At 38.3% G+C, this 115343-nt stretch carries 113 protein-coding genes (1 of these 113 only partly in view); 48 read left to right on the top strand and 65 right to left on the bottom strand.

The features are described 5' to 3' along the window. The 5 genes from ABJQ32_07630 to ABJQ32_07650 all read right to left on the bottom strand — a co-directional run. A protein-coding gene (locus tag ABJQ32_07630; GenBank protein MEP5289504.1) for a BamA/TamA family outer membrane protein crosses the window boundary here: on the bottom strand, positions 1-911 show its 5' portion. 220 nt of this gene lie to the left of the window's left edge; the window shows 911 of its 1131 coding nt (coding positions 1-911); it begins with the start codon at positions 909-911; its stop codon lies beyond the left edge, outside the window. Between the two features lie 105 nt (positions 912-1016). Beyond that, positions 1017-1391: a MauE/DoxX family redox-associated membrane protein gene (locus ABJQ32_07635; GenBank protein MEP5289505.1), complete on the bottom strand. Its 375-nt coding sequence runs from the start codon at positions 1389-1391 to the stop codon at positions 1017-1019. Continuing rightward, positions 1388-1771 (bottom strand): hypothetical protein, encoded by a 384-nt coding sequence (locus ABJQ32_07640; GenBank protein MEP5289506.1) that lies wholly within the window; start codon positions 1769-1771, stop codon positions 1388-1390. The genes ABJQ32_07635 and ABJQ32_07640 overlap by 4 nt, the downstream gene beginning before the upstream one ends. A 101-nt stretch (positions 1772-1872) precedes the next feature. Then, the gene (locus tag ABJQ32_07645; GenBank protein ID MEP5289507.1) at positions 1873-4530 is read right to left on the bottom strand and encodes an FtsX-like permease family protein; all 2658 of its coding nucleotides are present in this window, start codon (positions 4528-4530) and stop codon (positions 1873-1875) included. Further along, the gene (locus ABJQ32_07650; protein ID MEP5289508.1) at positions 4527-4841 is read right to left on the bottom strand and encodes a PadR family transcriptional regulator; all 315 of its coding nucleotides are present in this window, start codon (positions 4839-4841) and stop codon (positions 4527-4529) included. Before ABJQ32_07650 ends, ABJQ32_07645 begins: the two co-directional genes overlap by 4 nt. Positions 4842-4969: 128 nt before the next feature. Here ABJQ32_07650 and ABJQ32_07655 point away from each other — a divergent pair, with 128 nt between their 5' ends. Beyond that, positions 4970-5848: an alpha/beta hydrolase gene (locus ABJQ32_07655; protein ID MEP5289509.1), complete on the top strand. Its 879-nt coding sequence runs from the start codon at positions 4970-4972 to the stop codon at positions 5846-5848. Here ABJQ32_07655 and ABJQ32_07660 read toward each other — a convergent pair. Next, the gene (locus ABJQ32_07660) at positions 5778-6182 is read right to left on the bottom strand and encodes a hypothetical protein (protein MEP5289510.1); all 405 of its coding nucleotides are present in this window, start codon (positions 6180-6182) and stop codon (positions 5778-5780) included. The genes ABJQ32_07655 and ABJQ32_07660 overlap by 71 nt on opposite strands. A 230-nt stretch (positions 6183-6412) precedes the next feature. Next, positions 6413-6754 (bottom strand): HIRAN domain-containing protein, encoded by a 342-nt coding sequence (locus ABJQ32_07665; GenBank protein ID MEP5289511.1) that lies wholly within the window; start codon positions 6752-6754, stop codon positions 6413-6415. A gap of 17 nt (positions 6755-6771) precedes the next feature. Here ABJQ32_07665 and ABJQ32_07670 point away from each other — a divergent pair, with 17 nt between their 5' ends. Continuing rightward, on the top strand, positions 6772-8283 hold the full coding sequence (locus ABJQ32_07670; protein MEP5289512.1) for a M20/M25/M40 family metallo-hydrolase: 1512 nt from the start codon (positions 6772-6774) through the stop codon (positions 8281-8283). A 178-nt stretch (positions 8284-8461) separates the two neighbouring features. Continuing rightward, positions 8462-8875 carry a hypothetical protein gene (locus ABJQ32_07675; protein ID MEP5289513.1) on the top strand — a complete coding sequence of 138 codons (414 nt, stop codon included), beginning with the start codon at positions 8462-8464 and terminating at the stop codon, positions 8873-8875. Between the two features lie 21 nt (positions 8876-8896). Here ABJQ32_07675 and hisB read toward each other — a convergent pair whose 3' ends face one another. Further along, on the bottom strand, positions 8897-9436 hold the full coding sequence (gene hisB / locus ABJQ32_07680) for a histidinol-phosphatase (protein MEP5289514.1): 540 nt from the start codon (positions 9434-9436) through the stop codon (positions 8897-8899). 229 nt (positions 9437-9665) lie between these two features. Here hisB and ABJQ32_07685 point away from each other — a divergent pair, with 229 nt between their 5' ends. The 7 genes from ABJQ32_07685 to ABJQ32_07715 all read left to right on the top strand — a co-directional run bounded on the left by ABJQ32_07685 (position 9666) and on the right by ABJQ32_07715 (position 14445). Beyond that, complete coding sequence (locus ABJQ32_07685; protein ID MEP5289515.1) at positions 9666-10166, top strand: hypothetical protein; 501 nt, start codon at positions 9666-9668, stop codon at positions 10164-10166. A 260-nt stretch (positions 10167-10426) separates the two neighbouring features. Then, the gene (locus tag ABJQ32_07690) at positions 10427-11221 is read left to right on the top strand and encodes a penicillin-binding transpeptidase domain-containing protein (protein ID MEP5289516.1); all 795 of its coding nucleotides are present in this window, start codon (positions 10427-10429) and stop codon (positions 11219-11221) included. A gap of 144 nt (positions 11222-11365) precedes the next feature. Then, positions 11366-11770 carry an AraC family transcriptional regulator gene (locus ABJQ32_07695; GenBank protein MEP5289517.1) on the top strand — a complete coding sequence of 135 codons (405 nt, stop codon included), beginning with the start codon at positions 11366-11368 and terminating at the stop codon, positions 11768-11770. A gap of 31 nt (positions 11771-11801) precedes the next feature. After that, positions 11802-12197: a VOC family protein gene (locus ABJQ32_07700; GenBank protein ID MEP5289518.1), complete on the top strand. Its 396-nt coding sequence runs from the start codon at positions 11802-11804 to the stop codon at positions 12195-12197. A 172-nt stretch (positions 12198-12369) separates the two neighbouring features. Next, a complete protein-coding gene (locus ABJQ32_07705) occupies positions 12370-12996 on the top strand; it encodes a hypothetical protein (GenBank protein ID MEP5289519.1) in 627 nt (208 codons plus the stop codon). Between the two features lie 176 nt (positions 12997-13172). After that, complete coding sequence (locus tag ABJQ32_07710) at positions 13173-13745, top strand: hypothetical protein (GenBank protein MEP5289520.1); 573 nt, start codon at positions 13173-13175, stop codon at positions 13743-13745. A 223-nt stretch (positions 13746-13968) separates the two neighbouring features. Then, positions 13969-14445: a GNAT family N-acetyltransferase gene (locus ABJQ32_07715; GenBank protein MEP5289521.1), complete on the top strand. Its 477-nt coding sequence runs from the start codon at positions 13969-13971 to the stop codon at positions 14443-14445. Between the two features lie 22 nt (positions 14446-14467). Here ABJQ32_07715 and ABJQ32_07720 read toward each other — a convergent pair whose 3' ends face one another. Next, positions 14468-15349: a winged helix-turn-helix domain-containing protein gene (locus ABJQ32_07720; GenBank protein MEP5289522.1), complete on the bottom strand. Its 882-nt coding sequence runs from the start codon at positions 15347-15349 to the stop codon at positions 14468-14470. A gap of 135 nt (positions 15350-15484) precedes the next feature. Between ABJQ32_07720 and ABJQ32_07725 the strand changes: the two genes are divergently transcribed. Beyond that, positions 15485-16264: a hypothetical protein gene (locus ABJQ32_07725; protein MEP5289523.1), complete on the top strand. Its 780-nt coding sequence runs from the start codon at positions 15485-15487 to the stop codon at positions 16262-16264. Between the two features lie 105 nt (positions 16265-16369). Here the strand turns inward: ABJQ32_07725 and ABJQ32_07730 are convergent, their stop codons facing one another. Then, positions 16370-20395: a hypothetical protein gene (locus ABJQ32_07730; protein MEP5289524.1), complete on the bottom strand. Its 4026-nt coding sequence runs from the start codon at positions 20393-20395 to the stop codon at positions 16370-16372. Positions 20396-20539: 144 nt separating this feature from the next. Between ABJQ32_07730 and ABJQ32_07735 the strand changes: the two genes are divergently transcribed. Together ABJQ32_07735 and ABJQ32_07740 are read left to right on the top strand one after the other, a co-directional pair. Beyond that, positions 20540-20869 carry an antibiotic biosynthesis monooxygenase gene (locus ABJQ32_07735; GenBank protein MEP5289525.1) on the top strand — a complete coding sequence of 110 codons (330 nt, stop codon included), beginning with the start codon at positions 20540-20542 and terminating at the stop codon, positions 20867-20869. Positions 20870-20914: 45 nt separating this feature from the next. After that, entirely contained in the window at positions 20915-21487 is a 573-nt protein-coding gene (locus ABJQ32_07740; protein ID MEP5289526.1) for a hypothetical protein, read from the top strand. 195 nt (positions 21488-21682) lie between these two features. Here the strand turns inward: ABJQ32_07740 and ABJQ32_07745 are convergent, their stop codons facing one another. The 9 genes from ABJQ32_07745 to ABJQ32_07785 form a co-directional block, all read right to left on the bottom strand. After that, entirely contained in the window at positions 21683-22981 is a 1299-nt protein-coding gene (locus ABJQ32_07745; protein MEP5289527.1) for a M20/M25/M40 family metallo-hydrolase, read from the bottom strand. Between the two features lie 14 nt (positions 22982-22995). Next, on the bottom strand, positions 22996-24387 hold the full coding sequence (locus ABJQ32_07750) for an aspartate ammonia-lyase (protein MEP5289528.1): 1392 nt from the start codon (positions 24385-24387) through the stop codon (positions 22996-22998). A gap of 12 nt (positions 24388-24399) precedes the next feature. Then, complete coding sequence (locus ABJQ32_07755) at positions 24400-27717, bottom strand: S8 family serine peptidase (protein MEP5289529.1); 3318 nt, start codon at positions 27715-27717, stop codon at positions 24400-24402. 70 nt (positions 27718-27787) lie between these two features. Further along, positions 27788-29545, bottom strand: coding sequence for a hypothetical protein (locus ABJQ32_07760; protein ID MEP5289530.1), 1758 nt, complete (start codon positions 29543-29545; stop codon positions 27788-27790). Between the two features lie 11 nt (positions 29546-29556). Then, the gene (locus ABJQ32_07765; protein ID MEP5289531.1) at positions 29557-30657 is read right to left on the bottom strand and encodes a hypothetical protein; all 1101 of its coding nucleotides are present in this window, start codon (positions 30655-30657) and stop codon (positions 29557-29559) included. A 14-nt stretch (positions 30658-30671) separates the two neighbouring features. Further along, complete coding sequence (locus ABJQ32_07770; protein MEP5289532.1) at positions 30672-32102, bottom strand: RagB/SusD family nutrient uptake outer membrane protein; 1431 nt, start codon at positions 32100-32102, stop codon at positions 30672-30674. 11 nt (positions 32103-32113) lie between these two features. Then, entirely contained in the window at positions 32114-35497 is a 3384-nt protein-coding gene (locus ABJQ32_07775; GenBank protein ID MEP5289533.1) for a TonB-dependent receptor, read from the bottom strand. 152 nt (positions 35498-35649) lie between these two features. Further along, the gene (locus ABJQ32_07780; GenBank protein MEP5289534.1) at positions 35650-36669 is read right to left on the bottom strand and encodes a FecR domain-containing protein; all 1020 of its coding nucleotides are present in this window, start codon (positions 36667-36669) and stop codon (positions 35650-35652) included. 48 nt (positions 36670-36717) lie between these two features. After that, entirely contained in the window at positions 36718-37350 is a 633-nt protein-coding gene (locus tag ABJQ32_07785) for an RNA polymerase sigma factor (protein ID MEP5289535.1), read from the bottom strand. Positions 37351-37616: 266 nt separating this feature from the next. On the opposite strand from ABJQ32_07785, the gene ABJQ32_07790 reads away from it, so the two are divergent. From ABJQ32_07790 to ABJQ32_07805, 4 genes are read left to right on the top strand one after another with little or no spacing between them, the layout of a single operon-like run. Next, the gene (locus ABJQ32_07790) at positions 37617-38465 is read left to right on the top strand and encodes an alpha/beta hydrolase (protein MEP5289536.1); all 849 of its coding nucleotides are present in this window, start codon (positions 37617-37619) and stop codon (positions 38463-38465) included. Then, positions 38449-38937, top strand: coding sequence for a sigma-70 family RNA polymerase sigma factor (locus tag ABJQ32_07795; GenBank protein MEP5289537.1), 489 nt, complete (start codon positions 38449-38451; stop codon positions 38935-38937). Before ABJQ32_07790 ends, ABJQ32_07795 begins: the two co-directional genes overlap by 17 nt. Beyond that, positions 38930-39529 carry a hypothetical protein gene (locus ABJQ32_07800; GenBank protein MEP5289538.1) on the top strand — a complete coding sequence of 200 codons (600 nt, stop codon included), beginning with the start codon at positions 38930-38932 and terminating at the stop codon, positions 39527-39529. The genes ABJQ32_07795 and ABJQ32_07800 overlap by 8 nt, the downstream gene beginning before the upstream one ends. Before the next feature lie 57 nt (positions 39530-39586). After that, positions 39587-40009: a hypothetical protein gene (locus ABJQ32_07805; GenBank protein MEP5289539.1), complete on the top strand. Its 423-nt coding sequence runs from the start codon at positions 39587-39589 to the stop codon at positions 40007-40009. Between the two features lie 96 nt (positions 40010-40105). On the opposite strand, the gene ABJQ32_07810 is transcribed toward ABJQ32_07805, so the two are convergent. The 4 genes from ABJQ32_07810 to ABJQ32_07825 form a co-directional block, all read right to left on the bottom strand. Further along, a complete protein-coding gene (locus ABJQ32_07810) occupies positions 40106-40753 on the bottom strand; it encodes a hypothetical protein (protein MEP5289540.1) in 648 nt (215 codons plus the stop codon). 20 nt (positions 40754-40773) lie between these two features. Then, positions 40774-42921, bottom strand: coding sequence for a TonB-dependent receptor (locus ABJQ32_07815; protein ID MEP5289541.1), 2148 nt, complete (start codon positions 42919-42921; stop codon positions 40774-40776). Between the two features lie 95 nt (positions 42922-43016). Next, positions 43017-43781, bottom strand: a complete 765-nt coding sequence (locus ABJQ32_07820; protein ID MEP5289542.1) for an alpha/beta hydrolase — start codon at positions 43779-43781, stop codon at positions 43017-43019. 111 nt (positions 43782-43892) lie between these two features. Further along, positions 43893-44759 carry a retropepsin-like aspartic protease gene (locus ABJQ32_07825; GenBank protein ID MEP5289543.1) on the bottom strand — a complete coding sequence of 289 codons (867 nt, stop codon included), beginning with the start codon at positions 44757-44759 and terminating at the stop codon, positions 43893-43895. Between the two features lie 107 nt (positions 44760-44866). Here ABJQ32_07825 and ABJQ32_07830 point away from each other — a divergent pair, with 107 nt between their 5' ends. The 5 genes from ABJQ32_07830 to ABJQ32_07850 all read left to right on the top strand — a co-directional run bounded on the left by ABJQ32_07830 (position 44867) and on the right by ABJQ32_07850 (position 50401). Continuing rightward, on the top strand, positions 44867-45697 hold the full coding sequence (locus tag ABJQ32_07830; GenBank protein ID MEP5289544.1) for an AraC family transcriptional regulator: 831 nt from the start codon (positions 44867-44869) through the stop codon (positions 45695-45697). After that, positions 45694-46986, top strand: a complete 1293-nt coding sequence (locus ABJQ32_07835) for an amidohydrolase (protein ID MEP5289545.1) — start codon at positions 45694-45696, stop codon at positions 46984-46986. The genes ABJQ32_07830 and ABJQ32_07835 overlap by 4 nt, the downstream gene beginning before the upstream one ends. Before the next feature lie 221 nt (positions 46987-47207). Further along, positions 47208-47543 (top strand): helix-turn-helix transcriptional regulator, encoded by a 336-nt coding sequence (locus ABJQ32_07840; GenBank protein MEP5289546.1) that lies wholly within the window; start codon positions 47208-47210, stop codon positions 47541-47543. Between the two features lie 26 nt (positions 47544-47569). Further along, entirely contained in the window at positions 47570-50113 is a 2544-nt protein-coding gene (locus tag ABJQ32_07845) for an ABC transporter permease (GenBank protein MEP5289547.1), read from the top strand. Between the two features lie 132 nt (positions 50114-50245). After that, positions 50246-50401, top strand: coding sequence for a hypothetical protein (locus ABJQ32_07850; protein MEP5289548.1), 156 nt, complete (start codon positions 50246-50248; stop codon positions 50399-50401). 59 nt (positions 50402-50460) lie between these two features. On the opposite strand, the gene ABJQ32_07855 is transcribed toward ABJQ32_07850, so the two are convergent. The 3 genes from ABJQ32_07855 to ABJQ32_07865 all read right to left on the bottom strand — a co-directional run bounded on the left by ABJQ32_07855 (position 50461) and on the right by ABJQ32_07865 (position 52625). After that, positions 50461-51024, bottom strand: coding sequence for a hypothetical protein (locus ABJQ32_07855; protein ID MEP5289549.1), 564 nt, complete (start codon positions 51022-51024; stop codon positions 50461-50463). A gap of 249 nt (positions 51025-51273) precedes the next feature. Next, on the bottom strand, positions 51274-51627 hold the full coding sequence (locus ABJQ32_07860) for an antibiotic biosynthesis monooxygenase (GenBank protein ID MEP5289550.1): 354 nt from the start codon (positions 51625-51627) through the stop codon (positions 51274-51276). Positions 51628-51632: 5 nt separating this feature from the next. Beyond that, entirely contained in the window at positions 51633-52625 is a 993-nt protein-coding gene (locus tag ABJQ32_07865) for an alpha/beta hydrolase (GenBank protein ID MEP5289551.1), read from the bottom strand. Positions 52626-52721: 96 nt separating this feature from the next. On the opposite strand from ABJQ32_07865, the gene ABJQ32_07870 reads away from it, so the two are divergent. Beyond that, on the top strand, positions 52722-53402 hold the full coding sequence (locus tag ABJQ32_07870) for a metalloregulator ArsR/SmtB family transcription factor (GenBank protein ID MEP5289552.1): 681 nt from the start codon (positions 52722-52724) through the stop codon (positions 53400-53402). A gap of 110 nt (positions 53403-53512) precedes the next feature. On the opposite strand, the gene ABJQ32_07875 is transcribed toward ABJQ32_07870, so the two are convergent. The 4 genes from ABJQ32_07875 to ABJQ32_07890 form a co-directional block, all read right to left on the bottom strand. Further along, the gene (locus ABJQ32_07875) at positions 53513-54307 is read right to left on the bottom strand and encodes an MBL fold metallo-hydrolase (protein ID MEP5289553.1); all 795 of its coding nucleotides are present in this window, start codon (positions 54305-54307) and stop codon (positions 53513-53515) included. Positions 54308-54554: 247 nt separating this feature from the next. Continuing rightward, entirely contained in the window at positions 54555-54815 is a 261-nt protein-coding gene (locus tag ABJQ32_07880) for a 2TM domain-containing protein (GenBank protein MEP5289554.1), read from the bottom strand. A gap of 148 nt (positions 54816-54963) precedes the next feature. Then, positions 54964-55449, bottom strand: a complete 486-nt coding sequence (locus ABJQ32_07885) for a hypothetical protein (GenBank protein MEP5289555.1) — start codon at positions 55447-55449, stop codon at positions 54964-54966. 91 nt (positions 55450-55540) lie between these two features. Then, positions 55541-55786: a hypothetical protein gene (locus ABJQ32_07890; protein MEP5289556.1), complete on the bottom strand. Its 246-nt coding sequence runs from the start codon at positions 55784-55786 to the stop codon at positions 55541-55543. Between the two features lie 37 nt (positions 55787-55823). On the opposite strand from ABJQ32_07890, the gene ABJQ32_07895 reads away from it, so the two are divergent. Further along, complete coding sequence (locus tag ABJQ32_07895; protein ID MEP5289557.1) at positions 55824-56045, top strand: hypothetical protein; 222 nt, start codon at positions 55824-55826, stop codon at positions 56043-56045. A 143-nt stretch (positions 56046-56188) separates the two neighbouring features. On the opposite strand, the gene ABJQ32_07900 is transcribed toward ABJQ32_07895, so the two are convergent. Together ABJQ32_07900 and ABJQ32_07905 are read right to left on the bottom strand one after the other, a co-directional pair. Next, entirely contained in the window at positions 56189-57091 is a 903-nt protein-coding gene (locus ABJQ32_07900) for an efflux RND transporter periplasmic adaptor subunit (protein ID MEP5289558.1), read from the bottom strand. Positions 57092-57137: 46 nt separating this feature from the next. Beyond that, positions 57138-61460: a CusA/CzcA family heavy metal efflux RND transporter gene (locus ABJQ32_07905; protein MEP5289559.1), complete on the bottom strand. Its 4323-nt coding sequence runs from the start codon at positions 61458-61460 to the stop codon at positions 57138-57140. A 194-nt stretch (positions 61461-61654) separates the two neighbouring features. Here ABJQ32_07905 and ABJQ32_07910 point away from each other — a divergent pair, with 194 nt between their 5' ends. Then, positions 61655-62089, top strand: a complete 435-nt coding sequence (locus ABJQ32_07910) for an OsmC family protein (protein ID MEP5289560.1) — start codon at positions 61655-61657, stop codon at positions 62087-62089. A 1-nt stretch (position 62090) separates the two neighbouring features. Next, positions 62091-62771 (top strand): amino acid racemase, encoded by a 681-nt coding sequence (locus ABJQ32_07915; GenBank protein MEP5289561.1) that lies wholly within the window; start codon positions 62091-62093, stop codon positions 62769-62771. Between the two features lie 11 nt (positions 62772-62782). Here ABJQ32_07915 and ABJQ32_07920 read toward each other — a convergent pair whose 3' ends face one another. The 11 genes from ABJQ32_07920 to ABJQ32_07970 form a co-directional block, all read right to left on the bottom strand. After that, the gene (locus ABJQ32_07920; GenBank protein MEP5289562.1) at positions 62783-63070 is read right to left on the bottom strand and encodes a hypothetical protein; all 288 of its coding nucleotides are present in this window, start codon (positions 63068-63070) and stop codon (positions 62783-62785) included. Between the two features lie 36 nt (positions 63071-63106). Continuing rightward, the gene (locus tag ABJQ32_07925) at positions 63107-63292 is read right to left on the bottom strand and encodes a DUF2892 domain-containing protein (protein MEP5289563.1); all 186 of its coding nucleotides are present in this window, start codon (positions 63290-63292) and stop codon (positions 63107-63109) included. Positions 63293-63298: 6 nt separating this feature from the next. Then, a complete protein-coding gene (locus ABJQ32_07930; GenBank protein MEP5289564.1) occupies positions 63299-63610 on the bottom strand; it encodes a hypothetical protein in 312 nt (103 codons plus the stop codon). A 6-nt stretch (positions 63611-63616) separates the two neighbouring features. Next, positions 63617-66823: an efflux RND transporter permease subunit gene (locus ABJQ32_07935; protein ID MEP5289565.1), complete on the bottom strand. Its 3207-nt coding sequence runs from the start codon at positions 66821-66823 to the stop codon at positions 63617-63619. Further along, positions 66823-67914 (bottom strand): efflux RND transporter periplasmic adaptor subunit, encoded by a 1092-nt coding sequence (locus ABJQ32_07940; protein MEP5289566.1) that lies wholly within the window; start codon positions 67912-67914, stop codon positions 66823-66825. The genes ABJQ32_07935 and ABJQ32_07940 overlap by 1 nt, the downstream gene beginning before the upstream one ends. 3 nt (positions 67915-67917) lie before the next feature. Next, entirely contained in the window at positions 67918-69231 is a 1314-nt protein-coding gene (locus ABJQ32_07945; protein MEP5289567.1) for a TolC family protein, read from the bottom strand. 426 nt (positions 69232-69657) lie between these two features. Then, a complete protein-coding gene (locus tag ABJQ32_07950; protein ID MEP5289568.1) occupies positions 69658-70287 on the bottom strand; it encodes a Crp/Fnr family transcriptional regulator in 630 nt (209 codons plus the stop codon). 301 nt (positions 70288-70588) lie between these two features. After that, on the bottom strand, positions 70589-71560 hold the full coding sequence (locus ABJQ32_07955) for an MlaD family protein (GenBank protein ID MEP5289569.1): 972 nt from the start codon (positions 71558-71560) through the stop codon (positions 70589-70591). Continuing rightward, positions 71560-72318, bottom strand: coding sequence for an ATP-binding cassette domain-containing protein (locus tag ABJQ32_07960; GenBank protein ID MEP5289570.1), 759 nt, complete (start codon positions 72316-72318; stop codon positions 71560-71562). The genes ABJQ32_07955 and ABJQ32_07960 overlap by 1 nt, the downstream gene beginning before the upstream one ends. A gap of 16 nt (positions 72319-72334) precedes the next feature. Continuing rightward, the gene (locus ABJQ32_07965) at positions 72335-73099 is read right to left on the bottom strand and encodes an ABC transporter permease (protein MEP5289571.1); all 765 of its coding nucleotides are present in this window, start codon (positions 73097-73099) and stop codon (positions 72335-72337) included. 151 nt (positions 73100-73250) lie between these two features. Further along, complete coding sequence (locus ABJQ32_07970; GenBank protein MEP5289572.1) at positions 73251-73877, bottom strand: DUF4386 domain-containing protein; 627 nt, start codon at positions 73875-73877, stop codon at positions 73251-73253. Positions 73878-74163: 286 nt separating this feature from the next. On the opposite strand from ABJQ32_07970, the gene ABJQ32_07975 reads away from it, so the two are divergent. The 4 genes from ABJQ32_07975 to ABJQ32_07990 all read left to right on the top strand — a co-directional run bounded on the left by ABJQ32_07975 (position 74164) and on the right by ABJQ32_07990 (position 76688). Further along, positions 74164-74340 carry a helix-turn-helix domain-containing protein gene (locus ABJQ32_07975; GenBank protein ID MEP5289573.1) on the top strand — a complete coding sequence of 59 codons (177 nt, stop codon included), beginning with the start codon at positions 74164-74166 and terminating at the stop codon, positions 74338-74340. A gap of 160 nt (positions 74341-74500) precedes the next feature. Beyond that, the gene (locus tag ABJQ32_07980) at positions 74501-74734 is read left to right on the top strand and encodes a thioredoxin family protein (protein MEP5289574.1); all 234 of its coding nucleotides are present in this window, start codon (positions 74501-74503) and stop codon (positions 74732-74734) included. Next, positions 74734-75711: a permease gene (locus ABJQ32_07985; GenBank protein MEP5289575.1), complete on the top strand. Its 978-nt coding sequence runs from the start codon at positions 74734-74736 to the stop codon at positions 75709-75711. Before ABJQ32_07980 ends, ABJQ32_07985 begins: the two co-directional genes overlap by 1 nt. 236 nt (positions 75712-75947) lie before the next feature. Beyond that, the gene (locus ABJQ32_07990; GenBank protein ID MEP5289576.1) at positions 75948-76688 is read left to right on the top strand and encodes a VIT family protein; all 741 of its coding nucleotides are present in this window, start codon (positions 75948-75950) and stop codon (positions 76686-76688) included. 133 nt (positions 76689-76821) lie between these two features. Here ABJQ32_07990 and ABJQ32_07995 read toward each other — a convergent pair whose 3' ends face one another. Next, on the bottom strand, positions 76822-77427 hold the full coding sequence (locus ABJQ32_07995) for a hypothetical protein (protein ID MEP5289577.1): 606 nt from the start codon (positions 77425-77427) through the stop codon (positions 76822-76824). A gap of 216 nt (positions 77428-77643) precedes the next feature. On the opposite strand from ABJQ32_07995, the gene ABJQ32_08000 reads away from it, so the two are divergent. The 3 genes from ABJQ32_08000 to ABJQ32_08010 are packed head-to-tail and all read left to right on the top strand — an operon-like array spanning position 77644 to position 80692. Further along, entirely contained in the window at positions 77644-78732 is a 1089-nt protein-coding gene (locus tag ABJQ32_08000; protein ID MEP5289578.1) for an HlyD family efflux transporter periplasmic adaptor subunit, read from the top strand. Then, positions 78732-79994, top strand: a complete 1263-nt coding sequence (locus ABJQ32_08005; GenBank protein ID MEP5289579.1) for an FtsX-like permease family protein — start codon at positions 78732-78734, stop codon at positions 79992-79994. The genes ABJQ32_08000 and ABJQ32_08005 overlap by 1 nt, the downstream gene beginning before the upstream one ends. After that, on the top strand, positions 79994-80692 hold the full coding sequence (locus ABJQ32_08010) for an ABC transporter ATP-binding protein (GenBank protein ID MEP5289580.1): 699 nt from the start codon (positions 79994-79996) through the stop codon (positions 80690-80692). The genes ABJQ32_08005 and ABJQ32_08010 overlap by 1 nt, the downstream gene beginning before the upstream one ends. On the opposite strand, the gene ABJQ32_08015 is transcribed toward ABJQ32_08010, so the two are convergent. After that, positions 80684-81112 carry a hypothetical protein gene (locus tag ABJQ32_08015; GenBank protein ID MEP5289581.1) on the bottom strand — a complete coding sequence of 143 codons (429 nt, stop codon included), beginning with the start codon at positions 81110-81112 and terminating at the stop codon, positions 80684-80686. The two genes, ABJQ32_08010 and ABJQ32_08015, sit on opposite strands and share 9 nt — an antisense overlap. Before the next feature lie 225 nt (positions 81113-81337). Here ABJQ32_08015 and ABJQ32_08020 point away from each other — a divergent pair, with 225 nt between their 5' ends. The 8 genes from ABJQ32_08020 (at position 81338) to ABJQ32_08055 (ending at position 90445) form a co-directional block, all read left to right on the top strand. Beyond that, positions 81338-82024, top strand: a complete 687-nt coding sequence (locus ABJQ32_08020; protein MEP5289582.1) for a VIT1/CCC1 transporter family protein — start codon at positions 81338-81340, stop codon at positions 82022-82024. Between the two features lie 92 nt (positions 82025-82116). Then, positions 82117-83184, top strand: a complete 1068-nt coding sequence (locus tag ABJQ32_08025; protein ID MEP5289583.1) for a response regulator — start codon at positions 82117-82119, stop codon at positions 83182-83184. A gap of 314 nt (positions 83185-83498) precedes the next feature. Next, a complete protein-coding gene (locus ABJQ32_08030; GenBank protein MEP5289584.1) occupies positions 83499-85400 on the top strand; it encodes a CBS domain-containing protein in 1902 nt (633 codons plus the stop codon). Beyond that, the gene (locus ABJQ32_08035) at positions 85364-86566 is read left to right on the top strand and encodes a succinylglutamate desuccinylase/aspartoacylase family protein (GenBank protein MEP5289585.1); all 1203 of its coding nucleotides are present in this window, start codon (positions 85364-85366) and stop codon (positions 86564-86566) included. Before ABJQ32_08030 ends, ABJQ32_08035 begins: the two co-directional genes overlap by 37 nt. A 13-nt stretch (positions 86567-86579) precedes the next feature. After that, positions 86580-87971, top strand: a complete 1392-nt coding sequence (locus ABJQ32_08040) for an MBL fold metallo-hydrolase (GenBank protein ID MEP5289586.1) — start codon at positions 86580-86582, stop codon at positions 87969-87971. A 101-nt stretch (positions 87972-88072) separates the two neighbouring features. Next, positions 88073-88843 carry a glucose 1-dehydrogenase gene (locus ABJQ32_08045; protein MEP5289587.1) on the top strand — a complete coding sequence of 257 codons (771 nt, stop codon included), beginning with the start codon at positions 88073-88075 and terminating at the stop codon, positions 88841-88843. 24 nt (positions 88844-88867) lie between these two features. After that, positions 88868-89455 carry a DUF4136 domain-containing protein gene (locus tag ABJQ32_08050; GenBank protein MEP5289588.1) on the top strand — a complete coding sequence of 196 codons (588 nt, stop codon included), beginning with the start codon at positions 88868-88870 and terminating at the stop codon, positions 89453-89455. Between the two features lie 72 nt (positions 89456-89527). Beyond that, complete coding sequence (locus ABJQ32_08055) at positions 89528-90445, top strand: L-lactate dehydrogenase (protein ID MEP5289589.1); 918 nt, start codon at positions 89528-89530, stop codon at positions 90443-90445. 21 nt (positions 90446-90466) lie between these two features. On the opposite strand, the gene ABJQ32_08060 is transcribed toward ABJQ32_08055, so the two are convergent. From ABJQ32_08060 to ABJQ32_08075, 4 genes are all read right to left on the bottom strand, one after another. Continuing rightward, positions 90467-90964: a ClbS/DfsB family four-helix bundle protein gene (locus tag ABJQ32_08060; GenBank protein ID MEP5289590.1), complete on the bottom strand. Its 498-nt coding sequence runs from the start codon at positions 90962-90964 to the stop codon at positions 90467-90469. A gap of 39 nt (positions 90965-91003) precedes the next feature. Further along, a complete protein-coding gene (locus ABJQ32_08065; GenBank protein MEP5289591.1) occupies positions 91004-91756 on the bottom strand; it encodes a DNA alkylation repair protein in 753 nt (250 codons plus the stop codon). Between the two features lie 26 nt (positions 91757-91782). Beyond that, a complete protein-coding gene (locus ABJQ32_08070; protein ID MEP5289592.1) occupies positions 91783-92121 on the bottom strand; it encodes a hypothetical protein in 339 nt (112 codons plus the stop codon). 312 nt (positions 92122-92433) lie between these two features. Beyond that, positions 92434-92673: a hypothetical protein gene (locus ABJQ32_08075; protein ID MEP5289593.1), complete on the bottom strand. Its 240-nt coding sequence runs from the start codon at positions 92671-92673 to the stop codon at positions 92434-92436. A gap of 653 nt (positions 92674-93326) precedes the next feature. Between ABJQ32_08075 and ABJQ32_08080 the strand changes: the two genes are divergently transcribed. After that, complete coding sequence (locus ABJQ32_08080; protein ID MEP5289594.1) at positions 93327-93752, top strand: hypothetical protein; 426 nt, start codon at positions 93327-93329, stop codon at positions 93750-93752. 235 nt (positions 93753-93987) lie between these two features. On the opposite strand, the gene ABJQ32_08085 is transcribed toward ABJQ32_08080, so the two are convergent. The 6 genes from ABJQ32_08085 to ABJQ32_08110 form a co-directional block, all read right to left on the bottom strand. After that, positions 93988-94653, bottom strand: coding sequence for a DUF4332 domain-containing protein (locus ABJQ32_08085; GenBank protein ID MEP5289595.1), 666 nt, complete (start codon positions 94651-94653; stop codon positions 93988-93990). A gap of 27 nt (positions 94654-94680) precedes the next feature. Further along, complete coding sequence (locus ABJQ32_08090; GenBank protein ID MEP5289596.1) at positions 94681-95088, bottom strand: hypothetical protein; 408 nt, start codon at positions 95086-95088, stop codon at positions 94681-94683. Between the two features lie 54 nt (positions 95089-95142). Beyond that, positions 95143-96078, bottom strand: coding sequence for a hypothetical protein (locus ABJQ32_08095; GenBank protein MEP5289597.1), 936 nt, complete (start codon positions 96076-96078; stop codon positions 95143-95145). Between the two features lie 13 nt (positions 96079-96091). Then, the gene (locus ABJQ32_08100) at positions 96092-96700 is read right to left on the bottom strand and encodes a sterol desaturase family protein (GenBank protein MEP5289598.1); all 609 of its coding nucleotides are present in this window, start codon (positions 96698-96700) and stop codon (positions 96092-96094) included. A gap of 163 nt (positions 96701-96863) precedes the next feature. Then, complete coding sequence (locus ABJQ32_08105) at positions 96864-99158, bottom strand: glycosyltransferase (GenBank protein MEP5289599.1); 2295 nt, start codon at positions 99156-99158, stop codon at positions 96864-96866. Positions 99159-99160: 2 nt separating this feature from the next. Continuing rightward, entirely contained in the window at positions 99161-100195 is a 1035-nt protein-coding gene (locus ABJQ32_08110) for a hypothetical protein (GenBank protein ID MEP5289600.1), read from the bottom strand. Between the two features lie 128 nt (positions 100196-100323). Here ABJQ32_08110 and ABJQ32_08115 point away from each other — a divergent pair, with 128 nt between their 5' ends. The 3 genes from ABJQ32_08115 to ppsA all read left to right on the top strand — a co-directional run bounded on the left by ABJQ32_08115 (position 100324) and on the right by ppsA (position 104558). After that, positions 100324-100872: an ATP-binding protein gene (locus tag ABJQ32_08115; protein ID MEP5289601.1), complete on the top strand. Its 549-nt coding sequence runs from the start codon at positions 100324-100326 to the stop codon at positions 100870-100872. Continuing rightward, entirely contained in the window at positions 100869-101921 is a 1053-nt protein-coding gene (locus ABJQ32_08120; protein MEP5289602.1) for a hypothetical protein, read from the top strand. The genes ABJQ32_08115 and ABJQ32_08120 overlap by 4 nt, the downstream gene beginning before the upstream one ends. A 216-nt stretch (positions 101922-102137) precedes the next feature. Continuing rightward, entirely contained in the window at positions 102138-104558 is a 2421-nt protein-coding gene (ppsA, locus tag ABJQ32_08125) for a phosphoenolpyruvate synthase (protein ID MEP5289603.1), read from the top strand. Positions 104559-104712: 154 nt separating this feature from the next. Here ppsA and ABJQ32_08130 read toward each other — a convergent pair whose 3' ends face one another. The 6 genes from ABJQ32_08130 to ABJQ32_08155 form a co-directional block, all read right to left on the bottom strand. Further along, positions 104713-105330 (bottom strand): outer membrane beta-barrel protein, encoded by a 618-nt coding sequence (locus ABJQ32_08130; GenBank protein MEP5289604.1) that lies wholly within the window; start codon positions 105328-105330, stop codon positions 104713-104715. Between the two features lie 85 nt (positions 105331-105415). Further along, a complete protein-coding gene (locus ABJQ32_08135) occupies positions 105416-106399 on the bottom strand; it encodes a hypothetical protein (GenBank protein MEP5289605.1) in 984 nt (327 codons plus the stop codon). 10 nt (positions 106400-106409) lie between these two features. Continuing rightward, positions 106410-107588 carry a hypothetical protein gene (locus ABJQ32_08140; protein ID MEP5289606.1) on the bottom strand — a complete coding sequence of 393 codons (1179 nt, stop codon included), beginning with the start codon at positions 107586-107588 and terminating at the stop codon, positions 106410-106412. 81 nt (positions 107589-107669) lie between these two features. Further along, the gene (locus tag ABJQ32_08145) at positions 107670-109229 is read right to left on the bottom strand and encodes a PAS domain-containing sensor histidine kinase (protein ID MEP5289607.1); all 1560 of its coding nucleotides are present in this window, start codon (positions 109227-109229) and stop codon (positions 107670-107672) included. A gap of 361 nt (positions 109230-109590) precedes the next feature. Next, positions 109591-110688, bottom strand: coding sequence for a DUF6544 family protein (locus ABJQ32_08150; protein ID MEP5289608.1), 1098 nt, complete (start codon positions 110686-110688; stop codon positions 109591-109593). A 3-nt stretch (positions 110689-110691) separates the two neighbouring features. After that, positions 110692-111243 (bottom strand): hypothetical protein, encoded by a 552-nt coding sequence (locus tag ABJQ32_08155; protein MEP5289609.1) that lies wholly within the window; start codon positions 111241-111243, stop codon positions 110692-110694. A gap of 173 nt (positions 111244-111416) precedes the next feature. On the opposite strand from ABJQ32_08155, the gene ABJQ32_08160 reads away from it, so the two are divergent. From ABJQ32_08160 to ABJQ32_08170, 3 genes are read left to right on the top strand one after another with little or no spacing between them, the layout of a single operon-like run. Then, a complete protein-coding gene (locus ABJQ32_08160) occupies positions 111417-111854 on the top strand; it encodes an Hsp20/alpha crystallin family protein (protein MEP5289610.1) in 438 nt (145 codons plus the stop codon). A gap of 9 nt (positions 111855-111863) precedes the next feature. Next, the gene (locus ABJQ32_08165; GenBank protein MEP5289611.1) at positions 111864-112376 is read left to right on the top strand and encodes a hypothetical protein; all 513 of its coding nucleotides are present in this window, start codon (positions 111864-111866) and stop codon (positions 112374-112376) included. Between the two features lie 27 nt (positions 112377-112403). Further along, positions 112404-112853 (top strand): hypothetical protein, encoded by a 450-nt coding sequence (locus ABJQ32_08170; GenBank protein MEP5289612.1) that lies wholly within the window; start codon positions 112404-112406, stop codon positions 112851-112853. On the opposite strand, the gene ABJQ32_08175 is transcribed toward ABJQ32_08170, so the two are convergent. The 4 genes from ABJQ32_08175 to ABJQ32_08190 all read right to left on the bottom strand — a co-directional run bounded on the left by ABJQ32_08175 (position 112850) and on the right by ABJQ32_08190 (position 115202). Continuing rightward, positions 112850-113692: a universal stress protein gene (locus ABJQ32_08175; protein MEP5289613.1), complete on the bottom strand. Its 843-nt coding sequence runs from the start codon at positions 113690-113692 to the stop codon at positions 112850-112852. The two genes, ABJQ32_08170 and ABJQ32_08175, sit on opposite strands and share 4 nt — an antisense overlap. Then, positions 113689-114315, bottom strand: coding sequence for a CDP-alcohol phosphatidyltransferase family protein (locus ABJQ32_08180; protein MEP5289614.1), 627 nt, complete (start codon positions 114313-114315; stop codon positions 113689-113691). Before ABJQ32_08180 ends, ABJQ32_08175 begins: the two co-directional genes overlap by 4 nt. A gap of 1 nt (position 114316) precedes the next feature. Then, positions 114317-114733: a hypothetical protein gene (locus ABJQ32_08185; protein ID MEP5289615.1), complete on the bottom strand. Its 417-nt coding sequence runs from the start codon at positions 114731-114733 to the stop codon at positions 114317-114319. 70 nt (positions 114734-114803) lie between these two features. Then, a complete protein-coding gene (locus tag ABJQ32_08190) occupies positions 114804-115202 on the bottom strand; it encodes an Hsp20/alpha crystallin family protein (GenBank protein ID MEP5289616.1) in 399 nt (132 codons plus the stop codon). Between the last annotated feature and the right edge of the window lie 141 nt (positions 115203-115343).

Here is a 115343-nt window from a genome sequence, read left to right on the forward strand (position 1 = left end):
TATTCAACCTGTGCCGCAATCATATTTCGTTCAATAAATCTTCCTTCATAATAGCCTCTCATAATCTCAGATCCTCCGAAAAAAGCATGTTCGTTTAATGGTACATCCTTATGTGAAAAGTGTGTTTTGAGTTGAATAGCTATCACATCTCCTCGATTCTTGAAAGGCATAAAGAATCGTCTAAGGTCTATTCTGGTCAATTGAAAAGTACTGGTACTCCCAAATAATTCATCATAAAACCCATGTGTAAATTCAAAATACCAGCCCTGCTTACTATTCAGCAAGTTATTTCTGTTATCAAAAACGGCTGCTAGCTGAAGGCCTACAGAAGTAGACCCACTGATACCGAATTGATCACTATTAGCTAGTTCTCCATCCGGATCAAAAAACTCCACACCGCTAATTCGATTGTAACGAAAACCCCCACCTAAAAAGAAATACCTATAAAATACTTGCTTTAGCAAAATAGGCTCAATTAAGACCTGATTATATTCATATTCCTCCTCATTGGAATCAGGAGTATCTCTGCCCACACCATAGTAGAGTCTTGGAAATTTTCTAAAAATGATATTACCCTCAAGCATCCACTTCTCCTGAGGTGAGAAAATTTCAAAACCAGAAAATAGGATAAACTGGTTTTTTAAAGTGTATTGAAAGGAGATTGGCATATTGGATGTTCTAGTCTCATCTCCAGATCCTTTGAACTTAAATAGCCACTTTGCTCCTACACCAAGAGCAAGACTTGTGGATGGACTGTATGAAACAACAGGCGCCATGATGATTTTAGCTGGATATAGTGCGGTATCCTGCTGTGCAGCTAACTTATTAGGATAAATGGTGAAGAAATCGATGAATCGATCTATACCGGATTGTGCATGGGACACATTGAATTGCCAGAACAGTAAAATCATACATATGACACATCTGTGAGTAGCAAGCCTTTTTATTTCCATAGATGCTCAAAAATAAGTACTCAACCCTCCAAAATAGGTAATCATTGGATAACCTATTTTCTATTAGTTGCGCATATGTCTCACCGACCATGCCCACCAAATCAATATGGGATGGATAAGGATCAATCTTCCCCACCCTACCCAAGCGGGCACACATAAACCACCTTCAAGACAACTACCTTGCTGAATGAAATAAACATGAGAAGGGACAAATCCTAGGAGCATAACTATGATTAAATAAGCCGCAGATTTTCTGCTTCGCTCAGAAAATAGCATTCCACCAAGAACTATTTCACAGAACCCGCTCAAATAATTAATCATTTCAGGAAACACAAAATACTCAGGTATAAGCGGTAAATAAAAATCTGGATTAATGAAGTGATTTATACCAGCAATCACATAGAAAATTCCTTGTACAAAAGGGCTGATTTTTTTCATATCCACTGAATCTTTTGTTTCTGATGCGTCTTTTTAAGGATTAAGAAAAACGGTATCCACCAGATAAAATCATTTGTAATCAAGGTGTAGAAAAAGCCGAAAGGTACCTTGTCCTGAAGATAATTCATCACAAAGCCTAAGGGCCCAAAGATTTTACCCAGGAACCCAACTGCAACAATCGGCCAGTGAGTCAATGGATCTTGAGCAGCCCACCAATACCCCAAACCATAAACTCCTATGACCATACCCATACCTTGCCAAATCATGGGTTGTGTAGGGAATTCCATTCCTACCAATTCAAAAAAATGGTTGGGAAATAGAACTACCCAAGCTCCCCATATAAGGTTATAAATAGCCGCAATTTTAAGAGTCAGTGACATCCAATTCGATTTCATAACTATGAAACCTAACTCAACTCATATTGTTCTTTCTATTGATTTTGATACCACTTGTTCCGCCTGAGAATTGACTGATACCAAACTTATTCATTCCTCAACGTATCTGATGGGTTCATATTGGCACTTTTATACGATTGAACAATCACTACAAAAAGCAATAAAAGAAGCGTAATAAACCCTGAAAAGAGGACGAGCATAAAATTTGGGGAAATCCGATAAGCAAAATTGGACAACCACTGATCTGCCAAGTACATGACAGCAGGAATTGCAATAAAGGTTGACAACAGCATCATAATCGCATATTCTTTACTGAGAGAATAAAGAATTTCAAGTACTGACGCTCCAAAAACTTTTCTTACGCCAATTTCCTTTTGACGTGTGATAGTGATGAAACCTATGATTCCAATTAATCCCATCACCGCAAGAATCATAGATACTCCTGTCAGTCCTGAAATTAGTATGCCAGCATTTTTTTCTCGTGTATATAATTGATCCAAATGATCATCCAAAAAGGTCACATCAAAAGGGACTTGTTTTTCAACTTTGAGATAGGCATCTTCTATTGCTGAAACTACGGAAACAACGTCTCTTGTCTCAACCTTAACCATGGCACTATAGACCCATGATGCCTCTGCACGCACCTCCATCAACATAGGCTGAGTCTCGTACTGTAAGCTGAAATAATCAAAATCTGGAATGATATCAGCAATGGTGTAATGCGACCCATAGCCAAACTGCTCGTTTTGCCATTCCGGTTCGAGGACTAGCGTTTGACCAATAAGTTCATTGGATAAAATCCCAAGCCCATCAGCCAATTTATTGGCAGCCGTTTCATTGATAATAAATACACTATCCCGATCATTTAGCTGATCAAAAGCTTCGGAACTGATTCCTAAAATGTCTAAGCTTGATACAGTAGTTTGGATGTGTGTTCCGTCTGCGTATCTTTCACTTCCTCCTCTCATCTCGTATGTTAGCTGGTTATACATAGATGTTCCAGGAATTAGTCCTGTTCCTACTGCATTCACTCCCGGCAATCTTTCCAGTTCTGCTTTGATCAACCCATACTTTTCTCTGCCTTCTACATTAAAGAAAAGGATATCTTCTTTTTCAAACCCTAACTCTTTGGTATGTACAAACGTCATCTGTTGCTGAATAGTCATAACCATGCTGATCAAAACAATCAACATAAAAAACTGAGTGGCCAGAATACCATTTCTTGCATTCCATAAGCGACTTCTTGAAGTAGTTAGCTTTCCTTTGAACAGTTTAACCAATGATTTTTTACTGAATACAATTGCCGGGTATATCCCACTGATAAGCCCTGTGAAAAGTAAAACCGCAGCAATCACAAAAAAAGACGATGGAGACCACAAGACTTCTTTCTCTATCCCAATATCCATCAGCTCATTGAAAGGTGTAATAGCTGTGTAAACGACTATCCATGCAAACGGAATGCATATCAAGGTTAGCATAATAGCCTCTAAAAGAATTTGAATAGCAATATCATTGGACCTTGCACCCATCACTTTTCTTACACCCATTTCTTTCTGTCGCCCTGAATAAATAGCAATGGAAAGGTTTGCATAATTGGTCCAAACGATAAGTAGTATAATCAATCCAACGATGCTAAAAGTGAAGATGTATGATAGGTTAGCTGTAGGCTTTAATTCATAGAGCATTCCGTCTGTAAAGTGAATGGAAGTAAGCGGAACAGAACTCACTCCTCGCTGTAGCTCATCCTCACTATACCCTGGAAAAATGCTATCCATGTCACCGTTTAGTTGTTTAAGTACGTGATCGATTGAAGAATGCTCGGTAAGTTTGATATATGTGTATGCTCCCCAACTAGGAATTAATTCTTGATGAATGATCATTTCAAAATCGAAATGCACATTCCCTTTGACATCCTCAATTACACCACCAATCTCAAAGGATTCATCTTGAATATTAATAATGTCTCCCACGACATTCGCCAATCTCCAATCTTTTCCATAAATCTGAATCGCTTTACTTTTGGTGAGCACAACCTTACTGAAAGTGTCGAATGATTGGTTCGATGAACCAGCAATGAAATCTTGAGGGAAAATATCTTGAAAAGCCTTTCCATTATTCGTGTATAGAATTTCATCCTCAATCAATTCCTTACCATTCACTCTTACATAATACTTACCGTTCGGTCCAATATCTGATTTGTTGGGCACAAAGTGACAAGCAGCTTCTACCTGATCATAGCTTATTAGCTTTTCTGTGAGGTAGTGTTGCTCTTCTGGTGTAGATCCATACCATTGAGGGAAACTCATACAGGTATAAGTTTGATCTCTATACTTATTCATCAACCTATAAACTTGATCTGATTCTGGGAAAGCCTCATCATAGGTCAGTTCATGCTGAATGTAAAGAGCAATCAAGAACACTGAGGCTATTCCAGCTGTCAGTCCCAAAAGATTCATTGTGGTGAATGAAAGTCGCTTAATCAGATTCCGCAAGGCGATTCTAACGTAGTTATTGAACATAGGAAGGTATTGTTTAGTCTTAGAATATTTTTCAAATGAATAGGGCTTAAAAAACTTAATCACATCACGAATGAACCATAGATCGGCTTTTAGCTTTCCATATTGATTTCTTCGATGGTAATAGCCCTCTTCAAGATCACCGACAATCTCTTCCTGCAATTCTTCTGACACGAACCATCGAAGAAACCTAGCTGCCCACTTTGGTGGTTGTTTTCCGATATTCATACCAGATCTGGAATTTGTGCCCACAAAGACTGTCTGGATTTCTTTATAGCCTGGATTGTCTCTTTGCCATCATTCGTTGGGACAAAAATTCGCTTCCTCCTCCCTCCTCTTTCATCGGTAGCCCCTCCCATTTCTGATTGGATTAGTCCTTTCTTTTCTAATCTGGAGAGTACCGTATGAATGGCACTAATGGAAATAGATTTATTGGTATGTATCTTATACTCCTCACTCACGGAAAAGCCATAAGCATCCTTCTCCATTTTCATAATGAGGAGTAAGACCGTTTCTTCTAAATAACCGAGCTGTTGCATTTATTCAATATTTGTAGAACATAAAGCTAAAGAAAAAGTATTGATTACTTCAACACTTGTAGTATTAACTAAATCTCCCTCTAAAGGTTTCAATTACTTCAACATTTGTAGAATATAATGATGTAGGCATGCAAGCTGGAAAATCGAACACTTTGACAAGAGATGGGTTTAACATCACATTGAAAACACTTCACTATCAAATCCATCGTACTTCAAAATCTGAGAAATGGATTGTCTTCCTTCATGGCGCTGGTGGAAGTATCGCTACATGGAAGCAACAGCTCCCAGCTTTTAAAGCCCAGTTTAATCTGCTGGCTATTGATTTGAGAGACCATGGAAAATCAAAAAACATTGATCCTTCTTACGCTTCTTACCATTTTAATATTGTCTCAAATGACATACTAGAAGTACTAGAAAAAGAAAATATTAAAAAAGCGCATTTTGTTACGCTCTCCTTCGGAAGCGTGCTCATTCAAGCACTCTACAATCGCAGGTCTGATCTGGTAGACAAAATGGTCATCATAGGTGGAATATTTAATGCCAATTGGATGATTAAAGGTTTTGTGCATCTGGCAAGACTTTTTAATCTTTTCCTCTCCTATCCTGCGATGTATCGCATTTTTTCTTTTCTATTGATGCCAAAAAGACGAAATCAGGTCGCCAGAAGGGTCTATCAGATGCAAGCCAAAAAGCTAACACAGCAAGAGTATTTAAAATGGATCGGGCTTTACAGTGAATTTTTCATTTTGCTAAAGAAATTTAGCAATCAACAGATTGATCAAGAAATGTTGATCATTATGGGTGGCGATGATTACATATTCCTACCTAGTGCTAGACAGTTTGCAAACAATCGGCAAAATGCCAGCTTCTCCATTGTTCCGAAAGCAGGGCACATTTGCAACATTGAAAAGCCCAGTGCAGTGAATAAGGAAATACTTAATTTCTTAGATGCTCATAAAGACCTACCAGAAAGACGCCTGACCACAGTACCGTTCGATACCAATTGATCTTCACAAGGGAATTTGCAGCATCGATTATATCAACATTAGCATTGATTTTATTATGAAGTGGAACCGCTACCAAAAAAGTATTGGCCCATGCTAGTATAATGAGTACAAAAGCAAGTAAGCGCAACCCGCTAAATCCTTGATAAAGTTGATAACTATGCAGCGCTACCTGCCCAATCATCAAAGGCATCACAATGATGGAAATGACGGTCGTATATTTCTGATGCCACGTAAAGAGGTTTTCCGAGGAAAAATAGGTGAAACTTGGATACACCACTAACTGCGTCATCCAGATAAGAATCACTAAACCAAAATCTATAAGCCTGATAATCATGCTATCAAAACACAATTCTGGTTATTGTGTTTGCAAAAAACACATTGAAATAATGTTTTTAAGCGAAATAATAACGTTCTTGCATGAAAATAGAAAATCATGGGAAAAGGACAAGACGCTAAAAAAGCTACAAAGAAGGAGCCTCTAAAAACGGCCAAAGAGAAGAAAGCAGAAAAAAAAGAGAAAAAAGGAAACAAGAAGTATTGATCTCAATTAGTTTGACAAGCTGCTCAACTCACCAATTCAATTCGTAATCCTACACCGAGCAGCTTCTCCCCATTTACCCAACTAGCAGTTACATATGTCTCTGCTTGATTTTCCAAAGCTGGCTTAATTTTTTCAGCCATATCCCTATTCAGATATCCAATTTGGTTACCTAATCTGGATAAAACTTTAATGGCATTTTTATCGAATTGATTGTCTGGCTCAGCCTCCAATTGCAGTTTATCCCCCTCTGCGACCTCTCCACGTATGATCTCCTGACGAGAAGATCCATCTGCATTACCTTTAGACACACCTACCACTTTCGAGTCGTAGAGATACACAGAAGGTATTTTAATAATTTTAGCCATATCCAAATTTAAAAAACATGCGAATTATTCCTCTGCTGATTACTCTCTTATCTTTTTCGCTCTTTTCTCAAGACATCAACAAACTTTCTAACAAGTACATTGAGGAAAATGGCGTACAGATTATCAATGATTTCAAAACTCTCTTATCCATTCCGAATGTGGCATTCGATCTTCCAAACGTCAACAAGAATGCTAATCACATTAAATCTGAATTAGAAAAACGAGGAGTTGAATCCAAACTCCTGAGAATGGTCGGTACACCGCCGATTGTCTATGGATACCTCCCTGTAAAAGGTGCGAAGCGAACCATTGCATTTTATGTGCACTATGATGGTCAGCCTGTCGATAAAACCAACTGGACCAATGATCCCTGGAAGCCTGCCTATTATTCAAAAGCACTTAGCGATGGGGGTACTCCAATGGATTTTCCCAAAACCTATCAGGACATCAATCCGGAACACCGCATCTATGCTCGATCAGCAGGTGATGATAAAGCTCCAATCATCACCATATTAACAGCTTTGGATATGATCCAATCAAACAAATTAAAGGTGACCTCCAATCTGGTATTCTTCTTTGAAGGACAAGAAGAGGCCGGATCTAGGCAGTTGCAACAATACCTAAATGACAACCGAGCGCTCGTAGATGAGATAGACTTATGGCTCTTTTGCGATGGGCCGGTTCATCAGTCCAGAAGACCACAGCTCGTTTTTGGGGTACGAGGAGTTACTGGCATGGAAATCACCACGTACGGGCCAAATCGTCCATTGCATAGTGGTCATTACGGGAATTGGGCTCCCGTTCCCGGTCAGTTTCTCTCTAAACTCATTGCTAGTATGAAAGATGATAGCGGAGATATTATCATTGATGGCTATTATGATGATATAGAGCCTTTAAGTGAGCTCGAGAAAAAAGCGCTGGCTGATATCCCTCTGATAGATGAAGAACTCAAAAAAGAACTGGGGATCAATGACCCAGAAGGGGTTGAATCATACAATGAACGATTGCTGCGACCATCGCTTACCATTAGAGGACTGAGTAGCGGAAATACAGGCAAACTAGCTAGAAATGTAGTTCCTGCAACAGCTACTGCATCTATCGGAATAAGACTAGTCAAAGGGTGCGATCCGGAAAAACAAAAAGACCTGGTAGAAGCTCATATTCAGAAACAAGGCTTTTATATCGTAAGGGAAGATCCTGACCAAGAAACTCGAATGAAATATCCTAAGATTGCTAAGGTAACTCGATCGAGCGGCTACCCTGCTGCACGTACCTCCATGGACTTACCAATTATAAGAGACGTGATCAAAAGATCAAAAGAAGTTGCTGGTGAGGATTTGATACTCCTCCCAACTTTAGGTGGCTCCCTTCCGCTCTATTTGTTTACGGATGAACTAAAAAAGCCAGCAATCATTGTTCCTATCGCCAATCATGACAACAATCAGCATGCTGCAGACGAAAATCTTCGAATTGAAAATCTGTGGTATGGTATACAGCTAATGAGCGGGCTCATGACAATGGATAAGTGAGTGACCGCCCTAAAGGACTTGTCTTTTCGACGACAGGAGAAATATGTCTTAAGACACAATATTCGTTCGTTGAATGGTTTTTACTAACTAGCAAAAAGATATTTCATATGCATTCAATATGACAAGTTTTTAACGCGATCTAAAATCAACACCCACTATATTTGACAAAAAAACATCAATGTATACCTTCCTACTTCACCTTCACTCCGGCCTTCGTTGGCTTATTCTTGTAGCAGTCATTATAGCTGTTCTTAAATCATTGGTTGGGCTATTTGCAGGATCTAACTATTCTAAATTTGACAAAATTCTGGCCGTGTCTTTTGTGGGATTGATGCACCTACAACTAGTGATTGGTTTGGTGTTATACTTCTTTTATAGCCCTTTCGTGACGTACAACATGGGTGATCCTGTTCAACGTTTTTGGTCTGTAGAGCACATCGCATTGATGCTTTTCGCGGTAGCAGCCGCACAAGTTGGGCGTTCGATTAGTAAAAAGACCAATGATGCCCAGGTAAAATTTAGATTCCAGTCTATCTTCTTTGGAATGTCGCTGGCGTTAATGCTATTGGGAATTCCTTGGGGAAGAATCTAAATAGTTACGAGTACTGAGTTTCTAGTCACGAGCCACTATCAAACTTGGAACTAAAAACTCATAGATCTCTTTCCAGCCTTTTGGCTTGAGTTCAGCATCTGTCTCTGTATCAGAATAAGATGAACTTAAGTAGATGGACTTTGATCCTAGGTTTCTTGCTAGCTGTACATCTGTAGCTCTATCACCAATCACAAAAGAGTTTGGAAGGTCATAATCACCTTCCATGTATTCTTTCAACATCCCAGTTCCTGGTTTCCGATTAGGATGATTGTCTTTTTCAAAGTGTTCATCAATGTGAACAGCATCAAAATGAATGCCTTCTGTTTCTAGCAAACGAATGATGAAATTGTGTAGTGGCCAAAACTCATGAGCTGGAAAAGCTTCGGTTCCTAACCCATCTTGATTGGTCACCATCACAAACAGGTAGTTTGTTTCTTCTTTGATCTTCTTGAGGTAATACAATGCCTCAGGAAGAAAATCCAACTTTTCAATGGTCTCAATGTTCCCATCAGCTTCTTGAATGATGGTGCCGTCACGGTCTATAAATAGTATGGGTCGCATGGATGCGAAGGTAAATCCAGAGTAGCAAAAAGCCTTACCTATTTTACAATCAAACAACAAATTTTAAGTACTTATAGTCGACTATAAGTATTTAATAAAATGGATAATGTCCTATGCAAAAAGAATCAGAATGTTCTTTACGATGGTTGAATAGGCGAAAGAGGTATATTTGAAAGGTAAATAAACGACATAATGTTGTTTACATTAATGTTGGGGATCATAGTCGCACATGAGAGCATTCATCACAATATTCATATTAACTGCCAGTCACGGTCTTTTTGCGCAGATTGAACAACCTGATTTGGACAGTCTTTATGTCCGAACTATTAGAAGCCAAATTGGTCTAGCAATTTCCAGTGGACATAAATATTTCGAAGTAACTCCCAACACAGAACGAATTAAAGATCATGTTGGAATTGCCGTTTTCAAGTTTCTATCTGACAGTGAACTTATAGACAAGGCAATTAAAGAAAAGAGGCCGATAACAATTTACCGAGTTGTCCATAAGATCATCTCAACTGATACAGTAGACGTGAACTTTGGAGAAGTTACAGTAACAGCTAAGCGAACTATTCTCCTCGGAAAGAAAGCCAACTTTGCTGTTGGTTGTGGCGGAACGAACGGTTACATTCCAAATAAGAGGTTTGTTTACTATTCAACTGATGAAGAATGGAAAGAAGTAGAATTCGTGAAGCCTTTGAACTACCGTGAACGTCTAAAGCAAAACTGAAAAAACGATCCCCAACAAAATGTATAAGGCATGTGCTTGCGTGCTTTCTACGAACTGCATCTGGACATGACCGTTTCGTCCGCCTCCGAGAGAGTTTTGTGCTGTTTGGATACTTCAGCTTGCGGGATTTTTTCACTTCACAACGCAGTGCATTCTGCAAACTTTGGAAGCACCGGCAGACTTCACTATTTTAGTTCAGTCCACAAAGTGAGAGCACACGCCTCATACATGGACGTTGTGCTTCATAATTCTCCATAGCTATGCGAATTACATTGATTTTATTGCTAACCTCCATTTCAACATCGGTTTTTGGTCAAACTAGTTGGAATCAGTCCTTTGAGGATTGTGGAATTGAAGGAAGCATTACAATTTATGATTATAACCTTCATAAATGGACGACTAGTGACATGGATGATAGTCAAGTGCCGACTCTTCCTGCTTCAACTTTTAAAATTGTAAATACTCTAATAGCTCTTGAAACAAAAGTCGTCAAAGATGAAAACGAGATTATTCCATGGATTGACAATTATGACACCTTAAAATATGGTCACCGTCCACATATCTATCATAGTATGAGTATGAAAGAGGCTTTTGAATTATCTGCTGGATGGGCGTATGTTGAACTAGCAAAGAAAATCGGAAAAGATAGATATAAGAATATTTTGACTCAAATTGGATATGGAAATGTTGACTTGTCTATAGAGGATCCTGATTTTTGGAATTTTGGTGAATTTGCAATTTCTCCAGCAAACCAAATCAATGTGTTAGTAAAAATCTATGAAGAAACACTGCCTTTTTCGAAGAGATCATATAAAACTCTTAAAGCAATAATGGTAACGGAAGTAACTGATGACTATGTTATTCGAGCTAAGACAGGTTGGACAAGAGCTAATGGAAAAGATACAGGATGGTGGGTTGGATACATTGAAAAAGCTGATAATGTGTACTTTTTCGCAACACGTCTGATCAAAGACCGAAATGAGTTGAACTCGAATTTTGGTAGTTGCCGAAAGGACATAACAAAGAGAATCTTTAAGGAACTTGGAATATTATAAAACGAAAGCACAACAAACACTAAAATGAATATGCGTACTGATTTTTGATAGGACAATGCAAAGCAGAAGCTTCCGTGCTTCTAGCAACCGGGACGCATATTCATTTTAGCTGAGACGTTGGCAGTAATACCTCCAGATTAACAAATGACACTTTACGAAAGAAAGCTTAAAAAACTGCATGAGGTTCTTTATAAAAACCAGGGTCAAATCGATGCTATAATTGCTGTTAGAAACTATATAGACTCCAACTATGAAACCGATTTGAACTTGAATTCGCTATCAAAAATTCAGTTTATTTCAAAGTATCATCTCATACGTCTATTCAAAAAGTATTACGGTCTCACACCAAGACAATATTTGATAGATAAACGAATTGAAAAATCTAAAGAACACTTGCTAAATGCAATGACGGTCACTAAAACCTGCTATGCCGTTGGGTTTTCAAGTTTGGGATCATTCAGTGTTCTATTCAAAACTAAAACTGGAAAAACACCAGCTCAATTTCGAAAAGAGCAACTTTCAAGAAGCAACTTAGTCTCTAATTCTTAATCTTTGAAGGAGAAAAATTAAACAATAGCAGATGAAGTTAACACTTATAAGTATCCCTGTTCGGGATCAGGAAAAGGCACTTAGATTCTACACTGAAAAACTAGGATTTATTAAGAAACTCGATACACCGATGGACGGTGGTAATCGTTGGCTAACACTTGTTTCAGCAGAATGGCAGGATGGGCCAGAACTGCTATTGGAACCAGCACCTAACCACTTTGAACCTTCCAAAGTATTTCAAGATGCCTTGATGAAAGCAGGGATTCCGTGGACTCAGTTTGATGTAGACAATGTCGACGCTGAATATGAAAGGTTGACAAAAATGGAGGTTGAATTTAGTGTAAAACCAACTCAAATGGGAACTGTAAAATTTGCAGTTTTTAATGACACCTGCGGAAACAATATTCAACTCGTAGAGAAGCTATAAAACACTCCTGCCGACAATATGTAAAGGCATGTGCTTAGTGCTTTCTGTATCTGAACCGCAAAGATTCGCCTTTGGATGGTTCCAAACCTGCTTTTCCTATCTTTAAGATACTAAATCAGTTTATTGAAATATTTATAGGAAGGGAAGCTAAAGGTTAAATGCAATTAGAAAAATGAAGATTCCTGAATTGTATAAGAAATATCATATCGACAAGGATTATACGTCCATTGGTCTTTTCAGAGAACTAAATAAGAAATTCGAAATAAAACAGGTGTTCTACCCCGGATCGCATGTTCATATCGCACCTTCATTGATTTTTTCAAACGTGACTTATGCTGACTCTTTTAGGAATACTTACAAGTTTTTTGAAGAAAAAGAGACAATTGATTTCATTACTAAGAACAAAGAGTATTCAGAAGAATCCAAAATTCGTTTTTACCAGCAGGACTATAACAAACCTTTTAAAGAACTTAGTAAGGAATTTGACCTTGTAATTTCTCAATATGCAGGATTTGTTGGACAAGCAACAAAGCCCTATCTCAAAAAAGGGGGACTACTGGTATGTAACAATTCTCATGGAGATGCGTCAATGGCATCCTTAGATCGAGACTTTAGATTAACAGCTGTTTATGGAAGAAAAACGGATGATAAATTCACCATTTCTGAAAAAAATTTGGATGAATATTTAATACCAAAAGATGACGTTCAACCAACTAAAGAGCAATTGACAAAATCAATGAGAGGAAAAGCATATACAAAAAGTCCTTCTGGCTATATTTTTAAGAAAATAAATGAATAAAAGTAGTTAACAATGTATAAGCGTATTGAAACCACTTCTTACACAAACCATTTCAGCAACCATAACGGGCGCGTCTAAATTTAATCCTTGACAATTTTTTCCAGCATTAATTGTTCTATCATAAAAGCGCTATGCTTAAAATAAGGATAATATTACTGTCATCATTATTTCTCGGTATGTTCACTGGAATTGCTCAAGAAAAAAATACGATGAATCTAGCCATAGAAGCTGGGTTTATTCCATTTTCCAGTTCTGAAAATATAGGACTATTCCTGAATGTAGAGCCTCAAGTAAAAGTTTCAAACAATACCCTGGTTGGGTTGAGGATAGCAGTTACTATAAATTCTCAAACATATGAAAGCAAGGATGAGTCTCAATTCATTATCGATAACATTGAGTATGAAAATGGGTTCCTTTCCATTGTCCCGACTTTTAGTTACTCTTTGAATGAAGCTCTTTTATGGGATAAGTACATTTTTCGCCCGTACATAGGTTTGGGTGTAGGGCCCTATTTACTGGCTAACTATGTAGATATTTTCCAAATAGGCACAGTTAATTCGTCATATGTTGAAGTGCCTGTTCATTATCAGATAGGCTTACTTTTCAGGAGTGGTTTTGAATTAGGCAAATCAAGACTTGGGTTGGAATACAATTTCATTTCAAAGGCTGATATTGAAATACCCAGTGGTCAAAAAATAGGAACAGTTAATAGCAGCTACTTGGGACTGTCTATTGGATTTACTATTTGAGCAAAAGGAATAAAAATGTAGAAGAGATCTCGACAGCATATTACTCATCAACCACCAGCTTATACCCCACTCCATGGGTATTCATGATTTCTTAGCCTTCGTTCGTGTCTTCACGAATGAGAAAGTATTCACAAGTTTGGAGACATGGATCAATGCATTAAATCGCCTATTTTAGTGTATCAAACGATCTGGTGTATTTTAGATTAAGAATTCAAGATTTGCAATGAGAAAAAATAATCTAGAAATAAGGGAAGCTCTACTTGAAGATCTCCAAATCCTCAAAACATTCGAACAGGGAATTATTCAATTTGAACGCCCTTTCGCTTCAAACCTAAAAAAGGATCCTGTAGAATATTACGATTTAAAAGAACTTATTCTACGACATGATGCGCATGTATTAGTAGCTACAATTGAAGGTGAAATTGTTGGTTCTGGTTATGCGCTGATCAAAAACTCTAAACCATATTTCGATCCAGAACAATATGTTTATCTGGGTTTTATGTTTGTCTCTCCTCAGCACAGAGGAAAAGGTATCAATGGAGAAATTACTGAAAGATTAGTCGGATGGGCCAAAAGCAAAAACCTATTCGAAATTCAGCTAGACGTTTACGCTGAAAACGAAAGTGCCTTAAGCGCTTATAAAAAAATGGGATTCAAGCCAGATTTGTTAAAAATGAGATTAGTTATTCCAGAACATTGAGGAAGTACTCGAATCACTTACATCATTCATTGATTATTAGTTTATATCCTATCCCACGGATATTCATGATTTTGATGGAAGGATCAGCTTGAAGTTTACCGCGAAGTTTTGAGATGAATACATCCAAAGTACGACCGATATAGTTTCCTTCATCTCCCCATACCTTGTTGAGCATATCCTCTCGTTTTACAGCTGAATTAACGGATGAAAGAAGTAGCTGAAGTAGATCTGCTTCCTTACCTGTTAGCTCTATTTTCTGCTCTTCCAGAATCAGCAACGCATTTCGCTGATCAAATCGATACTTTCCTATTCTGATTGTTCCATCCTCTTTTGACGTCTTTCTATTTCTAAAGACAACAAACCCTACTCCAAAGAGAGCGATCAACCCAATACTTATCGGAATAGTTAGATTCGTGTTCAGGTTTGATTTTTCTGCTTCTCCAAGAAGTTTTTTTGAAGCAAGGATGGGCTTATCCAAAATCGTAAATAATAAACTGTAACATTCCTTGACTTGATTTCTGGACGTACACGAAATGATATCTTGATGATCTAGGTTATTTATTTCGAAACTATAAACCACCATGCCTGAGAAACAAGACTCGACTTCCACAATGTATCGAATTGAAGTTTTTGCCTGCTTCATTATCTCATCAATTGTGCGGACAAGTTCTTCTGGCTGAAACCCAAACTCAGATTCAAACTCAATCCTATATTGATTACCGTTTTTGATAATGGGCAAAACTCTGGAAGTGCTATCACCAGCACTCAACAGCACCTTATGCCCGATCATTCTTAGAGAAACCTCTAGGTGCTTTTCTGCAAAGGTGTCTTGTGCCTCAATCCTTAACACAAGGAGCAACAAAGTACTTATGAAAAAAAAGAATCGAATGAACTGCGAAATCATATGACAAAGCTATTTGAATCTTGACCAGTCAAAACTGTTTTACACAAGATTTACATCATTTTACATTTCATTTATGCCCTAAGACTCCAATAGCTCGTATTCTTGACATAGAATTTGAATCAAACTGAAAATTAGATGAAGAAGAATTTTGTAATTATATGTACGGCTTTAGGCACACTGGGTTTAATGGCCATTGGATTCATTAATCAACCTCAAAATGAACCAGTCAGCGAAACTGATATGCTTGTGACTAAAGAAAAAAAGGCAGTTGAGAAAGACGAGCCATCTACTACTTCAAGCAATTTCGCATACGATATAGGCTCACAATTCTTGGCTACCATCTCCAAAGAAGACTTAGAAAAAGCGACTTCAATCAATGATATTATTCCAAAAGAGGCCGATTGGAGTGCATATCCGATACAAAAAGTTCAGGTTCGACTCGTTAAGTATGATTTGGAGGTAAGCAAAGGCAGCAATGATCTGATCTTGAATGAGGCACAAATAGCCTTGCTGAAAACAGCCAAGTACTCGGATAACCTTCAACTTACTGCGGATTACGCTGGTACGCTTGAAACGGAGGATCTAAACTATTTCGTTACAGTGGTTCCAGAGAAAGAGGCAACATATGCAGACGGTAAGGATGCATTACTTTCATATCTGAAGAAAAATAGTGCGGTAATTGAGACTTACGTTAAAGGTGATAGGCCTGGAGCAGGTAAGATTTCATTTACGATCGATACCAAAGGAGCAATCGCAAATGTCACCCTTAGTAGGTCTTCAGGTAATCTGTACATTGATCAGCATATGGTTGGACTAATTTCTAAGGCGACAGGTAAATGGATTCCCGCTGAAAATGCTAAAGGAGAAAAAATTGAGCAGGTAATGATGTTCTCATACGGCAGCCTGGGCTGCTAAATCGAACAGCTAGATTGCGCGATTTCACAGGTTTTTAACTTAAATAGTATCTCAATCAATGTCGATATAGAAGATAGGTTGGATAGTACTCAGCTAATACAGCTATCAATTATCCTCTTCAACTTTCTTTTCAAACTTCTTTTCCTGTTTATCAGATTTATGAATTCCTACACTACTAACTGCGCCGCTCAGAAGCGCTTTGCTCCAATAATTGAAAATTGCTTTGGATGTATCTCGCTTCTGGAAGATGATTCCTTTTCTTAAGAATAGAAAGCTTGGATTCCTATTTCTCACTACGAATGTATTTGCAAAAAACGTTTTTAACCCTGCGCCAAGCCCTGCTTTCTCATGGGTTTGCGCATTCAAAAGTTGAATTCGCAGATCGTTGTACTTAAATTTCATCTCTCCTTGAGCCAAAGTATCATTAGCTATAAAATTGAAAAAAAGCTGCTTTGCAATTCCTTGATCAATGCGAACATTCGCCACCGGAACTAACATACGGTTCATAGAATCAAGAGGGAAGTTCTCAATCTTTCCTCCTAATGAAAATTGATCATTAGAACTACTCAAGTTAAAAATCCCATCAATTTCAAAGGAACCAGCATTCATTAGTTTACCATCTCCACTAAGAATCATTAGTCCATTTTTAGAAACATCTTTGGTTTTTATATTCAAAAGGTCAACATCCAGTTCATTGAACGATATCTCTCCTGGTTGCTCATAATCCATTACTTTTTCTTGATACACGATATCACCAGATAAATGAATCGTATCTATCTGAATGTGGATGTCAAGATCCCTCAGATCTGATTGAGGGAGCTTGCGACTTTGATTTTCATCGAATGGAACTGCTTTATCCCTATAAATGAAGGCATCCACTCCTTCCATATTGAGACGATCTATTTGATAAGTGTCATGATTGATGAATTCAGATAAATCAAATCGTTTTACTTGAGTTCGTTCAATGAATACATCAAACCAGTCGTTTTGGTATTGGGTGATGTCCGAATACTCTTCTTTGGTATATCGAGACTTTAGCTTGATACCATTCAAATCGATAGAGTGTTCTGGATGTCTAAGCTCATAGCTGTCAATCTCCATTCGATAGCCATCATCAATAGCTAACACAAACTCACTTCCGCCAAATTTTAGTTTATGAATCCGGTCAGAAATATTTCGTGTGGTCAACGTATCATTTGATTCAACACCCTCAATTTCAAGATAGCCATCGTTTACATTGTACTCCTTCTGATCATTTGAAAAGGTCCAGTCAATATCTTTAATGGATAGATTTTGAATATCTAACCGATTACCGATTTCAAAATTTCCTTTTTCTTCCGCTTTAACTGTCACTTCATTTTTTCCAGAGATTTCCATGATTGTGAGTGACTCCAGTGAGATTGCATTCTCATTATAAAGAGCATTGGCGTCTAAGCCAACAATGTTAGTTTCATAAACCTGAGCTTCTACTAGACCCTCTTTTGATTCAAACAATATGGAGTCTAATGAAACATAATCATCATTGGTATTGTACCTAAAGCCATGCAAGTCCATGCTTTCTTTGGAAGTAAACAATGATTTGAGGTGTTCTATGTGAAGGTTCACATCAGTAGAATATAACACTCTATCAGCACTGACAATTGCATTCGGGTATTGCACATCGGTTAACTCCAGAGAGGCATTCTTGAGTTTTAAATCTTTTAATTTTAAATTTTCATTGGTTAGATTGATGTTTCCTGAAAGCACAATCGCTGAGGCTAGGTCAATGACAAAATCAACAGAATCTTTTGTCAAAATAGAATCATTTTCCTCCTTCGGAAGAAACACATCAATTAGAGGATTTTGAATGATTAACTCCGAAGATGAAAGCACCTTGTCATCAAAAAATCTTGACTGTTCGAATTCCTTTAGTCCGATCATTGGTATAAATGCATTAATCAACAATGAATTGGAATCAGCTTCCATCGGAGCAATCAGTATATCATGAAAATCCATTTCTCCTCCTTCCAGAACATAATCGAGGCGACTCATCTTTAATAGATGATTGAATTTGGATGATCGGATGTCAATATTTCTGGAATCAAGACTTCTAAAAGCGGTACTGTCCCCTACAAAAACATCTGTACTCAAGCTATCAACAGAAATCATTATGTCATTCAATATTCCCTTTAAGGACGCATCTACAATGACTAATTCTTTTTCAATATGATCCACGGATTGACTTGATTCTATTGAACTAGAAATACGAAAAGTTATATCTGGCCGAATGATCAGTGCCTTCTTAAAGTAATTTACTTTTCCTTGCAAAACACTATCTATGTTTACTTCATGCACTAGTAGACTATCTATGGTTCCATTAATTTTTTGATTTTCTGTGCCGACATTAAGTCTCCAATTCTCAAAATAAAAATTCTCAAGATTTCCTGTTGCTCCCATCCGTTCCCCATAGACTTTTATACTATCTTGAAGAAGGTTGAAATCATTTACTTCAAGATTAATATCTCCAAAGATCTGACTCCAAAACTTAGTCTCCGAATTAAAATCTACTCGTTTTGCTATTAGTGAGACTCCTCCTATCTGCACATCTTCGGATAGAGCCAACGAACTCCCTCTAAGGATGAAATTTTGAATATTGATTTTTTTAAAATAAGTCTGGATAGTTTGATAAATTGAATCAACCTTTATCTGCTTATCAGGATCACTTTCTCCAAAAAGTTCAAGGCCCGTGCTTAGGACACTTATGGTATCTGCCGAAAGATGTTTTTCCAGGAATGCTTTGCGGTAATCTATGCCATGAATTTCAAGGGAAGGGAGCTCCAATGCTACTGTTAATATATTGGAGTAGGATGACATAGAGGGAGCTATTCCAAGATCTTTAATAAGTAGGTCTGAGTTAATCGAGTTTATTTTCAACAAATCGAAACTCATAACATGTACGCTATCTGGTAGAAAGTAGCGATAGTTATGTACATCCAACTCAATGTCTTCGAAATATTTATTTCGTGTATCAAATCGATAGGTTGAAGAGTCTATTCGAATTTTATGAAAGATCAGATTTGTTTCTTCAGCTTTGATGCGTTGATAATTTTTCTCGCCATCAATTTTTAAATCAATGTGAGCATCATCAACAGTCAATTTTCCAATCTCTAGTGAATTGAAAACATTAAATAGCAATGACAAAATAGAGTTATCATCTTCTCGCTGTTTCTGGTCTGCATGTGTTTCATCATCGATAAAGACAGTTGGCTCTGTAAGAATAAGCTCTTTTATCTTTAACTCGCTTTCCTGATATGCCGCTACATAGTCAACACCTTTGAGTAATAATTCAGGTACCTGAATTTGATAAACATTAACATCATTATTTCCAGTAAAAGTAATCTCTGAGCTAGGGAGAGGCATTATTTGAAAGTTTTTAAACCGAAGAATTGAATCCTTTGTTGATAGTAAAAAACTATCAAAAGTTATCGTATGGATATCATCGGGCAAAAAGAACTTCTGGTTTCTGATCTCTAATTCAATAGATTCAGAGTAAAATACGCTATTAACTCTTCCTAGCGAATCCATCATCAGGTTTTGAACGACAAAGTCAATATTACCCATTTTAAACTGACTTGGATGATGTGCTAGTGATCCATCTTGTATCCGGAAGTAATCGATTTTAAGAACTTCCATATAGTCCGAAATTGCTTGATAAAGATTGCCTGCCTCCAAGCTGAAATTCCCTTTCTCGGAAGAATTTAGCTTCATCATTGTGATATTCGGATCCACGATTCTCACATTGCTGATTTCAAGTTCTTTGTCAATATAGAAACCAATAATGGACTTGAAATCAATCAATAGTTGACCAAGTTCTATTTCATAAATATTAGACAATCCAAGGTTTTCAAAACCTTCGGAGGAATCCGCATTGAGCTTGAGATGATTGATTGTAATCCTTCTCTCAAATATGTCCAAGTCCAGTGATTCAAAGCTTAACTTGTAAAAACCTTTGGACTCCCGTTTTACCAGCTCATTAAGAATTTCATCTGCATAGTTCTTTCCAAGAGCCCAGAATCCCATAACTACCGCTACCCCAACAAATAAAGTTGCTGCGGCTAGTAAAAATTTTTTCTTGGCTTTTGATTTTTTCAAGCTAGGGCTAATTCTATGAGCGCATACAGTAAAAACACAAAGTACACTAATTGTTTTTGATACTCATCAAAAATAGTATGACTAGCTAGTAAACTAATTATTTGTTCTTTTAACTTAATCAATCAAAATTTTTAAGATCTGCTTATGAAACAAGTCAGCGTCATTAATTCTATTGAAGTGCCAGAAGGATTCGAAAAAACAGCCATTAGCGTTCGTGATACTTATATCGCCTACTTCAAATCAAAACCAGGTTTTGTCAGTTCCACTTTTTACCGCTCAATCAATAGTGATAATAAATTCAATTTTGTCAATATCGTGGTTTGGGATTCTTATGAATCATTTCAAGCAGTAGTAAATAGTGGATTTAATAGTGATGATGGATTAAACACTGATGATATGAAGGTACTTGGCAAAGGGTTTCCAAGCCCAATAAAAGTGTCGCCGGGTCAATTTGAGATCATAAGGAATGATTGAAGAGTCATAGGTTATTCATTATCAACACCTTAAATATTTGTTTTTTTGAAAAAGATAACTAGATCCGATACATCAAAAGTCATTCAGATCCTCACCCAATCCTTCCAGACCAATCCGAGTGCTCTATGGGTGATCAAGCAGGATGAGAAAGTACAGCAACGACTAAAAGCATTGATAGAATATGCTGTGAAAACTGGAATCACCAATGAGGGTGTATTTCTATCCGATGACAAATCTGCTGCTGCAATTTGCTTTAAAGAACCATCTAAATCCAACTTTCAGAGTTACCTGGATCAGGTTGTGTTGATTTGGAAAGCTATTGGTATTTCTCGCGTACCTCTGGTCTTAAAACGCGAAGGATACCTCAAAAAGCATCGTCCAAATGAACCTCATCTGAACTTCTGGTTTCTTGGCGTAGACCCTAATCAAAAAGGTGCAGGAGGTGTTCAAGATCTAAAAAAAGGGATTTTCGAGTTCTCAAAAAGGCAAGAGCTTCCTGTTCTACTGGAAACCTCCGTTGAACGAAATAAGAACGTCTACGAACGATTCGGATTTTACACGTATCATATCTGGAAGCAATCACAGGATTACACACTTTGGTTCATGAGAAGGGATTAATACAAGTTTATTGGTTTCGTTAATTAGGGAGTTCTTGTTTATTCTATTTTATGTCTTTGAACCGGACGGGTTCTTCATTTTTGGCTTAGCTCAAAAACGAAGCAAAAACCCAAGGCTATAAAATAAATTTCTAAAATTCAGCCTGTTAGAAAGCATAAATCCAAACTAGCTGCACTCAAACAATTATCAAGGATGTTAATTTGATAGACCAGCCTCGGATACTGTGATCAATAGAGCAAGCTTGATGGCTCTTGCACCATCAATGTTGGCCCACCACTCATCCAAGGAATGGGCATTTTTTCCTCTTCCTCCCCTTCCGATCGTTACGGATGGTATACCTAGAGAAATAGGAATATTACCATTGGTGGAACCTGTAGTTTCTCTCAATCGAGCACCTAACAAAATTGTGGAGGCAATAGAGCGCTGAATGAGTGGCAATTCCCTTGAAAGCTCTCCTGAAGGTCTGTCCCCAATAGGCTCCAGATTCAAGATTACTTTATCCTCTACGCCAGATTTATTGTAATCATCTACCGCTCTTTCCATATTTGATTTAAACAGGCTATCCATTGCTACTATTCGCATGGGGTCAAGCGAGCGGATATCCACCTCAAACCACGATTCAAACGGTATCGAATTAACCGACGTGCCTCCTCCAATCCGTCCGATATTGAAAGAAGTCTTCGGTCCTTTGGCCACATACTTGCCTGCCTCCATTGTAAAATAATCAATAGCTTTTGCGAGAGCATGGTGTGGGTTTGCCAAACCAAAAGCTCCCCAGGAATGTCCTCCTGGACCGCTGAAATTGGCCCGATATCTAACCGATCCTAAAGCTTTGTAATTGATCCTACCTACAGAACCTCCATCAATGCCAATCCAGGAATCTATTTTCACATCGCTCTTTTCACTAAATAGGTGCTTGACTCCTCGAAGGTCTCCAATACCTTCTTCTCCTACTGTTCCAACAAACAATAAATCATTTTCCGTTTCAATAGTTGCATGATTCATCGCCCTTAAAATTTGAAGAACCATGGCTAATCCTCTTGTATCATCCCCTACTCCAGGAGCATAGAGTGTATCTCCCTTTCTGGTCACTGTCACATCTGTCTCTTCTGGAAAAACAGTATCGAGGTGAGCATCCAGAGCTACCGTCTTTTTCGAGTTAGTCCCTTTTCTTAGCGCTATAACATTTCCAACTTCATCAATCCAAGCACTATCTACTCCTGCCGATTCAAGCATATCCTTAAACATTTTTGCCCTTTTTTCTTCTCCAAAAGGAGGAGCAGGAACCTCCGTAAGATCTATCAAAGTTTTCATCAAAGGCTCATCTTGTTCATCTATGTAGACAAAAGCATCCTGTACTCGAGCTCTTTTAAGCAGGTTGGAGGTCGCTTTTACATGTTTGCCATCAATGTTTGCTTCTTTTAGTGCTTTTTTACTTTGAGCAAAAGTCGAACTCAATGTGAAAATTATTAGTAGACTTGAAATTAGTTTCATTTGGAAAATAGGGTTTAGGATTGTTGTTGAGTAAGGTTAGCTGGTTCTAAGATTTTATCCAGTTCTACTTGGGGCATTAAATCGTATTTCAAAACAAGTTCATAAATGCTCTCATTTGATCTTTGAGCTTCTTTGGCTAAGCTACTACATTGGTCATACCCTAGCGTAGGACAGAGTGCCGTTACCAACCCAATACTGTTTCGAAAAGTATCCAGGCAGTGTTCTGAGTTTGCAGTAATCCCTCGAATACATTTCTGTCGTAACATCTTGATCCCTTTAGTAAGTAAATGAATAGAATCAAATAAGCTAAAAACGATCACTGGCTCAAAAGCATTAAGCTCTAGTTGACCAGCTTCGGCAGCCATATTTACGGTGAGGTCATTCCCAATCACCTTAAATGCAATTTGATTTACCGCTTCGGGGATAACTGGATTTACCTTACCAGGCATAATCGACGATCCCGGTTGAGCAGGAGGTAAATTAATTTCATTGAAGCCGGCTCTAGGTCCAGAGGAAAGCAAACGCAAGTCGTTACAAATTTTTGAAAGTTTGATGGCTATACGCTTGATAGCAGATGAGAACATAATAAACGACCCTGTATCTTGAGTAGCCTCGACAAGGTCTGTCGCACCCACAATAGGTAGTCCTGAAATGGAAGCTAAGTGTTGGATCACTTTTTCGCGATAGCGTAATGAAGAGTTGATACCTGTGCCAATGGCAGTGCCGCCCATGTTCACCTCAAGAAATAATTCTGCATTTTTTTCAATTCTGTCAATTTCTTCAGAAAGTGTTGTAGCATATGCAGAAAACGTTTGTCCCAAAGTCATCGGCACTGCATCTTGAAGCTGTGTTCTTCCTATTTTCAACACATTCTTGAATTCCTCAGCCTTACTCTGAAATGCCTCAATGAGACCCTTTAACTCTTCAATTAATGGGTTTTTAGCAAAAATCAGCGCAATCTTTATTGCTGTAGGATATGCATCATTGGTAGACTGAGACATGTTTACGTGATTGTTTGGATGGCATCTCTCATAATCCCCTCTTTTGGAGCCCATATTTTCCAATGCGATATTGGCAATGACCTCATTCACATTCATATTGGTTGATGTACCTGCCCCACCCTGCATCATATCTACAGGAAAATGTTCATAACAATGTCCTTGCCTTATTTCTTCGCAAGCGAAACAGATCGCATTTGAAATCTCATCAGTAAGCATACCTGTGTCTCTATTTGCCAGTGCTGCTGCCTGCTTTACGATGGTAAAAGCATCAACTATTTCTCCATATTTTCCAAGTTTTATCCCAGATAAATCGAAATTTTCTACGGCTCTTAATGTCTGAATTCCATATAGAAATTCATTTCCTACGCTTCTTTCTCCTAGAAGATCCTTCTCTTTTCTTTTCATTACTGAATCTTTCTACTGAATAATAACTCGCACTGACTGTGATTCTGATGAATCATCTGTAATTGTAATAAAATACATTCCTTTAGGTAGGTCTTTCACCGGTAATTCAAATTCACTTTCTCCGCTAAATTCACGCGTAATTTGCCTTATTCTTCTGCCAGAAAAATCAAACATGGATATCTTAACATTCTTGGTTTGATTAAAGGATTTGATGTATAGAACATCCGTTGCTGGATTAGGATAAACTTCGATCACTTTCGTTTTATCCAAGGCGGAAAGAACTACAAAGGGATCAGAAATTACTGAGCAGCTGTTATCTGTAATTTCCACTTGATACAGCCCCTTTTGAGGGGATTGCGATAGCAGTCTACTTGTTTCTCCTTCAAGAATAACTCCATCAAGGTACCATTGGAAAACTTCACCTGGTGTATTTGTAATGAGACGATTACTCGTCAACTCAATGACAGGTCTTACAACTTCTGATTTGATGATTATCACTCCTTCTACTCTACTATTTGATTCTCCATTCACCTCCACAGTAAGAGAAACCATATATGTACCTGTCTCATCATACTCATGAATTGGATTTTGATCGGAAGATGTAGTTCCATCTCCAAAATCCCAAATCCAGCTAGTTGGTTGACCGTCACTCTCATCCGTAAAGAATGTAGATGCATCAGCACATGGAGAGCGCAGTGAAAAATTCGCAAATAAAACATCTTCGCACCTGGCCGATATCCACCCTTCCCCACTAGTCAGTGTACTTGTTTCGTCTAGAACAAACTTAGAAGTTCCTGAAACATTTACTCCATCCACTTCTACATAGTCGAGACAGAATTTATCTTCGGAATCACTTAGCAGAGAGGCTGCACCAGCGTAAGCTGAAAACTTAACTCCATTATCAGCTGATGCACTGACCTTTAACTCATCCACTTCTAGCGAGATGTTTTCAGCAAGTAATAACTCCGTATCATCGTTTATACTCAGGGAGGTGATATGTCCATTTTGAGAAATACTCAATCTGCCATCTCCCAAGGTAGCTCGCTCGAGATCAAACGTATTATCCGAACTTATCAGGTGCAATTCATCTTTTCCTTGGAATGTGAAAGCCGTTCCTTTGGCACTTAGGGAAGTGTTTGCACTATTACCCATGATAAGGTTACTGGTAGTGATTTCAATACTATCTAGAATCAATTCTTTCGTATTGGAGGAGCTAAGATTTAAATCTGATTCCAGATTGTCAAAGACTTTCAACGTTCCCGATTCTAATACTATCTCGTTAAGCATTAGGTCTTGGCCTTTCAGGTTCATCTGTCCATTTTCTTTATCAACTATTAATGTCAATGTTGGATTTGATGCCTCAAACTCTGCGAAAAGGGTTTTATCTGAAGTAGTACTTAATTGTATCTCTCCAATTGAACTAGAAAGCTGACTCACAGTAGTCAACCTATCCATTGTCAGCATATTCCCATTAAACACTAATTTTCCTTTACCTGTACTCCACGCTAGTTGCCCAATGCTCGTATTTTCATTCAGGATCAAATTACCCGCATTCGGAAAACTACCTTCATCCACAATCACTCGGGAGTTGGCAGTAGGCATTTCATTTGCAGCCAATCCACCGCTACTTTTACTCCATTTGGTAGGATCATCCCAGTTACCACCACCTCCAATCCTATAGTAAGTTTCGATATGATCAATTCTACTAATGTTACTTGCAATGAGGCTAAAGTCCTGTTTGGAGTTCGTTAGGCTATTTTTATGTGTAATCCTGATGGTATAAGTACCTGTTTCAGGATTAGGGATCTCCACCTTCTCGTAGTTATCTCTGAAATTATCACCATTTTTGGCTGCATTACCAGGGCTATTAGGATTTAGAATCCAAGGCTCAAAAGTTATCCCCAATCCATCAATCACACGCACATCAAGATCATTAACCAGATTCAGTTCTGTTGGGTCGAGAACTTCATCCAACAAATTCCCTTTAGGATCTGTCCATGAAATAGAAACAACCAAAGGTCTACTTGAGTCCGTCACTTCAAAAGTGGTTTCGAATGTCTCTCCTTCTGAGAGTTGATTTTCTTCTAAAGCTGCGAGGTTTCCATTCTCAGAAATCACCCTAGCTGCGAGGTTAGCGTCTAAAAACCCATGACCATAGACGTAATCTGGACCATCACTTTCTCCCACATCTAAGGTGGTATGAAGTAGAAGTCCTTTCAAAGTAGCTGCTTTCATATATTCAGCATTCAAATTATGATAGAGCTGCTGTAGAAGTAGTGAATTACCTGTGACCACCGGAGAAGACATAGAAGTACCTGTCTTGGTATCATACGAATCATTCGCGCCAATTTCTGCTGAAAGCAGATTACGTCCTGGAGCTGCCAGATCAGGTTTGATCCTTCCATCATCCGCCGGACCCCATGAGCTGCTAGCCACAATAACTACATCATCAGGTCCATTTGGAACTGCTGCTAAAGGATTCGAGTTAGCTACCGTCATCACGTTTTTTGCAATCGCCTCATCTGTGATACAATCAAATGGGCCATCAGGCGGATGAGTCCCATCACCACTTTCACCATTTTCATTACCAGCTGATCTAATCAGCAAATAATATGGTGCTAGAAAAGCAATTTCATCAATGGCTACCGCATCAGGTCCATAAATTCCAAATTTCCAATCCTCTGATGTACTAATACTTTCATCTCCAATCCAATTTCCACTTGAAGTCCAGCCCGCAGAGCTGCCATAAGAATGATTAGAGATTAATAGGCCTTTGGATGCCTCAATTGCTATTTCACTGTAATCATTATCAGCTGAAAAGACATGAGCAACAGCTTCATACGCCATTCCTTGAGCTTCAGGATTGACACCTGCAGCAATGATAGTACCTGTCACATGACTTGCATGCCCTCTTTCTTCACTTGCCTGATCTATGATTTTTAGTCTTCCTTGAAACTCCTGATGTGATGGATTAGGAGATCCATTTTCCCAAACGCCGGCAATCATTCCTTTACCTGTTAGGTTATAGGCCAATGTTCCTCCTATATATAAATCGCTGGTACGAGTAGCTGTAGAAGCTCCGCGATTATGTTCAATGCGATATTGCGGATTACCTGATTTATCGAAACCTACAAGACTACTCCCTTCAGGTATTTGAATTTTTCCATTCTGCGAATTAAGGAATTCTTTAATTCGTTCTTGATTATACTTAAATGTACTATCATGCTTGGAAGCAATACGAAGCAGTTTATTCCTGTTTTCCTCAGATGGAGTCTGGGACAATACAATGACCGAAATAAGAACTAATACTCCAAAAAAGACGATTCTCATAAAGTAAAATAATTTAAAAAGATCGGACACGACTTATTCGCGCCCGATCTGTCAGTATGAAGAGATGTTCTTAATTCCCAAAGAATTGAATGTTATCAAAGTAGACTTCTTCAGCTGCTGAATCCGTTGAAATTTCGATTTTCAATCTTACTGTATTTCCTAATTGACCGGAAATATCTACATCTAGTGTATTCCACACATGCGGTTCAGGGTCAAGTCCTCCTGTTTCAATGTCGTCTCCATTCAAATTCAATACTTCTGTTTCTAAGCCTTCTGCTGTTTCTATAACTACAGAAATATAATCTTCTGGCTCCCACGAAGTATCATTAAACAAATAATCTAGCGATAGCCTAAGTATGGATAGTGAAGAAACATCTACTGGTTCAAATACTAACCTGATGATTCCATCGGTATCATCTACATAATATCCTTGAACTCCATCTGTATAGCCCCCCTGAGTAGTTGTTCCGACTATGCTTGTTTTCGTGGTAACTCCTAGATCATCTCCATCAGTCGATCCTTCTCCGCCTGTTGATTGATAGACAGTTACAAAGCCCAGTTCTCCTCCAGTGCTGGTAAATCGTACAGGAGCCTGTCCATCGTTGTTTTCAAGGATACGGGAAACGGCTGCATCTCCGGTATCAACATAGTCTTCATCAAGGCCAACTGGTTCTTCAAAGCTGGTGAATGCAATAAGAGAAAGACCTTCATTGCCTTCCAAATCTATAACTTGATCAATTGCTCCTGCAGAAGATAAAGTAATTGTACCCGTTTTCAGACCGTCAAGTCCAGAAGTTGGAGCAAAACGAATAAATACATTTATTGGATTCCCAGCATTCAGTATCGCTAAATCCAAATCAGCCGAAGTAGAAAAATCAATATCATCAAGAGAAAGCTCAAAAGGTCCAGTTGTAGATACTGCTACATTTTCTGTAAAACGATATCCAGAAACCTCTACAACTTGGGAGGATGTAACACCTCCTGCTGCAGTTCCTCCAAGGTTTAGAGGTGTACCATCTACTAGTATTGTTGGGGGTTGTTCTGTACTTGTTCCTGATAATGTTACAGAACTTGAAATTGCATCAGTACTCTCAAGTACTATAGAACCTGCAATCGTTCCTAATGAATCAAAACCAGGAGAAAACCTGGCGTATACCAAAGTATCTTGATTATTGATATCATCTGGAGAAAGAGTCACAGACGAAGAAAAATCGGTATCGTTCAATGATACTTCAAAATTATTTGGTGCTGTAATCACCAAACCTGCCTCCAAACCAAATGCTCCAACAGTAAAATTTTGACTTGCAGAATTTTCGAGTTCGAGTGTAGAAGCAAAATTGTCCAAATCTGACGTAACAAATACTTCTGGTCTATTTACAACAGTAATTGTTGTCTCTGTCTTTGTATTAAATGCTACTCCTCCTGTTGCGTCTACAGATACATTAAATTCAACGTCCTCTTCTACGGTACCTGATTTAAAAACAGGAATAAATTCAATCTTTAATTCTTCATCTCCAGCTGAGACGGGAATGGAGAGACCTTCAGCAGAACCTTGAGGATTCGTGGTAAAGTCTATTCCATAGACACCATTTCCAGAAAAAGAAATAACAATGGTACCTGATGATTTTGCAGGCTCTACAAAAGTGACCTCAAGTGAAATGGTTTCGTCTTCAAAAATTGTGGCATCTACATCTTGTAAAGACACGATACTTTGATCAGAAACATTCACCTCTAACGAATCTTTATCTACACAGCCGATCATGATCATCATGATAAGCATACTGAATAATGATCTCAAGAATGTCTTATTTATTATTTTGATTTTCATAATAATGCGTTTTATAGTATCCCTCTTATGATAATATTGTCGAAATAAACTTCTTCAGCTCCTGAATCTGTCTCCACACTTAAAACCAGCTTAATTGGACCTTGGCCTACCACATCTGTTAAGTCAGCATTTAACTCATACCAAATCCGAGGACCTTCGCGATCTAAATCTTCATCATCTATATCATCTCCAGTTATTAGAAGAAGATTAAATAATGACTCATCCTCAAATTCAATATCAACAGATATCTTGTCTTCAGTTTCCCAATTAGAATCATTGAAGAGGTAACTTAGAATTAGTTCTGGTGATTGGACATCAGCAGAAAGATCGATTTCATCAAAAACCACCCGTATTATTCCATCAGTATCATCCACATAATACCCCTGTACACCATCAACATACCCCCCTTCAGCGCTTCCATTTACGATACTGGTCTTCGTTGTGACACCTAAGTCGTCTCCGTCAGTGGCTCCTTCTCCGCCAGTAGACACATAGAAAGTCTTAAAACCCATCTCTCCACCGGTACTTTCAAACTGTACAGGTGCTTGTCCTGGATTATTTGGTAATTCTCTGCTGACAGAAGCGCTACCAACATCCTCGTAATCAACATCCAAGCCTTCTGGTTCTTCAAAACTTGTAAATCCAAATATGGTGAAATCATCTTCCAGAATTACAACCTCAATACTCGATTTGGTCCCGCTTTCGCCAGGAAATCCTGCCTCAAAACCACTAACATCTTGTAGCGTTATTGTCAGAGAGCGATTTCCCACTGGTTCATCATTATTAATCACCCCAGCTAACAACTCAACCGTAGCACTGTTTTTACCAGCTGGTATGGTCACTTCATTGGAAGTAATAGTGGTATAGTCCGTACCTTCAACCAAGCTTTCACTTTCAATAGTAAAAGGAATAATTACGTCTGTTGATTGTGGTATTGCTGAAAGAAGCACTGTGGTAGTTAATGCTCCAGAAGCGTCTTCGTCAAATCGTAATGTGGTACTCTCAAAATAAACCCACTGTTGACCACTAGGGATTTCGCCTTCGTACTCTTCAAAACATCCAGTAAAGAGAATGGAAGAGGTTAGTATTAATATATATATAAATTTCTTCATGATTATGCTGTTTATCAATAGCCTTCTTGCAGGATATTGGGATTAACTGCTGTTTCTTCTATCGGTATCGGATATGCGAAAAATTTATCGCCATACAATACCACACAATTCTCCGTCAGAGAACAATCATTCCTTACTATATCTTGTTGAAGGCGTTTTAAATCAAAGTAGCGATGACCCTCGAAAGCCAACTCACGTCTTCTTTCCTCAAGAATGTCTGCTAGTAATGTCTGCCCAGATGAAGCAATATCAGATACATTCGCTCTTTGCCGAATAGCATTTATTGCAGTTCTAGCCTCCACTTCATCATTTAGACGAGCTTCACACTCGGCTTTTATTAAATACATCTCTGTTAGTCGGATAGCTGGAGATGTATACTGAAGAGGTACATCTCCTTGTCCCGGATATTTATTCACATGCCATATACCAGCATCCTGCACGTACCAATTATTACGAACATCATTTGCTTCATACAGGTTGACTATATCCAGATTAGGGCCAAAAACGGCATTTCCTGCTCCTTTTTGATAATATCCTGCCAGACCTGCTAAGCCAGGATACCCATCATCATTTCGATCTACCTCAAATTCAAGGATAGCTTCTGATGTAGGGCTTGGATCGCTCCATCCATTAATTTGAGCTAAGTCAAAACCGCCACTTCCATCATCTACTAAATAGTCTACTAGGGAATACTTTCCACTATTGATTATCTGATCTGCATTATCCAAAGCTGAATCGTAATTGCTTTGATACAAGAAAACACGAGCTTTTAAAGCAATTGCAGCTTCACTATTAGCTAAAAAAGATACATTGATATTGGATAATCGATCATTGTCCCTCAGTAAACTTGCCGACTCTCTTAGCTCATCCAAAATAAATTCATATACCTCTGCAATAGTGTTTCTAGCAGGTGTTCCAACTTCTGTAGAGGTTATAATAGGTACTCCTAGATTTGTGTTGTCCGTCGTAAAGTTGTAATCCTGAGCAAAAATACGTGTTAGATCAAAATGAGATATTGCTCTTATGAATAGTGCCTCACCCCTGATCCTATCTATGGATGCTTGCGGAAATCCAGCTCCATCAAGTTGCTCTAATACGTTATTCACTCTATTGATCGCCTGATATGCTTCATCCCAAAAACCTATGGCAGAGATTGCCGGGCTTAGGTTTAGTTGATAAAACTGAGGTGATCTGGATGTCTCAGCATCAGCTGGGATAATTCCATTGTCTGAGCTTGCATCCGCTATGATCATAAAATCACCACCATAATAGTCTTGCTGTTGTAAACTGTTGTATGCGCCATTTAAAGCAATGAAGAAATCATTTTCAGATTCAAATACAACATCTGAAGAAAGTTCATCTACTGGCTCAACATCTAAGAAGTCGTCACAGGACGTAATAATTACTAGCATCATTACACTGCATATTTTTAATATTCTTTTCATGATTCTAGTTTTTAAAATTCAATGTCAATTCCGAAAAGGACCTTTCTTGGATTCGGATACTCTCCAAAATCTCTACTACCAGATCCTGTCTCTGGATCCATTCCCCTGAAGTTTGTCCATGTTCTCAGGTTTAATCCTTGAGCATAGAGTCTCACTCGCGATAATTTCCACTTAGAAATAAGACCTGATGGTAACTCATATGCCACCGTCACATTACGTAGTTTGATAAATGAGCCGTCTTCTAAATACCTCGTTGAATGATTATTACCACCATCAGCATTCCCCTTGGATATTCGTGGTACATCAGTAATATCTCCTGGTTTTTGCCACCTATTCAGCTGGAGTCGATCTTGGTTTCTTCCAAATCGAGATCCATCTGAGCTCAAGAAACGTTGGACTTCACGGTACACTTGATTTCCATAACTGTAATAAAAGTTTGCAGTTAGGCTTATGCCTTTATAAGAGAAGGTATTTGAAAAGGATCCAAAAAAATCAGGAAGTTGCTGACCAACAATTGCAAAATTGGCATTGCCATAACTATCTGTGATGTTATCATTTTCATCAAACCAAAGAGGTTTTCCTGTGGCTGGGTCTACCCCCGCCCACCTGGGCATGTACCATGCATCTGCACGGCTACCCTCTCGAACTGTCTCTTGATCGTCCGGATCTGCACGCTCTCCTGATTCATCTCCAATATTTACAACCTCATTAAAGTTTCTTGAATACTGAAAGTTGGTTGTCCAGGTAAAATCTCCAGCCTTTAGGTTAACAGACGTAATAGAGAATTCATATCCGTAATTTCTCAACTCTCCATCATTGACTATCTGCGTATTAAACCCAGTAGTTCTTGATAGTGGCCGATTATCCAATAAGCTTGTTATATCCTTATTGTAATAGGTTGCTTCTAAATTAAATCGATTGAGTAATGAAACATCTATTCCTACGTCGGTTGTGAATTGACTCTCCCATCTGATATTAGGATTTCCTATATCATCTGGTCGAGACCCTGCACCTGAGACTCCATTGAAACTTAAGCCACCACCAAAATTATATGAACGCAACCAGTTGAAATTACCGATAGAATTATTACCCTGAGTTCCTACTCCTGCTCTTATCTTCAAAAAATCAATGGCTCCAATATTTTGCATAAATGGCTCTTCAGATATTACATATCCTCCGCCTACTGCCCAGAAAGCCCCCCATCTATCATTCGGTCCAAATCGAGATGATCCATCTGCTCGTCCAGATACATTTAAGAAGTACTTATCCTTAAAACTGTAGTTAACTTTTCCAAAGAAAGACGCTAATGTCCATGAAGTAAAATCAGTATCAATCTGCTGATTCTCTGGTAACGCTGAGTTATTTGTTTTTAACTTATCAATTACGAGGAGGCCAAAAGTTCTATTTCGGTCTGTAACCGACTTGAACAGTTCATTACCTGCTAACGCACTAATTGAATGATCGCTATTTAAATCCTTATCAAAATTGATGGTATTGGTAAATGTCCAATCAATTTCCCTAATGTTATGAGCGATACTGCTACCATCTACATCTGACCCTCCAGATCTTCCAAGTTCATATCTAAAAGAAACAAATTCATCTTCTTTTACGTCTGCTCTGTCAAAGCCGAAGGATGATTTAACTTGAATCTCTGGAGTAATATCAAAGGTTGCATAAATGTTACCAATCGATCTAAATGTCTGTACTTCGTTTGTGTTCAATTGATTCGAAGCGATGGTATTATGTCCTGCAAACCCTGGTGTATTGAAGTTAAAACCAGTCCCATAATCTTCTCCATTCGCAATCTGTTCAGAGTTTGCAAAAATTGGATATAGAGGAGAAAGAAAGAAAGAACCATAAATAGGGTCTCTAAAAGTAGTCCCAGCTCCCTGACGGTTAGTTTGTGTAGTCTCCGAAACAGAAAAATTAATACCTACAGCAGCTCTTTCACTGATATTATGATTGAGGTTAAATCTGGCACTCAATCTTTGAAAGTTTGTATTCGTAACTATTCCTTCCTCATCATAGTATCCAAGGGATGTGAAAAACTGTGCTTTATCCGTGCCTCCTGAAGCACTTACATCATATCTTCGAATCTTTGCTTGGCGAATAGCGTTCCCGGCCCAGTCTGTACTAATTGTATCTCCCAAAGGGAAGTAATCCGGATTGAGATCTGCACCTGCGTTGATGAATTGTTGATTAGGATTTCCTCCCCCATTAACTACGGCTTCACGCATGTACCCAATGAATTCCTGTGAATTCATCACTCCAAAATTGTTAGGATTCTCAAATTCTGAAAAACCATATTGTGCACTGAGTTTAACCTTTGTTTTTCCACTTCTTCCCTTTTTCGTTGTTATTAATACAACTCCATTGGTAGCTCTAGAACCATATAAGGAGGTGGCAGAAGCATCTTTTAGAATAGTGATATTCTCAATATCCGCCGGATTGATGCTTGCAAATCCATTGCCCGTTTGTGCATCTTCTGTAAGGTTTCCCTGATTAACCGCCACCCCATCAATGATATATAGAGGATTTAGTCCGCCTGTTATTGAGCTTATACCTCTTATTCTCACGTTTACTCCACTACCAGGTTGCCCTCCTGCAGCTGCTACCTGAACACCTGGCGCAGCTCCTTGCAAGATGTTGTCAAAACTGGCCAACGGCACGGATTCAATATCTTTAGCATCTACTATGGCAATTGACTCAGTAAGTCTCTTCCTTTCTGTCTCACCATACGCCAAAACAACGACCTCACTTAAGGCTGTAATATCTGGTAGCATGGTTACATCCAGTACGGTCTGCCCATTTATCGCAATTTCCTCAGACTCAAATCCCAGATAAGAGAAAACCAGAATGGCATCATCAGCGACGGATACTTTGAATCTTCCGTCAATGTCTGTAATAACACCATTTGTTGTGCCCTTTTCTTGTACAGTAACACCGGGAAGTCCTTCTCCAGTATCATCTCTTACCACACCGGAAACATCGACATCTTTCAATAGTACCTCTATTGAATTATCGTTTCTTCTCCTCTTTTTGGCAACTGCTATGCTGTTATTGATTTGCCTGAATTTTAAATCAGATTTCTTAGAAATCTGCAGTAGTACATCTCCAACTGAGATTTCAGAAGAACGTAAAGTCATCTTCACCTCATCGGTTAAGTCGTTTGAATAGTAATGAAAATTGTACTCGGAAACATTTTCAATGTAATCGAGCACGCTTTTAATCGAACTCTCTTGAAGGTTTATGGTAATATTTACTTCATGTACACTTTTGGATTGCCCTTTTGTTTCAGTAGCTAAAAGAGAAGTAAAAAAGAAAGCCTTTAGAACAATTAGATAAATGGATAGTTTTCCTGACATTACTAATACTCGTAAATGTAGGTTTTTCATATTTTTGTATCGTTTAATGGATTTTTAAATCTATTAGGCTATTTATCTGCTCTTAGAATTTGGCGATTCAGCAGATAAGAATTGGACCACATATGTCTTTACATATGTGGTTTTTTAAATTGGATGCATCTTAAAAGTCATAGGTTATTTATTTAGTTGAAAGTTATTTTTACTGATTTCTTATTGATTTCAAATTCGAATCCGGAAGAATAGGATAAGGTCTTAAGTACAGCCTCTAGGCTTTCATTGTCAAAAGACCCCTCATACCTTTCAAATTCCGGGACTTGTCCCTCAAGTCTTATCTCTACACCATACCATTTTTGAAGTTTTTGTAGTACCTCTTGAAAATCCCCACTGTTAAGTTTAAGAATACCTTTAGACCATGCTGTAATTCTTTCTAAATCAACTTTGGTGATTTTGATTTCTTCCAAAGAGTTTGCTTTGGCCATCTCTCCAGGCTCTAAGAATATTAAGCGATCTTTTTTGTCTTCGACACTCACTTTCCCTTCAATTAGAGAAATACTGTGTGTGCCTTCATCGTAGGAATCAACATTGAAAGATGTACCTAATGCAGTTACAGACATCTGGCTCGTTTGTACTATAAATGGTCTCGAAATGTCTTTGACTACTTCAAAAATGGCTTCCCCACTTAGCTGAACACTCCTTGAAGATCCATCAAAACCATCTTGATAGGTGATAGAACTTCCCACATTTAGTTTCACGTTGGTTCCATCCGGTAACCGAATTGTCAATTTCTCTCCGTTGGCGGTTGATTTCGTTATATATGAAATCAGAGTACCTGATTCCTCTGCTACATCATTATCAAAGTCAAGTAAAAACCATCCCGATAAAATTGTCAAGACAATAACCGCTGCAAATTGATACGCCCTCCAAGGTTTTTTACTGATAGATCTTTCACGGCCGCCACCAGACTCTTCAATTCTATCATATAATTGAAGTAATTCACTGTTACTTACCGAATGTTGATTTTTGTATTCGATTGATTGAATAATCAAAGAAGCTTCTCTTACTATCGAGATCTTATCTGGATGTTCTTCCATCCATCTAGACCAGAATTCATTGATTTGATCTTCTTTTCCAAGTACCCATTGAACAAAGAGTTCATCTCTAAGAAAATCATCAACATGGTAGTCTGTGTATTTCTTGCCCATAACTTAATAGTAAGAGCAGAGAATGACTCAAATGACCCCAAAAAAAGTCTACATGCAAAAAAGTTGAATAATAGTTGATTTTGAATCTTTAGAGCGTAATCTATCCAAGGCACGGTAGATTAGTTTTCTAGCTGATTTAGCATTTTTTAATAGAAGAACTTCAGCCACTTCGTCGTAACTCATCCCTTCGTAATAGAATAAGAGTACTGCCTTTTTCTGCTGTGTGGTAAGTAGGGTCATCCTCTCTTTCAGGTCTTCAAGACGATATTTCATCTCTTGATCTTCAATAATCTTATCCTCTATCGAAAGGACTATGAACTCGAACGCATCAATATCAGGTAGTTTGTTTTTCTTCTTCTTCTTTATCCACTCCGTATAGGCGCATCGGAATAGATAGGACTTTATTGATCTTATCTTCGTTTTGGAACCTGAGATTCTTAAGCTCAAAAAGACATCATGTATTATATCTTCGGATATTTCCTTATCTCTGGAAAATTGGAAACAGAAATTATAAAGATGAGAGATGTGCTTATTGTAAATGATGGTAAAAGCCATTTTATCTCCACTTTTAAACTTTTCCCACAGTTTGACATCATCTTCAGAGTGAAACGCAACTTTTACTTCATGATCACTTGGAATGTCATTGGTTTTATCTAGAGAAAAGTGATTAGAATGGATCATCTAACATCTACGCTATTATTACAATAATATGAATTTATCAGGAATCACGATTATCAAATCTCAGAATAAATCTATTGAAAATTATCAATATCATAAAATAAATAGCATGAACCATTATGGTTAATGTTTCCGTAAAGAATTACCTAACATTCTAAAAAAGAGAGCTTTAAGTCAACCAATTAAATACAATTCAAATATTTTTTTCGCGGTAGTGTAACAATTTTTACTCATTTGGATCAAAGGAGAAATTTTGAAACAAACACATCATGAAAAAGACACTATTCATTCTTAGCCTAGTCCTCCTATCTAAACTCTCATTCTCCCAACCTCCCATTCAGATTGAAAAAAATGGAGATGGAAATCCGATCATCTTCCTACCAGGATTTACCTCACCAGGATCTGTTTGGGATGAAACAATAGCAAACCTTAGCATTACCTATGAAACACATGTAGTTTCCTATGCTGGCTTCAATGGATTGGAACCAATCGGAACGCCCTGGTATGAGCCTATAAAGACGAAGTTGATTAATTATATCAAGGAAGAAAATCTTTCTAACCTCACCATTATTGGGCATAGTATGGGTGGCAATTTAGCTATTGAGCTTGCAGCTGCTTTTGATGAAGAAATCAGTGGGTTAATACTGATAGAGTCTCTTCCATGTATGCGTGATTTGATGATGCCTGGTGTTCCAGCTAGTTCATTACAGTATGACAGTCCTTACAATAATCAGATGCTCAACATGCCGGAAGATGCTTTCAACAATGTTGCATTGTCTATGGCTCGAAATATGACAAATAAAGAAGATAAGGTAGAAATACTTGCAGGATGGTCTGTGGTGGCAGATCGTAAGACATACGTTTATGGATATACCGACTTATTAAAACTGGACTTGCGTCCTCAGCTCAATGATATCCAAACGAAAACACTCATACTGGGGGCGACTTTTCCTTCCAGAGAGATGTCTCAGCAAACTTTCGATAAACAGTATGGAAATCTGAAAAATAAAACCATCGAATTAGCTGATAATAGTAAACACTTTATCATGTTCGATCGGCCGGAGTGGTTATACTCGCAAATCAATAATTACCTCGTTAAGGATGTCGAACAAAACTGAGCTTTTTGAATCCCTACACACTGATTACTATGGCATGGTCCATCAGATGTGTATAGGATTTATGAAAGGTGACGGAGACCTTGCCAAGGATCTCACTCAGGAAACATTTATCAATACATGGAGTGCTCTTGAAAAATTCAAGGGTACTTCCAGCTACAAAACATGGATATATCGCATCACAGTCAATACATGTTTAAAATACATCCGTGATTCAAAAGTCAAGAATCAAGTTTCTATAGATTCTGAACTTCAATTGCCTGATGCTATGGACACAGTGGCTGAAGAAATGCATCAAAATCTTTACACGGCTATTGGGCAATTGAGTGAATTGGATCGCTTGATCATTATGATGGTTCTCGAAGAACTTGAATACAATGAAATAGCGGAAGTTGTGGGAATAAATGAAGGGAATCTACGTGTTAAAATCCACCGAATTAAGAAGAACCTCAAAAAAATATTAGCAAATGAATGATCCATTTGAAGGCTTAAAAAAGCAATGGAAGGATGCTAAAACACAAGGCAAACAACCATCAGTATCCTCTAAAGAATTAATCGAAAAATCGACTGAAAAATTGAAGAGTTCCAGAAATATGCACCGAGGTAATATTGCTATATTATTGATCACCCTGATCGGGATATCAGCATTTTTTATGTATGTAGCTCCACTTCAAGAGATTCTTAGCCTGGTTGGAATAAGCCTGATGCTTGGAGGGTTGTCGCTTCGAATTTTGATTGAAATCCAAAGTGCCTATAGATCTACCAAAATCGACATGAGCGAAACAGCTACAGAAGTCAATGAAGAATTCATCCGATATTATACATACCGAAAGCAGATACATGGATCTATCACTATATCAATTCTTCTTGCCTACACAATAGGATTCTATCTTTTGACTCCTGAGTTTAGTCAATATTTTACCACAAATCAGGTAATCCTTATGGATGTATCATATTTAGGTGCAGCTGCCATTTTTGGATTCTCTATTCGAAAAGCAATTCGAAGCGAGATGAAAATGTTAAATGAAGTACTAAAACTTAGAGATGAGGTAGGTAAGGTAGAATAACAAGCAACCATATGACATGATTAGTCATCTACCAACAAACTAAAACTATACCTAATCATGCCAGAACTATCGCTCACCAAAGATTCAACTTCAAAGATCAGACTCTACTTCATGAGAGGACTTTTTGCATTGAATTTTCTCAGCCTATTCTTTGATAATTGGAATCAGATACTTTTTCCAAAAGAACAACTGGATGTATTAACTGGAGTAACTATCAGTTTCTGGGCGGCATTTTCCTTGCTCAATCTTATCGGAATTCGCTTTCCCTTAAAAATGATTCCAGTGCTTCTAATCCAATTTATCTATAAACTAGCCTGGATTATTGGAGTATACAGACCTGCCTACCAGAATGATGTTATTGATGAATATCTACAGTCGTTCCTTTGGGTATGCGTAGCAGGAGTGGTGCTCAATCTATTGATTATACCGTGGAAAATGGTATACAATTCTTACTTCAAAGGTTTTTTCAAATTCAAGTAAAGAAAAGAGGGTGTCTCAAAAGTCCACAAGAACGTTATCGCGAGCATGCCTTTGCAGGCGGGCTCGCGGTGATGGATTTTGAAACACCCTCAATCATTATCCTTTTTCACATATTTCCTTGATTGCTTCTTGTGTGCTATCCTTTCCCCAACTTGGAGCAAATGGATTATCAGACTGGCCTTTTTTATCAAACAATACCAGTGCTTTAAACAAACTCCCGCATGCTTCCTCGCTTCCTCCTCCCATAAATTGTGCAGTACCATGTTGCATTCTTCCTAGCAAGAAATGAGCTCTTGGGTTTTCAGGACTTAGCTTAATGGCTTTTTGAAAAGAAGTGAAAGCCAACCCGCTATACATCATTCCTCTACTTGCTGGATCTACTGTGAGCTTGATCATATTAACATAACCACGCATCGATTCAAGCTCAGAGTTGAGTTCGCTGATGGCCTCTCCCTTCTCTACTTCTTTCATTGCTAAATCTAAATACTTGTCTTTATCGTCAGCGGACTCATACATTCCACTCATTCGGAGGTATCCAAAAGCAGCATAGTAGTAAGGTTCCCATCTGTCACCTTCAGCCTCTCCAATCCGAGAAAACTGATTGATTACAGCCTGCAATGATTCAGGATCATTTGATGAAAACATTGCTGGTATATTCTTGCCCATTGCTTTTTCAAACTGTCCGTTAGCTTGTACAAACGTTACACAAAAAGCTGTTAATAGAATGAATAGGTTCTTTTTCATAATTGATAAGATTTATTGATTTAAAGATTTGGCAATTGATTAATGCCTTTATTTTTTGAAAGTGTTATAAAAATTCCAAGAAAGATGAATCGCTTAGCAGGTGGAGTAATAGCTCTGCTTGCATAAACTCCGTTACCATCTGGCTGACTTGCAAATTCATATCCGTAGATATTGTTAATACCCAGCACATTATTGACCATGGCGTGTACAATAACCTGGCTGTTATACAGGTAGCTGATATTGAAACTCAAATCATGGTATGCAGGCGTTTTACCAGCCAGATATTTTTCGCTATTTAGATCATTGAAAGGTCTTCCACTAGCAAAAGAGTAGGTTAAGCCTATTTGACTTTTGATTTCATCGATAAACTTTTTACCTACAATTGATACGTTATGAGTAGACGCAAATGAAGGAGTGAATGACCCAGGGTATTCGCGATGATTCCGTTCTGTTTGCAGGTAGGAATAGCTAACCCAATAGTCCATCTCCTTGAATGTCTTATTGTCTCTCCAGAACAGGTCAACTCCTCGTGCAAATCCATCTCCATTGAAACGGAAGGAACTAGCTTCAAAGACACTCTGATACTTAGTCAAATTATCATATTGCTTCTCATAAGCTTCCACCCGGAAGCTTTGCCCTTCTCTTGCCCACTGATAGTTACCAATGAAGTGAGTAGACTTTTCAAACTGCGACTCAGGATTTGTTAATATGACTTGTGTCTGTGGAGCTTGATTAAACTGCCCGTATGCAACAGATACCTGACTGTGTTCTCCAGTCTTGTAAGCCGCAGAAATACGAGGTGCTAGTATTATTTCATCATTTAGATTGCTGTGCGCCATTCTTGCTCCAATCTTGAATGCTAGTGCAGCAGACGCAAAAAGTTCGGTCTCTACAAAGGATGCTTTTACGACTTCATCAAAGTTCTGATTGAATGAACCGGTTTCATCCATGAGTTCCTGCTCTACTTTTCTTCCTAACACTTCACTCCCAAAAAGGATCGCTACTCGATCTGAATGCTGGTAATCGGCTACCAGTTTCGTATGATAGCCTCTCAGTTTTTGTTCTCTACTATCTGAATCTAGCGATGCTAAGTCATTGCTCTTTGTATAAGAAATGCCACTTCTTACTCCCCATTTCTCACTGATTAGTTCTCGATATGACGTATTAAAATGGGCATAATCGTTTGATACTTTTACTGGTAGCTCAACTTCAGGGTTCGCAATGTCAGTCTGGAATAAGCTCAGGTTTGAAGTACTCAGATTTGAATAGAACTTGAGCATTCCCGTTTTACTCGTCTTTAATCGGTAGGCAAAATTTCCATTGATTTCTTCTGGAGCTTTATCCCAGCTAAGATTCTGCGGCGCTAACTCAAAATAAGGCGTTAGATTGGTGTACTGAACCTTCCCTGCAATTGAGCTTTTTCCGAATGATCGTGTAGTCGATAAGTCTGCCCCAACAGACATTAATGAAATATCACTGCGATTATTATCAGCAAGATCTTTTGATTGGAGAATCAATGCTGAAGACAGAGCTTGACCGTACTCTGCTGAGTAACCTCCGGTAGAGAAACTCATACCCTTGAACATGAAAGGGGAAAATCGACTTCTACTTGGAGTGTTGGGTGCCGCAGGACCATATTCATTATGTACCAGCATTCCATCGATAAAAGTCTTGGTCTCTCTGCCATCCCCTCCACGAACAAAAAGTCGTCCGGTTTCTCCCACTGTCTGAGTCCCGGGTAGTGTATTCAATGCTCCAGGTATATCAGCAGTTGCGCCTGCTGTGGTGACAATGTCAAGAGGTTTTAATACCTCCCTTTTCTGCTCATCAGAAGCATTAAAAGAGCCGGCAGTAATCACAACAGCATTCAACTGAGTAATCTTTTCCTTAAGTGATATATTTAGTTTTCGACTTTCAGGTTTTAATGGAATCTCCACCTCATGAAACCCAATGAAAGAAACTATCAGAATTAAACTATCCGTTTCTAACGTTTCAAAAGAGAAAGCACCATCCAACCCTGAAGTTGCTCCATCATATGTGCCCTTTAGATAGACATTCACACCTAATAATGCTTCTCCTGCCTTATCCGTTACGACTCCTGAAATGTTCGATTGTGCATGAAGTATTAAAGACAACCCTATTAATAAGGAAAAGGTAAGTGCTCGCATATTTTTGACTTTTAGCATGAGTCAAAAGTGAATATGTGCGCACTGCTTAACTAAAAAGTTTTACCGAACTGTAGAATTATGAGGATGAATTGTAACTAGTCCTTAGAAAAGATCGATTTAGCCATCTCTTCTGCCACATCAATCGTCGACGGAGCTCTAAAAGGCTGTTTGAATTCCTTGATCCAGCGAATTAGATCATCAGGACGCTCATGATCAACAAAGTGAGTAGTAGGAAAAACGCATAGATTGGCTTGGGGAAGCGATTTAAATATCTCAAGGGTATGCTCTATTCTTACAGCATCTCTATCACCAACTATCAGCATCACAGGAACATTTATTTTCTTGATGCTATCCATTGGAATCTCTTTTTGATCCATCATTAGCTTCACATATTTTCTCATCATCGGATCTGATATTTGTTCATAATTAGACATGATTTCAGTAAGTCTCGGCTCCAGTCCTGTCAATTTTGAGTTCGCTCCCGATATGATCATTCGATCAATTTTATCCGTGTGTTGATATCCAAGAATTAAACCTAAAATTCCTCCATCACTATGTCCCCAAATCATGTATTTTTTATGACCTAATGCATCCATAAGGCTGTATACATCTTCGGCTAAGCTGAAATAATCTAAATCTCCATTTGGGCACTCACTTTTGCCATGACACCTATTGTCCATTGCAATTACTTTGAAGTCCTTCACCAACTCAGGAAACAAATGATGTTTACCTTTTGTGGATCCGCTATTCCCATGCAAAATCAATAAGGGATCTCCTTCTCCAAAAACTTCATAATGAAGCTTGCCCCAACTTGTTTCCAAGTAAAAGCTCTCGCCTTTTAATCCTTCGCTCAGAATCACTTGTTGAGCATATGTCCAAAATGAAATGAGTGTAGCTATGGTTAATAATATGAGTTTATCATCAGAGTATTTGATTTCAATTAGTTTGTGTTATTCAATGATCTCATTAGACTAGTTATGAACAAAAAACCGCTTACCAGGAATGTCAATCGTGATAGATTTATCTGAGAATAACCCACTTCCTATCAATGCTTCATAAATAAGTCCTTCTCTGAATAGAACCGATTTTTTTTGATATTCAGAGCCGGTTCCGCAGATACCTAACTTTTGCTCCGAGCTATAATCTGTCAATTTTTTTTGACTAATGGGAGTTGTGTAAATACTTGAAGTGAGTTTTGATGAGTCAATTCCTAAATCATTCATAAAGTATGGATTTATCAGGAAAAGCTCATGACCACTACCTGTATCAAATTCAGCATCTACAGTAAATTCACCATTCACACATATTGGAATACTAATGTCTAACGATACATCACTCTTTTGATTAAGGCTAAGAGGAACTGAAGGACTATTCGCTGCAATACTTTTCAGCTCATCATCACTAAGAAGTCTGATTTTCTGATTTTGATAATCTATTGTAAAAGCCTTGTCCTTAAAAAAGGTCATTGAAAGAAGACCATCAATTCCATAATTGTCGAGTGGTGGATAAACACCACCAACGATATCATTTCTAACATAGCCACCCAGGTCAATAGATTTCACTGAAAAGAGCTCACCATCCAATCGATCCCCATCATGCCTAAAACCGGTAAAAAAACCTTCTGGGGGAGAATTTTCAGAGATTTTGTTGAAAAATTTTGAGGACATAACGGTAATACCAGCACCAGTGTCTAAAATAAAGTTCGCAGGAATTGAATCGTTCACTTTCAATGACACAAGAATATGCCCCTCTTCTAAGATGGTTATGGGGTGTACTTGAGCACTTATCTGAATAAAAAACATAGTCGCTAATGTCACAGTAATCATTCTTATCATCATGATTCAATTTTATTTCGTTAGGCAACTTGCTTCAAGCAAATTGCATCAATAGTCTAATGGTAAAAGTATTTCTCTGTCATACCTTTAAATTGTAAAAAACAGACAGTTTGAGACTAATTGAAGAATACCCTAGAGATCCGGTAGTCAGTTGTTTTATTGATAGGTACCAGTTTTACGATATAGAGCGAACTGCTTTTCTAAAATCAGTACCCAATGGGAAGATAGAATCATGGATTATCGGCAATGGATCATGCCAGTTATGGAATGGTGACCAAGAAGTATTTGACCCTAACAAACAGAGTGGTTTCTATCCTGCAAGCAATTCTTCAGCATATTTCAAAATCGCCGGTGGATTCAAATGCCTTAATATTAAATGGAATCTCGATGCGCTCGGACTTCCCTTTTTTAAACGCTTTCTAAAGGATTGGTCAGATTTTTCGTTAGAAGAATTTGTAGGCACTGCAGCCTTTTTAGAATTAAGTCAATTTAATCTCGATTCATCAGGTACACTAAATGTTCAGCGTCTGGATAAAATCTTTGAGAAATCAATTTCCAGGTATAAGGTTGATAAGAAAGTAGTTGAGATGGTTTTTCTTATTCAGAATTATTTCCCGCATGGTTTTAGAATTCCTGAGTTGGCAGAGCTAATGTGTGTGTCAACAAAAACGCTGGAAAGGCAAATCAAAAATCAACTGGGCCTTTTCCCCAAGGAGCTTTCAAACATACTCCGTTTTTCCAGTACAACTCAGTACCACCTCAATCAAAACAGATCTCCACTTTTTACTGAGTCAATCAAATTTGGATATTATGATCAGTCTCATTTCATAAAGGAGTGTAAAAAAGTGACTGGCTACTCTCCTACAGAATTTTTCTCTAAATTGAAATTTTCTACAAATGATCTAATTCTTGAAAATGATAACCTTACCAAAGTAATATGAAAAGAGTATTAATAGCCCTAGTTACATTATCCACTTTATTCTCGCTTTCAGCTCAAAAATTTGACAAACAAATCGAGAAGCTAGTAGCGCAAACAGAGAAAGATGTCATTGAATGGCGTCACTGGTTTCATGAAAATGCAGAACTCAGCAATCGTGAGTTTGAAACTGGCAAAAAAATCACGGAGATTTTGAAAGAAATAGGCTATGAACCACAAACTGGAGTAGCAAAAACTGGAGTAGTTGCCATACTAAAAGGAGGAAAGCCTGGACCGGTGGTCGGCTTACGTGCAGATATTGACGGCTTGCCTGTGAAGGAGCGAGTAGAACTACCATGGGCATCCAAGCAAATGGCAGAATACAATGGCGAGATGGTGCCAGTCATGCATGCCTGTGGTCATGATACCCACATCAGTATTTTGCTTGGCGTTGCTAAAATGCTTTGGGAAATAAAAGATCAGGTTCCCGGTACAGTTAAATTCATCTTCCAGCCGGCAGAAGAGGGAGCACCAAAAGGTGAAGAAGGTGGTGCTAAGCTTATGGTAAAAGAAGGCGTATTGAAGAATCCTGATGTCGACGCTATTTTCGGGCTACATATCAATGCTCAAACACCAGTAGGAACTCTCAAAGTTCGCTCGGAAGGTATCATGGCAGCAGTAAACTCCATGCGAATAGATATCAAAGGAAAGCAGGCACATGGTTCTGCCCCATGGGACGGGATTGACCCAGTAGTGACTGCAGCGCAAATGATCAATAATTTTCAATCCATCATCAGTCGAAATATGCAACTAACCGAAGCACCTGCAGTATTAACCATAGGTGCCATTCATGGAGGTGTGCGATACAATATCATCCCAGAAGACTTGTACATGTTAGGTACTATCCGAACACTTGATGCAGACATGAAAACTCAAATTCTTCAAAGGATTAGAGAAGTTGCTCTTGCTACCGGGAAAGCTAACAATGCCGAAGTAGAAGTATGGATTGATGAGGGTTATCCTGTGACTTACAATGAGCCCACCCTTTACGACCAAATGCTCCCAAGCTTAAAAAGAGCCGCTGGTGAAGGTAATGTCGAAATCATCAAGCCAATCACTGGAGCTGAGGACTTTTCCTTTTTCCAGGAGCAAGTACCCGGCTTATACTTCTTTGTAGGTGGTTGCCCTCCTGATCGCAATGCAGATGAAGTAGCGGGCCACCATACTCCTGACTTCTATGTAGATGACTCAGGAATGAAACTGGGAATGAAATCCATGATGGGATTAACTCTAGACTACATGAGTAAAAAATAGATGTTAAACCTCTATCAAAAACGGTAGAGGTTTAATTTTTATTATTAAAACTGCGATTAGGAAAAAAAATATATAAACTGCAAATAGGAAATTAATAAAATCTACTATTACATTGCCTATATAAAGTTCAAAACTCAACATGGAATGATCATGGGACAATAGCTTCAAATGAAGTGAAATTGTCTTAGGTAAATTTCATGGTATGAAAACTATTCATACATATGAAAAAGACTCAATTAGGAGAATTTGAAGAGATCGTACTATTGACCATTGCAGTACTCAATGAAGAGGCTTATGGTATAGCCATTAAAAAGGAGATCGAAGATCGTATCAATCGAGGAGTAAGTATCGGAGCACTTCAAACCGCATTTAAGCGTATGGAAGACAAAGGTTTCGTCAGCTCTATTTTAGGAGAACCTACTCAGAAACGTGGCGGAAAAAGAAAGCGCTACTATTCTATTACATCCTATGGACTGAAAACACTCGATGAAATTCGTGACATCAGGGCGCAGCTTTGGTCTGCTATCCCTCAAACCATCTTGGATTATCGCAAATGAATATTCCTAAGTGGCCTTTTAACTGGATGCGCAAAGTCCTCAACCCTCAACTTGCAGAACACATTGAGGGTGATTTATCTGAGTTGTACGAAGATTATATGGAGTACTACCCCAAATGGCGGGTCAGGCTTCTACATATTCGTGACTGCTTGCAAATGCTACATCCTCTCCTATTGAAGTCGTATGTTTCAAACTCAATCATTACAAACATGCTACTTAACAATTTCAAACTAGGTTATAGAAACCTACTCAAGTACAAAAACAACACAGCCATTAATTTAGTTGGCTTAGTCTTGGGGCTTTGCACAAGTATCACACTTTACCGTGTAGTACAATATGAATACTCATTTGATCGATTTCACACTGAGTCTGAAAACATTTATCGTGTAGCTGAATATCACGAAAAATACGGGGTTTACTATCAAACTCGGACACCTGCAGCTGAAAAAATCAAAGAAAGCCTTCCAGAGGCGCTGGCGGCAACAAGGTTAATTTCACCTTCATCTCTCTGGCTAACATATGATTCCAAAACGCTGAAAAAAGGAATTACCTATGTAGATCCTGATTTTGCAACAATGTTTTCATTCCAAGTCATTGAAGGGGATCTACAACAGACATTGGATTCAAAAGAACAAATTGCAATCTCTCTGGATGTGGCAAAAGCTTACTTTGGCTATGAAAATGCTGTAGGTAAAACATTGGTTTCCGCAGATGGAAAAAGTCAATACACTGTAGGAGCTGTTCTGGAAAATGCACCAGTTAATTCAAGCATAGACTATGAATTGATTCTTTCGTGGAAAGCGATCCCAGATTGGCTAAAAGATGCCGGTGATTGGCACAATACATTCATGAGTTCTTATGTCCAAATGAAACCTGGAGTCAATCCAAAAAGCCTTGACAACAAACTCTTACAAATTGCAAAAAGTAATTTTCTTCCAGAAGGGATGGGTTCAGTATTCAATCTTGTAGGTCTTGAAGACTTTCATTCAGAAAATACTGGAAACAAAGCAACTGTTCAGCTTTTAATCATAATCTCTGGCATCATAAGCTTTATTGCTTTCATCAACTTTGTGAACCTCTCAACTGCTCAATCACTCAATAGGATCAGGGAAGTAGGAATCAGGAAAGTAATGGGTTCTGGCAAGGCAGAATTTATTGCTCAATTTGCCATTGAATCAATCATTCTGTGTGTAATATCTGGGTTTATTGCTATTGGAATTTCCCTGTTACTCACCTCTCAACTGAACATCTATTTTTCTTTGGTACTCCCCATAAATCTCAATATTGCTTATCAAATCACATTTGGAACTTTATTCATTGCAATCACTATGGGAATAATTGCAGGTATATATCCTTCTCTATATCTCGCAGGAAAAGACATTATCCAGTCACTCAAAGGAGATGTGAAAAAGGGTTCACAAAAATTATTTTTTCAAAAAATACTCATCGTAATTCAATACACAGCCTCCATAATTCTGATTGCTGCTACATTTATTATTTGGAATCAGGTGAGCTTCATGAAGAATCAAAATCTGGAATTAGATCATAAAAGAGTAATCGTTATTCATCTAGATTATACTTCTTTCACAGATCTTGAAAAAGCTGCAAAGGATGTCAGGCGGTTTCGAGAAGTAACAGAAAATCAGCCCTTTGTTGAATCTATCGCTTTTGCTTCAAATACTCCAGGAAATTATGATCAGAACTACAATAATTTTGATGATGTGAATGGCAACAGTCGTGATATTCACCTACGTCAGACAAACTTCAGTGCTGGAGTAGTTCCTACTTTAGGACTGGATATTATTAAAGGAAGAAACTTTGACGAGAAGCTTAAAGGAGAAAAAGATGTAGTCCTCATTAATGAATCTGCATTTGATGCATTTGGCTGGGAAGATCTGGAAAACAAAGAAATCAGAGCAAGTGGTGATCAAGATACCTATCAGGTGATTGGAGTCGTGAAAGACTTCCATTATCAATCTCTGGCAGAACAAATAGAACCCATGATTTATTGGTATATGGGTCCTGATCCTGTCGGGTCAAAAATCATGTTGCAGTATCAAAAAGGATCAATAGAAGAAACCATTGACTACCTCAAAGACAATTGGGTTATAACAGGCTCCATGTCAACCCTTAATTATGATTTTCTAGACACTACATTTAATGAGTTGTATGAATCAGAAGAACGCACAGGTTTAATCATCACCCTATTTTCAATTGTTGGTATTTTTCTGGCCTCACTCGGTTTAGTTGCCTTGGCCTCATTCATGATAAGGCAGAAAACGAAAGAAATAGGTATCCGTAAGGTGATGGGTGCATCTAGTATTCAAGTAGCTCAAATGCTATCAAAACGTTTTATTTTATTAGTTGCCATAGCAATTATAATCTCGTGTCCTTTGATATGGTATGCTGGAAATGAGTTTCTAAATAACTTCTCCTATCGGGTAGATATTGGTCCACTAATTTTTATTATTTCATCATTCATTTCAATAGCAATTGGAGTAGTGAGTGTTGGGTATCGATCGTATAAAGCTGCATTAAACGATCCGGTAGATTCCCTGAGATCAGAGTAATTACCCTCAAAAAAATAGTCATAATGACTACTTCTAATTATAGCACAATACCTATAAGGAATTGAATTTTTTTAATTCAAATTTGATATGGAAACTAAAAATCATTAAGCGAAAACTATAAATCATTAAGCTATGGGTTATTTATTCAATTTCTTTGCGAAAAAAGACGCAATCAAACTTTCAAAATCTGATTCTGGAGAATGGATGGTGAAGAAAAACTTCAGCATCTTATATATCGGATCAAAGGAAAAATGCCAGACTTATATGCAGCGACTAAAAGTTGCTTGACAGAGTATGATCTTTTTTATAACTAACAGGTAGACCCCACATTGATGGGGTTTATTTTTTTAATCCTTATCCGCCCAGAAGCCAAACAACCAATTACCCGGAACACGCTCATCACTTGATCGAAAGAATTCATCAACGGCACGCATCAATTCTTTTTTGGTAATAAAATCATCTCCATCTCTATCCAATTTTATAAATGCTTTAGCTGAGTGTTTGATAGGAATATGGTAACACATGAACATATCTGAATACTCATCTACAGAGATCACTCCATCATTATTAACATCAAATGAGTCAAAAATGGAACTAATCATGTGCACCACCCAACTTTTATACAATGGCTCATTTCCTTCCTTTAATATATCTTCAAAGAATTCCAGAAAATGCTCTTCATTAGCCTCTCCTCCTTGTCTTTGGAAATATTTTTGAAACATCCCCCAGCTCTTCACACTTCTATCAAGAATTGTCTTGTATTCTGGCGTATCTGGTTTGAGCATCCACAACAGACATAACGATTCTCCAATTTCTCGAAAATCAACTTCCTCAAGAACGCCATTGCGGTCTTGATCTAAAACAACTCTGAAATAATGAGATATCTTTTCCTTTTGTAAATCTGAAAGCATAAAAACAATAGTGGTTTGGCTTCAATATACATAAAGATATAACGTACCTGAACAAATATCGACGAACTATTGAAGTACGAAGACCTTTCAGAAGGTATTGCAGTCTAGTGAATAGATTTTAACGATCGTAGATGCATCTAGCATGATCAACTCTTACCTCAATTTTTCTGTAATCTTCAACCTAAGCATTCACGGAAACTCAAGTGACCGTCGACCTTTAACTGATTGAAGAAAGATTGAATTTTTTATTCAGGACACATCATCATGATAACTCTCACTATCAAATGGAGCTTCAGCCCTTTGGAGCATACTATAATCTCTTATTGCTTGTGCAACTACCAGACGATAGTTTTTGAAAATGTACTCTCTTCCTTTTTGTTGAGAAGCTCTATGTATCTCTGTAATTCTCCATTCTCTCACTGACTCTTCGCTTTCCCAGAATGAAAGTGATAAAATTTTATCAGGATTTTCAAAACTTTGAAAACGCTCAATTGAAATAAAGCCCAAGTTTTTTTTAAGCTCAGGTTTCAGTTTAGCAGCTATTTCAAGGTACTCAAGTTTATTCTCCGCGTTTGGCAAGACTTCAAATATCACAGCAATCATTTCCTTTATTTTTTAAACTTAAAACTCAAAAATTCTTCTACCTCTCTATACAACTCGTACCTATTTTTTTCTAGGTGAGCAACATGTGTCGACTTTTTAAGGATGATGTATTTTATAGATGCCACATTTTTGAGTTCATCAATTAAATAATCGGCATCTTTTGAATTCAATACCGTATCCCACTCACCTCTTATGACCAACGTGTGAGTTTTGATTTTTTTCGGATCAAAAAAGCATGATCCATTCCAGCAGTTGTACAAATCAAGTTTCCAGCCGGCAGGATAGCGAACAGCACGCGGCAATCTTTTCTTCGAGGTTAAATCACTTTGCAGCCATTTAGCACCCCATTCCAAATGTATATTCTCATGGAGGGTTGTTTCTCCTTGTGGAATTGCTTTTGAAAATTGCTTTATACGTTTCTCAGGAGTAAGATCAATGTATCGATAATCTGGTCTCTCCCATTCTAAAGGCCCATCTCGTCTTACAAATGGAGCAAACAGAACCAGCTTGTCTACCGTTTTCGGATAGAGACTGGTGTAGTAACCTGAAACAGAGGCTCCCCACGAATGACCGATTAAATTTATTTTATCAAAATTCTCATTCTGCGCGAGAATGTATTTAACTGCTTGATGAATGTCATATGCTACTTCCTCTCCCATACCCAATGGATCACCATCAGCGTCATCATTCATCTTGCTATATCGATCAGAGCATCCGTATCCTAAAAAATCTAGGGCGTAAACATCATGCCCTTGTTTAGATATAAATTCAATCCAGGAAAGTCCATCCATCTCAAAACCTGACGCCAGGTTAGTAGGAAAAGATGCACCATGAATGAGTAAAACTGGAGGTTTATCAGCAACATCATTCACTGACAAATGTGTTAAGCACAATTTCAAGCCAGTGATTCTACTTTCTATTTCAATCTGCTCTGACATCTTTTGAGCATTGCATGCCAGTAATCCTAAAACCAAAAATAAGGAAGCTATTGTCTTCATTCGTAATTTCTTTGAGATCAAAGAGAATACTTTCCGTATATTAATACTTCATTTTAAAATGAAGTATGAAATTCGTAGTGAGCTATACCTAAATAAATGGAAACATCTAAGGATTTTGCTAAAATCACCTCATTGATTGCTGAACCTGCAAGGGCTACCATTCTATGGTGCCTTCTAGATGGTAGAGCATACACTGCTACTGAGCTAGCATTATTCGCTAATCTATCACCTCAAGCTGGGAGCAATCACTTAAACAAATTAAGAGAGCATGGACTTATCAGTACTGAAAAACAAGGAAGACATAAGTATTACAGAATCTCCAACTCCGAAGTAGCTTATGCTATAGAGGCTATTGCTGCTATCATCCCCAAAAGAGAGTCAAGAGAATCAGGAAAAGAAAAACTACCAACATCCGGCATAAAGCATGCAAGAACATGTTACGATCACCTGGCTGGCTACATGGGGGTTAAAATCCACGAAAAGTTGATCGCAAGAAAATTATTATCAGAAGATGATAGTCAATATTTACCGACATCTGAGGGTGAGAATTGGTTCGCTTCACTTGGGATTGACTGTCAAAAACTGAGTAAGACCAAACGGAAGTTCGCATACAAATGCCTGGACTGGTCTGAAAGAAAGCATCACCTTGGAGGTGCTCTAGGAGCTGCGTTGTTAGAAGCAATGATTGAAAGAGATTGGATAAGAAAAATTGAGCATTCAAGAGAAGTTGTAATTACATTCTCAGGAAGTAAAAACCTGCATGAAGTGTTATTCTAAGGTTCGTTTTACTTTGATGTATTCTTTTCCAAAGACTATTTTGAATGACATGCCCGAAGTGATAAGCTGAATACTTTCATAATTCTATTTTTTACTTTGCTCTCTGCCTCTCATAATTGTATTGATTTCCCATTTTGCAGAATGACGCAATTGACACCCATTGCTTCTGACCTTCTTTTGAATAATTGGTCATCTGCAGGGTTGTAGTTCTTCTTAAACATGGCCCCACAGTTGTAGTGAACCGGGATGACCATTTTAGGCTTCATAACTTGTACTGCTTTCAAGGCTTCTTCTTCATCCATGGTGTTGCCAGCAATCTTGCCTCCAATGGGAATCATCAGCACATCGGGAGATGATACCTTTTCCCATTCGTCCTCGAACAACATCGTATCTCCCAGATTGACGATAGCTCTATCCTTATATTTTATATGAAACCCCATTTCGCCATAGCCAAACCGCTCTTCAGGACCTTCATGCAAGGTTTTAGAAAATGGACCTACTTTCAAGATTAAAGGACCATGTGTCCCTTTGACCCCAGTGATTTCCAGGTCATCAACTACAATTGTTTCATCTACTGCAACGGTATAGAGATTCTTTATTGGAGTGTTGAACACCAGTCCTTTACTTCTTGGTCCTAAAATCAACCTTTCACCTTTGATTGTTCGAACCATTTTCTCATTGCAGATCACTTTGGCACCAGAAATTTTGGCAACCCTATCCGTATGCCAATGGTGATCAGGGTCACCATGTGTGACAAATATGTGTGTGATATCACGCCATTCAGTTTTAGGGATTAAGGTTTTGAAAAAATCAGGTATGTAAAAACTTCCTCCGGGATCAATAGCGATCTTATTGCTTCCCCAATCAATCAGAAAGGTGTTGTACCCATAGAATGTGACTTTCATTTCGTTGCATGTTTATGCCATCGCCCTCCAAGCAAACTCTCCTTTTGGCGTAGTAGTTAATTAGTTGCTTCACGACAACAAGCTAAAAGTAGGTGCGAACCCCATGCAATGAGCGTAATCATAAAGAACAATGAACCAAATCATATTGGTGGATTGAACTGGCTTGGACAGAGTCAAGTTAAAATACTTCGTGCCAATTTACCATACCATTTAAGAGTTCAAGCTTTATAACCACTTATAAGAATACTTACCCTTTTTCCTTTTTCAGCTTTTCGACTTCCTTTTCAACAGAGAAAAGATTAATAGAGTTGTAAGCACCTATATAATGGAAGAAAATCGCGATTCCCCAGCCGCCTGTTGGCCAAACAGGCCACATATATCCACTTCCTGTAATTACCCAAATAGCCCACAAAAACATATTAACCAATACATAAATTAAAAAGTGGTATTTGAAATCAATGCGCTTTTTTGCATTTTCCTTTATTTGTTCTTCAGTAATATTACTCATGACGTTACAATATTTTTTATTCGTGAATATTGAGTTCCTTTTGAAATGTTTTTAAATCGTGTATGGTTGAATCTGCAAGGTTTATTCATTTAAAAGGATCCAAACTTGAATACCAATCCTATGCTAAATCCTGATAGATCTCTATTATTCAAATTATCCAAAGAACTACCCAAAAATTGCCTATAAGAAAGTTTAAGCCTGTAATAAAAGCCTTAGTTAAATTGAACTCCAGATTCACACCTGGCTCGATAATGAAGGCACGGGAAGATTCAGCTTCCACCTCATTATCGTTAATGGAAACTCCTCCTGCCATTAGGTTAATGGGCACAGAAAAATGAATGGAATTGCTAAGGTTGGAAATGTACTCGGCAAAAATTCCTCCTGCACCATAGCTAACATCTAAAGTTGCATTCGTATTCCCACTTAAGTTATCTCCTATAAAATTATAATCACTGGCTGTTCCCATTCCAATTCCACCAAAAGCGAATTTTCGATTGATTATGACACCACCTTTACCTCCTATTGAAATACCCCAATTTCCATTTAATTGTGCTGCATGAACAAAAGGTCCTCCATAAGCACCAGTAGAAGTTCCATTAGAATTTTCTTTTGAATTTGAAAATATTGTATTCATTTCTTGAGAGAAAATTGATGTTGAAATACACACAAGCATTATTGCTAGTATCGTTTTATTTTCTATCACCGTTATCATACCGTACTATTACTTATTTAATAAATCGATGCTCACCCCATGGCGTTGCTTTCGTTTTCCACTTGGCATTTGTCAAGACCAATGATCCAAAGGCCATTACAATGATTGTGATTGCTACGAACCCTGCATTAAGAGTCAAAAAGATAGGCTTGAGTGCTAGAAAACTCAGTAGAGCAACAAGCAGAATCTGCCACTTACCCCAGTTCTTATCATAGCGGACTTTGATACCACTAGCAATATTTGGATGTGATTCATTCATATTGGGAATAATCTAGAGATATGGTGCAGCCACTTCAATGATCCGCCTCAATTACTTTTCTGATCGGCATCAAGTATTAATTCTGAATGCAATCACCTTCCGCAGGCGGCAAAAGGGAAAAACTCCCTTGAAGGACACATCTGTCTATGATACGCTGGAAGAGCTTGAACATAAGTTTAGAGAAAGCCCAGATTTTCAGGAAGCATTTGAAAAGCTTATACCTAAAATCTTTGAAGGTAAAGGATGGAATGAGCGGTAAGCTTGCAAAGAGACTTCAGCTACACTTTTTTTTGGGTTTTAGTCAGTAGGGTTTTTATTCTAGTTTTATCAAACCAAATTTGACTACTATTAATTAATCGCACTTTTTTTAGAAACTCTATCATTCTTGCTAAGAGCCAATTATTAATCAATCACTATTGTAGCCTCAACAAACATCCCGGGTATTAAATTAATTTGTTCCCTATCCAATACATGTCCATGTACCATTATTGTTTTCTTTTTAGGATTAATAAATTCCCCAACTAAGTGAACTTCGCCCTGATAAACTTTATCACCAGTTTCAGGTATCTTGAATTGAATCGACTGACCTTTTTTCACTTGCAATGCATGCTTTTCATAAACATCTAGTTCCAAGTGAATATGATCTGTATTAATCAACTCAACTGCTACATTCTTGGGATCCGCAAATACACTCTTTGAAACGTTGACTGATATGATACTTCCATCAAAAGGAGCTCGGAGATTCAACGTATTGACCAATCTACCTGTCTCCAAAGTAGCTATCGATAAGCCCATGAGTTTTATCTGCTCTTTAAGCGACTGATACCTGGCCAACATTACCCGATAATCTGTTTCTGCTTTTTTGAAATTTTTTGTTGACGCTATTTGCTCATCCGCAAGTGTCTTTTGTCGATCATAATCTGTTTTCAAATAATCAACTTGTTCTTTAGACTCCAGGTATTCTTGTTGGATTTGAAGGTAAGCCGGGTTTTGAAGGGTTAATAGTATATCTCCTTTCTTCACTCTTTGTCCGGGAAGTATGTCTATATCCTTCACAAAACCACCATAATAAGGGCTAACAGCGGCTCTATTCCCAGGTGGCACATCTAGGTATCCGGTGACAGAAATGGTATTTTCAGATAGTGTCACCGCCATCGACCCATTCAGATTTTCCTGATTCGTTTCATCCCTTTTTGATGCAAGGGATTCTACTGCTTCTGTTGCGGCGGGATTTGATTCATCTAATTTCTTTTCACACGTCATAAATGCAATTAAAAGACTGAAAATGTATGCTGATTTTTTCATTTTATTTTGAATTGATAGTTCTGATCTTTCAATTTCCGGTTAGGATCTAGTTCATCAAATAGTTAATTGAAAGTGCTATTTCATTGTACTTTCCCAGGCTTTCTAAATAACTCACACGAATACTTACTGCTCGATCCATTGTCTGGATGTATTGGAAGAAGTCTATCTCACCACTCTCAAACGAGCGAAATGCCGCATTAATCAAGGATTCCGACAACTGCTTTCCAGTTGAGTCATAATACTGCAGTGACTGGTCATGTCTTGCTAATTCCAGATTAAGCTTTTTCCAGCGTGCCACCAGTTGTCTTTGGTAATCCAAGCGATTGAACGACACCTGCTCCTGATTAAGTTTGCTCGCCTTTACTTTTGATTTTTGGGCCCCAAAAAGAAGAGGAATATCCAACCCTACCTGAAACCCAGAATAAGTCTGCGCATTGATAGCATCATTGGTACCTTGAAAGTACTCTAGCTGTATATCTGGCAGCCAGTCACTTTGTAGCATCTTAGTTGCTTCCACAGACCATTGTTTTTCCTGATCGAGGTAGCGTATCACTGGGTGATTCAGTGAATCAAATGGGAGGATGTTGACTCGGTCAAGTGATGGCGGAATAACTTTCACTGGTTCATTGGCTTGTATCCACTGCTGAAGTGAAGTATATGCCATGGACAACTCATTTTCTGTTTGATCCAGCTGCAATCGGATTTCGTTATGCTGGCTTTCTGAAGTAAGTCTTTCCAGCTCATTGGATTCGCCCAACCTGAACCGCCTTCCGGCTGCATTGGAAAACCTTGTATATATGCTATCTAAAAACTGATACTGATCCCTGAGATATAGTACATACAAGATATGATAAAAGGCTTTGGAGACCTTCTCTTCCAATATACGCTCTTCAATTGCGTATTGCCTCCTTTCCAATTCCTCTTTAGCTTGATTTAGCTTTTGTTTACTCGTGTAGGTCGTCGGAAAGCGCAAGTTTTGTTGGATACCCCATATTTTCAATGGGCTATCATTTGGTGCGATGTTGTTCTCATCATATTGGTAATAAACCTGAGTTTTGTCAAAGTCAAACGCAGTTCCCTGAAGCACTTTTTGCTTCTCCACGCTAACCTTCTGTGCCTGAAGTCGGGCATTGTTTTGTCTGGCAATTTGGATTGCTTCCCGAAGGGTAACTGCTCTGCTCTGCGAATACCCCAGAAAGGGCAAGAAGACAAACAAAAGAATAGCCATTTTTGGATTAGTTTGAAACCTACGTTTTTTCCCCTCCAGAAGATAATACAACGCTGGAAGCACAATCAGCGTCAATATTGTTGCTGTAACCAAGCCTCCTATCACCACCGTAGCTAAAGGTCTTTGTACTTCAGCTCCTGCGGAAGTAGAAATAGCCATTGGCAAAAAACCTGTAGCAGCTGCTGAGGCCGTGAGTAAAACGGGTCTCAGTCGGGATGAGGTTCCTTGTAGTACCAGGGTTCTTAAATCCATATTTTCATCTACTTTGAGTTCTTTATAATGTTCGACCAGCACAATCCCATTGAGCACAGCGATACCAAAAAGAGCAATAAATCCTACTCCTGCTGAAATGCTGAATGGCATATCACGAATCCAGAGAAAAAGCACTCCGCCCACAGCAGCTAGCGGAATAGCACTATAGATCATCAGAGCTTCTTTTGTGGATTGAAAAGCAAAACGAAGCATAACAAAAATCAATAAGAGAGCTAAAGGCACAGCATATGTGAGGCGTTCTTTTGCACTTTGAAGATTTTCAAACTGCCCACCATAGGCTACTGAGTAACCAGGGGGAAATGTGATATTGGCTGCTATCAACGATTCCACATCTTCTACTACAGACTCCAGGTCTCGATTACGAACATTTACACTCACCACTATTCTTCGTCTCGTATCATCGCGGGAAATCTTAGCTGGCCCCTTCGTATAAGAGATCTTAGCCAATTCTCTGAGTGGTATCTGCAAACCAGATGATGTGGCCACAAAAGCATTCTGTAGATTTTGGATATCCTTTCGATAATTTTCGTCGAATCGTATAACCAGATCAAATCTTCGCTCCCCATCGAATACACTTCCAGCTACCTTCCCTGCAAAGCCCATGCTAATGATATCATTGACACCCGAGATATTCAGTCCATAGCGAGCAATTTTTCCTCGATCATACTCAACGCTCATTTGAGGTAATCCTTCTACCTTCTCTACGGTAATATCAGAGGCGCCATCTACACGTTCGATTAGCTTCGCTATTTCCCCAGCTTTTGCAGCTAAAACCGAAAGGTCATCTCCAAATATTTTAATTGCCAAATCGGCCCTAACTCCCGTTATTAGCTCGTTGAAGCGCATTTCTATAGGCTGTGTAAATTCATAATCTACATGAGGAATAGTCTTTTGTAGAGCTTCTTTGATAGCGTTCGCTAATTCATCTTTTGTTCTCACTATTTGCCAGTCATGTTTCGGGTGCAGCTTAATGATCACATCTGTTTCTTCCATGGACATGGGATCTGTAGGGACTTCCGCGGCTCCAATGCGTGTCACCACTTGATCGACCTCCGAGAAACTGCCAATGACTTGCTCTATTTGTGTCGTTATTTTTACCGTTTTACTCAATGAGGTGCCGGTTTCAAGAACCGGTTGGATCACAAAATCCCCTTCGTCCAAGGTAGGAACAAACTCTCCACCTAGTGTGGAAAAAAGGGCCAAAGCACTGACTAGTAATCCTATAGCTAATATCATTACAGCCTTTGCATGGTTCAAGACGCCATTCAATATCGGCTGATACTGAGCCTTAAGCCAGGAGATGAATCGAAATGAAACATTTCGTTTTTCTGACTTTGGTGGTTTCAAACACATGCTCGAAATCACTGGGACATACGTAAAACAAAAAATCATTGCTCCCAGAAGGGCAAAGCAAAATGTGAGTGCCATGGGCCGAAACATTTTGCCTTCTACATTGATCAGAGACAAGATTGGAATGAATACAATCATGATGATCAATTGACCAAACACTGCTGAATGCATCATCTTATGTGTACTCTCGAAAGTAATGGCGTCAATGATAGATTTCCGTTCAGATAATGGTGCATTCAATATTTGCGCTTGCTCGGCAGCAATGCGAAAGGCAACAAATTCAACAATGATCACTGCCCCATCTATGATGATCCCAAAGTCGATGGCACCCAAACTCATCAGATTTGCGTCTACACCGAAGATATACATTAGAGAAATGGCAAAAAGTAAGCATAGTGGAATCACGGAAGCAACCACCAGGCCTGTACGCAAATTACCCAACAAGAGAACCACAACTAAGACCACAATCAGGCATCCAAGAATCAGGTTTTCGGCTACAGTTGCTGTGGTCTTACCAATCAGCTCACTTCGTTCTAAAAATGGATTAATTGAAATGCCTTCTGGTAAGGTATATTGAATTTCATCGACTCTGGCCTTCACTGCCTCAATGACTGCCTTAGGGTTAGCATCTTTCAACATCATGACTTGTCCCAATACTTTCTCTCCCTCGCCATTACCGGTTATCGCTCCGAACCGTGTAGCATGTCCATATTGTACTTTAGCTACATCTTTAACATAAACAGGAAGTCCATCCCGATTTTCCACTACAATGTTGGCTATTTCTTCAAGGCTTTTGGTTAATCCCTCTCCCCGAATGAAATACGCCTGATCTCCTTTCTCGATGTAGCCTCCACCAGCTATACTATTATTCATTTGCAATGCTCTGAATATGGAGGATACTGAGATATCCATCGCTCTTAATCGATTCGGGTTGATTGCTACTTCATATTGCTTGAGAAAGCCACCCCACGTATTCACTTCTACTACCCCAGGAATTCCTGAAAGCTGCCTTCTTACAATCCAATCCTGAATAGTACGTAGTTCCATTATCGAGTATTGATCTGCATAGGCAGGATCTACTTCAAGCACGTATTGGTAGATTTCCCCTAATCCTGTCGAGATTGGGCCCATCTCTGGTGAACCAAAACCTGAAGGTATATTTTCAGCAGCTGTTTTAATCTTCTCAGCGATGAGTTGACGCGGAAGATATGTGCCCATCTGGTCCTCAAAAACGATGGTTACGACTGATAATCCAAACTTAGAAACAGATCGGATTTCTTTCACACCAGGAAGATTAGCCATTTCCAGTTCTACAGGATAGGTAATAAACTGTTCTACATCTTGAGTAGAAAGATCTCGCGAGGTGGTAATTACTTGTACCTGATTGTTTGTTACATCTGGCACAGCCCCAATGGGGATATTCATCAACGCATACAAGCCAAATCCAACAATTGAGTAGGTGAATAACAAAACAATCAGCTTATTCTTTAAGCTGAACCCAATTATATATTGCAGCATAAAATTTTAGATTTGGAAGACTACAAATCTATGACTCAAATCTGCAAACTACCACTCTAAGATATAATGATCAGTTGCAGAGATTCATATGATCATCGTCAGAAAAGAACATGTTAAAAGTTAAATCGAAAGCCATCTTTCTCTTCCTGTGATATGATAAAAGTCATTCGTTCCAGCTTAAAAAAACGGGACCTTTGAGAAGATTAAATAAAACCAATGCAGCACTAACTATGGAATTCACTCTAAACTCAGAATCAGTAGCCAGAAGCGATGGATCAATCATTGTCAAGGAATCGATCATTAATTTCGGAACAACCGATGATACAGCAGATACCCTTCCAAGTCCTGCAGAGTTGTTCCTTGGGTCTTTCTCTTCTTGTATACTTAAAAATGTAGAACGATTTTCGAAAATGCTAAAGTTCGAATATCAAAAAGCAAGCATACAAGTAAGTGCCAAAAGGCTTGAAGATCCACCTCGTATGGGTGACATCACATACAAACTCTCTATTTATAGCACTGACAAGAATCTGAACACTCACTTACTAAAAAAGAACATTAAAAAATTCGGCACGATTTACAATACGGTAAAAACTTCCTGCAAAATTTCGGGGAATATACTTCAGGTTTGAGATGAAAACATTAGGAATGATAGGCGGCACCTCATGGTTCTCAACCATTGAGTATTATAAACTGATAAATGAGCAGGTCGGTGAAAAGATTGGTACCCAAGGCAATCCTCCACTAATTCTTCACAGTATCAATATTGAATTGATGCGGAGGCAGGACAAGGAAGAGATTAATGCAAAGTACCTGGATGTTTCACTCAAACTCCAGCAAGCAGGAGCGGAGGCTATTATTATTTGTGCCAACACGCCACATATGGTTTATCCATATGTTCAACCCAAAATTGATATTCCTATCCTACATATCGCAGAGGCCACTGGAAACGAAGCGGCTAAGAAAGGTCTTAAAAAGCTGGGCCTACTTGGAAATAGGCCTACCATGACTGGGAATTTTATTCCGTCCATTTTAAGTAAGCAATTCAAGATACAAACCATCATCCCTGACGAAGAGAACCTGGACCAGGCTCACGATTATGTATCCAGAGAATTAACTCAGGGAATCTTTTCAGACGAAGCGAGAGGCTTTTTTCTAGAGCAAATGCATCTTCTTCAGCAGAAAGAAGCTGAAGGAATCATACTAGGATGCACTGAATTGCCCCTTTTGGTCAATGAGACGGACTTCAATATTCCTTTATTGCCAACAACAGAATTGCATGTGAAAATGGCTGTAGATTTTATCCTGAGTTAAATGTGCTAATCCTACTTAATCAAAAGCAAACTACTATTTGCTATGGCTCTGACCTTATGCTTGAGCATAGGTTTAATGTTCACATAGTCTCCAAAAAACAATTTTTCAGAAATACCATTTTCATCCTCAAAGACCGCCTCACCTTCCAGGCAAATAAGCAAAGCTGGCACCTTACTTACATGTTCTTTTAATTCTTGCATTTCCCCTATTTGAAGTGCAATAGCAATCCCTCCATTTCCTTTGAAAAAAGAAACGGCTGAAACCTTTTTTTCACCTGAATGTAAGCTATGAATGTTCATATCAATTCTTATTGATCAAAATACTAGTTATGCACTTTACTCGGGAACCCCCAGTTTTTTGAGAATATTACTCATAAGACACCATTTGGTAAAAGAGGATTGCAACAAATTGGCACCTACAAATGCGGTGAACCACAACCAATTTTGATTCACATATATAGACAGTATCAGACTTACTAAAATAAAGCTTCCCGCTACTGCATGTACAATTCTATTTCTCATTTTTGCTTATTGTTTATTCGTTTTTTTAATATCAAGAACTGCAGCGTGAATTTTTGACGCTGTTTCTTGTCCGCTATTTAATTGGTCGATCCTCTCCAAAAACTCATCAATCAGTTCCTTCTGTACAAATGCATAGAAAAGTATAGATCTGTGTTCCCCAATATCAGAAGCAAACCAATTTGCTTCCATAGGCTGATCTGATAAATCCTTATAGCCTGTGACATCCATATATGAAAAGGACTTAACTCCTGATTTTTTCAGAAGATGTTTGATATCTTTTTCAAATTGGCTTACCGCCGTAATAATTATTAGTTCCATAATATTTTATTTAAGCTCCTGCTTATTCTCCCACTTTTTATTCTCCGTCATATAATAAATCAGTGGTACAACAATGAGTGTGAGGATGGTAGACACAATGGCACCTGCTACGAGGGATATGGCCAATCCCTGAAAAATCGGATCAAACAAAATGATCGATGCGCCAATGACCACCGCTCCTGTCGTAAGTAAAATCGGTGTTGTTCGTACAGCACCAGCATCAATTATCGCTTGCTTCATAGAAGCTCCTTCTTTTAGTCTTATCTCGATAAAGTCAATAAGGAGCACTGAATTCCTCACCATCACACCAGCCAGAGCAATCATCCCAATAAAGGATGTAGCAGTAAAATATGCTCCAAGCAACCAATGCCCAAGAACGATCCCTACCAGTGAAAGCGGAATGGCAATCATCATAACCAATGGTGTTTTAAAGTTCTGAAACCAGCCCACAATCAACATGTAGATGACAATGATTACCACAAGAAAGGCCGCTCCAAGGTCTCTAAATACTTCAAGTGTGATCTGCCATTCTCCGTCCCATTTTACAGTAAAATCAGATTCATCAGAAGGCTGACCGAGATACAACTCATCTATTGAATAGCCAGTAGGCAGCTTAAACTCCTGTAGCTTTTCTGTCATCCCAAGAATAGCGTATGCAGGGCTTTCTAAATCTCCAGCCATATCAGCCATCACGTAAACAACACGCTTCTGATCTTTTCGATAGAGGGTCGCATGTAAGGTGTCTTCAACGACCTCTACAAGGTCACCAACGGGAATCAGGTTTCCACGTGTACCTTTTATTTTGATACTTCCAATATCTCTAATGCTAGACTTGTCACCATCATCCAGTGCAAGCACAATTCCTATGGGATTGTTGGAGGATTCATCGTAAAGGTTGGAGACTGGATGCTCTCTTAAGATATAAGTCAGGTTTCCAACCACCTGTTGTGGTACAATTCCATTCAACATCGCTTTTTCCCGATCGACTTCCAGTATATATTCAGTCTGCCCCTCCTCTACCGTCCAGTCTACATCAACCACATCCTTTGTGTTTGTCAATAGATCCTTTACCTGTTGAGCTACTTTGATTTGCTCACGATAATCTGGCCCATATATCTCTGCTACCAAAGTAGACAAAACAGGTGGGCCTGGTGGTACCTCCACCACTTTTACATTAGCCCCGTACTTTCCTGCAATTTTTTGCACTTGTGGCCTAACCATCTTTGCGATTTCATGGCTATCTAGTGAACGATCTCCTTTATGTAGTAGGTTTACTTGAATATCAGCCATATTGCTTCCCCCTCGCAGGTCATAATGTCTTACAAGACCATTGAAAGTGATGGGAGCTGAAGTACCTATGTAATTTTGATAATTGACTACTTCTGGAACGGTAGAAAGATATTGAGCAACCTCTTTCGTCACAACTGCTGTACGCTCCAATGTGGTGCCCTCGGGCATATCAATGACAATTTGGAATTCATTCTTATTGTCAAAAGGCAACATTTTTACTGCCACCGACTTAGTGTAGAATAAACTCATGGATCCCAGTAACAGAACGGCCGTTACACCAAGCATCATCCATCGTTTGGTTTTGCTATCTAGAAAAGGTTGTTCAATTTTCTTGTAGATCTTGTAAATCCGACTGGTCTGATGCGCTTGATCCTCCTCTTTTTCATTTGTATCTTTTTCACGTAACAAATGATATCCCAAGTATGGCGTAACTGTGAGCGCAACAAATAACGAAAGCATCATTGCTATGGAGGCACCAATCGGCATTGGGCTCATATACGGCCCCATCATTCCTGAGACGAAGGCCATGGGTAAAATGGCAGCAATAACCGTGAAAGTTGCCAAAATCGTAGGGTTACCAACTTCGTTGATCGCATAGATAGCTGCTTGCTTGAACGGCAGCCTTTTTGATTTAAAATGGCGGTGCATATTTTCAGCGATTATTATGCTATCATCAACCACAATACCAACAACAAACACGAGTGCAAAGAGTGTAATCCTATTAAGGGTATAATCCAGCATGTAATAACTAAATAATGTAAGGGCGAAGGTCAGAGGCACTGAGAAAAAGACTACCAATCCTCCTCGCCAGCCCATTGCTAACATCACCAATACAGTTACAGCAATAATGGCAACACCAAGGTGGAGCAGTAACTCTCCAACTTTATGTGATGCTGTTTCACCATAATTTCGGGTTACTTCAATCTTGACATCATCGGGTATCAAATTTTTCCTTAACCCCTCCACTTGCTCAAGTATCTTCTCGGATACTTTCATGGCATCCGCTCCTTTTACCTTAGCCACAGAAATGGTGACCGCAGGATACTCTGATGGATGGGTTGCAAAGATTTCGTTGGAATGACCATAGCCAAAGGATACATAATTTGAAGGAGTTGATGGCCCATCGGTTACTTGAGCAACCTGGTTCAGGTAAACGGGCATATTCTTGTTTACTCCAACAACAAGGCTTTCAACATCTTCAACAGTAGTAAGAAATCTACCAGTTGTGACCAAAAATTCCTCATCATTCCCAACGATTTTTCCAGATTGAGAACTACTATTTCCAGCCTTGATCATCTGCATGATTCCAAGGGGATCCACGCCATTTTCCGCCATCTTGTCCTTGTCAAGTACAATTTTAAGTTGTCGTGTTCTTCCACCGATTTGCTTTGTGATAGCTACATCTTTAATTTTTTCTATTTCTGATGTGAGTTCCTCGGCGATTCGTCTAAGTTGATAATCGTCATAATGTTCACTCCAGAGCGTGAGACCAAGCATCGGCACATCGTCGATAGACCTGGTCTTCACCAAAGGCTGATAAACTCCCTCAGGAAATATATTTTGATGCTTCATCAGCTCATCGTAGAGCTTGACATAGGAGCGTTCTATGTCTTCACCGACGAAAAACTGTACAATCATGACAGCCTGCCCATTCATGGACATACTGTGAACATGTTCCACTCCTTTGATATTGGATATCACCTTTTCCAAAGGCTTCACTACACGACTTTCTACCTCCATAGGACTAGCTCCAGGATAACCTATCATCAAATCCGCCATCGGCACATTGATTTGTGGCTCTTCCTCCCTTGGAATCAGAAACGAGCTGTAAACTCCAATGATCATCAAAGCCACCATAAGTAGAATGGTGAGCTTAGAGTTAATGAAAAAATTGGCGACTTTACCTGAAATTCCCTCTTGCATTACTGTTGGCTTTTATCTGTTTCCACAATGACTTTGGCACCATTGTATAACTTTCCTTTCGCTGATACGATGAATTGCTCATTGGCTTTTAAGCCGGAAAGAACCTCTACGCTACCATTATTTTCTTTTCCAATCCTAAGCCATCTGAGAATGGCTGTCCCGCCATTGCCCATCGCATAAATACCTGTTAGTTGTCCTTGTTTTATCAAAGCAGCTTTAGGCACTGACACTCCCGGTGAAGAAGAGGCGTTCTTTATAGAGAATTTTACGTTCACAAACATTCCAGTAAGCACCCCGTTTTCCTTGTCATCTAAATCAATTTTCACCAGGTATTGTCCTCCCGTATTCTTTGCCGAAGGACTCACTTCAGTCACTGTGCCCTGAAGTTCCTTTCCAAGCGACTTAACTAATACCAGGGCTTCCGAGCCTTTCTGAATATTTGAAATATCCGCCTCCGATACAAGGACGGTTGCTTGATATTCATTCGTTCCTTCAACTGCTATCAGAGGCATGCCTGGATTTGCCATATCACCTGGTTTTAGGAATGTGTTTATCACTACGCCATCAAATGGAGATGTAATGTTCGTGTAAGAAAATTGTGCTTCAATCTCTTTTTTTATCTCCCTGGCTGCTGTAAGATTTGCCTTTGCTATTTCATACCTGGTAGCCATGTCATCCAGTTCTTTCTCTGAAGCGCTCTCTTTTTCGAAGAGTGTTTTAAACCGCCTATAGTCTTTTTCTGCATTCTGAAATGCGCTTGTTGCCTGCAAAATGGAAGCCTCTATCTGGGACTTCTTAGCAATCAGATCTGAATTACTTATTACAAGAAGTTGCTGATCTTTTCTGACTTTTTCGCCTACACTCACGTTCAATTTTGTGATCATTCCCATCATCCTGGTGCTTAAGTTGGCGCTATTTCTTGCCTCAATTTTGCCGCTGGCTGTGATAGGATATGCCTCCAGCATAGAAGAACCTGTACTCACTCTGACTTGGATTGGTGGCAGCCGCATGTCCTCAGTTTGATCCTTTTTTCCACAACTAAAGATTGATAGTGCGGTGACTGCTATGCCTATATAACTTGTTATTTTCATTGCTTATCTGGTTAAAAATCTTAGATATTCTTTCGTGAAATTGTATTCGAATATTGCCTGCTGATACTCAAGCTCTTTTTGAAACATTTGGGTTTCAGAGGTGAGCACATCTGTCATTTTTTCAAGGCCTTCACCAAACCTGTCCTTTCTTATTCTATAAACTTCCGCAGACTGATTGAGTACCTCTTTTGATAAAGTCACCTTTGCTTCAGCATCGGCAAGCTGACGATATGTTTTATTGAGTTCCATCTGACTTTGATTTTTATAATTCTCCTTTTCAATTTGTGCTTTTTCAAGCTCGGCTTTTGCTTTGTGAATTTTCCCGATGTTCTTGTATCCGTTAAATAAATTCCAAGACAGTCTAACCCCCACCAGATATCCATTTGCTCCAAAACTGAGAGGTTGGTTATCGTATAGCTGATAACTCCCAAAGGCGTTGATCCTTGGTAAAGAAGTCATCTGGTTAGATTTTAAGATCTTTTCATATCCCTCAACTTTCTTGCGCATCGCATTGAGATCCTTCCTGAAGGATGGCACCTCAGCTACATAGACGTCATCTTCAATCGTCGCAGTGATCTGACTTGCTGGCTTATAAACTTGTCCATTTGATTCTTCTCCAAGTAAAAAACTCAGGTAATCTGAAGCATTTTGAATGTTACTTTTCGCTTGCCTCAGTTGATTTTCAACTTCTCTCTGCCTCACCTGAATGGCAAGCACATCGGTCTTTTGCACCAAACCCTCATCGTAATAGTCAGACATCATACTTAGCCCCAAATCAGCAGTAATCTTAGCCTTTTTTAGTACTGCAACTACTTTATAGGCCAATTGCAATTGCATGTATGCTTTACTTCCTTCCAATTCGATGTACTCCCTAGTTCGACCTGCCTGTAACATGTAGGCTTCTGATTGAACTTTAGCAGCTTGTCGTTGGTATGCTCCATCAAGATTGAGCAATGGCTGCTGCACCTGAATGTCGGTAGCATAATTATCAATCCGATCAGGATCATTTAATAAGGTCGGGTCAAAGTCTGTAGGAGTTAATATCTCCTGATTAAGTTTTGAACCAAATGCCATCAGTGGGTTGTTCGTAAACATCGCCGTGTGCGAAGCAGTGACAGATGGCAGAAACAATGCGTTCGACTGGCTGTAGTCCGCTTTAGCCATATCAATTTGCTTGTTTGCGACTTTTACTTGCAGGTTGTTATCGAGTATTTTCTCTATTAATTCAGATTGGGAAATGGTCAGGGTATCTTGACTTTGAGCCTGAAAGACCAATCCAACTATACTCAAAAGCACTATAAAAAACTGTTTTATCATTTCTTTCAATTCTAATTTGTTGCAAAGGTGATGTGAGTATTTCCGACTTTTTGTAACCTTTGTTACACTCCAATTATTTAGTTAAGTCAAGCTTATAACCCCTCTTTATTAAGTTGTAATGAAGGTTTACGAAAGTTGATTCATGATTTTTGTAACATTTGTTACAGATAGTGGTTTATTGGATAATATTTACTTGTTTCATGTAAAGGCATAAAAAAGGGCCATTATGGAAATGACCCTTAAACAACCCAATCACCACTCTACTTCTATGCTCTTTCTATTGATTTTCTATTAGGACTAACGATCCCCAAAGAGTGGTTGACGTAACAAATGTTACATAATGGCATATGTGAGTATTTTCTTGGGGAATAACCTTGAATAAATGGTCCAGAGGTAGGTATGTTGGCCTAAAGAGTTTGACTCGAGTTAGAGTATTTCTATTCTATTACGATACTGCTCAATTTTTTCTTCTCTTTCCATTTGCTTTAATAATCTGGAGACAACTACACGAGAAGTGTCCAGGTCTTTAGCTATTTGCTCATGCGTCTTATTAATCGTAAAAGAGCCTGTTGCCTGTTTTGTATCAAGTAGATATTTATACAATCTACTATCCATTTTAGAAAAGACAATGCTATCTATTGCTATTAGTAACTCATCAAATCGGGTTTGATATGAGGTCAAGACAAAGCGCCTAAATGATGGAAACTTTGCTATCCAAGAATCTAGGTAGCGAGTCGGGATCATCCAAATGATTGAATCCTCCTCAGCCTTTAAGCTATACTCCACCTTTCTGTTATCCATACAGCACGTTATGGACATGGCACAAGTTTCTCCCTTTTCTAAATAATACAGAAATACTTCTTTCCCATCAGGGTCTTTTCTCATCACTTTCAACAAACCTTCCAAGACAAGAGGTATCTCCTTCCCTGAAGATTCAGAATCCACTACAGGTTTGCCGGAACTTGCTTTTTTCAATCTTCCAATCGATAGAATTTCTGCTATTAGTTCAGATTCAATACCGATGGACTCTAGAACTTGCTTCGCTAATTCATTCATATAATATCGTAGAGGTTGCTTCCTTCTGGCAATTTAGACAACCGCCACTTTAGCAGAACTGATTAAGGTCATATTTAGATAGGAATTCCACTGCTAATAATGGCAATCAGGCTTAATTTCTTTAATCTAATTGATCCAGATCACTACAATACTTGACTCAGTTCATTGAAAATGAATAAACCGAGCTCAAGACAGAAGAAGAAAAAGGGATCTGGAGGGAAAGGCAATGGAAACTGAAGCTCATTTATTGATTCAGAGTTAAACATTGAAAATAGCTATTTTTAGTAACACTATTTGATAGCTATTTCTTCTTTTTCTTCTTTTCCTGCTTCTTGAAATAACCTCTGAAAAGAAAGTTGTGCTTAAGAGCTTCCATATTTTCATTAAAGGCAGCAGATCCCATTTGGATATTTTCTATACTTTCCTCAAGGTTTAAGGCAAGCGTGGTGTCGGCAACTATGCTACCAGCAGCTCCTTTACCTGATCTAATATTCTGAATAAGTACTTTGAGTTCTTCAGTAATCTCGTTGGTATTCTTACTTGTAGCTGCAAAATCGCTGATAATTAATTCAATATTTGAAGCGAATGAAGTGTCCATCAAAAGAGCTCCCAAAGTCCCTTCACCAAGATTTATCTGATTGACATTTTTTTCAATAGAGGTGAAGATTTGATTCATTTTCTCACTTGACTTCTTAATATTGGCTAATGTTGTTTCAATATTGTCGGCCAGATAGGGGTCCGAAATCAGCTTTCCAACGGTACCTTCTCCTCTTTGGATTTCTTTGGTAATACCTACCAAGCCACTTGTGATAATCTCAACATTCTTATTCGTTCGCTCAAGAATACGTAGCATCTCTCCTTCATCCATCCCATACAATGCAAGAAGGGTATCCCCAGAGGATACTGTACTTGAAGCAATGTTTCCCGGGCTGATGTTAATAAGCCTGTTTCCCAATAGGCCATCTGTGCCAATAGCAGCTCTAGCGTCTTTTCTGATAAACTGTCTCATTTCATCTTTTATAATCATAGAAACCAGAATCGATGTATCATTAAGCATCGTTATGCTTTGTACTGTTCCAATATCAATTCCTGAGTACCGCACATTATTTCCTTTCTGGAGTCCATTAACGTTCTTGAAAACTGTTTGTACAGTGAATGTTGATCCAAACAGGTTTTGCTTTTCTCCGATGAGATACATGGAGATAATGAACAATACAGTACCTATAATTACAAACAGGCCTAATCGTATGTTTTTATTAATGTTATTCTTCATTAGTGAAAAAATGCATTTACATGGTTATCAGTTGAATGTTTAAGTTCTTCATAGCGACCCTCCATATAGTTGACACCATCTTTCAGTGCTACGATTCTATGAGCTGTTCGTTTTATACAGGCCATATCATGGGAGATAATAATCGAAGAAGTATTATACTTTTTATGTACATCTATCATTAAATGAGCAATTTCTCTACCAGTGACCGGATCTAAACCAGTTGTAGGCTCATCATATAGAATGATTTTTGGTCGGAGGATGAGGGTTCTCGCTACACCTATCCTTTTTTTCATTCCTCCAGAAAGCGAAGCAGGCATTAACGATCCAGTGTCAGGAAGACCTACATTTTCAAGTGCCTCCATAATCATTTCATCTATCTCCGATCTAGACTTTTGAATTCTCAACCTTCTCAATGGAAATTCAAGATTTTCTTTTACTGTAAGTGAGTCGTAAAGGGCGTTGCTTTGGAAAAGAAATCCAATCAATGTCCTTACTTTATCCAATTCTTGTTGCCCCAACCCAAGAATGCTTTTACCAAAAACTTTAATATCACCTTTATCTGGTCGGATCAACCCAACAATACACTTGATCAATACTGACTTTCCGCTTCCCGACTTACCCATAACAGCTACACTTTCTCCCTGATTAAGTGTCAGATTGAATCCACGAAGTACATGATTACTTCCAAATGATTTGTGCAAATCAATGATTTCTACAGCAGGCTTATCCAGTTCTATCGAAAGTTCATTATCATTCATTTTGCTATAGTTTTTATCATAAATCATAAAAAAGGTCAGCAATTTGAACAGCAATTAAATCGAGTATGAACACCAAAAGAGAAGCTACCACAACTGCGGAGTTTGCTGATCGTCCAACACCTTGAGTACCTTTATCCGAATGGTATCCTTTGTAACACCCGACAAGACCAATAGCAAACCCAAAGAAAAAAGATTTAATGGTGGACGGTATTACATCACTAAATGAGAGGTTTTCAAATACCTGGCTAAAAAAGAGCGTGAAGCTTACAGAACCTTTGATATTAACTCCCAAATATGATCCGTAAATACCGATAGCATCCGCCAGAATAATGAGTATTGGCAGCATCAAGGTTGTAGAGATAATTCTTGTAGCTACCAGGTATTGAAATGGATTTGTTCCTGACACTTCCATCGCATCAATTTGTTCTGTTACTTTCATAGATCCAAGTTCTGCTCCTATACTTGACCCAATCTTTCCCGCGCAAATCAAAGCTGTAATCACGGGTCCCATTTCTCTAACTATTGAAATCGCAACCATCGAAGGCAACCATGATTCTGCACCAAACTCCATCAGCGTTGGTCTTGATTGAATGGTGAGTACCAATCCCATTATGAAAGCAGTAATACCTACTAAAGGAAGTGATTTATACCCGATGGTATAACACTGCCTTGCAATCTCGGTTAATTCAAAGGGAGGCTTTAAACCTTCTTTGAAAAAGCGACCAGCAAAGCTGGCAATTTTGCCTGTTTCCAAAAGAAATACTTTTGTATGCTCCCACATAGACCTTGTTCATTTTGTAAATTATAACTTGGTAAATATGTGATTATCAGGGATTCTACTGCATGACTTCTATCATGATAGGTCCTTTTTTTTATCAACAAGAAGCATCCGCCAATTCTCCTTTAGATATCTGCTATTTTTTTTGATTTTTCTAATGTTCAGGTAGCCTATTTCTTTTCACCATAAGCCAGATACTTAGTGATAGCTCTGCAATAGCCATTGTTGACATGATAATTAAACCTAGTGTTTGAGTTAGATGAAAATCCACAAAAAATACGATGTATGTAAAAGACGCTATCACTAACAAAATGCCTAGGGTTTTCGGCATATATTCTGATTTGAAGACCGAATAACCAAGTACAAAAATGTGAAAGGCAAAAAATACGTATCCTAAAAGTTTTACAGAAGCATAATCATAAACATCGATAATTCGAAATGCCAGAGCAGACAATCCAATCATTAAAGTAAAAGCGTACATCACCCTGAGGATTGATGTTAGTAAAGCTAGATTCTTATTGGCTTTTTTAAGCACAACATAAAGTGCAAGACCAATAATAGCATCAAGTACAAGAACAATTAGATAACCGACAATAGCAAACCCCAACAGTCTACCTTCTGCATCAATATCTTTTGCTAAAGCTACGGTATCTCCAGGCACTATGAAATTGGCTAAAATAAAATCATCTATCAAGGTTACCAATAAAATCGATGTTATAAATGCAACCCCTACAGTCATAGCAGCCCTGCTGGCTGACAAATTAGTGATTAAATTTTTCATATCTCTTTTCGGAATCTATTCTAACCAAAGAAACATCTAATCAGCTTTAGAAAGCATGATTTCACTCAGACTATATCATGAATACAATCATTAAGAACCTTCTTCTCAAACACTTAGACTTAGAATCAATTCATTACTTCAATACGTCAATTAACTACCTATTATACACATGGAAAAATTATACACATGGAAAAAAGACTTCATATCTGGTTAACAATAGGTGTCGGGTCATTTGATAAAACTAATCTCCAAGAACTTACTCAATATAGAAGTTGAGCTTATGGAAATGGCATACAATACTGTAAGAAAAAGGGCAGCCGGTAGCTTGCTAAAACTCTATGATGCATATGCTAAATGGTATAGCACCTGTATAACTTTTGAAGTTAGCAAAGCTGATCTTGCAGGTATGGTTGGAACTTCTCCCGAATCTATTAGTAAGAATTCAAAAAAGACAAGCAGCTAAGAGCAGATGGGAAATTGATTACAATTCTAGAGCCAGAGAAGATCGCTCTTGTAAAATATTGATGAACTCTTTACTGTTGACTTAAGTATGCCTTTGAGTTGATATGTGTCATTCTTTTCAGAAATCATCGCTCATATCTTGCCATAATTAAAAACATGCAATGAAAACGATTAAGATATTAGGAATGGGATGCCCAAAATGTAAGCAAACTGAAGCGGTTGTCCAGAAAGCCATAAAAGAGCTTGGAATTGATGCTGAAGTAATAAAAGTCGAAGACATTCAGCAGATCATGCAGTACAACATACTATCCACACCTGCTTTGGTCATAGATGAAGTAGTTAAATCTAAAGGGTACGTCCCTACAATTGCTGAAATAAAAAACGCATTAATTTAATGTTTGACCAGTTACAAAATTTTGCTGACTGGTTAATTTATTCAGTCTTCAGTGTTGCCCCAGAAAGTCATCTGGGTGAGGCCCTGAACTTCTTTGTTTACGACACACTTAAAATTCTAATACTTCTTTTTCTTATTATCTTTTTTATGGGAGTCGTTAACTCCTATTTCCCGGTAGAGCGTCTAAGGAACTTTTTGAGTCGCCATAGATTTTATGGTCTGGAACATTTATTTGCCTCCATATTTGGCGCAATGACCCCTTTCTGTTCTTGCTCTTCAGTCCCCTTATTTATTGGGTTTGTGCAGGGAGGTATTCCTTTGGGAGTAACCTTTTCTTTTCTAATTACTTCTCCTCTGGTCAACGAAGTAGCTTTAGCTCTTTTTATAGGCATGTTTGGTTGGAAAATCACCCTGATCTATGCTCTTTCTGGGATTTTACTTGGAGCAATAGGTGGATGGGTTTTGGGAAAATTGAATCTTAAAAACTATCTGACAGATTGGGTAAAACAGCTTTTAGCAAAATCGGGTACGGAAAAGAACGCATTTGAGGAAGAGAATCGAACTTTTATTGAGCGAATTCCAGTAATTGCTAGTGGTGCATGGAGCATCGTAAAGACAGTTGTATCATATGTGATTATTGGCATTGGTATTGGTGCAATAATGCATGGATACGTACCCGAAAATTTCTTCCAACAATATCTTAGCGGAGGACAATGGTGGACAGTTCCTTTGGCTGTGATTCTGGCTGTACCCATATATGCGAATGCGGCAGGAATCGTTCCAGTAATTCAGGTACTTGTTGCAAAGGGTGTTCCAATTGGAACTGCTATTGCATTTATGATGAGTACCATTGGGCTTTCATTACCTGAAGCCACTTTACTTAAGAAAGTAATGACCATGCGCCTTATTGCAATTTTCTTCGGAGTGGTTGTGCTCTTTATCATTGTCTCCGGGTTCTTGTTCAACCTGATTCTATAAAATGCAAAAACAGGTTCGTTGTATAAGCTAAGAAACAAAAAATCAGACTGCATGTAATGCTAAATGACCTTAGGAGATGGTAAGTATGGAAATTGACGAAATATTCAACAGACTGATTAAAGCATATTCTGATGAGAATCTGAATCACATAACAGGGAAATTGATTTTGCTTTATAAAAACAAGAGTTACAGTAAAGTCCGAGAAATAGTCAAACAACAGCTTGAAAATTAACTAAATGGGAAATATCACAATTGACAACTATTTAGATAGTCATTACATCCATCGAAGCAATTGGTTAAGAGCCGCAGTTTTGGGAGCAAACGATGGAATTATTTCAATTTCAAGTCTTGCAATTGGTGTCGCAACAGCAAGTACAACAACAGAACTGACCGTTTTAGCTACAGTTGCGGGACTTGTAGCTGGAGCTTTATCAATGGCTGCTGGTGAATATGTATCCGTAAGCTCACAGACAGATACTGAAAAAGCTGATATTGCAAGAGAGAAAAGGGAGCTTGAAGAAATGCCAGATGTAGAGTTAAACATATTAGCTCAAATCTATGAGAAAAGAGGCTTGAAAAGTAACACAGCTATGCAAGTAGCAAAGGAACTAACCGAAGTAGATGCATTAGGAACCCATATAAGAGATGAATTAGGAATTAATGAAATCAGCAAAGCCAATCCTATTCAAGCAGCACTAGCATCAGGTGCAGCATTTACAATTGGAGGTATTTTACCACTTTTAGTTATTCTTTTTGTGCCAGTAAAAGGATTAGAATATTGGCTCTATGGATTCACCATCATATTTCTAATTATTCTAGGAGCAACTTCTGCAAAAACAGGAGGTTCAAGTATCTCAAAAGCAATCATACGGATTACCATATGGGGTACAATTGCAATGGGTTTATCTGCGTTTGTAGGTTATCTTTTGGAGTTAATGTTTAACCTAAAAACGCCCAACAACACCTATACACAATAAACCTTCGGGATACTGCGCAAAGCTAAGCCGTGATGCATTTCCTTTTATTCTTAACAATCTCAAATAGCACAAGGCATAAGCCAAAGAGTATATCAAAAATGGGAACATAATTGAGTAACAAATGTGTGTGATTTTATGGTTTGAATGCGCCTCGAAAATGGCTCCATGCCTCAGACATTTCTTCCTTAAAGTGATCCCATTTTTCTACAGCGGCTTCCTTCCCCTCTTCCAGTTTCAGGTTAATATCATGCATCTTTCCAGATAAATCTTTCTTTCTTTCCTCCCACGCATCATCTGTTTCCATTTTTGCCAGATGTGCCTGAAGTCTGAATAGATCGAACCGAGTATGAAGATCATCCAAGCGATCTTTTGTCTCCGAAAGTAGCTCATTCGTATTGCCTTTAGTTTTTTGATATGCTTGGTTAACATCATGCTTCAGGTTATGGATTTTCTCACTCATCTTATGACGTTGTTCATCCAGAGCCTCTTCTGTTTCTGCTCTTCCAAGTGCCGCCTGAACTCTCAGCTCCTCCAAGCTTGTCTTAAGTTTGGCTGCTTTATCCTCTGTAAAACCCTGGGCTTGATGAAGCTTCTGTGAGACAGCATCTACCCAATCTTTTAGGTTCTCTTTTTGCTTTTCAAATTCATCCTTCGCCTCTTCCAAACCCAGATTTAATTGAACCCTTAAATGCTCGAGTGATGATTTCCATTCATCCATTTTTCTGTGCCTTTCTTCCATGTTTTTTTTCGTTTTGAATATTGAATAAAGGAATAGATATAATCAAACATTTATAATGACACTCATCAAGAAAATCAATAATAAACATCATTATTCTGAAACCGCAATGCCACTCAATCTACGTGATAAAAATCAGGATGTGTCCTAACACAAGTTATAATATGTTAGAATCTATAAACAGAGATTAAGCACTCAACATAATAACTGATTTAGCAAATGAGATTTGGTCTTAAAAAGCTTTTTTTTGTATTGTCTTGGTCTTTTTTCTCCTGCTCCAACCATGAAGATCAAATCAAGCCATCTATTTTACCTATAACTGAATCTGTATATTCTTCGGTTACCATTCAACCAGATAGCCTATATGAAGTCTATGCTGCGGTAAGTGGTATTGTAGATCAAGTATTCATCGAAGAAGGAGATTTGATCAATGAGGGTGAAACTGTTATCAAGATCACAGATATTACTCCCAGATTAAATGAGCAAAATTCAAAGCTTGTACTAGACCTTAAAAGAGCTAACTATTCAGGCAGTGCAAACATTCTCGCAGAGCAAGAAAATGAAATAGCTGTTGCCGCATTGAAACTTAAAAATGACTCAATCTATTTTGTCAAGCAAAAAAAAATGTGGAAACAAAACATAGGTACCAAGAATGAGTTCGATAACCGAAAACTAAATTATGAAGTAGCTCGAAAAAATCTGGATCTTCTTCAGAACAAATATGAAAGGACTCGACATGAGTTGGAAGCTCAACTGAAGCAAGCTGAAAACAGCTACATCAGTAGCTACACAAAAAGCAAGGATTACATAGTAAGAAGCAAAATACATGGCAAAGTTTATAAGGTTCATAAGAGTCCCGGAGAATTGGTTTCAGGACAGGAGCCTATTGCTTCTATTGGAAGCGAGGGCAAATTCATCATAGAAATGCTGGTGGATGAGGTAGACATCATTAGAATTAAAACAGGGCAAGAAGTATTGGTAGTACTGGATGCTTATGGAGAAGATGTATTCTTCGCAAAAGTTTCGAAAATAGTTCCGAGTATAGCGAACGAATCACAAACTTTCCTTGTAGAGGGTGAATTTGAAAACCAACCTGAAATACTGTATTCCGGACTCACGGGAGAGGCAAATATCATTATTTCAAAAAAAGAAGCAGCACTTTCAATTCCACTAGACTACTTGATGGATGATACATGGGCGATGACTACAGAAGGTAAAGTGAAAGTGGAAACAGGCGTAAGAAATTTTGAATATGTAGAGATCATCTCAGGGCTTGACTCTGGTAGTGTTTTAATAAAGCCGAACTGATGGTAAATTATTCAATCATACTTGGAATCGCTAAGATTCATCTCTTCTCAAAGTTCAAACAAACACTCATTGCAACACTAGGAGTTACCTTCGGAATTGGGACATTCATTACGTTGGTCAGTTTTATGACTGGGCTCAATGGATTGCTCGATGGATTGATTCTCAATAGCACACCTCACATTCACATTTTCAATGAAATAAAGCCTAGCGACAAGCAGCCTATAGACTTGCTAAAAGCTTTTGACAATTCCATGAAGGTGGTACACTCAATCCAGCCAAAACAAAATCAACTTAGCATTCACAATGCAATCCCCATTTTAAACCATCTTAGAAAGAATCCGAAGGTAAAGGGAGTGATTCCAAAAGTGACCACTCAGGTATTTTTTGTAGCAGGATCAATAAAGTTAAACGGTGTAATGAATGGCACTTACCCTTTAGAAGAAGACCGACTCTTCAGTCTGGGAGATTACATTATAGAGGGCAGTATACAAAAACTTGCCAATGTCCCCAATGGCATTCTCTTAGGAGCTGGGATTGCAAAAAAAATGTCTGTCGGGTTAAATGATAGGATACAGATCATCACCTCACAAGGAGACATCTTCCCATTAAGGATTGTAGGCATTTATCAAAGTGGGTTAGCTGAGATAGATGATACACACTGCTTCACAAATCTGAAGAAAGCACAAGGCATAATGGGTGAAACAGACAGCTATATCACTGATATAAATGTGAAACTTTATGATATGAATCTTGCAAGAGGAATGGCGAAGGAAATCAGCAAGAATTTTGATCTTACGGCTATCGATATCAAAACAGCAAACGCCCAATTTGAAACAGGAACCTCCATTAGAAATATCATTACCTATGCTGTATCTATTACCTTATTATTGGTAGCAGGATTTGGTATCTACAATATATTGAACATGTTCATCTATGAAAAGATGAATGACATTGCCATCTTAAAAGCTACTGGATTTTCAGGGGCAGATGTACAATACATTTTCATCACCCAAGCAATCATTATTGGTTTCGTTGGAGGTATCGTAGGATTGGTCATAGGGTATATCCTATCCAGCATGATTGCTCACACTCCCTTTGAGACACAAGCACTGCCAACGATAAAGACTTATCCGGTAAACTTCGATCCCGCTTACTACATCATTGGTATTACGTTCGCTATCATCTCTACTTTTCTGGCAGGCTACCTTCCTGCTCAGAAGGCTCGAAAAATTGATCCTGTACAAATCATAAGAAGTCAGTGATGATTGAAAAAGAACACATTCTGGTTGCTCAGAACATACAAAAATACTTTCATGATCCATTATTTCATGTTTTGAAAGACATCAACTTAACAGTCGAAAAAGGAGAATTTGTTTCTATAATGGGGAAGTCAGGATGTGGTAAGTCTACCTTACTGTACATCCTTTCAACGATGGATACAGATTATGAAGGAGAGCTTTCTCTTAATAACAAAAAACTAACTGGAATGACTAACAACGAGCTCTCGTTAATTAGAAACCAGCATATCGGTTTTGTTTTCCAGTTTCATTACCTGCTTCCAGAATTTACGGTTTTGGAAAATGTAATGCTTCCTGCCAAAAAATTGGGGATAAAGACCTCCGAAGAAATCGAGCATGACGCCATTGAAAAACTGAAACTATTAGACATTGATGATCAGGCAAAAAAGCTGTCCATGAAGATTTCAGGTGGACAAAAGCAGCGTGTTGCCATCGCAAGAGCTTTGATCAATGAACCGTCCATCATAATGGGCGATGAACCCACAGGGAATCTTGATAGCAAAAACGCAAGTAATGTTTTTGATATTTTCAAGCAGCTAAGTGAGGAGAATAATCTTTCGCTTCTGGTAGTAACTCACGACATGGATTTCGCAAAAGCTACTGACCGAATTATTCAAATGTCCGATGGAATGATCCTTTCGGATGTTCATAATCTAGGGTAGGTTCGGTTTTCGATAGAATTCACAGTTTTCATCAAAAATTAGAGGATCTTCTTCGATACATGTTTCTCCATTTTCCTCTCGTTCCATATACACATGATATTCACATAACTCTGGGGTGACTACATAATAGGCGTTTCCCACCCTCTTATCCTTATGCTTCAACCTCAAGTGATCACGTATACAAAACATTAGTTCACTTAGCTCGATCGTCACAAGGGTTTTAACCCACTCTCCATTATATCTAAATATGGCCGTCTTTTGTTGCCCAAAATGCTCGAATGATAAATGATAATTATCATCTTCAAAGGACCACAAGGCATTCTTAACGCTAGGAAATTTTCGATTAAAAGAATTTTCGACTTTCCTTGGTACTTGCACCAATAGGGTCAACGCTATTCCAAGTATTGTCAAAATCTTCATTAAGGAACGTTTGGTTTCAAAATCGAAAATTGTATGAAAGAAATCCTGATGAAAATGATTTAAGTCATTAAAGACTATGATAATTATAATTTTAACATCAAATAGTGGTATTCCTTTTATACTCACTGATGAGTTATAGCTTTCCTATTGATCAAAATCATACCGAAATCACGAGTTTATCCCTAAGCTTACTAAAGTGACGGTCTACAAGAAAGCAGTCTCATTATGAAACAAATTCAGCAATATCTAACAGAGGTAGTCTATGGTAGCATTGATGGTAGCATTAGCACCTTTGCAGTGGTTGCTGGAGCAGCTGGTGCCAACTTAAATAGTTCAATTGTGATTATTCTGGGTGTAGCAAATCTCATTGCCGATGGATTCTCTATGTCTATAGGCAGTTACTTGTCCTCAAAATCTGAGAAACTTCAATACGAAAAGTTTAAGCAACAAGAATACTGGGAGATCGAAAATTTACGTGAATCGGAAGTACAAGAGGTAAGAGATATATTTCAAGAAAAAGGGTTCAAAGGCACGCTCCTGGAAAGTGTAGTAAGCAAAATCACTGAAAACAGAGACGAATGGGTTGATATCATGATGAAGCACGAACTCAACATGATCAAAGAACAAAGGAATTCAGTGGCTATAGGCTTGGCAACATTTATATCTTTTCTAATCGCAGGAGCCGTTCCTCTTCTGATCTATATCTATGATTTCTTTCTACCTGGTCAGGTAAACCTTTTCTTTTACTCCTCTCTACTAACCGGTGTATCATTCATAGCCATTGGTCTTTTAAAAGGAATAGTGACTCAATCAAACAAACTAAGAAGAATAGTGGAGACATTATCATTGGGAACTATTGCTGCCACTTTAGCCTACTTCACAGGCGAGTTGCTCGATCAATGGATTGGCTGATAAACTGATTCATTATAGCCCTCCCCTTGACGAAAATCATAATTCTGATATTTTTCATCACGTACTATTGTACTGCTTCAAAAATGATAGTTATGAAGAAAATATTGATCATAGAAGATAATGTAGAAGTACGCGAAAACATTACAGAGATATTGGAATTAGCAGATTTTGATGTGAAAACCGCATGTAATGGAAAAGCTGGAGTAGAACTCGTAAACCAAGAGTTACCTGATTTGATCATTTGTGATATTACAATGCCTGAACTGGATGGGTACGGTGTACTTCATATTCTGAATAAGAAAGAAGCCTCCAGAAACATTCCTTTTATTTTCATGACTGCCAAGGCAGAGAAATCTGATATACGCAAAGGCATGAACCTAGGTGCAGATGACTACCTAACCAAGCCTTTTGACGATACAGAATTGCTTGATGCAGTGGAAATACGACTGAAAAAATCAGAGACAGCCAAAAGGGACTTTGGACAAGGATTAGAGGGACTTAATCATTTGATCGATGAAGCCAACAGTATTCACAATCTTTCGGAAATAAGAAACGAACGAAAAACGAGAATTTACAAAAAGAAAAAAGACATATTTCTAGAGGGGGACACTCCACTATCTCTTATGTACTTAAAAAAAGGTAAGGTAAAAACCTATAAGACCAATGAGGAAGGCAAAGAGTTGATCACTGGCATCTATATTGAAAATGATTTTTTCGGATACGAATCTTTATTAGAAGGTGAGTATGGAGAGTCTGCTACTACACTTGAAGAAACAGAATTGGTATTGATCCCAAAGGACGACTTTATGAAACTTATCTATGGAAATCCGGAAGTTTCTAAAAAATTCATTGAACTCCTTTCCCACAAAGTGGCAGAAAAAGAAAACCAATTGCTTCATCAAGCTTATAGCACAGTAAGGCAAAGAACAGCCAAAGCCCTCATTGAAGTAAACAAGAAATTTGGCAAACCCGATGAACCTACTTTTTTGAGTATTTCTCGAGAAGATTTGGCCAATATGATTGGAACTGCCACTGAAACAGCTATACGCGTTTTATCCGATCTAAAAGAAGAAGGACTCATCCAAATCGAATCAGGAAAAATTAAAATCACTGATATTGAACAACTTGAAATAGTCGCCAACAAGCACTTTTTAATTTAGAAATAACTACAAGAACCAGTTATGCCAATTAATTTTTGTGTACCGACAAAAAGCTTGTCTTTTCGGCAGTAGGAGAAATATTTCCAAACCATAACCCATCTTGATTGCTATGCAAGCTGATAAGTGCTGATGAGATATCACATTTCACCTGCCTAACGCAGGCAGGTTCGATATGACAATGTTTTTTTGATAAAACTAAATTACTAATTGGCATAGCAGGTTATCAGATCAAGATCATACTTCCACTTGATCATTCTCATACTCTCATTTAGGCATTCCTCACTTCTTTAATGCTTAGATGCAAAATTAGTAGTATGGGGTCTTTAGATGTCAAAGCAGTACAAACTGCACAAGAAAGAAGAATTCTGATGGATTCATTGTCTCGAGATATAGAGGCACTTGATTTCATGATCAAAGAAGGGCTCATTGAATCTTCTATTCAGCGCATTGGAGCAGAGCAAGAAGTATGCTTTGTTGACAAGAATTATCAACCTGCTCCTGTCAATTCAAAAGTACTGGATATCATTCGTGACAAGCATTTCACCTATGAACATGCAAGCTATAATGCAGAGATCAATTTGGACCCTCTTGAATTTACGCATGAAAGCCTCAACACTTTGGAAGCAAACCTGATCAAGCATATCAGTTATTTGACAAGCACTGCAAAGACAATCGATACTGACGTTGTGCTAGTAGGTATTCTTCCCACCATTGAAAGAGAACACTTGACCTCTGATTTCTTCACCCCTATCGGTCGATACAAGACCATAAATGATCTGTTTAGTGCAACGAGAGGTGAACCTTATGAATTCAGAATCGAAGGAGCTGACCAGCTAATTACCAAGCATGATAATACCATGTTCGAGGGATGTACTACAAGTTTTCAAGTTCATTTACAAGTTAGTGCTGAAGACTTCTCTAAGAAATACAATTGGGCGCAAGTCATAGCCGGGCCTGTATTGTCTATGGCTACCAACTCACCTTTGCTACTCGGCAAGCGTTTGTGGAGAGAGACGCGTATAGCCCTTTTCCAGCAGTCAATAGATGAGCGTAAATCTACTCATGGCCTCCTTGAAAAAGCCCCAAGAGTCACTTTTGGAACACACTGGATCAGTAATTCCATCACGGAGATATTTAAAGATGATATTACCCGATATCCGGTACTGCTGCAAAGCCTGGATACAGAAGATTCATTAGATCTACTCAAAAAGGGTGAAATCCCAAAACTAAAAGCATTAAGCATAAACAATGGCTCAGTATACCGATGGAACAGGGGATGCTACGGCATCACTAACGGGAAGCCTCACTTAAGAATAGAATGCAGATACATTCCATCCGGCCCCACGGTGGTGGATGAAGTGGCAAATTCTGCTTTCTGGCTTGGATTGATGAATGCACCACCCGACGAATACAAAGACTTGTCTAAGTTGATAGACTTTGAAGATGCCCGCTCAAACTTTATCAAAGCTGCTAGAATGGGCTTAGGTGCTCAGTTCAAATGGATCAACCACAAACGTATTCCAGCAAAAGAATTGATTCTATCCGAACTACTTCCATTGGCCAAAGAAGGGCTCATTAAGGCTGGAATAGTCTCAAGAGATATTCAAAAGTACCTCGGAGTTATTGAAGATAGAGTCAAAACAGAAAGTACAGGATCTCAATGGATGCTAGACGCATATAAGGAGTTCAAAAAAGAAAGCACTCCTTCCATTGCAGCAATGAATCTCACGAACGTAATGATCAAACAGCAAAAAAAGAACATTCCTATTCATCGATGGAAATCAACTTTTAATAAAGAAGAAATCGATCTATCACGCGATTTAAAAGCTGCGCAAATAATGTCCAGGGATTTGTTCACTGTGCGAGAGGATGATCCTGTAAAGCTTGCGAGCAATATGATGATCTGGAAAAATGTAAGACACATTCCGGTAGAGGATAAAAACGGGAAACTAAGGGGCCTTATCACCTCCAATCAAATACAAAAAGGACTTGGAAATACAGCAGAAATCATAGTAAAAGAAATAATGCTAAATGACCCAATCTCTATAAGCCCTGAAACAGACATAACAGAGGTAACAAAACTCATGACAGAACAAAACTTGAGCGGCCTACCTGTCACAGATAATGGTTATTTGGTCGGCATCATTACTGAACGTGATTTTATGAGACTTATTAAAAAATGGTTGAACCAAAAGAAAAGCCAATGGAACCGGTAATCATACCCATCAACAATAAAAATAAATCACAACTCAAACGAATCATTGGAACTTATGATCGAGGTGAATCAGGCACAACAATCATCTGCTTTTGTAGCATTCATGGCAATGAGCCGACAGGAAAAATAGCTTTTGAGCGCGTCATAGAAACTCTCAGGAGATTAGAACCCGATTTCGAAGGAAAAATCATCGGCGTATGGGGGAATATGACAGCAAGTACAGAGCACGAAAGGTTTATAGATATGGACTTGAACAGGGTGTGGACAGAAGAGCGCATAAAAATGTTGGATGAAGGATATGAAGATTTTCCTGAAGACCTTGTTGAAGATTTAGAGCAGAAGTATTTGTGGAAAATAATTCATCAGGAAATAGCAAAAAGCTTAGGACCCATAATTTTTCTAGATCTTCACACGACTTCTTCAGAGAGTCAGCCATTTATATCCATCAATGATACGTTGAAAAATCGCTTCTTCGCAAGAAGATATCCACTTCCCATTATCCTCGGATTAGAAGAACATCTTGATGGAACGATCCTTAGCTACATCAATGAACTTGGACACATTGCCATCGGGGTTGAGGGAGGACAACATGATGCCCTATCTTCCATAGAAAATCATGAAGCCATCATTTGGTCTACTCTATCATTCGCAGACTGCATAAACAGCACTCAAATACCAGAGGCGAAACATACGTATGAAGTATTAGCTAAGAATGCCCTAGATGGTAAAAGGATATTTGAGGTAAGATATAGGCATCAGGTAGATACTAATTCATCATTTACTATGAACTCTGGATACATAAATTTTCAGCCGGTTCGAAAAAATGAGGTTTTAGCAAAAGAGTTGGACAGCCAGGTGCAATCTCCAGAAAAAGGTCGGTTATTCATGCCTTTGTATCAAAAGCTTGGAAATGATGGGTTTTTCATTGTGAGAGAAATTAGAAAATTTTGGCTAGACGTATCAGCATTTCTTAGAAAAATCCATTTCCATCGCTTCATCCAGTTCTTACCTGGAATTGGAAAGTATAAGGAATTGGATCACACCATAGTGGTTAATAGAAAAATTGCGAGATGGTACGTGATTGACTTTTTTCACCTGCTAGGATTTCGCAGAAAACTAAAAGAGGGCAACAAAATGATCTTTATTCGAAGACCTCATGATCTCTAAAACAAAACATTGAATGAACATACGAATTAAGTTTTTAGGTGCAGCCAAGACAGTTACTGGATCAAAATATTTATTAGATATTGATAATTTACGATTGCTGGTTGACTGTGGATTGTTCCAAGGTGTTCGTGACCTGCGAGAACGAAATTGGAATGAATTCCCTATTGACCCCAAGACGATTAATGCAGTAGTGCTCACGCATGCTCATATAGATCACTCGGGTTATCTCCCCAGGTTGGTCAGACAGGGATTCAGTGGCCCAATTTATTGCACTGAAGCTACGGCAGATTTACTTGAAGTCATGCTGCTCGATGCTGCTAAACTACAAGAAGAAGAAGCCGAATGGGCTCATAAGAAAGGATATTCAAGGCACTCATCTCCACAACCTTTATTTACCATTGAAGACGCTAAAAAAGCACTTTCAATGCTTCAAGGTCATCCTTATGAAAAATCTGTACACTTGAATTCTAAGGTAGAAATTGTTTTTTCAGATGCTGGGCATATTTTGGGCTCATCTATCGTGTCTATGCAAATAGCAGGCAATGAGCAGATGAAGAAAATTATCTTTTCAGGAGACTTAGGTCCTGCTAATCATCCGGTGCTTCATCCATCCAAAAAGCTTCAAGAAGCTGATATCATACTTGTAGAATCCACTTATGGAAACCGAGAAGTGAAGACTGAAAATCCTATTCTCCTTTTTCAAGAAATCATCAATGAGACACTTCAAAATGATGGATGTCTTCTCATTCCCTCTTTTGCTGTAGGCAGAACACAAGCCATTTTGTACTACCTTAAACAACTTTTGGAACAAGGGTTGATCCCGAATGTGCCTGTTTACATTGACAGTCCAATGGCCATAAGCGCAACAGCACTTTACAGGAAACATCACGAATACCACAAATTAAAAAAAGCAGATTCTCCCAGTATTTTCGACTACAAAAATTTCCACTATCTACAGCCTCAGGATGCTTCAGTAGCGTTGAATAATGTCACTAAAAATGCAATCATCATCTCAGCAAGTGGCATGTGTGCAGGTGGAAGGATACTCCATCATCTATATCATAGACTGCCCAGAGAAAATGACACGGTTTTGTTTGTAGGCTATCAGGCAGAAGGTACGCGAGGGCGAAAAATCTTGGAAGGTGATGAGTTTGTGAGCATTTTCGGGCAACATGTTCCGATAAAATGTAACATCAGAAAACTCAACGGTTTCTCAGCTCATGGAGATAAAACAGAAATCCTTGATTGGCTAAGGCATTTCACTAATCCGCCCAAGCGGACATTCATCGTGCATGGAGAAGCAGAGAGCTCCTATCAATTAGCCAGGTCTATAAGAAAGATGGAGTGGAAAAATGTCATCGTCCCCGAATACTTAGAATCGTTTCAACTTTTTGAACATATCTGATACCTCGCTACAATCAATTTTCTAGCTGATCTACATCATTTCCTGAAGAGTTTTTCTAACTGAATTTGCAGTAAGAATTCAATCACTAAAGGAGATAAATTATGAAACGATTAGAAGGAAAAGTAGCGGTAGTAACAGGAGCATCTCTGGGCATTGGTGAAGCTACAGCCGAGCTCTTTGCAAAAGAGGGCGCCAAAGTGGCAGTTACTGATGTACTGGATGAAGAGGGAAGAAAAGTGGTCGACAAAATAGTACGACTCGGTGGAGAAGCTGCTTATTGGCACCTTGATGTGACAGATGAAAAAGAAGTAAGTACCGTCTTAAAGGAAGTATTTGATAAATGGGGAAAGCTGAATGTACTGGTAAACAATGCCGGAATTGCTGGAGCTAATGCACCTACCGATCAGGTTACTGAAGAAGAATGGGATCAAGTGATGGCCGTCAATGTGAAAGGTGTATTCTTCTGCACCAAGCATGCTGTTCCTTACATGAAAAAAAGTGGTCCTTCAAGTATCATCAATTTGTCATCCATTTATGGAATCATAAGTGCCCCTGATATTCCTCCATATCATGCATCGAAAGGAGCTGTAAGGTCAATGTCCAAAACAGATGCGCTATTGTATGCATCGGAACAAATTCGTGCAAACTCTATTCATCCTGGTTTTATCTGGACTCCTCTCGTAGAAGATTTTTTAGGTCAAAGTGGAGGCAGCATCGAAGAAGGAAGAAAAGCCACTGACGAGCTTCACCCCATCGGACACATGGGAGAGCCTGACGATATCGCATATGGCGCCTTGTATCTGGCTTCCGACGAATCAAAGTTTGTAACCGGAGAGGAGCTGGTTATTGATGGTGGATATACAGCTCAATAAATTCCTGATTTCAACAGAAAAATTATGAAAAAAGCAAGATTACTATTACTCACAATAGTATGTGCATGTAGTTCGGTACAGATATTCACAGATTATGACAAGGAAGCTGCTTTTGCCGGTTATTTAACATTTGAGATGGGGCCTCCTTCAGAGAATTTACCAAACGATCCGATCATCAATGATCTGAATGGTCAGCGGATAAGAAAAGCCATTGCTCGTCAACTAGAAGCTCGTGGCTACAGACAAGCTCCTCAGGCCGATTTAATGGTCAATATCTATGTGAAAATAGAGCAGAAAACAGAAGAGGTAACTCGATATGACGGACCATATTTTCCTTATCATTCAAGATTCTGGTACTACGGGTATTGGGGAAATTATTACAATTTTTGGGGTTCAGGATGGGGCTACACTACCGTCCATGTTCGAGACTATGACGAAGGAACACTCATCGTGGATCTTGTAGATACCAAAACAAAAAGACTGGTGTGGCACGGTGTTGCCACAGGCACTCCTGAAAAGTTCAAAAAGAAAACGGAAGAGCGAATAAATGAAGTAATTGAAAGAATGTTTGATGAATACCCATATCGTGCAGGGGATGGCTTCCAAAATTGACTAAGGTCCAGAATATCACAAACCTCAACGATTTACTATCTTCCTTTGAAAAACTAGATTGAACTAACTAAAATGAAAAATAACTCCATTGGCATCATTGGAATGGGTTGGGTCGGGTCCAGTGTTGCAATATCAATACTGCAAAAAGGGTTGTGTAAAAAATTGTTGTTAAATGACATCAATATGGACATTGCTGAAGGCGAGGCAATGGACTTAAACCATGGGTCTTCATTTTTTCCCACTGCTGATACACAGGCTTGCTCTATACAAGACATGAAGCATTGCGATGTGATAGTAATAACGGCTGGCCGAGGTGGAAGACCAGGCGAAACCCGATTGGATTTACTCAAAGAGAATATCAAAATCGTGAAAGATATCTCATCCCAATTAAAAGAATATAAAGGCATATTAGTCATTGTATCAAACCCCGTGGACGTACTGACTTATTACTATCAAAAATTCACCGGTTTGCCAGTTGAACGAGTCATAGGCACAGGGACTATGCTAGATACCGCACGTCTTCGCGAGATGATTGGTAAGCGGATAAAGGTTGACCCTAAAAGCATTCATGCCAATGTCATTGCCGAGCATGGAGATTCAGAAGTAGTGCTATGGTCCTCAGCAATGGTGGGTGGCATGCCCCTTCGAAACTGGGAAGGTTGGTCTACCTCCGATGAAGAAAACATCACTATCCAGGTTCGCAAAGCAGCTCAAGAGATTATTAAACGAAAGGGAGCTACCAATCATGCTATTGGATTGGTAACAGCAACACTGCTGAAATGGTTAATGTATGGGCACAAAAGAGTGTGCAACATTTCCTCTACACTCAATGGTCCCTATGGATTAAGTGATATCGCACTTTCTGTACCTACCCTCATTGGTGAAAATGGAATTGACCGACTCATCGAAGTAGAAATGACTTCTTCAGAACAAGAAAAACTAGCACTTTCCGCTCAAGTATTGCGGAGGGCCATTGACAGTGTGGCGTAGTAATGTGTAGGATGTTTCTCTCTATTTCGTACACTTCTTAATAAGCTTATACGCCCAATCATAATGGCTGGATGTGGCTGAAATCAGATAGGCTCCTAAAGAAGTAGTTCCTGTCCATTTATATCTTTTCTTTTCAAACAGTTCCTCATCTGAATGCTTATTTATAAGATCACTCATTTTTTTGTGTGTACCTGCAAATAACTCTCTAGACTTTTCCAGGGAATTGCCGGAATACTTTTTCTGAATTTCCCGATTGAGGTCAGGAACAGTTTTCCAGGTATATCCTTTAGCAGGAATATCAGGCTTCTCTCCAGTCATTCCAACTTTATACCAGTCTATCACCATAAGATGCCAGTGATGCAAATGGCATATCACGTCACTAATATTTCTATTGAGTGTGCCTTCTGGAAAATCACTTTGCCTTTTTATCTCGAGCAGTTGATCTATGAAATCATTCAGTTTTTGATAGTTTTTATCACTTAGTGATACTAACTCATTCTTTGTTGTTGGTCTTGGCATAATTATAAAATTTGTTTTCTCATTAAATTTCTCTGGCTACTACTTTTTCATGGCCACTGCTCTTTTGTCCTTCGGCATTTTTTCAATAGCGTAACGTAAAGCAGTGCGAGGCATCTCAGCCTTGTTCTTCATAACAAAATCAAATACTTCATCTTGATGATGTTTGCTTGCCACTTTGAGCATCCAGCCGTATCCCTTTTGTACTAAATCATCTGTGTCCATCAATAATATATCAGCAAGCATCAAGATTTTCTCCAAAAACTTACCCTTCCTGGCCGGAACTATTAGTGATACAGTAGCCGCTCTTCGCATCCATCTATTCGGAGATTGAGCCCATACTTTCAACTCTTCCAAGTATTGAGGGTACATCTCCAGGAAGCTCCCAATCGTATGATTGCAAAGTGTATCGCATGATGCCCAGTTGTTCACATATGACTCTACCCAATGCTGAAATACTTCAAAATCCTCTTCCTGAAATTTCTTTCGAATAGAATAAGACCACTCACATGCCACAAAAGCTTCTTCCAGATAGCCAGATTTCCACAATTCTGTACATAAATCAAACAAGGTTGCTTTGGGAGTGCCACTCAAAACTTTGTAATACTTCTTTGCAATCTTGCGCACAATGGCAGTTTTCGTCCCGTAGTATTTGATGGGCTCCTTAAAAAAGTGCTTCCCAGACAGGCGTGTCTTTTCGTCTACATTACGTTGAATATCCTCTTTGACATGCTTGATTACATCTTCGAAGATTATAGAGGAGTTATTCATTCCATTGATCACTTTAGAGAGCATAGGACTATCTCAAATAATAAATGTTCCTAAATCGTAGTGAGATCTTCCCGAAGCAGGATAGTCCTTTGCTTCCTCGAGATGGGCATTCTTAAAGACAGAGCTCTTATATGTTTCATTCTCGCCCTTAAAAACTTTAAATAAATATCCGGGTGTCTTTCCAGAAAAGAGCCACCTACCTTATAGTCTTTGCTGTGCACAATAATTTGAGCATGTCCAAAATCATCTAGTGAGGATTCACCTAAATAATCGTCTACCACCAGATCCTTATCAAAGAAATGCACAACATAATCATCTCCCTTCAAGGGTTCCTTATTTTCCTTGCTGATCAATTTTACATGTAAATGGACGTCTTCTTTCTTTTTCATGTGTATTGCATATTTTTTAATTAGCACTTAATGGAATTTAATGTAAGCCTCTTATCATTTTTAGGACGGTATGAAATAAGATTCTTATGGACATTCCATGATAGAATCTAGGCCGCTTGCAGGAGTGATACTATGATTAAAGTCAGGCTTTGATACTGAAAAATGTCCTGTTTCAAAACCTGTGGTTAGGCGTTGTTTAAAGGATCTCAGATGGTCCCACTGTAACTATGTACGAGTACCCAGAGTCCTTGATGGTTGAGGTGTTTTGATAAACGTCTGGCAATTGGTACTTCAATATTCTTCCAGGTCTTTTTATACCTGTGTAAATACCTTAAAAACCCTCGTCCGATTCCGGGCTTCATCTTCATTGATGAAATGATGTATAATAACCATGGCTGGATCAATCGTCCCTAATCTTTCAAAAGCCAAGCAAAGTTCTTCCTCTGGAATATCTCTTTGATCCAGTGACAAAATGATCTTGTCAAGAAGTATCGTTGATCCCGACTCATGATCTTCCAAAATAGCATCGATTTCCCTTCTAAATTCTTCCATAACTATTCTCATTGGGTGTACCACGAAGCAACTTATTAACACGAACTGTTTCCATGAACATGATCAGTTAAAAGCATAATGCTTATCAGCTAAAAACCACTTTGATGGCGTATCTCATGCTTATAATCTGAGTTTGGCTTGAATGACCTAAAATCAAGAGTTTATCAATTCCTGAAACACTTCATAATAACCTAATTTCGAGCTAAATATTTATCAAGAATCATCAAAACATGTCATCTTGATTGAAAAGAAAGATCTTTCTTCAACTCAGAGATCCTTTAAGAAAAAGTAATGATTTTTGAAGTTACGAAGATTCTTCCTGCGTCCGCCTGAACGGACGGGCAGGTCAGAAAGACAGGTTTTGGTGATTCTTAAATCGAACTGAGGTTAATAAGTTTATAGGCCCAATCTCCATGACTGGAAGTTGCCGTAATGGCTATGCATAAGAGTTCTGCGATTTGTGATGGAACTTCTTGATAAGCATCAACCCTAAGACTGATGAGGATCATTTTCTTTGTTTTCCTTAACTACTACTCTTAAGACATTGATGAATGAACCATAGTGTAATTAAATACTCAATTTAGATATAGCATTTATTTATGTCAGTTAAGAATAAATACAAAACGTTGTGTAATCTGCGAAATTATTTAAAGGTGTTCACCCTATTGTGTGGAGCCTTGCTAGTAAGTAGTTGCAATGAGCAAGCACGCGGATTTGCATTGCCTGAAGGTGAAGTTCTTGAAGGAAAAGTTATCTATATGAAGTTTTCTTGCAATGAATGCCATAGTATTTCGGATATCGAGTGGAAAGGCGGAAGTGATAGCCTTAACATACCTCTCGGTGGTGAAGTAACTAATAAGAAAACTTATGGAGGTTTGGTTACCTCAGTTATCAATCCTTCTCATGAAATCGCACAGCAATACAAACAAGAGGGCTCTACCGAAGAAGGTCTTTCAAAGATGGAGAATTACAATGAAGTGATGACTATCCAAGAACTCATTGATCTAGTGGCTTTTCTTCAATCGGAGTATAAAATAAAAGCGCCACCAGAAAATTATTACTATCCTTACCCTCGTTAAGGATGATTTATGCTTAGAGCATATGATCGGCCTTTTCAGGCCAAAAATGACCATACGGAAAGATTCAGTTTATCTAAAAGAATAAAGGAAAGTTACGGTTACTTCTCGATGATAAGACAAAACCACCACTAATATTCTTATTAAGGTTACCCATAGGAAAGACAGCTATTTTCTTATCTTTAGGTAAAGCTTCAATAAAACCTAGAAGTCGACGGTAGTTTGAATCACTTAACAATCATTCAAATAAAACCAGCATCTGAGCTGCCTCCACGCACCTTCCCATGTCATTCAAACCAATGGTTCCTGGATAAAATCTTCGCTCATCATTCAGATCTTTTATTTTGTAATACATTTCCTCATGATCCGCATTTGCCACCTTCTTTGAACTACCATATCCAGCCGCTTTTAGGACAAAGGCAAATGTATGATTGACCCATTTAATCCTGGAAAGATCAGTTAGCTTCCAGAGTGTATCCACTTCCTCCTTGTCCAGACCAGTATCTTTAACAAACTGCTTTCTTTTCGAGCTTTCATTGATAAATTCAAATAACTGGAGTGTACTTGCAATACCTGTTTTCTTTAATATGTCTACTGTAATCTGGCTCATTCCTGGAAAATCCTTAATCCTGTTTGGTTTGGGATGAAAGCCGTTAACTACTCTCCTAGGCACAGTAAGGTAATCTTCCGGAAGACCGCTTTTGCTAGCAAATTCTTGGAGATTAGACTTACTTCTCAATATTATTCTCAATTGCTCAAGGTTGTCAATTCCTAGTTTCTTTATGCTTTTCAAATGATCGATATTATCCCTTAATATCATCCAGCTTGGAATAAGATTTGATGTCTCCAACCATTCCTTGAAGAACTCGATCGTCATTTTTTCAAGGTTGATGTAATAGCTCATATAATTTATTTTTGATTATCTCTTGCTTCAATTATAACTCTCATTAAACACGACTACTAGCGAAGTTCCGTAGCACAGAGCTACCAAAATGAAAATTGCCAGCATACTATATTGTACAGTTGGATTTTGAGAGCCTTGAGGATAAATGATCTGTAAAACCACTCTCATACTCCATAGAATAGTCGAGATACCCAACATTACACCCAATGAAAATTGATCTTGGATAATCCTGAATACAAAAAGCAAATTGGCCACACCCAGAAGTAAAAGTGATAATGAGAAGAAAATGTTAATCGCTCTAACTGCTACTATCAGCTCAGTAGCTGTCTTATAGATATAACTATACCAATCCCAAATCTGTGGCGCGAAGAAGTGCCAGATTCCAAAAATGATAGAAGCAATGCTCCCTATTGATGTAAGAATTTTTACGAGCATATTTAAGTTTTTATCAAGCGGATAGGATATTAATAATTGACCATTTTTGGAGATTCATGTCGATTTTATTTTGCTAAACCGCCTCAATATCCTCATAGCTCTCAGCGTATTCCAGCGACTGGGTTTACCTGCTTTTTCCATCTCAAAATGCACTTGTCCTGGATGCTTGGCTTGCACATTCCAGGTTTGATCCTTGTTTCGCTTTTTTAGCAACACTTTCATTGCCTCTTCCATGCGATTATCCCAAGGTGTCTTCGAATACTGGAAATAGTCCAATGCCTTCAGTATATCATACCTCCATCGGCATGGGTATGATAATTTTAAGAAGTCTTTACGAATAATATCACCTGTTCTGTCGGAGATAAAAAGTTGATGTTGCAGGATAAATTCTATGGATGACTTTTGAGCAGACTGTAATTCTTCTAATCTGTATGTGTATCCATTTCGCTCATACTCTGTTATTCCTTCTAGTATAGATAGCGTGCTGTGTAAAGAGCTATGGATTGCTCCGGATCTATTAGACCTACAATTAAATCCACCATCCTCCATAAGTTGAGACAAAATGAAGTCAACCACCGATTGAAGCTGTACTTCCTCGGATTGAAAGTAACAGGCATAATTAAGAAACATCCCATTAAGGCAAACATCACTTACTTGTACCGTTCCTGCAGGATTAATGCCACCATCTTCCCCCTTTTCATTCATTAAAATCAAAATGATGGCTTCTTTTAATAAAGGATGATTTGGTGATATGCAAAGGTTTCTTAAATCCATAAGTGTGTAGTGAGATGAAGTCCATTTCGGTTGATAAAATTTCTTCCCCCAGTGACCGTCAAAGTTTCTTCTGGATAAGAACTCACTCCCCCAACCTTCGATGGCTATCCTACCTTGAAGGTCTTTTCGATCGTTATCTAATAAATCCCTATGCACCTGATATTGAATGGAAACATCTCCATCCAATAACCAGTCTATGATTTGATCGTTATTCATCTTGGAACAAAAGCTATGGCATGGTTCTGAATATTATATCCCACAATGGAGAAGAAACTCCAAATGCCTTTTCAGGATTCTTATAATGATGAATCGCATGATTAGTCCACAAAGTTTTCCAGAAGTTTTTTGGGGGATCAAATGCATGCACCATGTAATGAATCCATAGATAGGTAGCATAACCCATTAAAAATCCGGGTAAAAAGGCAAAGACGAGACTTCCCAAAAGAAATTTAAAAAAGAAAAAAAATCCCACACTGAGCAAAGCACTCAGGGGAATAGGCATAGCCAATCGATCCTTGTCTTTTGGATAATCATGATGTACTCCATGAATGGTGTAAGTAAACTTCGCAGCGTGATCTGTTTTGATTGGAAAATGAAATAAGAATCGATGCATCAAGTATTCTACCAATGTAAAAGTCAGAAAGCCTGCCATAAACAAGAGTACGGTACTCACTAGTGTGATGAATGAATGCTGAAACCCATGGTACAAGAGTCCTATAGATATCATTGAAAAAAACACTAGAGGTACAGCAATATGTGTTCTGGTAATCTTCTCCAAAAGCTTATTGCTAAAAAGCTGTTTAGTGCCTTTTGTGTGAGGTTTATTCGTAATTTCCATATCTGAATATCATTACTAAATCCTCCAAAATAATATGATCAAGCTCATTGAAAAATATGTTTCTTCTTATCTGATTTGAGGAAGTGATTGTCTTATAAAATTCGGTTTGCATCATTCTATGAATGAACCTTTTCCTTCATAATAGAGATTATCACATTCTTTATTATGAAACCTTAATGGTTAGTAGTTTTTGCTTAACACCATGGTTTTTGAATGGCAAATATCTGACTGGACGATCTGCTGCTTTTCTTTTGTAGGACTCCATTATCAATCTGGACATCAGATAACATACTGTGGACTCAGCTCCTTCATTGAGATTTGGATGATCTTCTTCCAGCCCATCATAGCAACCTCCAGATATGGGGTTGTAAATAATTTGATTGAGATGGTTATTTCCCAAAAACCACTCAAAAGCTGTTTTTAAGTAATCCTTGTATTTTTTATCTCCTGATATTCTATAAAAATTATCCAACGCGAGTATGGTGTAAGCCACATCAATAGGTTGCTCTCCATAATGAGTATTCTCTTCACCCTTATGCATCCAGCCTCTATTGGAAATGACTTTGATTTTCCCTTTTTTGAAAATCTTTGAGATCAAAAAGTCAAGCGATTTGATTGCTACTGCCTTTTTATGGTCATTCTTAATCAACTCGCTTGATAACATAAGGGCCTCCGGCAACACGCTATTGGCATAAGTGAGATACCCTTCAAACCAATACCAATCATCGTGTGACTGATCTTGGTAATGCTGGATAAGTCGATTACTTAGGCTTTCTACAATCTCCGTAAATGTCTGGTTCTTAAGGTATTGATGATGGTAATAAAGACCTTTAATTACAAATGCCATAGAACGAGGGGATTTGACTCTAATCATCCAGTCCGCGGCTTGAGACAAAGCGATGATGGCTTTCGTAACAAGATCATGCGGCAGAACTTTGTGGTTCGCCACGAGGTAGCCCAACGCCCAGACCGCACGACCATTAGAATCTTCCAAATTTGTATAATGATTCTGCTTATGAAACTCTCCATAGATATCTACATAATTATTGAACCTCCCGTTAGGCTTCTGACAGTATTTAATGAATGTAAAATATTTTTCAATTAAGATTAAGTCCTCTGGATTTTGAAACTGAGAATAGTGCATGATAGTGCCTATCATCGCCCTTGCATTGTCGTCCAGCGTGAAGCCAGAGGACAGGTCTGGAATACCTAATGATGAAAACTGTAGAATACCCTCATCGGTGGTCATCCTTTTTAGATGCTGGAGTGAAATATTTGGATAACTGTACTCGAATTGATCTTCTGATGGCAAACATTTCTTGAATAGATCAGCATATTGAATAGCCACATTTTCCCAGACAGTTATCCGAGTTTTATGAAAAGCATTTAATGACATCTCCACCCGCTTATTATGACTGGAAAGGAGTTCATTTGTTTCATTTGCCAATTGTGTATGGTCTTCAAAATCAATTATTCTTCCTACATTTTCATCCAACATTTCAAGCGCATGCGGTATAGGTGTGGAGACTATCGGACATGCGCAGCTAAGTGCATAGGCAAATGTTCCGCTCACTGCTTGATTAGGATCCTTCGATGTAAACAAGTACACATCGGTCATCTGCAGATACTCTAATAGTTCATCAAGTGATAAGTATTTATTGATGAATAAGACATGCTCTTCAATACCCAGTTTCTTCACTAAACGTTTTAGTTTACTACGATAAGTTTCTCCATCTCGCTTTACCAGCTCGGGATGTGTTTTTCCTAATACAAGGAACTTTACACTTGGATGGGAAGCTATGATATCCGGAAGAGCCTTAAGAGTAGTTTCGATACTCTTATTCGGACCAAGTAAGCCAAAAGTGGATAAAATTAAATGACCACTTAAGTCATATTTTTCTTTGAGTGATTCTGGCTTTTTCCAATTAACCAAATGCGTTCCATGAGGGATAACAACCACTTTCTTCTTACTAATCCGATAGAATTTTCCAAGCACGTTCGAAGCATTTTTTGTCATCACCACCACTTTTTGCGATTTGGAAATGATCTTTTCAACTACCTTTTTTAATTCCTTATTTGGAGAAGGTAGCACGGTATGGAATGTGGTATAGATAGGTTTTTTCAACTGTCCTAATAGATCCAAAAGGCTCTGTCCGTATTTACCTATAAATAATCCAAATTCGTGCTGAAAGCAAACCCCTACTATGTATCCATCTTCATTGATGTCATTTGCCACATCCTCTACATCCTCAGGGTCTGTAACATCCAGTTGATAACTAACTTCCTCTGGATAGTTTCTCTCCACTTTTCCATTATCCAAAGCGCAGACTTCTATTTGAAATGTTTCTCCAAATTGCCTGCTAAGTGCAGAAATTAAATCCAAGCTAAATGTGGCAATACCACATTCACGAGGTGGGTAACTGGTGAAAAACACTATCTTCTTCTTTTGCTGGTTCATAATTAATCCTTTTTAAGCTGGTTTAGTAATTCGTTTAATTTGATAGTGGCCACTCCTACTCTTTGATCTGCAGCTCCGTAATAGATGTATAAGTGATCTTCTGCCACGATTGCCCCCGATGGAAAAATGATATTGTTCACTATTCCCTCTTTTTCCCATTTAAGTGTTGGTGAAATCAATGGGTTCTTCAATCGGGCAATCTCTATTTGGGGATTATGAAGGTTTAATAAGGCTGCAGAAGCATGATACTTGAATCCTTGTGGAGTATCCTGAGCGGCGTGGTATATCAACAACCATCCCTTTTCCGTTTCAATTGGAGGACACCCTCCTCCTATGTGACTAGACTCGTAGTAAAGCATAGGATCCATCACGATGTGTTTCTCCAGGTTCATAAAATAGTCCTTCCAAAATTCGTGAGTGAGTTCTTCAAAACTGTTGAAATAAACAATTTGAATTCCTGGGTGAATGCGATGCAGCAACGCAAATTTTCCATTGATTCTCCTGGGGAAAAACATCAGGTTTTTATCCCAAATTTTCAACTTACCAGCTACCTCAGGTCCTAGCCCATGCTCCTTGAAAATTTTATAATGAAAAAAGTATTTCTCATTTAGGCCAGGGGAGCATTCTACAAGATGTTTGTACTCTCGATAAGTTAGTTGCGGAGTAATCACCCCTCTTTTTTCAAACTTTTTAAGATCGCGAGAAGTGGCTACTGCTCCTGCTGCATTTATTCTATCATAAGCCGTATATGTCATATAATATGTGTCATCCACTTTGGCTATGCGAGGATCTTCTATCCCCTGAGATTCGTATTTATGCTCGGGAAATAAGATCGGTTTTTTATGTCTTTTTCCTACTCGATCTGGCGTGTCAAGGCGACAATAGCCGATAGAGCTATAATTACCCACTCTTACCGCTCGATAAAAGAGATGGATGCTATTATTATCAGCAATCACCGCAGGATTGAACACTCCTTCGTTTTCAAAACCCAATTCCGTTTTGTCCAGAAGCATTCCTAATTTCTTGATTTTCTGCATGATTTAAGATTTGAAGGCTTAATCAACATGCTCTGGCTTGAATGAACCATGAGGTAGGTCAATTTTTTGACTGATCCTTAAAGCTGTCTCAGACCTGATCAAGGTTATGCATTTTGATGAGATAATTCATGGAAGCATATGTATTCAGTCTCTATTTTGATTCTGAAATGAGTAGGATGATTGTAGTTGTCTTAGGATTACCTGGATCAGGTAAAAGCTACTTCGCAGAAAAGTTTGCAGAAGTAATAGGAGCACATTACATCAGTTCGGATCAAGTGAGAGTAACACTCTTTGAGGAGAAAGATTACTCATTGAGAGCAAAGGAAAAAGTATATCATGAGATGTTGAGACTAGCAAAAGACTCATTAAAGAATGAAAATGATGTAGTACTAGATGGCACTTTCTATTTGAAAAAATGGAGAGGAGTGGTAAGAAGCACTTTTGAGAGAATAGCCAAATGTTACTTCATAGAAGTACAAGCTTCTGAAGCATTGATAAAAAAGCGAATTCAGAAGAAAAGATTTTTTAGTGATGCAGATTTTGGAGTGTATCAACAATTGAAGAGGGTATTTCAACCGATGAAAAGGCCACACTTGGAGCTTGATTCAACGAATGAAAACATAGAGGAAATGATCAAAATATCATTGGATTACATACAGCTAAATAAAGAAATATGAAAAGGAAAGAAATTGAATCATTGGTACAATCACTTAAAAAAGAAGGGGAAGTACAACTGATTGAGACGCATATCTCATGGATCGTTCTCACTGAGGAGTTTGCATACAAATTTAAGAAACCTATCAGGTATTCGTTTCTGAACTATTTCAAACTGGCCCGACGAAAATACTATTGTGAACGAGAGGTTGAGCTAAACAGCAGGTACAGCGATATCTATCTCGGAGTGGTCCCCATTTATAAGTCTGAGGGAAAAATACAGTTCAAAGGTGATGAGTTGATTGATTATGGAGTGAAAATGAAAAAAATCAATTCAGACTTTCAAATGGATCATATGATTGAAAACAACCTGGCAACCTCAAAAGCGATAGGTAAGCTTGCCAAAACAATCGCACAATTCCACCACGACGCTGATGTTACAAGAACAAACTTCTCCGTAAGGGATGCCTGTCAAAAATTCAATGATATATACACGATCAAAAACTTCCTTTATCAAGAACTAGGTTTAAAAGCAGAGCAGCAAATCAATGATGCGATTTTGGAAAGCAATCATTACTTAAATAGCAACATCGATCTTTTTAATAACAGGGTTAGATATGGATTTGTAAGAGATGTCCATGGAGACCTTCATTCAAAAAACATCTTCTTACTCAATGAGCCTATCCTATTTGACTGCATTGAGTTTAATGATGACTTCCGGCAGATAGATGTGCTCGATGAGATCGCTTTTTTGTGCATGGATTTGGAAGCCAGAGAGAGGGAAGATCTCAGTAAAAATTTTACTACGGCATATCTTAACACTTTCCCAATCATCAGTAGTGTAAAAGAGGAGCGGCTTTTTGCATACTATAAATGCTATAGAGCTAATGTAAGAGCAAAGGTTAATGCTTTACGAGCTAAGCAAGCTGAAAATACGCAAGAAAAGCATCGTCTTCTTCAAGAGGTCTCAAAATACCTGGACTTGATGACCAAGTATGTATCACAATTTACTGGGAGTAAGACCATAGAAACTTTCGAGGTAATATATGATTACAATCAACTTTTTGTATGATGAGTATGATGGAAGATCCATAGAGTATCAAGTAGAATAAATAACATTAATAGATCATGACTCTGGAATTCTAGGTGGATCCAGGTCTAGCATCCAAAGGCGGTTAAACCCGCCTTTTTTAGTGTAAATGATAATGATCATCAACTATACGGACGCCAGTCATAAAACCGATTTCTAGCCTAACCTATATTGAGAATATACTCAAATCAGAAAGCCATGGATCAATACATCAAACCATTTCAGAACATCACCATTCATGATATCGATCAATATGGAGGAAAAAATGCCTCGCTTGGAGAAATGATCCATCATCTCAAACCCAGAGGAATTCGCGTTCCAGATGGATTTGCGTTAAATGCTAAAGCCTACTGGCATTTCATCAATCAAAATAATTTTTATTCTGAACTATCTAAGATAGTCGATCAACTGGATACCAAAGGATTTGCTAATCTGCAAAAAGTCGGTACTGAAGCGAGATTACTTCTACTCAAAGGAATCGTCCCTCTTGATCTGACTAACGAAATACTAAAAGCATTTAAAGAATTGAAAGGAAAAGATCAACTGCAAGTTGCGGTGAGAAGCAGTGCCACAGCTGAAGACCTACCTGAAGCCAGTTTTGCAGGAATGCAGGAAAGCTATTTAAACATTGATACGGAGACCGAACTACTTGAAGCCATTTTAAAATGCTACGCTTCATTGTTTACAGACCGAGCTATCAAATACCGTGTAGACAATGGATTCGATCACATGCAAGTAGCTCTTTCTATTGGGGTGCAACAGATGATTCGGTCTGATCTTGCTTGCTCAGGAGTGACTTTCACTATCGACCCAGAGAGTGGTTTTGAAGATGTGGTGCTGATCAGTGGCAGCTGGGGTTTGGGGGAAAACATTGTAAAGGGAGCGGTAACACCCGATGAATTTTATGTTTTCAAACCCTCACTGGAAAATGGCAATCAGGCCATCATTTCTAAAAACTTGGGTAGTAAGGAAAAAACCATGGTTTACACTGAACCATTAGCCGATGAAGTGCTAGAGGTAGAGACCAAAACCATCAATATCAACACCGATACTGAAAAACAAAAACAGTATATACTTAGCGACAAAGAAGTGTTGCAACTAGCACGATGGTCAGTCATTATAGAAGATCACTATGAAAGGCCTATGGATCTGGAATGGGCAAAAGATGGAATTGATGAGGAATTATACATCCTTCAAGCACGTCCGGAGACAGTGCATTCCAATAAGGATCCTTATACATTCAAAGAATTCAAACTTCTGGAGGAAGGGGAGGTATTGGTAGAAGGAAAAAATGTAGGAAGTGCGATTGCAAGTGGAAAGGCAAAGGTTTTAAGCTCACCAAAGGAAATTGGCAAACTGAAACAAGGTGATGTGTTAGTCACACAGATTACCAATCCTGACTGGGATCCTGTACTCAAGAAAGTATCAGCTATCGTTACTGATAGAGGAGGTAGAACCAGCCATGCGGCAATCGTAGCAAGAGAAACTGGAGCAGTAGCGGTAGTAGGAGCAGGTAATGCTACGAAAGCCATAAAAGACGGACAGATCGTTACCGTCTCCTGCGCAGAAGGGAACAGGGGATTGGTTTTCGAAGGTGAATTGAATTGGGTTAGTACAGCAATAGATATATCAAATATGCAACTACCGGAAACAGGTGTGAAATTTATCCTGGCAGATCCGGGACAAGCTTTCAAGCTGGCAAAACTTCCTAATAATGGTGTGGGTTTAATGAGATTAGAGTTTGTTATCAGCAATACCATAAAAGTTCATCCTATGGCACTTGTGGATTTTAAGCGCATTCAAGATGAAGAGGTGCGTACTCAAATACTCCATTTGACTGAAGGATATGAAAATAAAAAAGAATATTTCATTGAAAAGCTTTCCATGTCAGTTGCTACCATCGCTGCGGCATTTTATCCCAAAGAAGTGATTGTGAGGATGAGTGATTTTAAAACGAATGAATACGCCAATTTAATTGGTGGGAAATATTTTGAACCGCATGAGGAAAACCCCATGATAGGCTGGAGGGGTGCGTCTAGATACTATCATCCTGCCTATAAGGAAGGCTTCCGTCTAGAGTGCGAAGCGATGAGGCATGTGAGAGATGAAATGGGTCTTGATAATGTAAAACTCATGATTCCTTTTTGTCGGACACCTGAAGAAGGAAGGAAAGTACTTGACTTAATGGAAGAATACGGTTTGGTGCAAGGGAAAAACGGATTAGAGATTTATATGATGATAGAGATCCCCAGTAATGTGGTACAAGCTGAGCAGTTTGCTGAGATATTTGATGGATTTTCGATAGGCTCCAATGACCTAACACAACTTACATTGGGTGTGGATAGAGATTCTGAAATTTTGAATGACCTTTTCGATGCAAAAAACACAAGTGTAAAGTCTATGATTAGAGATACTATAATGGTCGCTAAGCATGCGGGTATTAAAGTCGGACTCTGTGGACAAGCTCCAAGTGATGATCCTCAATTCGCCAAGTTCCTGGTTCAGCAAGGAATTGACAGTGTATCATTCAATCCTGATGCCCTATGGAGGGGCATTGAAAACATCAATGAGGCGGAGGCAGATCTACATAGAAAAGTAGAATTGTCCTCTATAGATTAAAGTGTACTAAAAAAGCTATCTCAAAAGCCTTTTAAAGCTATTTCATTCTGAGAAATGAAGAATTTCGAACATTTAAAATTGATAAATTCTTCTCTTAAATTCAGAACGAAATTTTTGAGATAGCTTCTTTGGGTGAAACTTAATCACTTATACTTCAGAAATTTAATGAAGCACCAATTCCAAAAGAAACATAGTTCAAATCTACTTCTGTCTCGGTGTTACCGATCGTCAAGTCTCTTGACAAGGAACGGTACCTTACGGTAGGTATTAATCTCCACCTCTCAGACAATGAAAATACAATTCCTCCGCCTGCTTGCCATCCAAACCCATGATCCGAGTCAGAAATTAACTCGCCATCGTCATCTTCTACTTCTATATGATTGTATAATGCTCCTGCACGAACAATAAAGTCCAGATCGGATGCGCCAATCGGATGTATGAACTGCAAGCCAAACGTATATCCCGTTTCTTCAAAATCCATATCAGTACCCGCAAAAGACTCGTCAGATTTAAACTTATTCCAACTCCATCCTGCATAGGCAGATAAATGTGGCATAAATCGGTAAGAAAAGGTACCCTCAAAACCAAAACCCGTATTTAAATCTGCATCACCAAGGTCTTTGGTTGCAACATTTACTCCCGGTCTCACTTCAACACTCCAAACATCTTGGGCAAGTGATGTATGGGATATAAAGTAGACTATCAGACTAAGAACTGACACGCTAAATTTTCTGGTGAAAATCCCAGAAAGAATCATTTTTTTCGTTTCCATAGCTTTTTTACTTTAAAACAGCGATGCGACCTGAGGACTATACATGATAGAGATCAGTTGCATGTATGATTCTGAATTTGAGTGGTCAATTCAAGATTACCTCTTCGAGATTTCTTCTGGGCGCATAATTAGCTGGTGATGCATATCCTATCCTCAAAATGATGTTGGGGTAATCTCCATTAATGGGCAGCTCTTTTCGCAATTCTTGGGATAGTGATTGTATTTCGCAAGGAGGATTGAGATAAGCATTGGCAATTCCGAGTGAAGTGAGTTGAAGCAACAGCTTCTGGAGATCCATGCCCAGCTCGACCCATTCCTCTACTATCGCCATGGATTTTGTCGTGAACAAAACAAAATAAGACGAAGAAGCAATCTTTTGTAGATCAGACTTATTCTGTTTTTTAGGTGTTAAAAATGAATGAACGATCAGTCGGCCAAGGAAACCTGGAAGTGATGGAGAATTCATCACTTTATATGTCAGTCCACTCTGGGTCTTCGAAATCTGCGAATCGTTGAATCTGATCCAGGATAATAGCTCATTTTTAAATGCCTTGCTTTTCATCTGGATTTCGTTTCCATAGCCAATATACTCTTTAAGCGTTTCAAAGGTCTCTTCCCCATTCTTGAAAAAGTATGTATTCATGGCATTCTCTTGTGCAAAGGATAGCAATTGTCCCATTGCCTCCTGCGTAATTTGCTCCTCATCGAAGTGCCCTCTATTCGTTTGACGCTTCTCTATCCATTTGATCATATCTCTTTGATCAACTTGTTCTCCTTTTTCGAATACTATCTTGACAAAGTAGTCCTGTTCTAATTTTTCAACACTTTTTGTGGCGCTAAGTCCGAAATGAGGTGCGAGTATGCCGATATTGTACGCTGCACATCCCAAACTGATATAGAGTTCTCTATTCTGAGGATCCACCACAGGTAGTGATCTGCTAAAGTCAGGATGTATCTCTATCCTATCCCCAAAGAGTAAAAATTTCCAGGGTTGTGAGTTGTGTCCAGAAGGAGCCTTGGTTCCATAATGGACTAATGTCTTTAATGTTTCCAGCTTTAGTGTATCCATATCAAATCATTTAATCTCCTATCATCTTACTCAAACGAGGTGATATAAGGGATCCATAAGCAGTGCTGACAACTAGAATGGAAATCAAAATTCCAATAAAAGGAATAAATGAAAGAACTCTTAATCCAAGAAATACGAGCATGGAGATAACCATTAGCATTCCGTTACTCCACTTTTTACTATATCTTTTGTTGATGCCGTAGGTAATAATTACAGAAGAAATAGAGAAAGCAAAAAACAAGCTAAGAATCAGCAGTGTCAGTAGTACTAACCCAACTGGTATACCTATGATAACGGTGATACAAATTCCTGCCAAAAGAGGAAGGAGTATGAAATATAGTGCCCCAAACCCAAAGTTTTTTGCAAAGGATTTATTGATTTGTTTCCCTGCTTTCGTAAATATTTTTCCAAATAATGAAATAAGCAGAAAGATGATAAAAAGGATTGATAATAGGTAAATGACCCAAAAAGCAACCATCCCAAAGCCAAAATATTTCCAGTCCCAGGTATACTCATCTGGCTCAAGATCAGCATTAAACTGGGCCTGGCCTGCTTTCATGAATGGATTGAAGTCAATATCACTTTCAGTCCAATAATCAAGGGAAGATTCAAAGTTTGTTTGATCGCTCACTTCTATTTCATTCGAAGCGATGGAAGCGTTTCCTTGAAACGTACCGTTCAAGCTCAGCTCATCAGCTTCAATTTCTGTTTCTTTCATCACAGTTCCGTTCACGAAAACCTCTCCAGCGATAATCTTTAAGTTGCCCTTGACAGTTCCATTCATTTGAACATACCCTCCCAAAATGATCAAATCACCTCCGATGATTACTTCACTATTCACCTGAACTGATCCTCCAGCTACTATAAGATCTCCATTGACGTTTTTTAGTACTTTGATACTTCCGCCGGCAATTCTTGCATCATCCCCTATCCACCCATTCAGAAGTATTTCCGAGCCTGCAAGAGTGGCATCTTTAACAATGGTGTCATTAACTGTGATAATTGCTCCTGCAGAATTGAGGTCTCCTCTAATGACCGCATCGATCGTTACGTTCGCTCCAGCCAAATAAAGGTTTCCTTCTACAGGTTTTGAAATCCTTTGCTCCTCTCCTGCTTTGAATTGTGATGCATTTAAACTGAATATACTCAGCAGAAATATGTAAAAACTAATGATTCTGACATTTTTCATGATTTCTAATCTTTACTTCGAAATCACAGGACAGAATGCCAAAAAAGCGATGACTTAAAAAAGCATTTTACACAATCTATATCAGGATTTATCCTTAAATCTTACAGGAATAGTTACCTTGAATGTAGTACCATTGCTTTGAGAGCTCTTGAACGAAATTTCTCCACCGAGTAATTCAATATACCTTTTTACGATACTCAGCCCCAGACCTGTCCCTTGAAAATTTCTGGTATTGTTAGCCCTGAAAAATCGCTCGAACAGGTGAATTTGATCTTCTTCAGGAATACCTATCCCCTTATCCTCTATCTCACAGACAACCATTTCTTTAGAAATAAACTCACAACGCAGGTAGATAGGTTTATTCTCAGGAGAGTATTTTATCGCATTTGAAACAAGATTAACCAGAACATTTCTAACTAATTTCTTGTCTGTAGTCATTGTTTGTGCAATTCCCGAATGTGAGGATTCTAATGTTTGACCAGGCTTAAGAATCGGAGAAAGTGAAGATTCTACTTCTTCAAAGACATCTTCCATTTCAAAAGGTTCTGGTTGACAAGCCACCCTTCCTTCATTTAAGCGATCCAAAGAGAGAAAATCTTCTAAAATTCCATTCAAGTGATCCACTGATGATTTGATCCGATTAACATGCTTCAGCCTTTTATCATCCGATTCTGTATCTGGATACTTTGATATTAATGAGGCTGATGATAGTATGGTACTCAATGGCGTTCTGAATTCATGTGATGCCAGAGAAACAAATTTTGATTTCATTTCACTTAAGCCTCTTTCCTTATTCAGTAACTCTTGAAGTTCTTTTGTCCTTTCCTCTACCTCTTTTTCAAGGCCTTTACTGTACGACCTCAGTTTTTCCTCACTTTCCTGCAATGCCGTCAGTATTTTCTTCTTCTCCGTGATATCCATGCCGGAGCTAAGTGAGCCTACGACTTTACCATCTTCATTCGTAACTACGGTATTTTGCCAGTGAATTAACTTTTTATGTCCAGACTTGGTGACTACATGATTATCATATACCCGATAGTCTTCAGTTCCCTTCAGAACACCCAGAAACACCTCCTCAAGATCATCTTTATCTTCAATTGAAAGTTCAAACCAGTTTTTCCCCAGCAATTCTTCTTCCGTATACTCAAGAACCTCACATCCCTTTTTATTAATATCAATAACTTCTCCCTTCATATTTAACGCAAGCAGAATGACTTCTGCTACATTGAAATACTGCCTGTTGATATCTTTTGATTGTTCAGAGTGATTTCTCTCGGGCTCATCCGTCACAAAAATTATGAGAATATCCTCCTCCCCAGGAACATGCGTTATACTAAGGGCCACTGGAAACTCAAACCCATCGTTCCGTATTCCGATTATATTGGGTTGTCTTAAGTTCTTCTTTTTGGTTTGAATCTCTTCAATATCCCAAATTCCATCCATCGGGATTAACAAATTGAACATTTTACCGTTCAGGACTTCCTTCTCATACCCAAACATTTGAAAGGCAGATTTAGAAGCCGATATAATGTGCCCCTTGCTATCCACTACAATGATTGATTCCTTTGTCGAGTCAAGAAACGCACGACAGAAAGGATCATCTATGAATGCAAAAGTATTTTTGGTGAGTACTTTTGTCATTGAATTGGTTCCTTAAAGCTGATTAAATTCTATAGTAACTTACATTTTTTAATGAAAGATCCTATCGAATCATTAAATAATGATAGATAAATAGAATATATCTAATACATAAACAATTTTAATGTTATTCTAACATTAAAATAAGCTAAGACAGGGTAAATCTGGGTGTATATCCAAAAAAATCGAAGTTTAATCAAACTAAAGATAGTCATTCAGAACTCTTATTCCTAAGAAGGAATCGAACAGATAATAACCAGCTATTCCAAGTCCAATATCTTCAGGAATGGAAGGCTATTAAATACAAGAAGATTTGGCTTGGCCAAACAGCCTGATTGTATTTTCAAACACTGTTAAGAATTCATCAGCGGTAAATGGCATACTCATTCGTTTGATTATAGTTTATCTCTTGAATGTTAAATTCCCCATAGACAAACTCCCCATCCGGATAGTGCCAGATAGCCTCTCCGTAAGAGGGAAGATGATATCCATTAAAGTTTTTATAATCGGATATAGGTGTAGAATAACGGTACTTTCTCCTATCTAAGTCATACCTGTCTTCAGAAACAAAGTTTACAAGTTGGCCATCCTTATTGAAATGTAAGGTGGCAGAAACACTAATTCCTTTGTTTGTAAGTGTCGCTTCTGCAGTTGTGTCATTGATCACCTTCCAGGAGATATTCTCATTAATCAAAGCTGCTGGAGCCAATATGCAAAGATCATTTAGAAAAGTAACAGTCTCTGCTTTGAATAACGTCTCTCCCTCTTCATCCATTACCGGAAAAAGAGCCATCACCCTGACCTGCATTTGTGATACCATGTCGTGATAAGAATGGTAGCCATAGGTAGGCAGTCCGCTTACCTTAGCTTTCATGAAAAAGAACCTTGACGATTCATCAAAAAAATTGTACTGAGATGATTTGAAGTGGAACCATGCACCTTCTTTCTTACGCATCTTGCCATTCATAGACACTTTCATGCTTTTAATTCTAGGATGTCCTACCACTCCTACATAGTTCAGATATTTTGCAACGACATGAGGAAGGTGCTTTAGATCTTCCTGTGTAATTAGTTCTTCTTCAATTACTTGCCTTTCGAATTGTTCAGTTACATCCTGTTCATATTGCTGTTGAAATCTGTCCTCGGCATACTGAACTAGTGCTACTGAGAAAACGAGCAAGTTTACGAGAGATGCAGCTTTAGCATCTTGCCAGAAAATAAAAATAAGAAGTTGGGATAGTGCCACTGCCATGAATCCAAAGAAGTACCAATCCTCATGTGCCAGAAAGGAAAGTGCGAGGTAAATGAACAGCAGCCCAATAATGAGCCATAAAATCCCAAAGGGCTTTGAAATTTTCTTCTGTAACTGAGATACAGTTGCCAGATTAAATGCCTTTACAAAACCGAGTAAATGAATCCACCCATGAAAAAGTAGCAGAAAGGCATATAGATATCTCAGCATCTCCTAGTTTGGTTTGCTCACTTTCTGATAAACCACCAGACTTTTCAAATTTTTATCGTCGAATAATTTAGCAAATCCTTTTCTGGTAGGATTAACAACCATCTTAACCGTTTCTCCACACTCATTTTTGACCTCTCTCACTGTACCTAAATTCTTTAAAGAGGAAATATCATCTGGGATATTGAAACAGTAAAAAGTCAGTTGATCATCTTTTAAATCTACTATATGGATGCCCCAATCTTCCTCATCAAATTTGTAGTTTAGAAGGTATCTTTTCTTGTAATACTTCAGAATGTTGTCTTCAGAAATTGAAAATATCGTGTCTAATCTTGACTCTCCAAAGTAGTATGGATCTACGCGGATACTCTTTGATGAAATAATCAAACCCGTGGAATCAATAGGATCAAAATATTCTCCTACGAACTTAGTTTTAAATTGATTTTGCGACTTCTTAAAAGAAGGTTGAGCCGTTTCGAAAAGTATAGGTGCAGCACAACTACCAAGCAAAACACTTACTAAGATTAAAGCACTACAGATGTTTATGGTCTTTTTCATTTTTAACCAATCCTACCTTGAAGAAACTCCTTCTTCCATGATGCGCGTCAGCTAATAAGGTGGATTCGATCAGTAGTAAACTCTATATAAGGATCATCAAAATAAATGAGACACATCAGTGAAGGTGCTATCAATTTCAGCCTCATTTATGATTAAATAAAATGTCATAAGCTATGAATCTGCATAGAAGAAAAAATCATGTGTTCGGTAGGATTGGTGATCGATACAGCTCGTTTATTGATTCAGATCATTTTTTAGGTCGAAACGCATTTGAAGAAAGTTGGATGACTCGGCCAGTTACCAATGTCCGTGAAGACGAAAGTCAATATGAATTAGAAGTTGGTTTGCCAGGCTATTTAAAAAAAGACATTCAGTTATCTGTAGATGGTCATGTGTTAAGAATTGTCGCCGAAACGAAAGGAGCAAAAAAGGATGATCAGCGCAGCAGGTATATTCAAAAGGAGATAGATACAGATCGGATAGAACGAACTTTCCATCTGTCATCCCTAATTGATGCTGACAAAATAACAAGCAATTATGAAAACGGGTTGCTACGAATCACTTTACCCTTTGTAGACAAAAGCAAATCAAAAGCAATTTCTGTTTCTTAATATTCAACCATGAAAATCCTTAAAAACATATTGAAAGTGCTAGCAATTCTCGTTCTGGCATTTTTCGCCTTCGCTTTTTGGTACAAAAATACGTACGCAATGGAGGAGGTTGCTACCTATGAAATCAATGACCCTGATCTTGAAAACAAGGTATTGATAGCTACGCAAGGAAGTAAATACAAAAATGTGCTGGTAGAAAGCGTCATTGATTCGCTGAGCCAGAGTCAGATTTACATCAAAGTCATTGATGTATCTGCAATTGAAAATCAAAATGTAGATGATTGGGATGCTATCATATTGATACATACCTGGGAATACGGTAAACCTCCCGAAGCTGTGGAATCATTCATGGATGGAAAACAAGACCTTTCCAAGATATTTTCGGTCATTACTTCCGGATCTGGAGAAGAAAAAATGGAGGGGGTGGATGCCATAACCGGAGCATCTAAAAAAGAAGACATGGAAAGTCATAGGTCAGCCATTCTGCAGTTCTTAAATCAGAATCTTACTCCAAATGACTGAATTACCTCTCAGAAATGGAAATAGACCATGTTTTTTCAGCTTATCATTTCTAATGTAATAGCACTCGCACTTCTTTTTGTATGTTGGAAGTATCCCAGGTATGGACGATATGCATACGGTGTGATTTTCTTAATAGCAGGTGTAGTCAACATCATGACCACCTGGGCTGGTCCATCTGTATATCTCCAGTATAGAAATCATGTCATTTTGAAAGTCTATCGAGCATTTATTGATGGCTACTTTGAGCAACATATCCAGGAAATCATCCTAGTCATTGCAATTGGCCAATTCCTTCTTGCATTGGGGTTCTTCTATGGTAGCTTCTTACTAAAACCTGCTATAATTGGAGGGATTGTTTTTTCCATTGCTCTGATTCCTCTAGGCATTGGTGCAGCCTTACCTTTACCTATCATCATGGGATTCTCTCTGTGGGTGCTACTTGCTAAGGGTAGTCACTTTGATAAAGTTCTCACTTAACCTATTGGAGATACATGCTGGATCAGAATAGGGTAATCAGCTACCAAGCTCATCTTTTTGGTTATACTATCGTGGAAAATGTCTTGAATCCAGGAATACTTATGAGTAACTAAAACCAATAGGTCTGCATTATTTTTAGTAACGTAATTATCAATAGCCGAGGCTACATTTTCACTATGGACTTGATCAAAGGCTAACTTTTCATTTTTCAACTTATCCTGGTAAACATCTTGTAAAAGAAGACGTACCTCTTTGTCATTTTTTGTTCGTTTCTTGTTGACATGTAACAATGTAAGCTGAGGATTGAAAACTTGCATAAGCATCATAACGGAACTTAAAGCAGGAATATCTTCCACTTTATAATTAGATGCGTAAACAACATTTTCAATCTTTTTAAAAGGACAACCAAAGGGAACCACTAAAATGGGTAAAGAAATTTTACCAATAATATGGTTAGTATGAGTTCCCAAGAAGAACTGGCTAATGTCACTGTTACCATCAGTGCCCATCACCACTAAGTCATATTTTTTTGATTCAATCTCATTCCTCAAAGAAGCTTCCATACTTGGCGTATAGCTTCCAACTTTAGGTCGGCATTGGATCGCAAAGTTGTCCTTAACCATGTCGCAATAGGTCTCTAAGCGTTCTAACGCGACAAATTCCTTTTTTCCTCCCACATCAATACCCCCTGCTACTGCAGAAACATCCTCTAGTGATGGTTCATGCACAACATGAAACAATGTCAATTCTGCTTTTAAGTAATTAGCCAGGTTAGCTGCGTATTCAACCGCATTATTTGCAGTTTCAGAAAAATCCACAGGACAAATGATTCTTTTCATGATTTTTGGATGTTATTTTCACGTAAAACCTTTCTCTCTTTCTTGGCTAGTACCCAAAACAACCCCTTGACATCTGACTTCCATTTGGGGAATATTAGAATAAGGATAATCTCCTCTACTGTTTCCAAAATGCTCAGGATGATTGTTAAATAAAACAGCCAGTATTCAACGCCAATAAAAAACAGCCAAAGCATAAAAACTGCCTGGAAAACTGCAGACGTCTTGGCCAAATACGTATGAAAACTGCTTGGCATACCATACTTCCAGTAAGCAATGAATAGCTGAAGAATATAAAAACTAAAAGCAAAAATGAGGAGACCTGCCTGTTCCATAACAAAGGCATTCTCAAACCAAATAATACCTATCAACCCAACTGTAAAAGTGATAGCATCTCCAATACTATCAAATTGAGACCCGCGCTGTGTTACAATATTCATTCGTCTGGCAAGAAACCCATCTAAAGCATCCGTCAGAAAACTGATTAGTAGTAAAGTGCTGAACAAAACTCTTGCATCTACGAATATCAGAATCAATAAAAATGGTGCAACAATAATCCTATACAGGGATAACCAATCAGGAAGACTAAGCTTACGCTTTGGAGATCGAATCCACGAAATGTTCATGTTAGTCCAGTGTCTGTTCAAAATGATCCTTAACCATAGCTTTGAATTGATTCTTTGTCATGCTATCTGCTGCCTCCAATACCACAGATCTAACTGACAAATTTTTCATTTTGGAAATTTCCTTTTCCAATCCAATCTTAGCCTCTGCAGGGCCAGTAACGTATAACCTCTTTACCGGTAGGAGTTCTTCAATCACTTTTTGAAAATAGTTTTTCAACTGATGATCTTTCCTCCTGTAGAGAGCAGTTTCTGATACAGCATCCTGTGGTCCATAAGGCGTAGATGACCCAGATCCACCATGCAAGTGGTAAGTCTCTACATTAGAACTAATAATTTTCATATTGATTTGTCCGAACCTTTGATAGACAATCCAAGATTGCCTCTCATCAATCCAAACACCTTTATCCAAATCTTTCATTGTATCTTTTTTAAAGAAATAGGAGAAATTACTTCCTCCTATTCCATCATTAAAACCAGCTATTCCTGTTTTAGGAAATCTTAATTTCCTTTTTTGGTACTGTTGTCTCCTTCGTTTTTGGCAAGCTCAATGAGAGTATACCCTCCTTGTAAGAAGCCTTTATTTTGTCTTCATCTACGTTTTCCGGGAGAGAAAATGATCTGGAAAAAGAACTATAGCTAAACTCTTTTCTGGAGTAGCCATCATCCTTATCTTCAGTCTCACTTTCCTTTTCTGAGCTAATAGATAGCATGCCATTTTCTACGTCTACTTGAAAATCATTCTTCTCCATTCCAGGTGCCGCTAGTTCTACTACATATTCCTTTTCCTTTTCCTGAATGTTTGCCGCCGGAACACTAGAAGTCCAATTGGTTCCATTAAAAGCCGGCAATCTATCCTCGTCAAAGAAGTCTGAAAATAGGCTTGGCATGCTTGAAAATAATCTGGGTGTTTTAACTAAGAGTGACATTTTAAACCTCCTTTTTTTTAAACAATTAATTTTTGATTAATCTAACAGTGAATGGAAAGGAGATCAATGATAGGTCTCAAGCACTTTTCTGATCTAAGTCAG

Source organism: Marinobacter alexandrii (assembly GCA_039984955.1).
Classification (GTDB): Bacteria; Bacteroidota; Bacteroidia; order Cytophagales; family Cyclobacteriaceae; genus Ekhidna.

Bases quoted from the DNA above. Each gene is read 5' to 3' on its own strand.
- ABJQ32_07645 (MEP5289507.1), bottom strand. From the start codon at position 4,530: ATGAATATCGGAAAACAACCACCAAAGTGGGCAGCTAGGTTTCTTCGA.
- ABJQ32_07725 (MEP5289523.1), top strand. From the start codon at position 15,485: ATGAAGAAGAATTTTGTAATTATATGTACGGCTTTAGGCACACTGGGT.
- ABJQ32_08120 (MEP5289602.1), top strand. From the start codon at position 100,869: ATGAAAAGGAAAGAAATTGAATCATTGGTACAATCACTTAAAAAAGAA.
- ABJQ32_08110 (MEP5289600.1), bottom strand. From the start codon at position 100,195: ATGCAGAAAATCAAGAAATTAGGAATGCTTCTGGACAAAACGGAATTG.
- ABJQ32_07640 (MEP5289506.1), bottom strand. From the start codon at position 1,771: ATGTCACTGACTCTTAAAATTGCGGCTATTTATAACCTTATATGGGGA.
- ABJQ32_07845 (MEP5289547.1), top strand. From the start codon at position 47,570: ATGCGCAAAGTCCTCAACCCTCAACTTGCAGAACACATTGAGGGTGAT.
- ABJQ32_07925 (MEP5289563.1), bottom strand. From the start codon at position 63,292: ATGAGAAATAGAATTGTACATGCAGTAGCGGGAAGCTTTATTTTAGTA.
- ABJQ32_08105 (MEP5289599.1), bottom strand. From the start codon at position 99,158: ATGAACCAGCAAAAGAAGAAGATAGTGTTTTTCACCAGTTACCCACCT.
- ABJQ32_07735 (MEP5289525.1), top strand. From the start codon at position 20,540: ATGAAACAAGTCAGCGTCATTAATTCTATTGAAGTGCCAGAAGGATTC.
- ABJQ32_07805 (MEP5289539.1), top strand. From the start codon at position 39,587: ATGCCAGAACTATCGCTCACCAAAGATTCAACTTCAAAGATCAGACTC.
- ABJQ32_07860 (MEP5289550.1), bottom strand. From the start codon at position 51,627: ATGATTGCTGTGATATTTGAAGTCTTGCCAAACGCGGAGAATAAACTT.
- ABJQ32_08035 (MEP5289585.1), top strand. From the start codon at position 85,364: ATGGTTGAACCAAAAGAAAAGCCAATGGAACCGGTAATCATACCCATC.
- ABJQ32_07750 (MEP5289528.1), bottom strand. From the start codon at position 24,387: ATGAAAAGAAAAGAGAAGGATCTTCTAGGAGAAAGAAGCGTAGGAAAT.
- ABJQ32_07720 (MEP5289522.1), bottom strand. From the start codon at position 15,349: ATGATTTCGCAGTTCATTCGATTCTTTTTTTTCATAAGTACTTTGTTG.
- ABJQ32_07660 (MEP5289510.1), bottom strand. From the start codon at position 6,182: ATGATTATCAGGCTTATAGATTTTGGTTTAGTGATTCTTATCTGGATG.
- ABJQ32_08185 (MEP5289615.1), bottom strand. From the start codon at position 114,733: ATGAAAGATTTGGATAAAGGTGTTTGGATTGATGAGAGGCAATCTTGG.
- ABJQ32_08030 (MEP5289584.1), top strand. From the start codon at position 83,499: ATGGGGTCTTTAGATGTCAAAGCAGTACAAACTGCACAAGAAAGAAGA.
- ABJQ32_07670 (MEP5289512.1), top strand. From the start codon at position 6,772: ATGCGAATTATTCCTCTGCTGATTACTCTCTTATCTTTTTCGCTCTTT.
- ABJQ32_07810 (MEP5289540.1), bottom strand. From the start codon at position 40,753: ATGAAAAAGAACCTATTCATTCTATTAACAGCTTTTTGTGTAACGTTT.
- ABJQ32_07705 (MEP5289519.1), top strand. From the start codon at position 12,370: ATGAAGATTCCTGAATTGTATAAGAAATATCATATCGACAAGGATTAT.
- ABJQ32_08090 (MEP5289596.1), bottom strand. From the start codon at position 95,088: ATGCTCGTAAAAATTCTTACATCAATAGGGAGCATTGCTTCTATCATT.
- ABJQ32_07815 (MEP5289541.1), bottom strand. From the start codon at position 42,921: ATGCGAGCACTTACCTTTTCCTTATTAATAGGGTTGTCTTTAATACTT.
- ABJQ32_08155 (MEP5289609.1), bottom strand. From the start codon at position 111,243: ATGAAAAAGACCATAAACATCTGTAGTGCTTTAATCTTAGTAAGTGTT.
- ABJQ32_07955 (MEP5289569.1), bottom strand. From the start codon at position 71,560: ATGAAGAATAACATTAATAAAAACATACGATTAGGCCTGTTTGTAATT.
- ABJQ32_07870 (MEP5289552.1), top strand. From the start codon at position 52,722: ATGGAAACATCTAAGGATTTTGCTAAAATCACCTCATTGATTGCTGAA.
- ABJQ32_08025 (MEP5289583.1), top strand. From the start codon at position 82,117: ATGAAGAAAATATTGATCATAGAAGATAATGTAGAAGTACGCGAAAAC.
- ABJQ32_07920 (MEP5289562.1), bottom strand. From the start codon at position 63,070: ATGAACATTCATAGCTTACATTCAGGTGAAAAAAAGGTTTCAGCCGTT.
- ABJQ32_08005 (MEP5289579.1), top strand. From the start codon at position 78,732: ATGGTAAATTATTCAATCATACTTGGAATCGCTAAGATTCATCTCTTC.
- ABJQ32_08085 (MEP5289595.1), bottom strand. From the start codon at position 94,653: ATGAGCTATTACATCAACCTTGAAAAAATGACGATCGAGTTCTTCAAG.
- ABJQ32_07780 (MEP5289534.1), bottom strand. From the start codon at position 36,669: ATGGGCAAGAAATACACAGACTACCATGTTGATGATTTTCTTAGAGAT.
- ABJQ32_08015 (MEP5289581.1), bottom strand. From the start codon at position 81,112: ATGAAGATTTTGACAATACTTGGAATAGCGTTGACCCTATTGGTGCAA.
- ABJQ32_07695 (MEP5289517.1), top strand. From the start codon at position 11,366: ATGACACTTTACGAAAGAAAGCTTAAAAAACTGCATGAGGTTCTTTAT.
- ABJQ32_08150 (MEP5289608.1), bottom strand. From the start codon at position 110,688: ATGCTGAGATATCTATATGCCTTTCTGCTACTTTTTCATGGGTGGATT.
- ABJQ32_07770 (MEP5289532.1), bottom strand. From the start codon at position 32,102: ATGAAAAGAATATTAAAAATATGCAGTGTAATGATGCTAGTAATTATT.
- ABJQ32_07855 (MEP5289549.1), bottom strand. From the start codon at position 51,024: ATGCTTTCAGATTTACAAAAGGAAAAGATATCTCATTATTTCAGAGTT.
- ABJQ32_08065 (MEP5289591.1), bottom strand. From the start codon at position 91,756: ATGCTCTCTAAAGTGATCAATGGAATGAATAACTCCTCTATAATCTTC.
- ABJQ32_08020 (MEP5289582.1), top strand. From the start codon at position 81,338: ATGAAACAAATTCAGCAATATCTAACAGAGGTAGTCTATGGTAGCATT.
- ABJQ32_07825 (MEP5289543.1), bottom strand. From the start codon at position 44,759: ATGATGATAAGAATGATTACTGTGACATTAGCGACTATGTTTTTTATT.
- ABJQ32_07985 (MEP5289575.1), top strand. From the start codon at position 74,734: ATGTTTGACCAGTTACAAAATTTTGCTGACTGGTTAATTTATTCAGTC.
- ABJQ32_07765 (MEP5289531.1), bottom strand. From the start codon at position 30,657: ATGAAGAAATTTATATATATATTAATACTAACCTCTTCCATTCTCTTT.
- ABJQ32_08045 (MEP5289587.1), top strand. From the start codon at position 88,073: ATGAAACGATTAGAAGGAAAAGTAGCGGTAGTAACAGGAGCATCTCTG.
- ABJQ32_08190 (MEP5289616.1), bottom strand. From the start codon at position 115,202: ATGCCAAGCCTATTTTCAGACTTCTTTGACGAGGATAGATTGCCGGCT.
- ABJQ32_07890 (MEP5289556.1), bottom strand. From the start codon at position 55,786: ATGAATGAATCACATCCAAATATTGCTAGTGGTATCAAAGTCCGCTAT.
- ABJQ32_07940 (MEP5289566.1), bottom strand. From the start codon at position 67,914: ATGAAAATAACAAGTTATATAGGCATAGCAGTCACCGCACTATCAATC.
- ABJQ32_08180 (MEP5289614.1), bottom strand. From the start codon at position 114,315: ATGAACATTTCGTGGATTCGATCTCCAAAGCGTAAGCTTAGTCTTCCT.
- ABJQ32_07685 (MEP5289515.1), top strand. From the start codon at position 9,666: ATGAGAGCATTCATCACAATATTCATATTAACTGCCAGTCACGGTCTT.
- ABJQ32_07800 (MEP5289538.1), top strand. From the start codon at position 38,930: ATGAATGATCCATTTGAAGGCTTAAAAAAGCAATGGAAGGATGCTAAA.
- ABJQ32_07970 (MEP5289572.1), bottom strand. From the start codon at position 73,877: ATGAAAAATTTAATCACTAATTTGTCAGCCAGCAGGGCTGCTATGACT.
- ABJQ32_07850 (MEP5289548.1), top strand. From the start codon at position 50,246: ATGGGTTATTTATTCAATTTCTTTGCGAAAAAAGACGCAATCAAACTT.
- ABJQ32_07935 (MEP5289565.1), bottom strand. From the start codon at position 66,823: ATGCAAGAGGGAATTTCAGGTAAAGTCGCCAATTTTTTCATTAACTCT.
- ABJQ32_08165 (MEP5289611.1), top strand. From the start codon at position 111,864: ATGAAAATCCTTAAAAACATATTGAAAGTGCTAGCAATTCTCGTTCTG.
- ABJQ32_07875 (MEP5289553.1), bottom strand. From the start codon at position 54,307: ATGAAAGTCACATTCTATGGGTACAACACCTTTCTGATTGATTGGGGA.
- ABJQ32_08115 (MEP5289601.1), top strand. From the start codon at position 100,324: ATGGAAGCATATGTATTCAGTCTCTATTTTGATTCTGAAATGAGTAGG.
- ABJQ32_07715 (MEP5289521.1), top strand. From the start codon at position 13,969: ATGAGAAAAAATAATCTAGAAATAAGGGAAGCTCTACTTGAAGATCTC.
- ABJQ32_08145 (MEP5289607.1), bottom strand. From the start codon at position 109,229: ATGACAAAAGTACTCACCAAAAATACTTTTGCATTCATAGATGATCCT.
- ABJQ32_08040 (MEP5289586.1), top strand. From the start codon at position 86,580: ATGAACATACGAATTAAGTTTTTAGGTGCAGCCAAGACAGTTACTGGA.
- ABJQ32_07885 (MEP5289555.1), bottom strand. From the start codon at position 55,449: ATGAATACAATATTTTCAAATTCAAAAGAAAATTCTAATGGAACTTCT.
- ABJQ32_07760 (MEP5289530.1), bottom strand. From the start codon at position 29,545: ATGAAAATCAAAATAATAAATAAGACATTCTTGAGATCATTATTCAGT.
- ABJQ32_07745 (MEP5289527.1), bottom strand. From the start codon at position 22,981: ATGAAACTAATTTCAAGTCTACTAATAATTTTCACATTGAGTTCGACT.
- ABJQ32_08130 (MEP5289604.1), bottom strand. From the start codon at position 105,330: ATGGAAACGAAAAAAATGATTCTTTCTGGGATTTTCACCAGAAAATTT.
- ABJQ32_07775 (MEP5289533.1), bottom strand. From the start codon at position 35,497: ATGAAAAACCTACATTTACGAGTATTAGTAATGTCAGGAAAACTATCC.
- ABJQ32_07665 (MEP5289511.1), bottom strand. From the start codon at position 6,754: ATGGCTAAAATTATTAAAATACCTTCTGTGTATCTCTACGACTCGAAA.
- ABJQ32_08000 (MEP5289578.1), top strand. From the start codon at position 77,644: ATGAGATTTGGTCTTAAAAAGCTTTTTTTTGTATTGTCTTGGTCTTTT.
- ABJQ32_07835 (MEP5289545.1), top strand. From the start codon at position 45,694: ATGAAAAGAGTATTAATAGCCCTAGTTACATTATCCACTTTATTCTCG.
- ABJQ32_07755 (MEP5289529.1), bottom strand. From the start codon at position 27,717: ATGAGAATCGTCTTTTTTGGAGTATTAGTTCTTATTTCGGTCATTGTA.
- ABJQ32_07690 (MEP5289516.1), top strand. From the start codon at position 10,427: ATGCGAATTACATTGATTTTATTGCTAACCTCCATTTCAACATCGGTT.
- ABJQ32_07635 (MEP5289505.1), bottom strand. From the start codon at position 1,391: ATGAAAAAAATCAGCCCTTTTGTACAAGGAATTTTCTATGTGATTGCT.
- ABJQ32_07675 (MEP5289513.1), top strand. From the start codon at position 8,462: ATGTATACCTTCCTACTTCACCTTCACTCCGGCCTTCGTTGGCTTATT.
- ABJQ32_08070 (MEP5289592.1), bottom strand. From the start codon at position 92,121: ATGAAAAAGAAAGAAGACGTCCATTTACATGTAAAATTGATCAGCAAG.
- ABJQ32_07790 (MEP5289536.1), top strand. From the start codon at position 37,617: ATGAAAAAGACACTATTCATTCTTAGCCTAGTCCTCCTATCTAAACTC.
- ppsA (MEP5289603.1), top strand. From the start codon at position 102,138: ATGGATCAATACATCAAACCATTTCAGAACATCACCATTCATGATATC.
- ABJQ32_07880 (MEP5289554.1), bottom strand. From the start codon at position 54,815: ATGAGTAATATTACTGAAGAACAAATAAAGGAAAATGCAAAAAAGCGC.
- ABJQ32_07965 (MEP5289571.1), bottom strand. From the start codon at position 73,099: ATGTGGGAGCATACAAAAGTATTTCTTTTGGAAACAGGCAAAATTGCC.
- ABJQ32_07655 (MEP5289509.1), top strand. From the start codon at position 4,970: ATGCAAGCTGGAAAATCGAACACTTTGACAAGAGATGGGTTTAACATC.
- ABJQ32_08095 (MEP5289597.1), bottom strand. From the start codon at position 96,078: ATGAATAACGATCAAATCATAGACTGGTTATTGGATGGAGATGTTTCC.
- ABJQ32_08160 (MEP5289610.1), top strand. From the start codon at position 111,417: ATGAATCTGCATAGAAGAAAAAATCATGTGTTCGGTAGGATTGGTGAT.
- ABJQ32_08170 (MEP5289612.1), top strand. From the start codon at position 112,404: ATGTTTTTTCAGCTTATCATTTCTAATGTAATAGCACTCGCACTTCTT.
- ABJQ32_07990 (MEP5289576.1), top strand. From the start codon at position 75,948: ATGGGAAATATCACAATTGACAACTATTTAGATAGTCATTACATCCAT.
- ABJQ32_07975 (MEP5289573.1), top strand. From the start codon at position 74,164: ATGGCATACAATACTGTAAGAAAAAGGGCAGCCGGTAGCTTGCTAAAA.
- ABJQ32_08100 (MEP5289598.1), bottom strand. From the start codon at position 96,700: ATGGAAATTACGAATAAACCTCACACAAAAGGCACTAAACAGCTTTTT.
- ABJQ32_08010 (MEP5289580.1), top strand. From the start codon at position 79,994: ATGATTGAAAAAGAACACATTCTGGTTGCTCAGAACATACAAAAATAC.
- ABJQ32_07895 (MEP5289557.1), top strand. From the start codon at position 55,824: ATGATCCGCCTCAATTACTTTTCTGATCGGCATCAAGTATTAATTCTG.
- ABJQ32_07980 (MEP5289574.1), top strand. From the start codon at position 74,501: ATGAAAACGATTAAGATATTAGGAATGGGATGCCCAAAATGTAAGCAA.
- ABJQ32_07995 (MEP5289577.1), bottom strand. From the start codon at position 77,427: ATGGAAGAAAGGCACAGAAAAATGGATGAATGGAAATCATCACTCGAG.
- ABJQ32_08055 (MEP5289589.1), top strand. From the start codon at position 89,528: ATGAAAAATAACTCCATTGGCATCATTGGAATGGGTTGGGTCGGGTCC.
- ABJQ32_07710 (MEP5289520.1), top strand. From the start codon at position 13,173: ATGTTCACTGGAATTGCTCAAGAAAAAAATACGATGAATCTAGCCATA.
- ABJQ32_08060 (MEP5289590.1), bottom strand. From the start codon at position 90,964: ATGCCAAGACCAACAACAAAGAATGAGTTAGTATCACTAAGTGATAAA.
- ABJQ32_08135 (MEP5289605.1), bottom strand. From the start codon at position 106,399: ATGGATACACTAAAGCTGGAAACATTAAAGACATTAGTCCATTATGGA.
- ABJQ32_07865 (MEP5289551.1), bottom strand. From the start codon at position 52,625: ATGAAGACAATAGCTTCCTTATTTTTGGTTTTAGGATTACTGGCATGC.
- ABJQ32_07945 (MEP5289567.1), bottom strand. From the start codon at position 69,231: ATGATAAAACAGTTTTTTATAGTGCTTTTGAGTATAGTTGGATTGGTC.
- ABJQ32_07915 (MEP5289561.1), top strand. From the start codon at position 62,091: ATGAAAACATTAGGAATGATAGGCGGCACCTCATGGTTCTCAACCATT.
- ABJQ32_07950 (MEP5289568.1), bottom strand. From the start codon at position 70,287: ATGAATGAATTAGCGAAGCAAGTTCTAGAGTCCATCGGTATTGAATCT.
- ABJQ32_07650 (MEP5289508.1), bottom strand. From the start codon at position 4,841: ATGCAACAGCTCGGTTATTTAGAAGAAACGGTCTTACTCCTCATTATG.
- hisB (MEP5289514.1), bottom strand. From the start codon at position 9,436: ATGCGACCCATACTATTTATAGACCGTGACGGCACCATCATTCAAGAA.
- ABJQ32_08075 (MEP5289593.1), bottom strand. From the start codon at position 92,673: ATGGAAGAATTTAGAAGGGAAATCGATGCTATTTTGGAAGATCATGAG.
- ABJQ32_07905 (MEP5289559.1), bottom strand. From the start codon at position 61,460: ATGCTGCAATATATAATTGGGTTCAGCTTAAAGAATAAGCTGATTGTT.
- ABJQ32_07785 (MEP5289535.1), bottom strand. From the start codon at position 37,350: ATGATCCATTCTAATCACTTTTCTCTAGATAAAACCAATGACATTCCA.
- ABJQ32_08140 (MEP5289606.1), bottom strand. From the start codon at position 107,588: ATGAAAAATGTCAGAATCATTAGTTTTTACATATTTCTGCTGAGTATA.
- ABJQ32_07900 (MEP5289558.1), bottom strand. From the start codon at position 57,091: ATGAAAAAATCAGCATACATTTTCAGTCTTTTAATTGCATTTATGACG.
- ABJQ32_07795 (MEP5289537.1), top strand. From the start codon at position 38,449: ATGTCGAACAAAACTGAGCTTTTTGAATCCCTACACACTGATTACTAT.
- ABJQ32_07700 (MEP5289518.1), top strand. From the start codon at position 11,802: ATGAAGTTAACACTTATAAGTATCCCTGTTCGGGATCAGGAAAAGGCA.
- ABJQ32_07960 (MEP5289570.1), bottom strand. From the start codon at position 72,318: ATGAATGATAATGAACTTTCGATAGAACTGGATAAGCCTGCTGTAGAA.
- ABJQ32_07840 (MEP5289546.1), top strand. From the start codon at position 47,208: ATGAAAAAGACTCAATTAGGAGAATTTGAAGAGATCGTACTATTGACC.
- ABJQ32_07930 (MEP5289564.1), bottom strand. From the start codon at position 63,610: ATGGAACTAATAATTATTACGGCGGTAAGCCAATTTGAAAAAGATATC.
- ABJQ32_08050 (MEP5289588.1), top strand. From the start codon at position 88,868: ATGAAAAAAGCAAGATTACTATTACTCACAATAGTATGTGCATGTAGT.
- ABJQ32_08175 (MEP5289613.1), bottom strand. From the start codon at position 113,692: ATGAAAAGAATCATTTGTCCTGTGGATTTTTCTGAAACTGCAAATAAT.